At 71.8% G+C, this 113243-nt stretch carries 106 protein-coding genes (1 of these 106 running past the window's edge); 73 read left to right on the top strand and 33 right to left on the bottom strand.

Annotated elements, in window-relative coordinates; translation table 11 throughout:
- The first annotated feature begins 251 nt into the window (after positions 1-251).
- The gene (locus AB0D74_RS12950; protein WP_362584268.1) at positions 252-833 is read left to right on the top strand and encodes a hypothetical protein; all 582 of its coding nucleotides are present in this window, start codon (positions 252-254) and stop codon (positions 831-833) included.
- 73 nt (positions 834-906) lie between these two features.
- Here AB0D74_RS12950 and AB0D74_RS12955 read toward each other — a convergent pair whose 3' ends face one another.
- The gene (locus AB0D74_RS12955) at positions 907-1212 is read right to left on the bottom strand and encodes a ferredoxin (RefSeq protein WP_362584271.1); all 306 of its coding nucleotides are present in this window, start codon (positions 1210-1212) and stop codon (positions 907-909) included.
- Between the two features lie 537 nt (positions 1213-1749).
- Between AB0D74_RS12955 and arc the strand changes: the two genes are divergently transcribed.
- The 6 genes from arc to prcA all read left to right on the top strand — a co-directional run bounded on the left by arc (position 1750) and on the right by prcA (position 7916).
- On the top strand, positions 1750-3516 hold the full coding sequence (gene arc, locus AB0D74_RS12960) for a proteasome ATPase (protein ID WP_362584274.1): 1767 nt from the start codon (positions 1750-1752) through the stop codon (positions 3514-3516).
- Between the two features lie 244 nt (positions 3517-3760).
- Positions 3761-5272 carry a depupylase/deamidase Dop gene (gene dop / locus AB0D74_RS12965; RefSeq protein WP_362584277.1) on the top strand — a complete coding sequence of 504 codons (1512 nt, stop codon included), beginning with the start codon at positions 3761-3763 and terminating at the stop codon, positions 5270-5272.
- Positions 5273-5461: 189 nt separating this feature from the next.
- Entirely contained in the window at positions 5462-5680 is a 219-nt protein-coding gene (locus tag AB0D74_RS12970) for a ubiquitin-like protein Pup (protein ID WP_234531430.1), read from the top strand.
- A 32-nt stretch (positions 5681-5712) separates the two neighbouring features.
- Positions 5713-6282 carry an endonuclease VII domain-containing protein gene (locus tag AB0D74_RS12975; protein ID WP_362584281.1) on the top strand — a complete coding sequence of 190 codons (570 nt, stop codon included), beginning with the start codon at positions 5713-5715 and terminating at the stop codon, positions 6280-6282.
- Complete coding sequence (gene prcB, locus AB0D74_RS12980; protein WP_362584284.1) at positions 6234-7079, top strand: proteasome subunit beta; 846 nt, start codon at positions 6234-6236, stop codon at positions 7077-7079. Before AB0D74_RS12975 ends, prcB begins: the two co-directional genes overlap by 49 nt.
- 69 nt (positions 7080-7148) lie before the next feature.
- Entirely contained in the window at positions 7149-7916 is a 768-nt protein-coding gene (prcA, locus tag AB0D74_RS12985; protein WP_362584287.1) for a proteasome subunit alpha, read from the top strand.
- A gap of 101 nt (positions 7917-8017) precedes the next feature.
- Here prcA and AB0D74_RS12990 read toward each other — a convergent pair whose 3' ends face one another.
- Positions 8018-9073 carry a LacI family DNA-binding transcriptional regulator gene (locus AB0D74_RS12990; RefSeq protein ID WP_362584290.1) on the bottom strand — a complete coding sequence of 352 codons (1056 nt, stop codon included), beginning with the start codon at positions 9071-9073 and terminating at the stop codon, positions 8018-8020.
- Between the two features lie 46 nt (positions 9074-9119).
- On the opposite strand from AB0D74_RS12990, the gene AB0D74_RS12995 reads away from it, so the two are divergent.
- From AB0D74_RS12995 to AB0D74_RS13045, 11 genes are all read left to right on the top strand, one after another.
- Entirely contained in the window at positions 9120-10379 is a 1260-nt protein-coding gene (locus tag AB0D74_RS12995) for an MFS transporter (protein WP_362584293.1), read from the top strand.
- 9 nt (positions 10380-10388) lie between these two features.
- Entirely contained in the window at positions 10389-11750 is a 1362-nt protein-coding gene (pafA, locus tag AB0D74_RS13000; protein WP_028801611.1) for a Pup--protein ligase, read from the top strand.
- A 114-nt stretch (positions 11751-11864) separates the two neighbouring features.
- Positions 11865-12863, top strand: coding sequence for an FKBP-type peptidyl-prolyl cis-trans isomerase (locus AB0D74_RS13005; protein WP_362584297.1), 999 nt, complete (start codon positions 11865-11867; stop codon positions 12861-12863).
- 74 nt (positions 12864-12937) lie between these two features.
- A complete protein-coding gene (locus tag AB0D74_RS13010; RefSeq protein WP_217550321.1) occupies positions 12938-13309 on the top strand; it encodes an FKBP-type peptidyl-prolyl cis-trans isomerase in 372 nt (123 codons plus the stop codon).
- Between the two features lie 217 nt (positions 13310-13526).
- Positions 13527-14480: a WYL domain-containing protein gene (locus AB0D74_RS13015; RefSeq protein WP_362584301.1), complete on the top strand. Its 954-nt coding sequence runs from the start codon at positions 13527-13529 to the stop codon at positions 14478-14480.
- Between the two features lie 19 nt (positions 14481-14499).
- Positions 14500-15513 carry a WYL domain-containing protein gene (locus tag AB0D74_RS13020; RefSeq protein WP_362584304.1) on the top strand — a complete coding sequence of 338 codons (1014 nt, stop codon included), beginning with the start codon at positions 14500-14502 and terminating at the stop codon, positions 15511-15513.
- Between the two features lie 59 nt (positions 15514-15572).
- On the top strand, positions 15573-15833 hold the full coding sequence (locus AB0D74_RS13025) for a hypothetical protein (RefSeq protein WP_362584307.1): 261 nt from the start codon (positions 15573-15575) through the stop codon (positions 15831-15833).
- A 9-nt stretch (positions 15834-15842) separates the two neighbouring features.
- On the top strand, positions 15843-16037 hold the full coding sequence (locus AB0D74_RS13030; RefSeq protein WP_362584310.1) for a hypothetical protein: 195 nt from the start codon (positions 15843-15845) through the stop codon (positions 16035-16037).
- 260 nt (positions 16038-16297) lie between these two features.
- Entirely contained in the window at positions 16298-16582 is a 285-nt protein-coding gene (tatA, locus tag AB0D74_RS13035; protein ID WP_362584313.1) for a Sec-independent protein translocase subunit TatA, read from the top strand.
- A 47-nt stretch (positions 16583-16629) separates the two neighbouring features.
- On the top strand, positions 16630-17571 hold the full coding sequence (gene tatC / locus AB0D74_RS13040) for a twin-arginine translocase subunit TatC (RefSeq protein ID WP_362584316.1): 942 nt from the start codon (positions 16630-16632) through the stop codon (positions 17569-17571).
- 83 nt (positions 17572-17654) lie between these two features.
- Positions 17655-20507, top strand: coding sequence for a DEAD/DEAH box helicase (locus AB0D74_RS13045; RefSeq protein ID WP_362584319.1), 2853 nt, complete (start codon positions 17655-17657; stop codon positions 20505-20507).
- Positions 20508-20605: 98 nt separating this feature from the next.
- On the opposite strand, the gene atzF is transcribed toward AB0D74_RS13045, so the two are convergent.
- Genes atzF through AB0D74_RS13065 form a run of 4 tightly spaced genes read right to left on the bottom strand, consistent with a single transcriptional unit; the run spans position 20606 to position 27235 of the window.
- On the bottom strand, positions 20606-22261 hold the full coding sequence (gene atzF, locus AB0D74_RS13050; RefSeq protein WP_362584322.1) for an allophanate hydrolase: 1656 nt from the start codon (positions 22259-22261) through the stop codon (positions 20606-20608).
- A gap of 17 nt (positions 22262-22278) precedes the next feature.
- A complete protein-coding gene (locus tag AB0D74_RS13055; RefSeq protein ID WP_362584325.1) occupies positions 22279-25791 on the bottom strand; it encodes a 5-oxoprolinase/urea amidolyase family protein in 3513 nt (1170 codons plus the stop codon).
- Positions 25788-26414: an urea amidolyase associated protein UAAP2 gene (locus AB0D74_RS13060; RefSeq protein ID WP_362584328.1), complete on the bottom strand. Its 627-nt coding sequence runs from the start codon at positions 26412-26414 to the stop codon at positions 25788-25790. The genes AB0D74_RS13055 and AB0D74_RS13060 overlap by 4 nt, the downstream gene beginning before the upstream one ends.
- The gene (locus AB0D74_RS13065) at positions 26411-27235 is read right to left on the bottom strand and encodes an urea amidolyase associated protein UAAP1 (RefSeq protein ID WP_362584331.1); all 825 of its coding nucleotides are present in this window, start codon (positions 27233-27235) and stop codon (positions 26411-26413) included. Before AB0D74_RS13065 ends, AB0D74_RS13060 begins: the two co-directional genes overlap by 4 nt.
- A gap of 186 nt (positions 27236-27421) precedes the next feature.
- Between AB0D74_RS13065 and AB0D74_RS13070 the strand changes: the two genes are divergently transcribed.
- The 6 genes from AB0D74_RS13070 to AB0D74_RS13095 all read left to right on the top strand — a co-directional run bounded on the left by AB0D74_RS13070 (position 27422) and on the right by AB0D74_RS13095 (position 32954).
- Complete coding sequence (locus tag AB0D74_RS13070) at positions 27422-28048, top strand: helix-turn-helix domain-containing protein (RefSeq protein ID WP_362584334.1); 627 nt, start codon at positions 27422-27424, stop codon at positions 28046-28048.
- A 335-nt stretch (positions 28049-28383) separates the two neighbouring features.
- Positions 28384-30003: an ATP-binding protein gene (locus tag AB0D74_RS13075; RefSeq protein WP_362584337.1), complete on the top strand. Its 1620-nt coding sequence runs from the start codon at positions 28384-28386 to the stop codon at positions 30001-30003.
- Complete coding sequence (locus tag AB0D74_RS13080) at positions 30000-30407, top strand: roadblock/LC7 domain-containing protein (protein WP_089103096.1); 408 nt, start codon at positions 30000-30002, stop codon at positions 30405-30407. The genes AB0D74_RS13075 and AB0D74_RS13080 overlap by 4 nt, the downstream gene beginning before the upstream one ends.
- Positions 30404-30832 (top strand): DUF742 domain-containing protein, encoded by a 429-nt coding sequence (locus tag AB0D74_RS13085; RefSeq protein WP_362584340.1) that lies wholly within the window; start codon positions 30404-30406, stop codon positions 30830-30832. Before AB0D74_RS13080 ends, AB0D74_RS13085 begins: the two co-directional genes overlap by 4 nt.
- Positions 30813-31433 (top strand): ATP/GTP-binding protein, encoded by a 621-nt coding sequence (locus tag AB0D74_RS13090; protein ID WP_362584343.1) that lies wholly within the window; start codon positions 30813-30815, stop codon positions 31431-31433. The genes AB0D74_RS13085 and AB0D74_RS13090 overlap by 20 nt, the downstream gene beginning before the upstream one ends.
- Positions 31434-31475: 42 nt before the next feature.
- Positions 31476-32954 carry a cytochrome P450 gene (locus AB0D74_RS13095; RefSeq protein WP_362584346.1) on the top strand — a complete coding sequence of 493 codons (1479 nt, stop codon included), beginning with the start codon at positions 31476-31478 and terminating at the stop codon, positions 32952-32954.
- Here AB0D74_RS13095 and AB0D74_RS13100 read toward each other — a convergent pair.
- Complete coding sequence (locus tag AB0D74_RS13100; protein WP_362584349.1) at positions 32951-33907, bottom strand: RluA family pseudouridine synthase; 957 nt, start codon at positions 33905-33907, stop codon at positions 32951-32953. The two genes, AB0D74_RS13095 and AB0D74_RS13100, sit on opposite strands and share 4 nt — an antisense overlap.
- Before the next feature lie 85 nt (positions 33908-33992).
- The gene (locus tag AB0D74_RS13105; protein ID WP_362584352.1) at positions 33993-35519 is read right to left on the bottom strand and encodes an amino acid permease; all 1527 of its coding nucleotides are present in this window, start codon (positions 35517-35519) and stop codon (positions 33993-33995) included.
- Positions 35520-35757: 238 nt separating this feature from the next.
- Here AB0D74_RS13105 and AB0D74_RS13110 point away from each other — a divergent pair, with 238 nt between their 5' ends.
- The 3 genes from AB0D74_RS13110 to AB0D74_RS13120 all read left to right on the top strand — a co-directional run bounded on the left by AB0D74_RS13110 (position 35758) and on the right by AB0D74_RS13120 (position 38377).
- On the top strand, positions 35758-36393 hold the full coding sequence (locus AB0D74_RS13110) for a PadR family transcriptional regulator (RefSeq protein ID WP_362584355.1): 636 nt from the start codon (positions 35758-35760) through the stop codon (positions 36391-36393).
- A 197-nt stretch (positions 36394-36590) separates the two neighbouring features.
- Positions 36591-37604, top strand: coding sequence for an ATP-binding cassette domain-containing protein (locus tag AB0D74_RS13115; protein ID WP_362584359.1), 1014 nt, complete (start codon positions 36591-36593; stop codon positions 37602-37604).
- Entirely contained in the window at positions 37601-38377 is a 777-nt protein-coding gene (locus tag AB0D74_RS13120) for an ABC transporter permease (protein WP_362584362.1), read from the top strand. Before AB0D74_RS13115 ends, AB0D74_RS13120 begins: the two co-directional genes overlap by 4 nt.
- Before the next feature lie 110 nt (positions 38378-38487).
- Here the strand turns inward: AB0D74_RS13120 and AB0D74_RS13125 are convergent, their stop codons facing one another.
- Complete coding sequence (locus AB0D74_RS13125) at positions 38488-39333, bottom strand: siderophore-interacting protein (protein ID WP_362584364.1); 846 nt, start codon at positions 39331-39333, stop codon at positions 38488-38490.
- Positions 39334-39449: 116 nt separating this feature from the next.
- Positions 39450-40379, bottom strand: a complete 930-nt coding sequence (locus AB0D74_RS13130) for a 5'-3' exonuclease (RefSeq protein WP_362585107.1) — start codon at positions 40377-40379, stop codon at positions 39450-39452.
- Positions 40380-40555: 176 nt separating this feature from the next.
- Here AB0D74_RS13130 and AB0D74_RS13135 point away from each other — a divergent pair, with 176 nt between their 5' ends.
- The 3 genes from AB0D74_RS13135 (at position 40556) to AB0D74_RS13145 (ending at position 42561) form a co-directional block, all read left to right on the top strand.
- On the top strand, positions 40556-41056 hold the full coding sequence (locus AB0D74_RS13135; protein WP_362584366.1) for a hypothetical protein: 501 nt from the start codon (positions 40556-40558) through the stop codon (positions 41054-41056).
- Positions 41057-41207: 151 nt separating this feature from the next.
- Positions 41208-41780: an XRE family transcriptional regulator gene (locus AB0D74_RS13140; RefSeq protein WP_362584369.1), complete on the top strand. Its 573-nt coding sequence runs from the start codon at positions 41208-41210 to the stop codon at positions 41778-41780.
- A gap of 67 nt (positions 41781-41847) precedes the next feature.
- Complete coding sequence (locus AB0D74_RS13145; RefSeq protein WP_362584372.1) at positions 41848-42561, top strand: helical backbone metal receptor; 714 nt, start codon at positions 41848-41850, stop codon at positions 42559-42561.
- Here the strand turns inward: AB0D74_RS13145 and AB0D74_RS13150 are convergent.
- A complete protein-coding gene (locus AB0D74_RS13150) occupies positions 42473-43591 on the bottom strand; it encodes a TDT family transporter (RefSeq protein WP_362584375.1) in 1119 nt (372 codons plus the stop codon). The two genes, AB0D74_RS13145 and AB0D74_RS13150, sit on opposite strands and share 89 nt — an antisense overlap.
- 70 nt (positions 43592-43661) lie before the next feature.
- Between AB0D74_RS13150 and AB0D74_RS13155 the strand changes: the two genes are divergently transcribed.
- On the top strand, positions 43662-44582 hold the full coding sequence (locus AB0D74_RS13155; RefSeq protein WP_362584378.1) for a LysR family transcriptional regulator: 921 nt from the start codon (positions 43662-43664) through the stop codon (positions 44580-44582).
- Positions 44583-44857: 275 nt separating this feature from the next.
- Here AB0D74_RS13155 and AB0D74_RS13160 read toward each other — a convergent pair whose 3' ends face one another.
- Positions 44858-45553 carry a gamma-glutamyl-gamma-aminobutyrate hydrolase family protein gene (locus tag AB0D74_RS13160; protein ID WP_362584381.1) on the bottom strand — a complete coding sequence of 232 codons (696 nt, stop codon included), beginning with the start codon at positions 45551-45553 and terminating at the stop codon, positions 44858-44860.
- 59 nt (positions 45554-45612) lie between these two features.
- A complete protein-coding gene (locus AB0D74_RS13165) occupies positions 45613-46347 on the bottom strand; it encodes an FCD domain-containing protein (RefSeq protein WP_181807830.1) in 735 nt (244 codons plus the stop codon).
- A 105-nt stretch (positions 46348-46452) separates the two neighbouring features.
- Between AB0D74_RS13165 and AB0D74_RS13170 the strand changes: the two genes are divergently transcribed.
- The 4 genes from AB0D74_RS13170 to AB0D74_RS13185 are packed head-to-tail and all read left to right on the top strand — an operon-like array spanning position 46453 to position 50848.
- Complete coding sequence (locus tag AB0D74_RS13170; protein WP_362584385.1) at positions 46453-47817, top strand: glutamine synthetase family protein; 1365 nt, start codon at positions 46453-46455, stop codon at positions 47815-47817.
- Between the two features lie 8 nt (positions 47818-47825).
- A complete protein-coding gene (locus AB0D74_RS13175) occupies positions 47826-49205 on the top strand; it encodes an aldehyde dehydrogenase family protein (RefSeq protein ID WP_362584388.1) in 1380 nt (459 codons plus the stop codon).
- Positions 49202-49993: a 3-oxoacyl-ACP reductase gene (locus AB0D74_RS13180; RefSeq protein WP_362584391.1), complete on the top strand. Its 792-nt coding sequence runs from the start codon at positions 49202-49204 to the stop codon at positions 49991-49993. Before AB0D74_RS13175 ends, AB0D74_RS13180 begins: the two co-directional genes overlap by 4 nt.
- 48 nt (positions 49994-50041) lie before the next feature.
- The gene (locus AB0D74_RS13185) at positions 50042-50848 is read left to right on the top strand and encodes a DUF2510 domain-containing protein (RefSeq protein WP_362585110.1); all 807 of its coding nucleotides are present in this window, start codon (positions 50042-50044) and stop codon (positions 50846-50848) included.
- Between the two features lie 14 nt (positions 50849-50862).
- Here the strand turns inward: AB0D74_RS13185 and AB0D74_RS13190 are convergent, their stop codons facing one another.
- Positions 50863-52065, bottom strand: coding sequence for an amino acid deaminase/aldolase (locus AB0D74_RS13190; RefSeq protein WP_362584394.1), 1203 nt, complete (start codon positions 52063-52065; stop codon positions 50863-50865).
- A 2014-nt stretch (positions 52066-54079) separates the two neighbouring features.
- Between AB0D74_RS13190 and AB0D74_RS13195 the strand changes: the two genes are divergently transcribed.
- Together AB0D74_RS13195 and mycP are read left to right on the top strand one after the other, a co-directional pair.
- Positions 54080-54895 (top strand): hypothetical protein, encoded by an 816-nt coding sequence (locus tag AB0D74_RS13195; RefSeq protein ID WP_362584397.1) that lies wholly within the window; start codon positions 54080-54082, stop codon positions 54893-54895.
- Positions 54892-56055, top strand: a complete 1164-nt coding sequence (mycP, locus tag AB0D74_RS13200) for a type VII secretion-associated serine protease mycosin (RefSeq protein WP_362584399.1) — start codon at positions 54892-54894, stop codon at positions 56053-56055. Before AB0D74_RS13195 ends, mycP begins: the two co-directional genes overlap by 4 nt.
- A gap of 124 nt (positions 56056-56179) precedes the next feature.
- Here mycP and AB0D74_RS13205 read toward each other — a convergent pair whose 3' ends face one another.
- A complete protein-coding gene (locus tag AB0D74_RS13205) occupies positions 56180-57184 on the bottom strand; it encodes a serine hydrolase (RefSeq protein WP_362584402.1) in 1005 nt (334 codons plus the stop codon).
- A 150-nt stretch (positions 57185-57334) separates the two neighbouring features.
- Here AB0D74_RS13205 and AB0D74_RS13210 point away from each other — a divergent pair, with 150 nt between their 5' ends.
- Positions 57335-58069: an SseB family protein gene (locus tag AB0D74_RS13210; RefSeq protein WP_362584405.1), complete on the top strand. Its 735-nt coding sequence runs from the start codon at positions 57335-57337 to the stop codon at positions 58067-58069.
- A 7-nt stretch (positions 58070-58076) separates the two neighbouring features.
- On the opposite strand, the gene AB0D74_RS13215 is transcribed toward AB0D74_RS13210, so the two are convergent.
- Positions 58077-58451 carry a DUF1844 domain-containing protein gene (locus tag AB0D74_RS13215; RefSeq protein WP_362584408.1) on the bottom strand — a complete coding sequence of 125 codons (375 nt, stop codon included), beginning with the start codon at positions 58449-58451 and terminating at the stop codon, positions 58077-58079.
- 376 nt (positions 58452-58827) lie between these two features.
- Between AB0D74_RS13215 and infC the strand changes: the two genes are divergently transcribed.
- The 10 genes from infC to AB0D74_RS13265 all read left to right on the top strand — a co-directional run bounded on the left by infC (position 58828) and on the right by AB0D74_RS13265 (position 69942).
- Positions 58828-59511, top strand: coding sequence for a translation initiation factor IF-3 (infC, locus tag AB0D74_RS13220; RefSeq protein ID WP_362584411.1), 684 nt, complete (start codon positions 58828-58830; stop codon positions 59509-59511).
- 133 nt (positions 59512-59644) lie between these two features.
- Positions 59645-59839, top strand: coding sequence for a 50S ribosomal protein L35 (rpmI, locus tag AB0D74_RS13225; protein ID WP_016576627.1), 195 nt, complete (start codon positions 59645-59647; stop codon positions 59837-59839).
- Between the two features lie 98 nt (positions 59840-59937).
- Complete coding sequence (gene rplT / locus AB0D74_RS13230; protein WP_020938960.1) at positions 59938-60321, top strand: 50S ribosomal protein L20; 384 nt, start codon at positions 59938-59940, stop codon at positions 60319-60321.
- Between the two features lie 276 nt (positions 60322-60597).
- Entirely contained in the window at positions 60598-61452 is an 855-nt protein-coding gene (locus AB0D74_RS13235) for an RNA methyltransferase (RefSeq protein ID WP_362584415.1), read from the top strand.
- Between the two features lie 55 nt (positions 61453-61507).
- The gene (locus AB0D74_RS13240; RefSeq protein WP_362584418.1) at positions 61508-62644 is read left to right on the top strand and encodes an ATP-binding protein; all 1137 of its coding nucleotides are present in this window, start codon (positions 61508-61510) and stop codon (positions 62642-62644) included.
- A 125-nt stretch (positions 62645-62769) separates the two neighbouring features.
- Complete coding sequence (gene pheS, locus AB0D74_RS13245) at positions 62770-63891, top strand: phenylalanine--tRNA ligase subunit alpha (RefSeq protein WP_362584421.1); 1122 nt, start codon at positions 62770-62772, stop codon at positions 63889-63891.
- Entirely contained in the window at positions 63891-66413 is a 2523-nt protein-coding gene (gene pheT / locus AB0D74_RS13250; protein WP_362584424.1) for a phenylalanine--tRNA ligase subunit beta, read from the top strand. The genes pheS and pheT overlap by 1 nt, the downstream gene beginning before the upstream one ends.
- Before the next feature lie 266 nt (positions 66414-66679).
- Complete coding sequence (locus AB0D74_RS13255; protein ID WP_362584427.1) at positions 66680-67789, top strand: PP2C family protein-serine/threonine phosphatase; 1110 nt, start codon at positions 66680-66682, stop codon at positions 67787-67789.
- A 210-nt stretch (positions 67790-67999) separates the two neighbouring features.
- Entirely contained in the window at positions 68000-69340 is a 1341-nt protein-coding gene (locus AB0D74_RS13260) for a transcriptional regulator (RefSeq protein ID WP_362584430.1), read from the top strand.
- Positions 69341-69405: 65 nt separating this feature from the next.
- Positions 69406-69942 (top strand): NUDIX hydrolase, encoded by a 537-nt coding sequence (locus tag AB0D74_RS13265; RefSeq protein ID WP_355710957.1) that lies wholly within the window; start codon positions 69406-69408, stop codon positions 69940-69942.
- Here the strand turns inward: AB0D74_RS13265 and AB0D74_RS13270 are convergent.
- Together AB0D74_RS13270 and AB0D74_RS13275 are read right to left on the bottom strand one after the other, a co-directional pair.
- A complete protein-coding gene (locus tag AB0D74_RS13270; protein ID WP_355710958.1) occupies positions 69939-70196 on the bottom strand; it encodes a hypothetical protein in 258 nt (85 codons plus the stop codon). The genes AB0D74_RS13265 and AB0D74_RS13270 overlap by 4 nt on opposite strands.
- Before the next feature lie 207 nt (positions 70197-70403).
- Entirely contained in the window at positions 70404-71264 is an 861-nt protein-coding gene (locus AB0D74_RS13275; protein ID WP_362584435.1) for a 3-hydroxybutyryl-CoA dehydrogenase, read from the bottom strand.
- 171 nt (positions 71265-71435) lie between these two features.
- Between AB0D74_RS13275 and AB0D74_RS13280 the strand changes: the two genes are divergently transcribed.
- A complete protein-coding gene (locus AB0D74_RS13280; RefSeq protein ID WP_362584438.1) occupies positions 71436-72668 on the top strand; it encodes a family 10 glycosylhydrolase in 1233 nt (410 codons plus the stop codon).
- A gap of 96 nt (positions 72669-72764) precedes the next feature.
- Here the strand turns inward: AB0D74_RS13280 and AB0D74_RS13285 are convergent, their stop codons facing one another.
- Positions 72765-72965 carry a DUF1918 domain-containing protein gene (locus tag AB0D74_RS13285; protein ID WP_362584441.1) on the bottom strand — a complete coding sequence of 67 codons (201 nt, stop codon included), beginning with the start codon at positions 72963-72965 and terminating at the stop codon, positions 72765-72767.
- A 13-nt stretch (positions 72966-72978) separates the two neighbouring features.
- Positions 72979-73977 (bottom strand): DMT family transporter, encoded by a 999-nt coding sequence (locus AB0D74_RS13290; protein WP_362584444.1) that lies wholly within the window; start codon positions 73975-73977, stop codon positions 72979-72981.
- On the opposite strand from AB0D74_RS13290, the gene AB0D74_RS13295 reads away from it, so the two are divergent.
- From AB0D74_RS13295 to AB0D74_RS13305, 3 genes are all read left to right on the top strand, one after another.
- Entirely contained in the window at positions 73976-75421 is a 1446-nt protein-coding gene (locus tag AB0D74_RS13295) for a PLP-dependent aminotransferase family protein (protein WP_362584447.1), read from the top strand. The two genes, AB0D74_RS13290 and AB0D74_RS13295, sit on opposite strands and share 2 nt — an antisense overlap.
- Before the next feature lie 43 nt (positions 75422-75464).
- Positions 75465-75911, top strand: coding sequence for a GNAT family N-acetyltransferase (locus AB0D74_RS13300; protein WP_362584450.1), 447 nt, complete (start codon positions 75465-75467; stop codon positions 75909-75911).
- Positions 75912-76027: 116 nt separating this feature from the next.
- Positions 76028-76627: a histidine phosphatase family protein gene (locus AB0D74_RS13305; RefSeq protein ID WP_362584453.1), complete on the top strand. Its 600-nt coding sequence runs from the start codon at positions 76028-76030 to the stop codon at positions 76625-76627.
- A gap of 156 nt (positions 76628-76783) precedes the next feature.
- Here the strand turns inward: AB0D74_RS13305 and AB0D74_RS13310 are convergent, their stop codons facing one another.
- Positions 76784-77227, bottom strand: coding sequence for a DUF6314 family protein (locus tag AB0D74_RS13310; protein WP_362585112.1), 444 nt, complete (start codon positions 77225-77227; stop codon positions 76784-76786).
- Between the two features lie 184 nt (positions 77228-77411).
- Between AB0D74_RS13310 and AB0D74_RS13315 the strand changes: the two genes are divergently transcribed.
- Positions 77412-79898: an alpha-L-arabinofuranosidase C-terminal domain-containing protein gene (locus AB0D74_RS13315; RefSeq protein ID WP_362584456.1), complete on the top strand. Its 2487-nt coding sequence runs from the start codon at positions 77412-77414 to the stop codon at positions 79896-79898.
- Here the strand turns inward: AB0D74_RS13315 and AB0D74_RS13320 are convergent.
- Together AB0D74_RS13320 and AB0D74_RS13325 are read right to left on the bottom strand one after the other, a co-directional pair.
- Complete coding sequence (locus AB0D74_RS13320; RefSeq protein WP_362584458.1) at positions 79885-80319, bottom strand: carboxymuconolactone decarboxylase family protein; 435 nt, start codon at positions 80317-80319, stop codon at positions 79885-79887. The two genes, AB0D74_RS13315 and AB0D74_RS13320, sit on opposite strands and share 14 nt — an antisense overlap.
- A 67-nt stretch (positions 80320-80386) precedes the next feature.
- The gene (locus tag AB0D74_RS13325) at positions 80387-81340 is read right to left on the bottom strand and encodes a LysR family transcriptional regulator (RefSeq protein WP_362584460.1); all 954 of its coding nucleotides are present in this window, start codon (positions 81338-81340) and stop codon (positions 80387-80389) included.
- Positions 81341-81421: 81 nt separating this feature from the next.
- On the opposite strand from AB0D74_RS13325, the gene AB0D74_RS13330 reads away from it, so the two are divergent.
- From AB0D74_RS13330 to AB0D74_RS13345, 4 genes are all read left to right on the top strand, one after another.
- Entirely contained in the window at positions 81422-82345 is a 924-nt protein-coding gene (locus tag AB0D74_RS13330; protein ID WP_362584463.1) for a DMT family transporter, read from the top strand.
- 337 nt (positions 82346-82682) lie between these two features.
- Positions 82683-85169: a YfhO family protein gene (locus AB0D74_RS13335; protein WP_362585115.1), complete on the top strand. Its 2487-nt coding sequence runs from the start codon at positions 82683-82685 to the stop codon at positions 85167-85169.
- 24 nt (positions 85170-85193) lie between these two features.
- Positions 85194-86168 carry a glycosyltransferase family 2 protein gene (locus AB0D74_RS13340; protein WP_362584466.1) on the top strand — a complete coding sequence of 325 codons (975 nt, stop codon included), beginning with the start codon at positions 85194-85196 and terminating at the stop codon, positions 86166-86168.
- The gene (locus AB0D74_RS13345; RefSeq protein ID WP_362584469.1) at positions 86168-86599 is read left to right on the top strand and encodes a GtrA family protein; all 432 of its coding nucleotides are present in this window, start codon (positions 86168-86170) and stop codon (positions 86597-86599) included. The genes AB0D74_RS13340 and AB0D74_RS13345 overlap by 1 nt, the downstream gene beginning before the upstream one ends.
- Positions 86600-86613: 14 nt before the next feature.
- Here AB0D74_RS13345 and AB0D74_RS13350 read toward each other — a convergent pair whose 3' ends face one another.
- The gene (locus AB0D74_RS13350) at positions 86614-87420 is read right to left on the bottom strand and encodes an IclR family transcriptional regulator C-terminal domain-containing protein (RefSeq protein WP_362584472.1); all 807 of its coding nucleotides are present in this window, start codon (positions 87418-87420) and stop codon (positions 86614-86616) included.
- Between the two features lie 164 nt (positions 87421-87584).
- Between AB0D74_RS13350 and AB0D74_RS13355 the strand changes: the two genes are divergently transcribed.
- From AB0D74_RS13355 to AB0D74_RS13405, 11 genes are all read left to right on the top strand, one after another.
- A complete protein-coding gene (locus AB0D74_RS13355) occupies positions 87585-88469 on the top strand; it encodes a dioxygenase (protein WP_362584474.1) in 885 nt (294 codons plus the stop codon).
- A gap of 148 nt (positions 88470-88617) precedes the next feature.
- Complete coding sequence (locus tag AB0D74_RS13360; RefSeq protein ID WP_362584477.1) at positions 88618-90120, top strand: amidohydrolase family protein; 1503 nt, start codon at positions 88618-88620, stop codon at positions 90118-90120.
- A 3-nt stretch (positions 90121-90123) separates the two neighbouring features.
- Positions 90124-91392 carry a CoA transferase gene (locus tag AB0D74_RS13365; RefSeq protein ID WP_362584480.1) on the top strand — a complete coding sequence of 423 codons (1269 nt, stop codon included), beginning with the start codon at positions 90124-90126 and terminating at the stop codon, positions 91390-91392.
- The gene (locus tag AB0D74_RS13370; protein ID WP_362584483.1) at positions 91385-92188 is read left to right on the top strand and encodes a citryl-CoA lyase; all 804 of its coding nucleotides are present in this window, start codon (positions 91385-91387) and stop codon (positions 92186-92188) included. Before AB0D74_RS13365 ends, AB0D74_RS13370 begins: the two co-directional genes overlap by 8 nt.
- Before the next feature lie 68 nt (positions 92189-92256).
- Positions 92257-93285: an N-acetyl-gamma-glutamyl-phosphate reductase gene (gene argC, locus AB0D74_RS13375; protein WP_362584485.1), complete on the top strand. Its 1029-nt coding sequence runs from the start codon at positions 92257-92259 to the stop codon at positions 93283-93285.
- The gene (argJ, locus tag AB0D74_RS13380) at positions 93282-94433 is read left to right on the top strand and encodes a bifunctional glutamate N-acetyltransferase/amino-acid acetyltransferase ArgJ (protein WP_362584488.1); all 1152 of its coding nucleotides are present in this window, start codon (positions 93282-93284) and stop codon (positions 94431-94433) included. Before argC ends, argJ begins: the two co-directional genes overlap by 4 nt.
- A complete protein-coding gene (argB, locus tag AB0D74_RS13385) occupies positions 94430-95332 on the top strand; it encodes an acetylglutamate kinase (RefSeq protein WP_362584491.1) in 903 nt (300 codons plus the stop codon). Before argJ ends, argB begins: the two co-directional genes overlap by 4 nt.
- On the top strand, positions 95329-96525 hold the full coding sequence (locus AB0D74_RS13390) for an acetylornithine transaminase (RefSeq protein WP_362584494.1): 1197 nt from the start codon (positions 95329-95331) through the stop codon (positions 96523-96525). Before argB ends, AB0D74_RS13390 begins: the two co-directional genes overlap by 4 nt.
- A 19-nt stretch (positions 96526-96544) precedes the next feature.
- Positions 96545-97090: an arginine repressor gene (locus AB0D74_RS13395; RefSeq protein ID WP_351501901.1), complete on the top strand. Its 546-nt coding sequence runs from the start codon at positions 96545-96547 to the stop codon at positions 97088-97090.
- A gap of 195 nt (positions 97091-97285) precedes the next feature.
- Entirely contained in the window at positions 97286-97873 is a 588-nt protein-coding gene (locus AB0D74_RS13400; RefSeq protein ID WP_362584498.1) for a sigma-70 family RNA polymerase sigma factor, read from the top strand.
- Positions 97863-98618 carry a hypothetical protein gene (locus AB0D74_RS13405; RefSeq protein WP_362584501.1) on the top strand — a complete coding sequence of 252 codons (756 nt, stop codon included), beginning with the start codon at positions 97863-97865 and terminating at the stop codon, positions 98616-98618. The genes AB0D74_RS13400 and AB0D74_RS13405 overlap by 11 nt, the downstream gene beginning before the upstream one ends.
- Here AB0D74_RS13405 and AB0D74_RS13410 read toward each other — a convergent pair.
- From AB0D74_RS13410 to AB0D74_RS13440, 7 genes are all read right to left on the bottom strand, one after another.
- Entirely contained in the window at positions 98613-100427 is a 1815-nt protein-coding gene (locus AB0D74_RS13410) for an ABC transporter ATP-binding protein (RefSeq protein ID WP_362584503.1), read from the bottom strand. The two genes, AB0D74_RS13405 and AB0D74_RS13410, sit on opposite strands and share 6 nt — an antisense overlap.
- A 75-nt stretch (positions 100428-100502) precedes the next feature.
- Positions 100503-100661, bottom strand: coding sequence for a hypothetical protein (locus tag AB0D74_RS13415; protein ID WP_362584505.1), 159 nt, complete (start codon positions 100659-100661; stop codon positions 100503-100505).
- A gap of 326 nt (positions 100662-100987) precedes the next feature.
- Positions 100988-101791 carry an FAD:protein FMN transferase gene (locus AB0D74_RS13420; RefSeq protein WP_362584508.1) on the bottom strand — a complete coding sequence of 268 codons (804 nt, stop codon included), beginning with the start codon at positions 101789-101791 and terminating at the stop codon, positions 100988-100990.
- The gene (locus AB0D74_RS13425) at positions 101784-102563 is read right to left on the bottom strand and encodes an FMN-binding protein (RefSeq protein WP_362584511.1); all 780 of its coding nucleotides are present in this window, start codon (positions 102561-102563) and stop codon (positions 101784-101786) included. Before AB0D74_RS13425 ends, AB0D74_RS13420 begins: the two co-directional genes overlap by 8 nt.
- 46 nt (positions 102564-102609) lie before the next feature.
- Complete coding sequence (locus tag AB0D74_RS13430; RefSeq protein WP_362584513.1) at positions 102610-103992, bottom strand: ferredoxin reductase family protein; 1383 nt, start codon at positions 103990-103992, stop codon at positions 102610-102612.
- A gap of 59 nt (positions 103993-104051) precedes the next feature.
- Positions 104052-104567, bottom strand: a complete 516-nt coding sequence (locus AB0D74_RS13435; protein WP_362584516.1) for an FMN-binding protein — start codon at positions 104565-104567, stop codon at positions 104052-104054.
- 10 nt (positions 104568-104577) lie between these two features.
- A complete protein-coding gene (locus AB0D74_RS13440) occupies positions 104578-105936 on the bottom strand; it encodes a ferric reductase-like transmembrane domain-containing protein (RefSeq protein WP_362584519.1) in 1359 nt (452 codons plus the stop codon).
- Positions 105937-106086: 150 nt separating this feature from the next.
- On the opposite strand from AB0D74_RS13440, the gene AB0D74_RS13445 reads away from it, so the two are divergent.
- Positions 106087-106827: a response regulator transcription factor gene (locus AB0D74_RS13445; protein WP_362584522.1), complete on the top strand. Its 741-nt coding sequence runs from the start codon at positions 106087-106089 to the stop codon at positions 106825-106827.
- Positions 106824-108332 carry a HAMP domain-containing sensor histidine kinase gene (locus AB0D74_RS13450; RefSeq protein WP_362584527.1) on the top strand — a complete coding sequence of 503 codons (1509 nt, stop codon included), beginning with the start codon at positions 106824-106826 and terminating at the stop codon, positions 108330-108332. The genes AB0D74_RS13445 and AB0D74_RS13450 overlap by 4 nt, the downstream gene beginning before the upstream one ends.
- 79 nt (positions 108333-108411) lie before the next feature.
- Here AB0D74_RS13450 and AB0D74_RS13455 read toward each other — a convergent pair whose 3' ends face one another.
- On the bottom strand, positions 108412-109116 hold the full coding sequence (locus AB0D74_RS13455) for a L,D-transpeptidase family protein (RefSeq protein ID WP_362584530.1): 705 nt from the start codon (positions 109114-109116) through the stop codon (positions 108412-108414).
- Positions 109117-109246: 130 nt separating this feature from the next.
- Entirely contained in the window at positions 109247-110110 is an 864-nt protein-coding gene (locus tag AB0D74_RS13460; RefSeq protein WP_362584533.1) for a hypothetical protein, read from the bottom strand.
- Between the two features lie 189 nt (positions 110111-110299).
- Between AB0D74_RS13460 and AB0D74_RS13465 the strand changes: the two genes are divergently transcribed.
- From AB0D74_RS13465 to AB0D74_RS13475, 3 genes are all read left to right on the top strand, one after another.
- Positions 110300-111496 (top strand): argininosuccinate synthase, encoded by a 1197-nt coding sequence (locus AB0D74_RS13465; protein WP_362584536.1) that lies wholly within the window; start codon positions 110300-110302, stop codon positions 111494-111496.
- A 99-nt stretch (positions 111497-111595) separates the two neighbouring features.
- Complete coding sequence (gene argH, locus AB0D74_RS13470; RefSeq protein WP_362584540.1) at positions 111596-113029, top strand: argininosuccinate lyase; 1434 nt, start codon at positions 111596-111598, stop codon at positions 113027-113029.
- Between the two features lie 184 nt (positions 113030-113213).
- A protein-coding gene (locus AB0D74_RS13475; protein WP_362584543.1) for an aldo/keto reductase crosses the window boundary here: on the top strand, positions 113214-113243 show its 5' portion. 942 nt of this gene lie beyond the right edge of the window; the window shows 30 of its 972 coding nt (coding positions 1-30); the start codon lies at positions 113214-113216; the stop codon falls past the right edge of the window.

Raw genomic sequence — 113243 nt, forward strand, 5'->3', positions numbered from 1 at the left:
TCCGCCGCCCCCCCCGCCCCCGCCGGCGGCGGCCGTCGCGCCCGGCCCCCGAGCCCACCCACCGTCGGTGTGCCCCCCCCTGGAACCCCGACCCACGGGAACTCGGCGGCGGCACTCGTACGTTGACGGCCCCCGCACAGCCCGGCACCCCACCGGCCGCGAAAGCCCACCCCGCCGTTCCCTCCCCACTGTGACGTGTGGCACGATGCAGGCCACCCCCACCGGCACAGGCCTCACAGGAGACACTCCTAGTGCAGCAATCCGTGGTCCCGGAGCTCGCGCACACCGACACCCGCCCCATGCACTGGCTGGCCACCGCCGCCGCGGTGGCCGGTGTCGTCGCTCTGTCGTCCCTCGTCCAGCCGGGCTCGGCCAAAGCCGCCCAGCCCACCGCGGGATCCGGGACGAAACCCGCCCCCGTGGCCGCCGCGCCGCCCAGCACCACCGGCGTGGACTTCCCCCTCGACTGCGGCCCCGTGAAGGAACTGGTCGTCAAGAAGGCCAGCGGCGACCTCGACGGCGACGGCAGACCGGAAACCGTGGCCGTCGTCCACTGCGACTCGGCCATGGGCACCCCGCCCGACGCCGTCTACGTCCTCACCCAGGCCGCAGGCGCCACCAGCCCCCGCGTCGTCGCCACCCTGGTCGACCCCAAGGACCGCTACACCGTGACCGACTTCGCCGTCACCGGAGGCGCCGTCACCGCCACCCTGCTCGGCTATTCCTCGGACAATGTGCCCAGTTGCTGCCCGGACCTGAAGTCGGCCGCCAAGTGGCAGTGGAACGGCCACGCGTTCGTCCGCTCCACCCCCGCCGCCACCCACAGCGTCTGACGGGCGCCCCGGCCACCCGGACCGCGCAGGCCCGGCGGACCCGCCGCCCACGCCACGCGGAGTGGCCGGAAAGTCACTCCGCGTCCGGGCCGTACACCTCGACGCGGTCCGCGACCCGGCGCACGTGGATGCACTCGCCCGGACACTCCCGCGCCGAGTCCACCACGTCCGTGAGCAGTGGCAACGGCACCGGCACCGACGCCCCCGGCGCCTGCAGCAGCTCGTCGTCCGCGCCCTTCACATAGGCCAGGCCGTCGATGTCCAGCTCGAACACCTCCGGGGCGTACTGGGCGCAGATCCCGTCCCCCGTACACAGATCCTGGTCGATCCAGACCTCCAGCGCCTCACCGCCGGCCAGGGCCTCCTGCTGCACGGTCATCTCTCCTGACGTCGAAAGCGCCGGGCAGCCGGACCCGGGGTTCACCCGGTCCCGCCCCGGCGGGTGTTGAACGACTTCGACCCTACCTCCGGCCCACAGCCGCCCGCGCACCCTCCTCGCACCCCTCCCGCCCGCTCTCCGGGCACCCCCTCCGCCCGCGCGCACGGCGCGTCCCACCGCGCGGACGGCGGCGCCCGGCCACCGGAGCGATCGACTTGAGCCAACCCGCGGCCCGGCCCCGCGAACACGCCCCACATCCGACCGGTCGCTCTGTGTAAGAAATGCGCCACCGGGGCACAACCCCTGAACCGGCATTGGAGCGGACAACTCCGGTCAGTAACGGAGGGTTTTGACCACTCCAGGCCTGGAACACGCCGCTTCTGAATCGCGTTGAGTGGGTATCCACCCGGCACGAGGGAGAACGCAATGGGTGACCGACGACACACCTTGACAGTCTTTGTGATCTAGGGGTTTCAATCGACACCCACCCAGGTAGGGTCTGGAAGCGTCCAGCTCCCCTTGGAGGAGGTGAGGACCGTGGCAGCCCACGACGACGACATGAACCGCGGCATCCGCCCGGGACGAGGGTCCGACGACCCGTCCGAGCAGATCGCCTATCTTGAGCAGGAGATCGCCGTCCTGCGACGCAAGCTCGCCGACTCTCCGCGACACACGAGGATTCTCGAAGAGCGGATCGTCGAGCTGCAGACGAACCTGGCCGGCGTGTCCGCCCAGAACGAACGACTCGCGAACACCCTCCGCGAGGCCCGCGACCAGATCGTGGCCCTCAAGGAAGAGGTCGACCGACTCGCACAGCCGCCCGCCGGCTTCGGTGTCTTCCTCACAGCGAACGAGGACGGCACCGCCGACATCTTCACCGGCGGCCGCAAACTGCGGGTGAACGTCAGCCCAAGCGTTGACCTGGACGACCTCAGGCGCGGCCAGGAAGTCATGCTCAACGAAGCGCTCAACGTGGTCGAGGCCATGGAATACGAGCGCGTCGGCGACATCGTCACCCTCAAGGAGATCCTCGAGGACGGCGAGCGCGCCCTCGTCCTGGGGCACACCGACGAGGAACGGGTCGTACGACTCGCCGAGCCACTGCTCGACGTGAACATCCGCCCCGGCGACGCACTCCTCCTCGAACCCCGCTCCGGGTACGTCTACGAGATCGTCCCCAAGAGCGAGGTCGAGGAACTCGTCCTCGAAGAGGTCCCCGACATCGGCTACGAGCAGATCGGCGGACTCGGCGGCCAGATCGAGGCCATCCGCGACGCGGTCGAGCTGCCGTACCTCTACCCGGACCTGTTCAAGGAGCACGAACTGCGCCCGCCCAAGGGCGTCCTGCTCTACGGACCCCCCGGATGCGGCAAGACGCTCATCGCCAAGGCCGTCGCCAACTCGCTGGCCAAAAAGGTCGCCGAGGTCACCGGCCAGGCCGCAGGCAAGAGCTTCTTCCTCAACATCAAGGGCCCCGAACTCCTGAACAAGTACGTCGGCGAGACCGAGCGGCAGATCCGCCTCGTCTTCCAGCGTGCACGGGAGAAGGCCAGCGAGGGCACCCCCGTCATCGTCTTCTTCGACGAGATGGAATCCCTCTTCCGGACCCGTGGCTCCGGTGTCAGCTCGGACGTCGAGAACACCATCGTCCCGCAGCTGCTCGCCGAGATCGACGGTGTCGAAGGCCTGCAGAACGTGGTCGTCATCGGCGCCTCCAACCGCGAGGACATGATCGACCCCGCCATCCTGCGGCCCGGCCGCCTCGACGTGAAGATCAAGATCGAGCGTCCCGACGCCGAAGCCGCCAAGGACATCTTCGGCAAGTACCTCACCGAGCGCCTCCCGCTACACTCCGACGACGTCGGAGAGCACGGCGGCAGCAAGGCCACCACCGTCGAAAGCATGATCCAGACGGCAGTGGAACACATGTACGCCGAATCCGAGGAAAACCGCTTCCTGGAAGTCACCTACGCCAACGGCGACAAGGAAGTCCTCTACTTCAAGGACTTCAACTCCGGCGCCATGATCGAAAACATCGTCGGACGCGCCAAGAAGATGGCGATCAAGGACTTCCTCGAACACAAGCAGAAGGGTCTGCGCGTCTCCCACCTCCTCCAGGCCTGCGTGGACGAGTTCAAGGAGAACGAGGACCTGCCCAACACCACCAACCCCGACGACTGGGCCCGAATCTCCGGAAAGAAGGGCGAACGGATCGTGTACATCCGTACCCTCATCACCGGAAAGCAGGGCGCGGACACCGGACGCTCCATCGACACGGTGGCCAACACCGGACAGTACCTGTAAAACACAGGGCGGCTGCGGGTGCCCTCACCGGGTACCCGCAGCCGACTGTTTTTCCGGCCAAAACCGGAACCGAGGCGAGCAAGGCAATGACGCAAATGATCTCCCCACCAGCGCAAAGGCGTTCTAGGCTCTTTCCTACCGCCGAGTCGCGCAGTGCGGGGACGGGCACCGCACACGCACCGGAGCGCCAGCGGTACGCGAGCGCAGCCCACGACCGAGGGCTCCGCCGGGCAAGGAGGGCCGCATGACCGTACGGCGAGTAATGGGCATCGAGACGGAGTACGGAATCTCCGTCCCCGGCCACCCCAACGCCAATGCCATGCTCACCTCGTCCCAGATCGTCAACGCCTACGCGGCGGCGATGCACCGGGCCCGACGGGCCCGCTGGGACTTCGAGGAGGAGAACCCGCTACGGGACGCCCGAGGCTTCGACCTCGCACGCGAGGCCGCCGACGCCAGCCAGCTCACCGACGAGGACATCGGCCTCGCCAACGTGATCCTCACCAACGGCGCACGCCTCTACGTCGACCACGCACACCCCGAATACAGCGCCCCCGAGGTCACCAACCCCCGCGACGCCGTCCTCTGGGACAAGGCCGGCGAACGCATCATGGCCGAAGCCGCCGAACGGGCCGCCCAGCTCCCCGGCGCCCAGCCCATCCACCTCTACAAGAACAACACCGACAACAAGGGCGCCTCCTACGGCACGCACGAGAACTACCTGATGAAGCGGGAAACCCCCTTCTCGGACATCGTGCGCCACCTCACCCCCTTCTTCGTCTCCCGCCAGGTCGTCACCGGCGCCGGCCGCGTCGGCATCGGCCAGGACGGCCACGAACACGGCTTCCAGCTCAGCCAGCGCGCCGACTACTTCGAAGTCGAGGTCGGCCTGGAGACCACCCTCAAACGGCCCATCATCAACACCCGCGACGAACCCCACGCCGACGCGGAGAAATACCGCCGCCTCCACGTGATCATCGGCGACGCGAACCTGTCCGAGATCTCCACCTACCTCAAGCTCGGCACCACGGCCCTGGTCCTCTCCATGATCGAAGACGGCTTCATCGCCGTCGACCTCGCCGTCGACCAGCCCGTACGCACCCTCCACCAGGTCTCCCACGACCCCACCCTCAAGCGCCTCGTCACCCTCCGCAGCGGACGCACACTCACCGCCGTCCAGCTCCAGATGGAGTACTACGAGCTGTCGCGCAAATACGTGGAGGAGCGCTACGGCGCCGACGCCGACGACCAGACCAAGGACGTCCTCGCCCGCTGGGAAGACACCCTCAACCGCCTCGAACACGAACCCATGAGCCTCTCCGGAGAACTCGACTGGGTCGCCAAGCTGGAACTCATGGAGGGCTACCGCCGCCGCGACGGCCTCGACTGGGACGCCGCCAAGCTGCACCTCCTCGACCTCCAGTACGCCGACGTGCGGGCCGAGAAGGGCCTCTACAACCGCCTCGCGGCCCGCGGACGCATGAAGCGGCTCCTGGACGAGGCCGACGTCGAGCGCGCCCGCACCAGCCCGCCCGAGGACACCCGGGCCTACTTCCGCGGCCGGTGCCTGGAGCAGTACGCCGACGACGTCGCCGCGGCCAGCTGGGACTCGGTCATCTTCGACCTCCCGGGCCGCGACAGCCTCCAGCGCGTCCCAACCCTGGAACCGCTACGCGGAACGCGAAATCACGTCAAGGAGCTCCTGGACCGCTGCCGCACCGCAGAAGACCTGGTCAGGGTCCTCTCCGGCGGCTGAACGGACCCCCGGACCACACCGGGCGGCCGGGGTCAAAACCCCGGCGCCCGGGAATCATCGAGGTGGCCCCCGTACGTTGGAGAAACTGCGGGGCCGATGTCGGACCCGGCTTGTAGGGTCTGATCATCACCGATCGGCAGGAATGCCGACCTGTCGACCATGTCGGGCGAACTGAGCGGGGTGAGTGTCATGGCAACCAAGGACACCGGCGGCGGACAGCAGAAGGCGACGCACTCCACCGAGGAGGTCGAGGAGCAGGCGGCAGAGTCGCAGGGCTCCGAAGACCTCAAGGAACGACACGAGAAGCTGAGCGACGACGTCGACTCGGTTCTGGACGAGATTGACGATGTCCTCGAGGAGAATGCGGAGGACTTCGTTCGGTCATTCGTTCAGAAAGGCGGCGAGTAGCCTTCGAATCGAAGGTGGTGGGGGCGTTGCGGATGGCAAGCGAAGAAGGTGTGAAGCGCTGCGTGCGGTGTGGGGAGCGCAAGCCGCACGCAGCGTTCGACCGTAAGCGGTCGAATCTGGATGGGTTGCAGCGCCATTGTCGGGGCTGCAGGGTTACCTACCACTGCCGAGCCCCGGAACCGCCTGGCCTCGCACGGGTCCCTGAGGGGCACAAGCGTTGCCGCGGATGCGGTGAAGTGAAGCCGCACGGTGAGTGGCACCGAAAGGGCGATGGCCTGGCCAGCCGCTGTAAGGCTTGCAGAGCGGCGGTACGGCCTGCGGAGCACCTTCGACGCAAGTACGGGTTCACCGAAGCCGAACGCGACGAGTTGATCGCCTCCCAAGGCGGAGTCTGCTGTATCTGTCTATCTGCCCCCGCCGTGCATGTGGATCACTGCCACAAGACGGGTAGGGTCCGAGGCGTACTGTGCTTCAACTGCAATTCGGCCATCGGCAAATTGAGGGACAAGCCCGACGCCGCTCGCCGAGCCGCTGCTTATCTGGAAGGAAACTTGTGGAAGCCAACACTCGTAGCACCGGGCGTCTACCAGCTGCCTTCCTGACGCCTGGGTCCTCTTCGTTCATGGACTTTCTCGGTGAGCACCAGCCGGAGTTGCTGCCCGGCAGGCGGCAGTTGCCGCCGACGCAGGGGGTGATCGAGGCGCCGCACGGGACGACGATCGTGGCGGTGACCTTCCCCGGGGGCGTGGTGCTCGCCGGTGACCGTCGGGCCACGATGGGCAATGTGATCGCGCAGCGGGACATCGAGAAGGTGTTCCCGGCGGACGAGTACTCGGCCGTCGGTATCGCCGGCACCGCCGGTCTCGCCGTGGAGATGGTGAAGCTCTTCCAGCTGGAGCTGGAGCACTTCGAGAAGGTCGAGGGCGCCCAGCTGTCCCTGGAGGGCAAGGCGAACCGGCTGTCGACGATGATCCGGTCCAACCTGGGGATGGCCATGCAGGGCCTGGCGGTCGTGCCGCTGTTCGCCGGGTTCGACGTGGACCGGAACAGGGGGCGGATCTTCTCGTACGACGTGACGGGTGGCCGTTCCGAGGAGCACAACTTCGCGGCGACGGGTTCCGGCTCGGTCTTCGCGCGGGGTGCGATGAAGAAGCTGTTCCGTGACGACCTGTCCGAGGAGCAGGCGACCACGCTGGTGGTGCAGGCTCTGTACGACGCGGCCGACGACGACTCCGCGACCGGTGGTCCGGATGTCGCGCGCCGGATCTACCCGATCATCACCGTGATCACCGACGACGGTTTCCGCCGGCTCACCGAGGACGAGGCGTCCGAGCTGTCGCGTGCGGTGCTGGCGCGCCGTCTGGAGGAGCCGGACGGCCCGCGCGCGGCGCTGCTGTAGGGCTTCGGCGTTCTTATCAAGGTGATCCCAGTGACTTCGACGGAACCCTAAGGAAGGGGACGGATACCGGTGTCGACGCCGTTCTATGTCTCACCTCAGCAGGCGATGGCGGACCGTGCCGAGTACGCCCGCAAGGGCATCGCGCGTGGCCGCAGTCTGGTTGTGCTCCAGTACGCCGACGGCATCGTGTTCGTCGGTGAGAACCCGTCCCGTGCGCTGCACAAGTTCAGCGAGATCTATGACCGGATCGGTTTCGCTGCCGCCGGTAAGTACAACGAGTACGAGAATCTGCGGATCGGTGGGGTGCGCTACGCCGACCTGCGTGGTTACACCTATGACCGTGACGATGTGACGGCGCGTGGTCTGGCGAACGTGTACGCGCAGACTTTGGGCACGATCTTCTCGTCGGCGGCGGAGAAGCCGTACGAGGTGGAGCTGGTCGTCGCGGAGGTGGGGGAGACTCCGGAGGGTGACCAGATCTATCGGTTGCCGCACGACGGTTCGATCGTGGACGAGCACGGTTCGGTGGCGGTCGGTGGCAGTGCGGAGCAGATCAGTACGTATCTGGACCGTGAGCACCGGGAGGGTATGACCCTTGCGGAGGCTCTGAAGCTGGCTGTGACGGCGTTGTCGCGGGAGTCGAACGGTACGCAGCGGGAGATTCCGGCGGAGCGTCTTGAGGTCGCGGTGCTGGACCGGACGCGTCCGCAGCAGCGGAAGTTCAAGCGGATCGTGGGTCCGCAGTTGTCGCGGCTGCTGGAGGCGGGCGGCGCGGCGACGGCTGCCGAGGCCGAAGGAGCCGAAGGGGCGGAGGAGTCCGGCGGGGACGTCGAGTAGCCCTTGGTGTGAGCCCCGTTCTGCGCGCCCCGTCCGGTGGTTACCGGACGGGGCGCGGGCGTGTGGGCACGCGTTCGCCTGTTCGGGGGCTATTTCGGGGGCTATGAGGGGCGTGGGGGTGCTGTGGAGCCTCGTACGACCAGTTCGACGGGGATGTCTCCGTGTTCCGGTTCGCGGCCGTCGAGGACGGCGAGGAGGGCTTGCATGCCGCGTTCGCCGAAGAGTTCGGCGTCGAGGCGGACGGTGGTGAGTTCGGGGTCGATGGCGGTGGCGAGGGCGAGGTCGTCGAGGCCGGTGACGGAGATGTCGTCGGGGATGCGGAGGCCTTGGCGGCGGAGGGCTTTGTAGGCGCCGGCGGCGAGTTTGTCGTCGTCGCAGACGAGGGCGGTGGGGCGGGGGCCGGGGGTGGTGAGGGCGGCTTCTGTGGCGGTGAGGGCGCCTTCGATGGAGATGGGGGCGTGGATGGTTCGTACGGTGGTGCCGGGGACGTCCGCGGTGCGGGTGGCGAGTGCGCGGGCGCGTACTTCGAAGGTCCAGGAGGCGATGTCGGCGGCCAGGTGGAGGAAGTGGCGGTGGCCGAGGTCGAGGAGGTGGTCGGTGACCTGGTGGACGCCGTCGGCGATGTCGAGGTTGACGGTGGCGGCGCCGAGGCTGCCGTGGGGGTCGCTGTCGAGCATGACGAGGGGGAGTTGGTCGCCGCGGATGGCGGTGAGGGCGTCGGCGGCCATGGAGGAGGCGATGACGCCGTCGAGGGCGGCCTGGGCGGAGGCGAAGGGGTTGCGGGCGGGGCCGATGCCTTCGGGGGAGGGGTAGAGGACGACGCCGAAGCCGTGGGTGGCGGCGATGCGGGCGGCGCCGGTGTAGACGCCGGCGAAGAATTCGGTGGTGAGGGCGGGGACGACGAGGAGGACGGTGCGGGTGCGGCCGAGGCGGAGGTTGCGGGCGGCGAGGTTGGGGCGGTAGCCGAGGTCGCGGGCGGCTTCGCGGACACGTTGGGCGGTGGCTTCGGAGACTCGGCCGCGCCATTTGTCGCCGAGCACGAGCGACACGGCTGCCTGGGAGACGCCGGCTGCCTGGGCGACGTCGCGGCTCGTGGGGCGCGTGCTGGGTGGCACCGGGGGTGGGCTCCTTCGTCTGGACGTGTGAACAGCGCACATGGTACGTATGGGAGTCGGGGTTATACGTAAAACGTGGAGGTGGGACATGGCCGCGGGGTACCTGGAGATCCTCAGGGCGAGGCACGCGGCGCGGCTGCTGACGGGGACGCTGGTGGGCCGGTTGCCGAACGCGACCGCGGCTCTCGCGATCGTGCTGTTCGTGCGGGCGGAGGGGGGTACGTACAGCCTGGCGGGGGTGCTCGCGGCGGTGTACGGGGTGGCCAACGCGGTGGGGCAGCCGGTGCTGGGGCGGCTGGTGGACCTGTGCGGGCAGCCGCGGGTGCAGTTGCCCGCGGCGCTGGCGTCGGCCGTGGCGATGGCGGTGTTCGCCTTCGCGGGTACGGGGTCGCTGTCGGTGGCGTGTGCGGCCGTGGCGGCGGCGGGGCTGTGCACGCCGCCGTTGGAGGGCGGTCTGCGTGCGCTGTGGCCGAGTGTCCTCGGGGAGGGGGAGCGGGTGCACACGGCGTATGCGATGGACGCGGTGGCGCAGGAAGTGATGTTCACCGTGGGGCCGTTGCTGGTGACGTTGTGCGTGTCGCTGTGGTCGGCGCAGGCGGCGTTGCTGGTGGTGAACGTGGTGGGGGTGCTCGGGGCGTTGTCGGTGGTGGTCTCGGCGCCGTCGCGGGCGTGGCGTTCGGCGCCGCGGGAGGCGCACTGGCTGGGGGCGCTGCGGTCGCCGGGGCTGTTGGCGTTGCTGGCGGCGTTCCTGTTCGTGGGGGTGGCGATGGGGTCGATCACGGTGGCGTCGGTGCCGTACGCGGACGGGCATGGTGGTGACGCGGTGTACGGCTGGATGATGGCGGGGCTGGGGCTGGGTGCGCTGCTGGGGGGCAGTGTCTACGGTGCGCGGCGGTGGGCGGGGGAGCCGGCGCGGCGACTGCGGGTGTTGGTGGGCCTTCTGGCGGTGTGTTATCTGCCGTTGATGCTGATGCCCGATGCGTTGGCCATGGTGTTGCTCACAGTGCTGGCCGGGGTGTTCCTGGCGCCGTCGATCGCGTGTGCGTTCGTGCTGGTGGACCGGCATGCGCCGAGCGGGACGGTCACCGAGGCGTTCTCCTGGCTTGTGACGACGTTCACGGTGGGGGCGTCGGTGGGAACGGGCCTGGCGGGCCCGGTGGTGGAGGCGGGCGGAGCCGTGTGGGGGTTCGCCGTGCCGGGTGCGGCGGGGGGTGTGTCGTTGCTGGTCCTGGCGGTCACGGGGCGGGTCCTCGCAGCTCCCGGTGGGGGTGCGGTGGTTGCGGCCGGTTCGGAAAATGATCCAAATCGTGCTGTCGAACCCCGTTTCAGCTCAGGGGATCGGGCGTAATGTTCAGTCATGGACCGCCGCATTTTCGGGCTGGAGAACGAGTACGGCGTCACGTGCACGTTCAGGGGACAGCGCCGCCTGTCGCCTGACGAGGTGGCGCGGTACCTCTTCCGCCGTGTCGTGTCATGGGGCCGTAGCAGCAATGTCTTTCTGCGGAACGGCGCCCGGCTCTATCTCGACGTGGGCTCACATCCGGAATACGCGACACCCGAGTGTGACAATGTGACCGAACTGGTCACCCACGACAAGGCCGGCGAGCGCATTCTCGAAGGGCTGTTGGTGGACGCCGAACGACGCCTGCATGAGGAAGGAATCGCGGGCGACGTCTACCTTTTCAAGAACAACACGGACTCGGCGGGCAACTCCTATGGTTGCCACGAGAACTATCTGGTGGCGCGGCACGGGGAGTTCTCCCGGCTCGCGGACATCCTCATTCCGTTCCTGGTGACCCGGCAGCTGCTGTGCGGCGCCGGGAAGGTGCTGCAGACGCCGCGCGGTGCGGTGTACTGCGTCAGCCAGCGGGCGGAGCACATCTGGGAGGGCGTCTCCTCGGCGACGACGCGTTCCCGGCCGATCATCAACACGCGCGACGAGCCGCACGCGGACGCGGAGCGCTACCGCCGGCTGCACGTCATCGTCGGCGACTCGAACATGTCCGAGACGACGATGCTGCTGAAGGTCGGCGCCACCGACCTGGTGCTGCGCATGATCGAGGCGGGCACGGTGATGCGGGACCTGACCCTGGAGAACCCGATCCGGGCGATCCGCGAGGTCAGCCACGACATCACGGGCCGGCGCAAGGTGCGCCTGGCCAGCGGCCGGGAGGCCTCCGCGCTCGAGGTGCAGCGGGAGTACTACGAGAAGGCCGTCGACTTCTGTGAGCGTCGCGGTATCCGGACCGGCACGGTCGAGCAGGTGCTTGAGCTGTGGGGCCGGACCCTGGACGCGATCGAGGCCGAGGACCTGGACCGGATCGGCACCGAGATCGACTGGGTGATGAAGTACAAGCTCATCGAGCGGTACCGGGCCAAGCACAACATGACCATGTCCCATCCGCGAGTGGCGCAGATAGACCTCGCTTATCACGACATTCACCGTCGTCGGGGTCTGTATTACCTGCTGGAGAAGAAGGGGCAAGCCGCGCGGATCTGCAATGACTTGAAGATCTTCGAGGGCAAGTCGGTGCCGCCGCAGACGACTCGGGCGCGCCTGCGCGGCGACTTCATCCGGCGGGCGCAGGAGCAGCGCCGGGACTTCACGGTCGACTGGGTGCATCTGAAGCTCAACGACCAGGCGCAGCGCACGGTGTTGTGCAAGGACCCGTTCCGTTCGGTCGACGACCGGGTGGAGAAGCTCATCGCCGGTATGTGAGAGATCGGCACAGAACGCCACACGGGCGCCGTACGTTTTCCGTACGGCGCCCTTCTCACGTCGTAGAGTTGCGCGCACGCCATCCGCAAGATCGACCGATTACGAGGCTCTTCCGTGCGCCGACGCTCTCTTCTCCTTGCCGCTGTTCCCGCGGGGCTGGTCACGCTCGCCGGGTGTGGTGACAACTCGTCCGCCTCCAGCAAGGCCAGCGCGTCGCCGTCGGCCTCCGCCTCGGTGCCGCCGCCGAAGATCGTGGACGGGCCGTTGCCGGCGATCACGGCGGGCGCGAAGTTCGACGAGAAGCCGACGGTGGCCAAGGGCAGCGGGGACCCGTCGAAGAACCTGGCGGTCAAGACGGTGATCGCGGGCAGCGGCAGGTCGGTCGCGGAGAACGACTTCATCCAGGCCAACTACCTGGGGCAGATCTGGTCCACGGCGAAGGTCTTCGACCAGTCGTACGACCGTACGCCGCTGCTGATGCAGCTGGCCGCGGGCAGCATCATCGACGGCTGGCGGTACGGGCTGGCCGGGAGGAAGGTCGGCAGCCGGGTGCTGATGGCCGTGCCGCCGACCTGGGGGTACGGCACTGCGGGCAACTCGCAGGCGGGGATCAAGGGCACGGACACGCTGGTGTTCGTGGTGGACATCCTGAACTCGTTCAACTCGAAGAGCTCCAGCACGGGCAAGGTGGTCGCGCAGAGCGACGCCGCGCTGCCGAAGATCGGTACGAACACGGACGGCAAGGCGCCGTCGGTCGAGATTCCCAAGGTGGACCCGCCGAAGAAGCTGGTGGCGAACTACGTGCTGGAGGGCGACGGCGCGGAGGTGCAGGCGGCGCAGACCGTCCTGTGCCAGTTCAAGGGCGAGGTCTGGGACAGCGGCAAGGTCTTCGAGCAGACGTACGAGAGCGGGCGGCTGGCCCAGTTCTCGCTGGAGCAGATGCAGCAGGTCCTCAAGGGGCTGGCGCAGGGGATCACCGGCAAGAAGGTGGGCAGCCGGATCCTGGTCGTCACGCCGCCGGACCTGGCCTACGGGAACAACCCGCCGAGCGGCGGTGTGGTGGAGAAGGGTTCGACGCTCGTGTTCACGGTGGACATTCTTGCGGCGATGTAGTCGCGCGGGCACGACCCGGGCGGGGATGAAAGACTGTCCCGGTTCAGTGTCGTACACAAGCAGGAGCCCAAGACGTGAGCATCGACAAGCCCGAGATCGACTTCCCCGAGGGCGAGGCCCCGGCCGACCTGGAGATCAAGGACATCTGGGAGGGTGACGGCGAGGTGGCCCAGGCGGGTCAGACCGTCACCGTCCACTACGTGGGCGTCGCGTTCAGCACCGGCGAGGAGTTCGACGCCAGCTGGAACCGCGGCGCGCCGTTCCGCTTCCCGCTGGGCGGCGGCCGGGTCATCAAGGGCTGGGACCAGGGTGTGCAGGGCATGAAGGTCGGCGGGCGTCGCCGGCTGACCATCCCGGCCCACCTCGCCTACGGGAACCAGAGCCCGACTCCGGCGATCAAGCCCGGCGAGACGCTGATCTTCGTCGTGGACCTGATCGCGGTCTGATTCCCCGGCTCGGGCCGCCCCGGCCCGGTGCCGCCAGGCGCTGACCGGTCCCGGTCGGAAACCGGCTGGCCGAGGGCCCGTGCCGTGTGCGCGGGCCCTCGGCCTTTGTCGAGTCGTGTCCGTTTCGGTGCTCGTTGTCTGTACTGGCTTTTGCCGTGACACTCCGGAGCGGTACGGTCATCGGTCAGAAGCACCATGAGGAAGGCGAAGGGCGTCGATGGCCATTGCCAAGGCCGAGCGGCTGATGAACCTGGCGCTGTGCCTGCTGGGGACGCGCAGGCCGCTCAGCAAGCGTGAGCTGCGGGAATCCATTGAGGCCTACCTGGAAGCGGGCAGTGACGACTCCTTCAGCCGGATGTTCGAGCGGGACAAGGACGATCTCCGCGAACTCGGACTGGTGATCGAGACCGTCGAGAACCTGGACGGCGAGATCGGCTATCTCGCGCGCCGGGACAGCAACCGCCTGCCGCCCATCACCCTGGACGCCGAGGAGGCCGCCGCTCTCGGACTCGCCGCCAAGGTCTGGCAGCAGGCCCGGCTCGCCGGCGCCGCCAGCGGTGCCCTGCAGAAGCTGCGCGCGGCAGGCCTCCCCGAGGACGTCGACCCGTACGAGTCCCATGGCGCCCTGGAGCCGCGGATCCCGGTGCACGAGGCCGCGTTCGAACCGCTGATGCTGGCCTGCCGGGACCGCCGCCCGGTCGTCTTCGACTACCGCAAGGCCACCGCCGCCCACCCGGAGACCCGGAACGTGGAGCCCTGGGCCCTGGAGTGCTGGCGCGGCCACTGGTACCTGGCGGGCTGGGACCGCGACCGGGGCGCGGAGCGGGTGTTCCGGCTGTCCCGGATCACCGGGAAGGTCCGCTCCCGGGGCACCGCCTTCACCGCACCGGTCCCGGACGTCGTCACCGTCCGTGAGACGGTGGCGAGCTGGGCCGGCGAGATCGCCGACCGCTCCGCGCTGATCCGGCTGCGCTCCGGCGCCGGCTACCCCCTTCGGGCGAAGGCCACCGCGGTGCGGGAACTCGGCGAGGGGTGGGACGAGTTGGAGATTCCGTACGGGCACGGGCTGGATGCCTGGCTGGTGGAGTTCGGGCCGGACGTGATGGTCCTGGAGCCGGCCGAACTGCGGGCGGACGTGGTGGACCGGCTGCGTGCCGTGGCCAAGGGCTGAGGGGGAGCGGAGCAAGGCAGTGGCAGGCAAACCGGTCAGGCCCGTGAACGCCATCGACCAGACCCGGCGGATGCTCTCCCTGGTGACCTATCTGCGCGAGCGCCCCGGCGCCCGGATCGCGGACGTGGCCCGCGCCTTCGGCGTCACCGAGGACGAGCTGGTCTCCGACCTCGACGTGCTGCCCATGTGCGGCACCAGCTTCCGGGGCGGCGATCTGCTGGACATCGACACCGACGGCGAGCGCATCTGGTGGCACAACGCGGCTGCGCTCGGCGAGGAGGCCGCCGAACCGCTCAGGCTCGCCGCCGACGAGGCGACCGCGCTCCTGGTCGCCGCCCGCGCGGTGGCCACCCTGCCCGGGCTGCGCGAGGGCGACCGGCAGGCGCTGCTGCGGGCCACCGCCAAGGTGGAGACCGCGGCCGGCGAGGCGGGCGACGCCAGCGCCCGGCTCTCGGTGACCTTCGAGTCCGAGGGCGGGGTCTTCGCCGACGTCGACCGGGCCATCGCCGAGCGCCGCCGGCTGTGGATCCGCTACTACTCACCCGCCCGCGACGAGCTGACCGAGCGCGAGATCGACCCCATCCGCCTGGTCAGCGTCGGCCACACCTACGTCGAGGCCTGGTGCCGCCGCTCCGAGGCCCGGCGCACCTTCCGGCTCGACCGGGTCGCCGAGATCAGGATCCTCGACGAGCCGTCCGCACCCCCCGAGATCGAGCTGCGCGACCTGTCCGAGGCCCTGGTGCAGCCCGCCGCCGAGGACCCCGAGGTGGTCGTGGAGGTCGGCCCGGCCGGCCGCTGGGTCGCCGAGTACTACCCGCACGACAGCGCGGATGAGCTTCCCGACGGCGGGCTGCGTATTACCCTGCGCACCCCCGATCCGGCCTCCCTGCGCCGGCTGGCCCTCAGGCTCGGCGGCGACGGCCGGATCGTGTCACCGCCCGAGCTGGCCGACAGCGCCCGCCGGGCGGCACGTGACGCACTGGCGGCGTACGACCAGGTTGGGCACGGCGACGAGGAAGGGCAGGGGCTTTGAACGAGTCTTCGGGCGTTCTGAGCGAGTCTTCGGGTTCCGGTGGCGCGAGCGCGCGGGAGATGACGGTCGCCGCCGCCTTCGCCGGGATGAGAAGAGTGGTCCCCGTGGTGTTCCGGGCCGGCTGCCCGGACTGCCGGGGCAGCTTCGAGCTCACCGCGAGCGCCCTGCGGCTGGCCATCGGAGCCACCAGCAAGACGACGTTCTACTCGTTCACCTGCCCCGACTGCGGGACCGCCGTCCGCAAGCCCGCCGGGGAGCGGATCGTGGAACTCCTCACCGGCGGCGGGGTCAGGACACTGCGGCTGCACCCCACCGTCTAGGCTCGCCCCATGTTCTGGGCGATGGTCGCGGTAGCTGTGGGTTTCGTGGGTCTCGCCGTGCTCGGCGTGCTCGCCGTCCGGGTCTTCCTGGAGGCGCGGCGGCTGGGCGCGCAGGTCACGGACTCGGCACGGCGCATCAGCCGGGCCGCGGAGGACCTGGAGCGGGCCGCCGAGAGCGCCGCCCGTACTGTCGACGCACTGTGACGCCCGCTGTGGAAGCGGTGTGAGTACTGGGCCATAAGCGGTTTGCGTCACTTCGCCCTGTCACGGTGCCCGCAGGGAAAGGTACGCTGCTGAACGCGGCACGGAGAACGAGGCCCGGGCCGCGGACCGGGAGTACGCACGGGGATTGCCTCACGTTCACCCCTGAGCGTTACGATCGCTGAGAGCACGATCACTCGGACGCATGTCCGACGGATCGGACAGCACCCCACCCAGCCGCCTCGGTGAGAAGGTAAAGACTTATGTTCGGAAGGCTCGGAGCCCCCGAGATCATTCTCATCCTTGTCGTCGTCATCCTGCTGTTCGGCGCGAAGAAGCTTCCGGACATGGCCCGCTCGCTCGGCAAGTCCGCGCGCATCCTCAAGAGCGAGGCCAAGGCGATGAAGGAAGACGGCAACAGCACCACCTCCGCCCAGGCGCCCGCCTCCGGCGAGCAGTCCGCGGCCCAGCGCACCATCCAGGCGGCCCCCGGCGACGTGACCAGCTCCCGCCCGGTCAACGAGCCGTCGGACACCACCCAGCGCTGACGCAAGGCCGGTAGCCCCCGGCCTGCCGCACGAGATGAGGACGTGGGTTGCCAAAGTCTGCCCGCAAAGAGGAGAAGGATCCCGAGGGGCGGATGCCTCTCGCGGATCACCTTCGTGAGCTCCGCAACCGGCTCGCGAAGGCCATGCTGGCCATCATCGTCATCACGGTGGTCGCCGCCTTCTTCTACAACAACATCATCGACTTCCTCACCAAGCCGATCCTCGAATCCGTCGGTTGCGCGCACACCTTCTCGGAGATGAACAAGACCACGGGCGACGAGCAGTGCGCCCAGATCACCATCAACGGTCTGCTCGCTCCCTTCACCCTCGCCCTCCAGGTCTCCCTGATGGCGGGCGTGGTCTTCGCCTCCCCGGTCTGGCTGTACCAGCTGTGGGCCTTCGTCGCCCCCGGTCTGCACCGGCACGAGAAGAAGTACGCCTACGCGTTCGTCGGCACCGGCGTCCCGCTCTTCTTCGCCGGCGCGTTCTTCGCGTACAAGGTCCTGCCGACCACCGCGAAGGTGCTCATCGGCTTCACCCCGCACGGGGTCAGCAACCTGCTTCCGCTCGACGACCTGCTGCAGCTGGTCACCCGCATGGTGATCGTCTTCGGTCTCTCCTTCGAGCTGCCGCTGCTCCTGGTGATGCTCAATCTCACCGGCATCATCACCGGCAAGCGCATGCTCGGCTGGTGGCGGGCGATGATCCTCGGCATCACGGTCTTCGCGGCCGTCGCCACCCCGAGCACCGACCCGCTCTCCATGCTGGCGCTCGCCGGACCGATCTGGGTGCTGTACTTCGGCGCGGTCGCGTTCTCCCTTCTCAACGACCGGCGCAGGCGCCGCCGCGACGACGACGGCCTCGACGACGACGAGGCCTCCGACCTCGACCTCACCCCCGAGGACGTCGGCGAGATCGAGACCGTCTCCGCCAGCCGCGCGCTGCCCGAGGGCCCGGACCGGGTCAACGGATACGACGACGTGACCTGACAGGTCGACCCCCGTCACCCGGAGGTGCCCGCGTCACCTGACGCGGGCACCTCTTTGTCGTCCGTTGTCCCATGTTCCGGATAATGATCGTCCTGTTGTCAGTGGGGACCGGTACGCTCGAAAGCACGATGACAGAGGACCTCTCACCGGCCGAGCGGTATGCGGCGGCCCGCAAGCGGGCCACCGAGCAGGCCACCGCGCTCGCCTCCTTCCGCGAGATGTACGAATTCGGCCTCGACCCCTTCCAGATCGAGGCCTGCCAGGCACTCGAAGCCGGAAAGGGCGTACTGGTGGCCGCCCCCACCGGCTCCGGCAAGACGATCGTGGGCGAGTTCGCCGTCCACCTCGCCCTGATGCAGGGCAAGAAGTGCTTCTACACGACACCCATCAAGGCGCTGTCGAACCAGAAGTACGCCGACCTCTGCCGCCGCTACGGCGACGGCATGGTCGGGCTCCTCACCGGTGACAACAGCATCAACCCGGACGCCGCCGTGGTCGTCATGACCACCGAGGTCCTGCGGAACATGCTGTACGCGGGCTCCCAGACCCTCATCGGCCTCGGCTACGTGGTCATGGACGAGGTCCACTACCTCTCCGACCGGTTCCGCGGCGCCGTCTGGGAAGAGGTGATCATCCACCTCCCGGAGTCCGTGACCCTGGTGTCCCTGTCGGCGACGGTCTCCAACGCCGAGGAGTTCGGCGACTGGCTCGACACCGTCCGCGGCGACACCGAGGTCATCGTCTCGGAGCACCGGCCCGTCCCGCTCTTCCAGCACGTGCTCGCCGGACGCCGGATGTACGACCTGTTCGAGGAGGGCGAGGGTCACAAGAAGGCCGTCAACCCCGACCTCGCCCGGCTGGCCCGCATGGAGGCACAGCGTCCGTCGTACCAGGACCGCAGACGCGGCCGGGCCATGCGCGAGGCCGACCGGGAGCGGGAGCGCAGACAGCGGTCCCGGGTATGGACACCGGGCCGCCCCGAGGTCATCGAACGCCTCGACAACGAGGGCCTGCTGCCCGCCATCACCTTCATCTTCAGCCGCGCCGCCTGCGAGGCCGCCGTCCAGCAGTGCCTGTACGCGGGCCTCCGGCTCAACGACGACGAGGCGCGGGACAAGGTGCGCGCCCTGGTGGAGGAGCGCACCTCCTCGATCCCGCCGGAGGACCTGCACGTCCTCGGCTACTACGAGTGGCTCGAAGGCCTGGAGCGCGGCATCGCCGCCCACCACGCCGGCATGCTCCCGACCTTCAAGGAGGTCGTCGAGGAACTCTTCGTACGCGGCCTGGTGAAGGCCGTGTTCGCCACCGAGACCCTCGCGCTCGGCATCAACATGCCCGCCCGCTCGGTCGTGCTGGAGAAGCTCGTCAAGTGGAACGGCGAACAGCACGCCGACATCACGCCCGGCGAGTACACGCAGTTGACCGGCCGGGCCGGCCGGCGGGGCATCGACGTCGAGGGCCACGCCGTGGTGCTGTGGCAGCGCGGGATGAGCCCCGAGCACCTCGCCGGCCTTGCGGGCACCCGTACGTATCCGCTGCGCTCCAGCTTCAAGCCGTCGTACAACATGGCGGTCAACCTGGTCGAGCAGTTCGGGCGGCACCGCTCCAGGGAACTCCTCGAGACGTCGTTCGCCCAGTTCCAGGCCGACAAGTCGGTCGTCGGGATCTCCCGTCAGGTCCAGCGCAACGAGGAAGGACTCGCCGGCTACAAGGAGTCCATGACCTGCCACCTCGGCGACTTCGAGGAGTACGCCCGGCTGCGGCGGGAGTTGAAGGACCGCGAGACGGAACTGGCCCGGCAGGGCGTCTCCCAGCGGCGTGCCGAGGCGGCCGTCGCCCTGGAGAAGCTCAAGCCGGGAGATGTCATCCACGTCCCGACGGGCAAGTACGCGGGACTGGCGCTCGTGCTGGATCCCGGGCTGCCCGCCGGGCGGTCCAACGGCCACCGCGGCTTCGAACAGCACGACGGGCCCCGGCCGTTGGTGCTCACGGCCGAACGGCAGGTCAAGCGGCTCGCCTCCATCGACTTCCCGGTGCCGGTCGAGGCGCTGGAGCGGATGCGGATCCCCAAGTCCTTCAACCCCCGCTCCCCGCAGTCCCGTCGCGACCTCGCCTCCGCGCTGCGCACCAAGGCCGGGCACATCCCCCCGGAGCGGGCCCGCAAGAAGCGGTCGCAGGCGGCGGACGACCGGGAGATCGCACGGCTGCGCACGGCGATCCGGGCCCATCCCTGCCACGGCTGCAACGACCGCGAGGACCATGCCCGCTGGGCCGAGCGCTACCACCGGCTGATCCGGGACACCTCCCAGCTGGAGCGGCGCATCGAGGGCCGCACCAACACCATCGCCCGGACCTTCGACCGGATCGTGGCGCTGCTGACCGAGCTGGACTACCTGCGCGGCGACGAGGTCACCGAAAACGGCAAGCGGCTGGCACGCCTCTACGGCGAACTCGACCTGCTCGCCAGCGAATGCCTGCGGGCCGGCGTCTGGGAGGGCCTCAGCCCCGCCGAACTCGCCGCCTGCGTCTCGGCGCTGGTGTACGAGGCCCGGGTCGGCGACGACGCGATGGCGCCCAAGCTGCCCTCCGGGAAGGCCAAGGCCGCGCTCGGCGAGATGGTGCGGATCTGGGGGCGGCTCGACGCCCTCGAGGAGGACTTCCGGATCAACCAGACCGAGGGCGTCGGACAGCGCGAACCGGACCTCGGCTTCGCCTGGGCCGCCTACATGTGGGCCACGGGACTGGGCCTGGACGAGGTGCTGCGGGAAGCGGAGATGCCGGCCGGCGACTTCGTGCGGTGGTGCAAGCAGGTCATCGACGTGCTGGGGCAGATCGCGGCGGCTTCTCCTGTGGAGGGCTCGACCGTGGGGAAGTCTGCGCGTAAGGCGGTTGATCTGGTGCTGCGGGGGGTTGTGGCCTACTCGTCGGTGGGGTGACCTGTCGGAGCGCGGGTGCGGGTGTGTGGGGGCTGGTCGCGCAGTTCCTCCCCCAGCCTTCGGCCGGGGGGACCCCCAGCGCCCCTGGGTAGGGAGGGTCACCCTCGGCCGAGAAAGTTCCGCCAGCCTCCGTGCCGTGTGATGTCCTCGGCGTCTGTCAGGGCGCTCGGTTCGCAGAGGAAGCCGGGGACGGTGGTGCCGTCCGAGAGGTCGATGCTGCCGAGTGTCATGGGGTGGGGGAGCGTCGCGAGGAGGTGGCCCAGGCCCTCGGGGGGAAGGGACCAGACCTCCGTCTCGATCGCGGCGCCGCCCTCGCCGACGTGGACCAGGCCCGGCTTCGGCGGGGTCGTCCGCAGGGCGTAGAAGCGGTAGGCGGGTGCCGTGGTCGTCGTGCGGTCGAGTACCGCGCCCAGTGCCAGGAGCTGGGGGTTGAGGGGCTGGCCCGTCAGGTGGGCGCCGGCCACCGCCAGGCGCACTCTCGGTTCCAGGGTGCGGGCGATCGTGGTGAGGCGGGCGTCCGTGAACGCCGGGCCGATCAGCATCACGCCGAACGGCAGGCCGTTCACCTCGCCGGCCGGGACGGCCACGGCCGCCAGGTCGAAGAGGTTCGTGGAGTTGGTGAAGCGGCCCAGGCGGGCGTTGGCGCCCAGCGGGTCGGCCGCGACCTCCGCGAGGGTGGGGTGGCCCGGAGCGGTGGGGAGGAGCAGGGCGTCCGCGTCGGCGAGTTCGGCCAGGGCGCGGGCGCGCAGGTCCGCCAGGCGGTCCTGGTCGGTGAAGAGCCGGTGGGCCGGGATGTCCCGGGCCCGGGTGATGATGCCGGCGACGGTGGGGTCGAGGCCCTCGCCGCCGGACGAGATCAACTTGTCGATGAAGGGACCCACGGCCGTGTAGCGCTCGGCCACGAAGGCGCCCTCGTAGAGCATCGCCGCCGCCTCGGTGAACGGGGTGAGGTCGAGCGGGCGGATCGAGGCACCGGCGGCGGTCAGGCGGTCCACCGTCTCCTCGTAGGCCTTTGCCCAGCCCTCGTCCAGTTCGCCGAGCTGGGCGAGCGGCGGGACCGCGATCCGCCAGGGACCCGGGGCCCGCTGGGGGAGCGGCGGCAGGGGGCGGTCCGGCGGTGCCGCCATGTACGACAGTGCCTGCTCCGCCTCCGGGAGGGTGCGGGCGAACACCGTCACGCAGTCGACGGACGCGCAGGCCGGGACGACACCGGCCGTCGGGACCAGGCCGCGGGTCGGTTTCAGGCCGACGATGCCGTTGAAGGCGGCCGGGACCCGGCCCGAGCCCGCGGTGTCCGTGCCGAGGGCGAGGTCGACGATGCCGAGGGCGACGGCGACGGCCGAGCCGGAGCTGGAGCCGCCGCTGATCCTTTCGGGGTCGATCGCGTTGCGGACCGCGCCGTGCGGGGAGCGGGTGCCGACCAGGCCGGTCGCGAACTGGTCGAGGTTGGTGGTGCCGAGGGCCAGTGCGCCGGCCGCGCGCAGCCGGGCCACCACGGGGGCGTCGGCCCGGGGTTCGTAGGCGTACGCCGGGCAGCCCGCCGTCGTGGGCAGCCCGTGCACGTCGATGTTGCCCTTGGCGGCGAACAGGCGGCCGGCGAGGGGAAGGTGTTCCCCCGCGGCCACCCGCTCGTCGATCGCGCGGGCCTCCGCCTCGGCCTCCGCCCGCGGGCGCAGGTCGATCCAGATCTCGGGCCGGTCGACCGCTTCGATGCGCGCGTAGGCGGCACGGACACGGGAGACGGTGCTGGACATGCTCTTGCTCCTGTCGCTCAGTTCGCGGCCGGTGCCAGGACGAGCAGGGCCGTCCCCGCCTCCACCTGGTCGCCGGGCCGGGCCAGGATCTCCGTCACCACACCGGGCATCGGCGCGTGCACCCTGGACTCCATCTTCATCGCCTCCAGGGCGAGGAGCGGCTGGCCCGCCGTCACCTCGTCACCAGGGCGCACGTTCAACTGCCATACGGAGGCCGCGAACTCGGCCTCTATCAGCCGGCCGCCCGGCGGCACGGACACCTCGGCCGGGGCGGCGGCCGGGGCGGCCGAGGCCTCCGCCCTCGCGAACTCGCCCGCCGCTTCCCACGCGTCGCGCTCCGCCCCGAAAGCCGCCTGCTGCCGTGCCCTGAACTCCTCGATGGACGCGGCCTGTTCGGTGAGGAACGCCTGGTAGGCGGAGAGGGAGAAGGTGCCCTCCTCGATGCGCGGCACGAACCGGCCGGAGGTGATGTCGGCGCGCAGGTCGAGGAGTTCGTCCGCGGACACCGGGTACCACCTGATCCGGTCGAAGAACCGCAGCAGCCAGGGCCGGCCCGGCTCGAACGCGCCGCGCTGCTGCCAGCCCGACCACACCTGGGTGGTACGGCCCACGAACTGGTAGCCGCCCGGGCCCTCCATGCCGTAGACGCACAGGTAGGCGCCGCCGATGCCGACGGAGTTCTCGGCGGTCCAGGTGCGGGCCGGGTTGTACTTCGTGGTGACCAGGCGGTGGCGGGGGTCGAGCGGGGTGGCGACCGGGGCGCCCAGGTAGACGTCGCCGAGGCCGAGGACCAGGTACTCCGCGTCGAAGACCGTGCGGTGGACGTCGTCGACCGAGTCCAGGCCGTTGATCCGGCGGATGAACTCGATGTTCCACGGGCACCACGGGGCGTCGTCGCGGACGCCCGCCATGTAGCGGGCGATCGCCTCGCGGGTCGCCGGATCGTCCCAGGAGAGGGGGAGATGGACCGTGCGGGAGGGGACCACGAGTGCGTCGGTGGGCGGGAGCGAGGTGACGATCTCCCGTACCGCGGCAAGGAGTTCGGACTGGGGGAGAGCGGCAGGGTCCGTCTGCACCTGGAGCGAGCGGATACCGGGGGTGAGGTCCCTGACCCCGGGAAGGTCCGCCGCCGTCACCGCCTCCATCAGGGCGTGCACGCGCATCCGCAGGGCGAGGTCCAGCTGCATCGGGCCGAACTCGACCAGCAGGTTGTCGTCGCCGCTGCGCCGGTACGTCACGTCCCCGTCCCGGGCCAGGACACCGCCGTCGACGATCTCGGGGCGGGGCGCGCCCGTCACGTCGACCGGGGTGAAGCGGACCGTGTCGCCGGGGCGGAGCTGGCCGAGCTTCCAGCGTTCGCCGCTCAGGACCGTGGCCGGGCAGACGAAGCCGCCGAGGGAGGGGCCGTCGGGGCCGAGCAGGACCGGCATGTCGCCGGTGTAGTCGACGGCGCCGACCGAGTACGGGGTGTCGTGGATGTTGGAGGGGTGCAGGCCCGCCTCGCCGCCGTCGGTGCGGGCCCAGCGCGGCTTGGGGCCGACCAGCCGGACTCCGGTGCGCGCCGAGTTGAAGTGCACCTTCCACTCGGCTGCGTAGAAGTCGCGGATGTCGTCCTCGGTGAAGAACTCCGGTGCCGCGTGCGGGCCTTCGACGGCCGCGAGCTGCCAGTGGGCGGTGAAGCGCGGGCGTTCGGCGACCGGCTGCCCGTCCGTGACGGTCCCGCCGTGCAGGACGTCACCGGTGCGCAGGGCCCGGCCGCCGTGGCCGCCGAACCGGCCCAGGGTGAAGGTGCTCGCACTGCCGAGGAAGGCCGGGACGTCCAGGCCGCCGCCGGCGAACAGGACGTAGGTGCGCAGGCCGTGCCCGGCGGGGGCGCCGATCTCCAGCAGGCCGCCCGCCGGGACGGTCACCGGCTCCCACTGGGCGGCCGGGACGCCGTCGACCGTCACCGGGGCCGGGGCACCGGTCACGCAGACCGTGGTGGGGTGGGTGAAGCGCAGGGACGGGCCCTGGAGGGTGCATTCGAGGCCGGGCGCACCGTCCGGGTTGCCGAGGGCGCGGTTGCCGAGGCGGAAGGAGCGGTCGTCCATCGGGCCGCTCGGGGGGACGCCGACCTGCCAGTAGCCGGTGCGGCCCGGCCAGTCCTGGACCGTGGTGAGCGTGCCGGCGGCGACGGCCTCGATCCGGGGGGTGGGGTCGGTGACCCGGGCGAGGGTGGCCGTGGAGTGGGCGGCGGAGCGGAAGTCCCGGTCGGCGAGCGCCGCGCGGACCAGGCCGAGGTTGGTCTCGATGCCGTCGACGCGGGTGCCGGCCAGCGCCTCGTCCAGCCGCCGCAGCGCCTCGGCGCGGTCGGGGCCGTACGCGACGACCTTGGCGAGCATCGGGTCGTACGACGTCGTCACCTCGGTGCCGGTCTCCACCCAGCCGTCGACGCGTACGCCCGCCGGGAACTCCACCCGGGTCAGCAGGCCCGCGCTGGGCCGGTGTTCGCGGGACGGGTCCTCGGCGTAGACGCGGGCCTCGACGGCGTGGCCGCGCGGTGCGCCCGGGTCGCGGACGACGCCGGTCTCGCCCTGGGCGAGGCGCAGCATCCAGGCGACCAGGTCGACGCCGTAGATCTCCTCGGTGACCGGATGCTCCACCTGGAGGCGGGTGTTGACCTCCAGGAAGTAGGCCTCCTCGCGGGCCGCGTCGTACACGAACTCGACCGTGCCGGCCGAGCGGTAGCCGACCGAGGCGCACAGGTCGCGGGCGGAGGAGGCGAGTTGAGCGCGGACGTGGTCGGGCAGGCCGGGGGCGGGGGCCTCCTCGACCACCTTCTGGTTGCGGCGCTGGAGCGAGCAGTCGCGGTCGCCGAAGGTGACGACCCGGCCTTCGCCGTCGCCGAAGACCTGGACCTCGACATGGCGGGCGTGCTCGACCAGGCGCTCCAGGAAGACCCCGGCGGAGGAGAAGGAGGCGGCGGCGACGCGCTGGACGCGGTCCCATGCATCGGTCAGTTCATCGGCCGATCGACATGCCGACATGCCGATACCGCCGCCACCGCCGGTGGCCTTGAGCATGACGGGGTAGCCGATGGCGGACGCCGCGCGGCGGGCCTCGGCCACGTCCGTCAGCAGTCCGGTGCCCGGTGCCAGGGAAACCCCCGCGGCCTGTGCGGCGGCCCGTGCGGTGTGCTTCGCGCCGAACAGCTCCAGTTGTTCGGGGGTCGGGCCGACGAAGACGATCCCGGCCTCCTCGCAGCGCCGGGCGAAGGCGGCGTCCTCGGACAGGAAGCCGTAGCCGGGGTGGATCGCGCCCGCGCCGGTGTCCTTGGCGGCCTTGAGGATCAGGTCGGCGTCGAGGTACGACTCCTTCGCCGGGGCCGGGCCGAGCCGGACCGCCTCGTCGGCGAGGCGGACGTGCGGGGCCGAGCGGTCGGGGTCGGAGTGGACGGCGACCGTGCGCAGGCCCAGTTCGCGGGCGGTGCGGATGACGCGGACGGCGATCTCGCCACGGTTGGCGACCAGGAGCGTGTCGAAGGAGGTCATCCGGCGGCTCCGGTGATCGTCGTCTCGACGGCCGTGGGGTCGAAGCCGTTGCAGGGGTTGTTGATCTGGGGGCAGTTGGAGACCAGGACGAGGACGTCGCGTTCGGCGCGCAGGGTCAGCTTGCGGCCGGGGGCCGAGAGGCCGTCGACGATGCCGAGGGTGCCGTCCTTCTCGACGGGGACGTTCATGTACCAGTTGATGTTGGAGACCAGGTCGCGTTTGCCGAGGCCGTGCCGTGCGCCCTCCGCGAGGAAGTTGTCGACGCAGGCGTGCTGGGACCAGGTGTGGTGGCCGTAGCGCAGGGTGTTGGACTCCTTGGAGCAGGCGCCGCCGACCGTGTCGTGCCGGCCGACCTCGTCGGCGGTCACCGTCATCAGCGGGGTGTGCTCGTTGGAGAGCAGCACGCTGCCGGTGGTGAGGAAGATGCTGCCCTGGGCGTGGACAGTGTCGGGCGCGCTGTAGCGGACGGCCGTGTCGTGGGCGTCGTAGACGAGGAAGTCGACGGCCTGGTTGCCGTGCAGGTCGGTGAGGGTGAGGGTCTCGCCCTCGCGGATCACGGCGGACCAGGCGGCGCGGGCCGGGACGACGGCGGTCCGCCTACTCGTACTCGTGCTCGTGCTCATGCGAGCCCCCTCGCGGCGAGGAATTCACGGGTGTCGAGGAAGGCGCGGCGGCCCTCGGGGGTGGCGTCCCAGAGCGGGGCGCCGGGCGCGGTCGGGGCGGCGCGCCAGGCCAGGACCTCCAGGGGGGTGCTGACGTAGTCGGGGCGCGGGTCGGCCGGGTGCGGGACGTTCGCGATCAGTACGGTCACGTCCTGCTCGGCGCGGAGCGTGACGCTGCCGCCGGGGCCGGCCGAGCCGGTGAAGTCCAGCGTGCCGTCCTCGCGTACCTCCACGCCCTGGAAGAACGACAGGGACGGCGGCAGGTCGCGCGGCTCCAGGCCGTTCTTGGCCGCCGCCAGCTTGAACAGCTCGCGTCCGGCGGGGGAGGGGGACTGCGGGGTGCCGTCGCCGTACCGGTGGGTGTTGCGGACCAGGGTGGAGGTGCCGCACAGGGCGTCATGGCGGCCGGAGGTGTCGGCGACGACGGAGGCGAGGACCCGGCCCTGGTCGGAGAGGAGCAGTACGCCCTCGCCGAGGTAGGCGTTCCACTGCACCTTGACCGTGTCGGCGACGTTCAGCCGCTCCCAGGGGCGGCCGTCGGCGTACAGCAGGAGGTGGGCGCAGGCGTCGCCGGTCAGGTCGGTCAGGCGCAGTTCGGTGCCGCGGGCCAGGACGCGGTGCGTGTAGTTGCCGCCCGCCACCGTCTCGGCCCACACCAGGTGCCCGGCCTCGCAGGGCGGGTCCGGCCAGTCGGCGGCCGGTACGACGGGCATGGCCTCGGCGCGGGTGCCCTCCTGGGCACGGGCGTGCGCACGGGCTCCGTACGTGGTCGCTGTCGCCATCGCTGACCTCCGGCTCCTTCGGCTGCAGGGTTGTTTCTGTCGCCCGACAGAAATTAGGGGCGGGCCGGGTCGGCGGCGTTGCCGTCGCGTTCCGGCCCGGTTACCGAGGGCTCACCGGGGGCGGCGGCCCGGTGGCTGCGGCGTCGGCGTGATCGTCGTACGGCGTCGTGTGCGAGGATCGAACGCATGGGGACGAGCAGTGGCCGCCGGGTCGGCCGGCCGCGGGCCGCGCAGCGGCCGGACAGCGGCCTTGAGCCGCGGGCCGAACTGCTCACGGCAGCCGCCGAGTTGTTCACCACCCGCGGCTACGCGGCCACCACCACCCGGGCCGTCGCCGAGCGGGCCGGCATGCGGCAGGCGTCGATGTACCACTACGTCTCCGGCAAGGAGGAGCTCCTCGCCGAGCTGCTCGAGTCCACCGTCACGCCCTCCCTGGCCTGCGCGCGCGAGCTGCTCGCCGACGACGCGACCCCGGCCGAGGAACGGCTGCGGATCCTGTGCCGGGCCGACGTGGAGCTGCTCTGCGCCGGGCCGCACAATCTCGGCGCGCTCTACCTGCTCCCCGAGGTGCGCGCCGAGCGGTTCGCCGGCTTCCATGCCGTTCGCGCCGAACTCAAGGACGCCTACCGGCAGTTGATCGCCGGTACGGCGGCCGGCGGGACGCTGGCCAAGGGGGAGCTGGAGCTGCGGACCGACCTCGTCTTCGGGCTGATCGAGGGCGTCATCCTCGTCCACCGCTCCGAACCGGAGCGCCCCGCCCACGAGTTCGCCCGCGCCACGGCCGAGGCCGCCCTGCGGATCGTGGGGGTCTGAAGGGACCCTCGGGGCCGGTGGGGGTTTCGCTCCGGAGGGCCCTTTCACCCGTCACGGTGAGTGGCCCCCGTACGCCCGTGCGTCGTGACGCGCCGTGTTCGAGTGAATGCCCTCCGTGCAAAACGACCGAGGGTACTCCAGTACTTCGGGCGTTTTCAGGTGCTTGCCGAATATGACATGGCGTTGATCCGGTCGGACTAAGCTCGCCCGCGGCGCACCGAGTTGAGGTGAATTCGTGCGTCTGTTCCCAAACATACGGAAGATCCAGACTGCTCCATGAACCTTCCCCCCACGAGCTCCCCCGACACCCAGCCGATTCGTCTCAGAAGGCATACATGGTGAGTGTGCAATCGCCTCCCGATGGCCGTGAACTTTCCCTGGCGCGCGTGCTGTTGCTGCCCGCCATACTGATGGCCGCGGCGACCGCCGCCGCCGTCGTCCTGGTGGCGGGGTCCGCCCGGATCGCCGTCGGCGTGTGCGGTGCCGTCGGCATGCTGCTGGTGCTCGCGACGGCGGCGGAAGCGGTGCGCCGCGGCCGTGGGCTCCGGGACGCCCGGGCCGAGCACGACCGTCACAGCGCGTATCTGGAACGGCGCCTCGCCGCGAGCGAGGAGGAGGTCGAGCACCTCGGCCGCGAGGTCTTCCCGACCGCGCTCTACCGGCTGAAGGCCGGCGAGTCACCCAAAGAGGTGGTCCGCCAGCTCTTCGACGTCGACCCGCGGATGCGCCACGCCCCCGAGTCGCAGCGCCGGCTGATCCGCATCATGCTCGACATCGTCGACGAGGAGGACCTCCAGCGCGACTCCCTGGAGCGCTCCTTCGTCAGCGTCGCCCGGCGCGTCCAGGCCATCGTCCACCAGCAGGCCCACGAACTGCGGGAGATGGAGGAGGACCACGGCCGCAACCCCGAGGTCTTCGACGACCTGCTGCGCATCGACCACGGCACCGCGCTGATCGGACGCCTCGCCGACTCGGTCTCCGTGCTCGGCGGCGGCCGGCCGGGCCGCCAGTGGCCCAACCCCGTCGCCCTCTACAGCGTGCTGCGCGGTGCCATGTCCCGGATCCTGGAGTACCGGCGCATCGAGCTGCACTCCATCTGTCAGGTCAACATCAAGGGCACCTCCGTCGAGCCGGTCATCCACGCCGCCGCGGAACTCCTCGACAACGCCACCCGCTACTCGCCGCCCTCCACCAAGGTGCACGTCACCGCCGTCGAGGTGCAGTCCGGCGTGTGCATCGAGATCGAGGACGCCGGCGTCACCCTCAACGAGGAGGCCCGCGACCGCCTGGAGGGCCTGCTGGAGAAGGCCAAGCAGGGCAAGGACATCCAGGTCCTCGGCGAGAACCCGCGCCTCGGCCTCTCGGTCGTGGGCCGCCTGTGCAAGACGTACAACATGGACGTCTCGCTGCGCGCCTCCGCGTACGGCGGTGTCCGGGCCGTCCTCATCGTGCCCAGCGACATGATGACCACCGACCCCGCCCCCGGCATCGCCCACGGCATCGGCGCCACCGGCATCCCCAAGCCCGAGCTGGGCGCCCTCGAAGGCCCCAAGCGCCCGCCCAAGCGGCGCCGGCCCACCAGCCCCCGCATCCCCGCCGGGATCTCCATGGAGGACGACGTCCCCGAGGTCACCGAATGGACCGCGGGCGGGCTGCCGCAGCGGCGCAGCCGGATGAAGACGCCGCTCAGCCAGCGGATCGCCGAGCAGGCCGCCATCGAGCGCGCCGAACGCGAGGGCAACCCGACCATCTGGTCGCAGCACAAGGAGCCCGAACCCGAGCCGGAGCCGGAGCGCCGCGAGCCCGGCCTCTGGGTCGAGGCGTTCTGGGAGGGGCTCAAGAAGAACAACCCGGGTGTCCACCCCACCGACTTCACCCGGAACCCCACCAAGTACCTGCATCTGATCAACGATCCGGCCGGCACCGAGGCCGACGACGAGGGGGACCTCAAGTGATCCAGCAGCGAGGCAACTTCGACTGGATGCTCAAGCAACTCGCCGACGGCGTACCGGGCGTCGAGATGATCGTCGTGCTCTCCGCCGACGGCCTGCGCATCGCCCGGCACGGCGGCGACCCCGACGCCGCCGACCGGCTCGCCGCGGCCTGCGCGGGCGTGCAGAGCCTGGCCAGTGCCGTCGCCCAGGAACTCCCCATCAGCAACGGCGACATGAACCTCGTCCTGATCGAGATCGACAGAGGTTACTTCTACCTCATGTCCGCGGGTGCCAACGCCTACCTCGCCGTGCTCGCCGACGTCACCTGCGAACCGGGCCGGATGAGCGAGATGATGCGCGACCTCGTCGTCCGCATCGGCGCCCACCTCACCAGTCCGCCCCGGCGGAACGGGCAGACCGTATGACTCCTCCGCAACGCAAACGGCGCCGGCCCAGGCCGGAACTCGCTCCGCCCCCGGTCCCGTCCGCGCCGCCGGTCCCCGAGAGCGGCGGCGAGGACGAGGACAACAAGAACCCCGAACGGCTCTACGTCATCAGCGGCGCCGACGGCGCCCGGGCCGAACTCGACCTGGTCACCTTAATCGTGGCGCGCGCCGCCGCACCGCCCTCCGTCACCCCGGAGCAGGCGGCGCTGCTCCGGCTCTGTCTCGCCCCGCTGTCCGTGGCCGAGCTCTCGGCCTATCTCAACCTGCCGTTCAGCGCGATGACGGCACTGATCACCGAGCTGATCACGGCCGAACTGGTGCAGGCGCGCGCCCCCATCGTCCGCCAGGCGCTCCCCGACCGTTCACTCCTCGAAGCGGTGATGCATGGACTTCAAAAGCTCTGACACGATCCCCGGCCCCCGCACCGCGGACCATCTCCCGCACACCGCCCAGGCCGCGGTGAAGATCGTGATCGTGGGCGGCTTCGGGGTCGGCAAGACCACCATGGTCGGTTCCGTCAGCGAGATCAGGCCGCTGACCACCGAGGAGACCATGACCCAGGCCGGCATCGGGGTCGACGACAACTACGGCTCCGACTCGAAGACCGCCACCACCGTGGCCATGGACTTCGGCCGCATCAGCATCACCGACCAACTGGTCCTCTACCTCTTCGGCACCCCCGGCCAGGAACGCTTCTGGTTCCTGTGGAACGGCCTGTTCGAAGGCGCCCTCGGCGCGGTCGTCCTCATCGACACCCGTCGCCTGGAGGTCAGCTTCGACGTGATGGGGCGCCTGGAGGAGCGCGGGGTGCCGTTCGTCGTCGCCGTCAACTCCTTCCCGGACGCGCCCCGTTACCCCGTCGAGGAACTGCGCACCGCGCTGGACCTGCCGCCCGACGTCCCCATCATCGAGTGCGACGCCCGCCGCCGGGCCTCCAGCCGAGACGTCCTGATGACCCTGATGCGCTTCCTGCACTCGCTCGCCATGTCCGGCGCGCTCACCTGACCCCTCTCTCGAACTCTTTCGGATCTCTTCGGAGCGATCACTGTGACGCCTGAATCCCCCCTCCCGGCCGGCGCCAGCACGGGCCCGGTCCCGCCGCCCGGCTGTCCGGCGCACGACCGCGGCCCCGGCGGACTCCAGCGGCTCTACGGCGCCGACGCGGACCACCTCGGCGAGCTGTACGAGCAGCTGCGCGAGGAACACGGCTCCGTGGCCCCCGTCCTGCTCCACGACGACGTACCGGTCTGGGTGGTCCTCGGACTCACCGAGAACCTCCAGATGGTCCGCACCCCCGCCGTCTTCACCCGGGACAGCCGCGTCTGGACCCCGCTGCGCGAGGGCATGGTCAAGCCCGACCACCCCCTCATGCCGCACATCGCCTGGCAGCCGATCTGCTCGCACGCCGAGGGCGAGGAGCACCTGCGGCTGCGCACGGCGGTCCAGGGCGCCATGACCACCATCGACCACCGCAGCATCCGCCGCCTCATCGGCCGCTACACCCAGCTGCTGGTCAACGAGTTCTGCGAGAAGGGCCGCGCCGACCTGGTCTCCCAGTACTCCGAGCACCTGCCGATGGCCGTCATGTGCGAACTGCTCGGCATGCCCGAGGAGTACAACGAGCGGATCGTGGAGGCCACCCGGGACGCCCTCAAGGGCACCGAGACCGCGATCGCCAGCAACGAGTACGTCATGGGCTGCCTGACCCGGCTCACCGCCCGCCGCCGGGCCCGCCCCGAGGACGACTTCGCCAGCCACCTCGTCAACCACCCGGCCGGACTCAACGACGACGAGGTCGCCCAGCACCTGCGGGTCGTCCTCTACGCCGCCTACGAGACCACCGCCAACCTCCTCGCCAACGCCCTGCGCATGGTCCTCACCGAGCCCGGCTTCCGCGCCCAGCTCAACGGCGGCCAGATGACCGTGCCCGAGGCGATCGAGCAGTCCCTGTGGGACGAGCCGCCGTTCAGCACCGTCTTCGCCTACTTCGCCAAGCAGGACACGGAACTCGGCGGCCAGCGCATCCGCAAGGGCGACGGCCTGCTCTACGCGCCCGCACCGGGCAACGTCGACCCGCGCGTCCGCCCCGACCTGAACGCCAACATGCAGGGCAACCGGTCCCACCTCGCCTTCGGCGGCGGCCCGCACGAATGCCCCGGGCAGGACATCGGCCGTGCCATCGCCGACGTGGGTGTCGACCAGCTGCTGACCCGGCTCTCCGACATCCAGCTCGACTGCGACGAGGAGGAGCTGCGCTGGCGCGCCTCCATCGCCTCCCGGCACCTGGTGGAACTGCCGGTGCGCTTCGACCCCAAGCCGAAGCAGGACGTCACCCTCATGCCGAGCCCGGCCCTCGTCCCGCCGCAGCGCACCGACTGGCAGGTCGGCGGCCCCCGCCCGGCAGCCCCGGAACCGGTCCCGGTCCCCGAGCCCAGGCCCGCGCCGCCGGTGGCCGTGTCCGCCTCCGAACCGGCCGTGCCGCGCGGCATCTGGCCCAGGCTGCGCCGCTGGTGGCTGGGCCGCTAGGGGACCTGGTCACCGGCCCACGCCGGGTACGACTCCCAGGCCCGCAGCGTCCGCCCGCTGCACAGCCGGTGCTCCACCCCCGTGACCGGATCGGTGAACTCCAGCCGCCGCGCCAGCAGTTGCAACGGCCGCCGGAAGTCACCGTCCGGCACGGGTCCCGCCACCTCGGGATACAGCGGATCCCCGAGGATCGGCACGCCCAACGCGTTCATGTGGACCCGCAGTTGATGGGTCTGCCCGGTGTGCGGGGTGAGCCGGTACCGGCCCAGGTCACCTCTGCGCTCGACCAGCTCGACGACCGTCTCCGCGTTGGGCTCCCCCTCGATCTCCCGGGCCGCCATGACGCCGCGTTCCTTGAGGATCCGGCTGCGCACGGTCCGGGAAACGGTGAGCGAAGGGTCGTACGGCGCGATCGCCTGGTACTCCTTGCGCACCCGCCGCTCGCTGAACAGCCTCTGGTACGCGCCGCGCTCCGCGGGCCGCACGGTGAACAGCACGAGCCCGGCCGTGAGCCGGTCCAGCCGGTGCGCGGCCCCCAGCGCCGGAATCCCCAGCTCCCGCCGCAACCGGGCGAGCACGGTCTCGGTGACGTGACTGCCCCGGGGCGTGGTGGCGAGGAAGTGCGGCTTGTCGGCGACGACGAGGTGGTCGTCGCGGTACACGACCTCGAGAGGGAAGGGGACGGGGACCTCGGGCGGCAGGTCGCGGTGGAACCAGAGGTAGCGGCCGGGGGAGTAGGGCGCGTGGGCGTCGACGGGCTGACCGTCGGCGCCCACGACGAGCCCCGCGTGCAGCATCTCCTCGACAACGCCGGGTCCGGCTCCGGAGAGCCGCGCGATCAGGTACGCGCCGACGGTGTCCCACTCCTCGGAGAAGGGCAACCGCACCCGAACGGGGTCCACTCCTTGGTGCTGAGGGAGGGGAGAGGGCGGGGCCGCGGTCTTACGTCTCATTTGGAGTCAAGGGTAAGCGCCACGCGCCTTGCTTGGGGGCGCGGGGAACTGCGCGACCAGCCCCCACACACCCGCACCCGACCCGCTACGCCACAGCCTCCGGCACAGCAACAGCACTTCGAGACTCCGCCCGGGCAAACCTCCAAACCCCGCCCACCACCACCGTCCCGACCAGGAACAACACGGTGAACCACCGGAAGTACCAGTGGCCCCCACTGGGGTCGTACACCGCCCCCCGAGGCCACGCCAGATTCACCGTCATCACCAGCCCGTACAGCAGCGCACCCGCGTTCACCGGCACCCCCCACCGCCCCAGCGAGAACAACGGCGCCCCGGTCTCGTCCGCCCCCTCGGCCCGGAACTCCCCGCGCAGCCGCCGCACCAGCAGCGGCCCGGTCACCATCGCGTACGCGAGGTACAGCATCACGATGCACGTGGTCCCGATCGCCAGGAACGCGTCCGGCGACGCGAAGTTGAGCAGCAGCAGTACGGCGGCCAGCACCCCCACCACCACGGCCGGCGCCCCCGGCATCCCGGTCCGCGGATTCACCCGCGCCAGCCGATCGGCGAACGGCAGCTGCCCGTCCCGCGCCATGGAGAACAGCATCCGCGAGGCCGCGGTCTGGATCGCCAGCGTTGCCACCGCGATGGCCACGACCACGTCGGCCAGCAGCACCCGGCCCACGCCGTCCCCGAGGCTGCTGGTGAGGACGTAGCTCAGCCCGTCGACCCCGAGGCGCCCGTCGGTGAGGCTGGGCGCGGCCAGCAGTCCGCCGAGGATGACCAGACCGCCGAGCAGGCCCGCGGTGGACAGCGCCGTGAGGATCGTGCGCGGCGCCGTACGCCGCGGGTGGTGGGTCTCCTCGCTCATCTCGCCCGCGCTGTCGAAGCCGATCATCACGTACGCGGCCGTGAACGAGCCGACCAGGAGCGCGCCCAGCAGACCGCCCTCGGCGGCCGTACCGGTGTGGAACGTGATGCCGGGGGAGCGCTTGGAGTGGGTGAGGAGCAGGACGACGATCAGTACCGCGCCGATGATCTCGGCGGTCACCCCGACCCGGTTGATCACGGACATCACCCGGTTGTCCATGACGTTCACGAGGGTGGTCAGCACCAGCAGGACGACGCCGAGGACGGCCGCGTTCGCGGTCCCGTCGGCCGAGGTCACCGCGGTGTCCGTGCCGATCAGCTGGAAGCCGGACCACAGCGCGGGCAGCACCATCTGGAGGGCGAGCGCCGCCGCCGCGACCACCACGATCTGCCCGATCACCATGATCCAGCCGGCGAACCAGCCGAAGGAAGGGTTGGACAGGCGTGAGGACCACTGGTAGATGGCGCCGGAGATCGGGTAGCGGCCGGCCAGTTCGGCGAAGCACGCGGCCACCAGCAACTGGCCGATCAGGACGGCCGGCCAGGCCCAGAAGAAGACCGGGCCGCCGAACGCGTACCCGAAGGCGAAGAACTGGAAGACGGTCGTCAGTACGGAGATGAAGGAGAACCCGGCGGCGAACGAGGCGTACCGGCCGAGGCTGCGGTGCAGCTCCTGGCGGTAGCCGAACTCCTCCAGGGAGCGGTCGTCGGGTTCCACTGAGCGGTCGTCGAGTGTCGTCACGGCGGCACCTGCCTGTCAGGGCGGACGTCCTGTCGAGGACGGAGAGCGCGGATTTCCTGTCGGGCGACAGAAATTAGGGATGCGCTGTTTCGGACGCGTCACGCGGGCGTGTCCGGGGCGGGCCCAAGTCCTCACGCTCTTGCGGAGCCCGTTCAGACGCGATACATCGTGTGTATTGACGAGTCCGCTCGACTCGCGATATGTTCTGCCACGGATATTCGGAGACGAGGTGGTCGGTGTGGCGGTGAAGCGGCGCAAGCTCAGCAATCCCCTGGCGCTCGTCGTGCTGACCACCCTCTGGCAGAAGCCGATGCATCCGTACGAGATCGCCCAGACCATGCGCCGTCAGGGCAAGGACACCAGCACCCGGATCAACTACGGCTCGCTCTACACGGTCATGCAGAACCTGGAGAAGCACGGCTTCGTCGAGGTGGCCGACGTGGAGCGGCAGGGCAACCGCCCCGAGCGCACGGTGTACGGCATCACCGACGCCGGGCGCGAGGAGATGGTCCACTGGCTGTCCGACCTGATGGCCGTCCCGGTGAAGGAGTACCCGATCTTCGAGACGGCGCTCTCGCTGATGGGCGCCCTGCCGCCCGACGAGGTCGTGCGCCTGCTGGAGGGGCGGCTGAGCTCCCTGGAGGTGGAGGTCGCCGGCGGCAGGGCCGTGCTGGAGAAGCTGCACGAGACGCTGCCCCGGCTCTTCGTCGTGGAGGTCGAGTACCACCTGCACATGCTGGAGGCGCAGACCGACTGGGTCCGCGGCTTCGTGCGGGAGATACGGGACGGTTCGCTGCCGGGCGTCGAGGGCTGGCGCCGGTTCCACGAGACCGGCGAGTTCCCGCCGGAGTTCACGGAGGTGGAGCAGCAGTAGAGGAAGCTGCGAGAGAAACAGACCCCGGCAGAGCTGTTGCAGCAGCTCCGCCAGGGTCTCGAACCCCGAGCTGAATCCGCCGTGGGGCAGATCCGGGCGATCGAGGTGCGGCACATCCAGGATAGCCCGGCGCTCCTCAGGTGGATCAGCTGTCATCCGCTGTCATCTGTCATCCGCTCACACAGGAGAGCCCTGTCATGAACACCCGTGCGCCCGCAGTGCAGGCGCGCCAGCTGATCAAGACCTATCCCGGCGACGTCACCGCGCTGAACGGCATGGACGTCACCGTCGAACCCGGCACCGTCTTCGGGCTCCTCGGGCCCAACGGCGCTGGCAAGTCCACCACCGTCAAGATCCTCACCACCCTGGCCCGCCCCGACTCGGGCACCGCCACCGTGGCCGGCCACGACGTGCTGCGCCACCCCGACCGGGTGCGCCGCGCGATCGGCGTGGTCGCCCAGAACTCCGGGGCCGACCCGGTCGCCACCGGCCGGGAGAACCTCCAGCTCCAGGGCAGGCTCTACGGCCTGCGCGGGGCCGGGCTGAACCGCCGGGTCGACGAGCTGCTGGACCGCTTCACCCTCACGGAGGCCGCCGGACGCCAGGTCAAGGGCTACTCCGGGGGCATGCGGCGCCGGCTCGACGTGGCCCTCGGCCTGGTCCACCGCCCCGAGGTGCTCTTCCTCGACGAGCCCACCACCGGTCTCGACCCCGAGGCCCGCACCGCGATGTGGGACGAGATCGGCCGGCTGGCCGGTCAGGAGGGCCTGACCATCCTGCTCACCACGCACTACCTTGAGGAGGCCGACCGGCTCGCCGAGCGCATCGCGATCGTCGACCGCGGCCGGGTCGTGGTCGAGGGCACCCCGGACTCCCTCAAGGGCGAACTGCGCGGCGACGCCGTCCACGTGGAGCTGCGCGAGGCCCCCGGGGAAGCCGGCCGCACCCTGCTCACCGGCGCGCTGACCGGGCTGCCGGGCGTGCACGAGACGCTGTTCGACGGGCGCCGGATCAGCGCCCGCGCCGACGACGGGGCCGCCGCGATGCCGGCGCTGCTGGCCGCCCTGGAGCGGGCCGGGGTGACCGTGGTCGCCGCGACCGTCGCCCGGCCCTCCCTCGACGACGTCTACCTCCGCTACGCCGGCCGCCGTTACGCCGAGGCCGACGCCACCGACTCCGGCTCCCTCGCCCTGGCCGGAGGTGCGCGATGAGCAACGCCCTGTCCCAGACCTGGTACATGACCCAGCGTCAGCTGGTGGTGTTCGCCCGGCAGCCCGCGTTCGCCGTCATCACCCTCATCCAGCCGGTGATCTGGCTGTTCCTGTTCGGCAACCTCTTCAGGAAGGTCGTCGAGCTGGGCGGCTTCGGCACCACCTCCTACCTCGACTACCTGGTGCCGGGCGTGGTCGTGATGAGCGCCCTCAGCTCCAACATGTGGGCGGGCATGGGCACCCTGGAGGAGATCCAGCGCGGCACCCTCAACCGCTTCCTGACCACACCGGTCAGCAGGGCCGCGCTGATGAACGGCAACGTCGTGAACAACGGCCTGGTCACCGCCGGCCAGTCGCTGATCATCGTGCTGCTCGGCCTGCTGGGCGGCGCCGACTACCCGGGCGGGGTCGGCGGTGTGGCCGTCCTGCTGGTCTCCTCCGTGCTGCTCGGCACGGTCTTCGGCGCGCTGTCCAACGCGCTCGGCATGCTGGTGCGCGAGCGGGAGTCGATCATCGGGATCAACACCTTCCTGCTGCTCCCGCTGACCTTCCTGTCCAGTGCCTTCATGGCACCGTCCCAGATGCCCGGCTGGATGCGGCACATCGCCGACTTCAACCCGCTCAACTGGGCGATGGTGGCGAGCCGTTCGGCCCTGTCGGCGGACCCCGACTGGGGTGCGGTGCTCGGCCGGGGCGGGGCGCTGCTGGCCCTGGCGGTGGTGGCCGTGTGGCTGTCGATCAGGACCTTCAGGTCGTACCAGCGGTCGGTGTGACGGCAGAGAACGGCGGCACCTCCTCGCGAGGTGCCGCCGTTCTGCGGTGCTGCCGGTCTGTGGCGTGACCGTCCCGCGGTGGGGCCGGTCCGTGGTGGGGGCCGGTCGGCTCAGGCCGCGGCGGCGTCGCTCTCCTGCTCCGCCTCGATGCGGGCGTTCCACTCGCGCTTGGAGGCCTGCCAGCCGTCCTCGTTGTGGCCGAGACGCCAGTAGCCGGAGATGGAGAGATCCTCGCGCGGGATCTGGCGCTCGACGCGCAGCAGCGCCCGCAGCTCCTTCACGAAGCTCGCCTCGCCGTGCACGAAGGCGTGCACCCGGCCGTCCGGGAACTCCAGCGACCGTACGGCGGTGACCAGGGCCTCGCCGACCGGCCGTTCGCCCCGGTGCAGCCAGACGACCTCCACGTCGGAGTCGATCTTCTGCTCCTCCTCGGGGCCGGAGACTTCAAGGAAGGCGAAGGCCTTCGCGCCGGTCGGCAGGGACTCCAGGGCGCGGGCGATCGCGGGCAGCGCACTCTCGTCACCGGCGAGCAGATGCCAGTCGGCGCCCGTGTCGGGGGCGTAGGCGCCGCCCGGGCCCATGAAACGCACGGTCTCGCCGGGCTGGACACGGCAGGCCCACGGCCCGGCCAGACCCTCGTCGCCGTGCACCACGAAGTCCAGGGTCAGCTCCCGGTGTTCGGGATTCCAGGAGCGCACGGTGTAGGTCCGGGTCACCGGCCAGTGCTCGCGGGGGAACCCGGCCCGGATCTGTTCCAGGTCGAAAGGCTCCGGATAGGTGACGCCCGCCGGCCCGAAGAGGAGTTTCACGTAATGATCGGTGCAGGTGTCCGCGGCGAAACCGGCCAGCCCGTCACCGCCGAGCACCACGCGCTGCATGTGCGGGCTCAGCCGTTCGGTGCGCACCACCTGAGCGGAATGGGGCTTACGCGGCTTACGTCCCGGGCGCTCTGCCATGACCGGCCTCCCTGCTCAAATGGTTAGGTTTACCTAAGTTAGCATCTCCTTCCCGGTTGACGCCCCTTCCATGAACACTTGGCGAGTGGGTTTTGCCGGAAGAATGCCTTCCGGTGTCAGGCTTCCAGTGTCGCCAGCAGGCGGTTCATCGAGCCACCCAGGCCCCAGCGGGCGGCCAGGGTGTTCAACTGCGCCGCGTCGCGGGGGGCCTTCGGCAGCGCCGTGTCGACGTCCGGCAGCGGGACGTCACCGGCGACCCGGACCACCTTCGGCGCCACCGCGACATACGGCCGGGCCTCGTCCAGGCGCTTGCGCTGCGACGGCGTGAGCTTCGCCTTCGGGTCGTCGACCGCGGCCATGATCCCGGCCAGGTCGCCGAACTCGGCGAGGAGCTTCGCGGCCGTCTTCTCGCCGATGCCCGGCACCCCCGGCAGCCCGTCGCTCGGGTCCCCGCGCAGCAGCGCCAGATCCGCGTACCCGCCTCCGTCCACGCCGTACTTCTCGCGCAGCCACGCCTCGTCCGTCATCTGGAGCGTGCCGACGCCCTTCAGCGGGTACAGCACCCGCACCCCGCGCGCGTCGTCCACCAGCTGGTAGAGGTCACGGTCGCCGGTGACGATGTCCACCGGGCCCGCGGCGCGCGCGGTGAAGGTGCCGATCACGTCGTCGGCCTCGTACCCGGCGACGCCGACCCGGGCGATGCCGAGCGCGTCCAGCACCTCCTCGATGACCGGCACCTGCGGGGAGAGGGTGTCCGGCACCTCCTCCTGGTCCGGTCCCGTCGCGCGCTCCTCGGCGACCCGGTGCGCCTTGTAGGAGGGGATGAGGTCGACCCGCCACTGCGGTCGCCAGTCGGCGTCCATGCAGGCCACCAGCAGGTCCGGACGGTGGTCCTTGACCAGCCGGTCGATGAAGTCCAGCAGCCCGCGCACGGCGTTCACCGGCGTGCCGTCCGGGGCCTTCACGGAGTCGGGGACGCCGAAGTAGGCGCGGAAGTACAGCGAGGCGGTGTCGAGAAGCATCAGTCGTGCGGTCACGCCAGGCATCATGCCGTACGGCACCGACAGCGCCCGGCTCCCGGCACCGGCCGGTCCTCCGCGCGGCCCGGCGGCACCGGCGGACGGGTCCCGCCTACGAAAAGGATCCGGCCAACCACGTAGCGCTACGGCACTGCCCAAGCCTTTCCGCCCTGCCGACCGAGCCGGCCGACCGTGCGTTCGACGTGCCTCGCGCCCTGTCCCGCTGCGCCGAGGGCACGCCCGACGGCACCGCGGTCCGCGGCGGCACGGTGGAACCGACCGGCCGCCACCGCGCCGGCCGTGCCACCGGCCGCCAACTCCCTGTTACCCCGCGGGACTTCACCGTCGGGCGGGTCCGCCCGGACGACCGTCCCGACCAGGCACTCCGCGTCCGGGGCACCGCAGGGAACGACGGCGACCGCTCGCACGGCGAACTTCCGGGGCGCCCCCTCGTCCTGATCGGGGGCCGGCGTCTGCGGAACCACTTGCGGAGCCGGTCCGTTCATGCCTACGACGCCTCAGCCGGCCGGGCCGGCCGGCTGAGCCCGCCCGCACCCGGCGGCAGCCGTGCCCCCGCCGGTCCGCCGGCCGCACTGCCGACCGACCCCGACGGCCGTGCGGCCGTCCTGGTCAGCGTGTTCATCCCGAAGGAGGAGTCCGCGCCCGGCGCGTCCGGCGCGCTCGTGCACTGGCGCGAACTGTGAGGGTCGCGCTCACCGGACGTGACGGGGATGTGACGGCCGCCTGAAACGGTTTGCCGAACATGCGTAGGGTGCAGAGAACCCATCAGGAGGGGCCCGGCCGGAGCCTGGCACCCGAAGGACAGTACGACGAGCGAAGGAGGGAGCCGGAGCGATGGGCGACCACAAAGACCAGCAGCCCGTGCGGGTGGGCGCGGCAGTCCGGCGGCGCCGCCGTGCGCTGGAGCTCACCCTCGCCGTCGTGGCCGAGCGCAGTGGCCTCTCGGTGCCCTTCCTGAGCCAGGTCGAGAACGACAGGGCCCGCCCCAGCCGCACCTCCCTGGAGAAGCTCGCCGACGCGCTGCGCACCACGGCCGTCGAACTCCTCGCCGCCGCCGACCCGGCGTGCAGCGTCGACGTCGTACGGGCCGACGACGCCACTGAGCCGGACTTCGCGCCCCAGGTGCGTTCCCTGGTCCGCGGTCACCACCAGCTGCACGCCTCGGAGTTCACCGGCGACCACGACGCCGGCCGCGAATTCCAGCACCGCAACGACGAGTTGATGTACGTCGCCGACGGCGCCGTGGAGGTCGAGGCCGAGGGCCGCGCCTACCGCCTCGGCCGCGGCGACACCCTCTATCTCACCGGCGGAGTCCGCCACCGCTGGCGGGCGACGGTCCCGGACACCCGGGTCGTCGTGGTCGCGGTGGCGGAACACATCGAGGCGGTCCAGGATCGCCCCCGCTGAAGCGCCACGCGAGGAGCGCGGGGAACCGCGCGCGCAACCACGACGGACCGGCGGAGCACCACGGCGCGTGGTCTCCTTGGTGCCCTCCCTCACCGAGGCCGTGGCGCAGACGCTCCCCGGAGTCCTCGTCGGCGCCACCGACTGGTGCACCCACCCGGCCGACCTCGACCTCACCCGCATCGGCGGCACCAAGAACCCCGCCCTCGACCGCATCCTCGCCCTCGCCCCCGACCTGGTGATCGCCAACGAGGAGGAGAACCGCGCCCCCGACCTGGACGCCCTGCGCGCCGCCGGCGTGCCGGTCCTGGTCACCGAGGTGCGCAGCGTGCCGCAGGCCTTCCGCGAACTGGAGCGGGTCCTGACCGCGTGCGGGGCGCATGGCCGCCCCCGCTGGCTGGACGAGGCGGAGCAGGCGTGGTCGGCACCGACGCCCGCAGGCCCCGGTACGACCGCGGTCGTACCGATCTGGCGGCGGCCGTGGATGGTCCTGGGCAGGGACACGTTCGCCGGGGACGTGCTGGCCCGGCTGGGGATCCGCAACCTCTTCGAGGACCACCCCGAGCGCTACCCCCGGGTCCCGCTCGACGAACTCCTCGACGCGGCCCCCGACCTGGTCGTCCTCCCGGACGAGCCCTACCGCTTCACCGCCGCCGACGGCCCGGAGGCGTTCCCCGGTCTGCCGTGCGCCCTGCTCAGCGGACGGCACCTGACGTGGTACGGACCGTCACTGGCCGGGGCGCCGCGGGTGCTGGGCGAGGCGCTGCGAGCAGCTCGCCGCTGAGCAGCCCGCGTACGGTGCCGGAGGCCGCCGCGAGCCAGCCGGCGGCGAGCAGCCCGTACAGCCCCACCGCCAGCCAGTCGTACACCGCGAGCCCGGTGTGCCGGCCGAGCGCGGCGGCGCCCGTGACACACGTGCCCACGGGGAAGGTGAAGGCCCACCACGTCATGGCGAACCGCATGCCGTGCCGCCGGGCCCGCACCACGTGCGCGGTCGCCAGCGCCAGCCACAGCAGGGCGAACCCCATGACCGGAACGCCGTACAGCACGGCGAGGAGGCCGAAACCGGCCGCGTACGGTGCCGGTACGACCCCGGGGGCGAGGTCCGCGAAGGCGCCCGTGGCCGTCGTGGACTGCCCGAGCGGGCCCAGCACCAGGAAGATCGTCGGCGTCAGCGCGAGCGGCAGCGGGCCGCGGGTGACCAGCCGGGCGAAGACGAGGGTCAGCATCAGCAGCGTGGTCAGCAGGCTCAGCCCGAAGAGCGCGAAGCAGCCGTAGAGCAGCGTCTCGCGGAGCTGCCCGGGCGGCAGGTGCGGGACCAGCTGCGGACCCACCGCGGCCGACACCATGGGCGCGACCAGCGGCAGCAGCCAGGCCGGAGCGGCCTGACCGGGCTCGACCCGGTGCCGTACGGCCAGCAGGTACGGCACGGCGACGGCGGCCACGAGCCCCACGGCGGTACCGGCGACGAACAGCACGGAGTCCAGCGCGACGGCGGCCGGCCCGCCGATCCAGTCCCGTCCGAGGGTGAGGGCACCGGCGCCGACGGCGAGCAGGGCCATGGCGAGGCAGCCGTAGAAGGGGGCGACCGCGGGGTCGCGGAGGTGGGCGAGGGCCTGGTCGCGGTGGCAGGCCCAGTGCAGGGCACGGGCGGCCAGCAGGACCAGGAGTTGCAGCAGGGACAGTGCCCAGATGCCGACGAAGAGCTCGCGCGGGCCGTCGGCGCCGAGTGCGGCGCCGCCGAGGGCGAGGGCCGCGGTGCCCATGACGGACGCGTACCAGTTGGGGCCGAGATGCCGGACTGCGGTGACCATGAGTCCACCGTCGCGCCGCTTCCCGCGCGCAACCAGGGAGTCTGTCTCTATGGGGGCATAAGCTGGTCTTATGAGCGAGGCGGCGGAACGGGCGGGCGGCGGCACGCTGGCGCACCGGGTACCGGATCTCGGGGCGCTGGAACTGCTGCTGGCCGTGGCCCGGCTCGGCAGCCTCGGGGCGGCGGCCCGTGAGGTCGGCATCACCCAGCCCGCGGCCAGCAGCCGGATCCGCTCGATGGAACGGCAGCTGGGCGTGGCTCTCGTCGACCGCTCACCGCGCGGCTCCCGGCTCACCGACGCGGGGGCGCTGGTGACGGACTGGGCGCGGCGGGTGGTGGAGGCGGCGGAGGCCTTCGACGCGGGGACCCAGGCGCTCCGGGACCGGCGGGACTCGCGGCTGCGGGTCGCGGCGAGCATGACCATCGCCGAGTACCTGCTGCCCGGCTGGCTGCTTGCGCTGCGCGCCCAGCGGCCCGACACGGCGGTGTCCCTGCTGGCCGGCAACTCGGCGGCGGTCGCGGAACGGCTGCTCGCGGACGAGGCGGATCTGGGGTTCGTGGAGGGCCTTTCGGTCCCGCACGGGCTGGACTCGGCGGTGATAGCCCACGACCGCCTGGTCGTCGTGGTCGCCCCCGCCCACCCCTGGGCCCGCCGCCGTCGGCCGCTCGCCGCGGCGGAGTTGGCGGCCACCCCTCTCATCCTCCGCGAACGCGGGTCCGGCACCCGCCAGGTCCTCGACGCGGCGCTGGGCGGCCTGGCCCGTCCGCTGATCGAACTGTCCTCGACCACGGCCGTGAAGGCGTCGGCGGTCGGCGGGGCGGGCCCGGCGGTCCTCAGCGAACTCGCGGTGGGGGAGGAGCTGTCGATGCGGCGGCTGGTCAGCATCCCCCTGGACGGCATCGCCCTCCGCCGCGACCTGCGAGCCGTCTGGCCCACCGGCCACCGCCCAACAGGCCCAGCCCGCGACCTACTCTCCCTCACCCGCACCTGACGCCCAGGGGGCTCCGCCCCCTACACCCCCAAAACCCTTCGCCCACCCACCACCCGACTCGGTCACTTGAAGAGGAATGGTCGAACACACAGCCCGTCCGGGGACCCGAGGGCGAAGGCCGGTTCGCACCCGCTCCAGCCCGTCCGGCGTTTGAGGACGAGGCCGTTCAGGCTGAAGCGGGGGTGCGGGGGCGGTAGCCCCCCCGGGGTGGGGGGTGGAGGGGGGCGTCCCCTGGAGGATGGGACGGGTAGGGGCGGCGGGGGCGAGAACCTGGTTCAGGAGGTGGATGCGGCGTTGACCAGTGCGCGCATCACCCGCAGGTCTTCCCCCATCTCGGGGTGCCACTGCACCCCGAGGACCCAGCCGCGATCGGCGGGGAGTTCGACCGCCTCGATCGTGCCGTCGGCCGCGTGGGCCGACGGCAGCAGTCCTGCCCCGAGGCGGTCCACCGCCTGGTGGTGGAAGGTGGGCACGGAGGCCTCCTCCGGGACCGTCTCCGCGTACCGCGTGCCGGGGACCGGCTTGACCGGGTGGTGGCCGAAGACACCCGGCACCTCCGCGTGGCCGTCGATGTGCTGGACGAGGGTGCCGCCGAGCGCGACGTTCAGGAGCTGCATGCCGCGGCAGATGCCGAGCAGCGGTACGCCCGCGGCCAGCGCCGCGTCGACGAGGGCCAGTTCCCAGGCGTCCCGGGCGCGCGCGGGACGCCCGGTGCGGGGGTCGGGCTCGGCGCCGTACCGGACCGGCTCCACGTCCGGGCCGCCCGCGATCACCAGACCGTCCAGGCGGGCCACCGTCGCCGCCGCATGCTCCGGCGCGTCCGGCGGCAGCATCGCCGCCAGGCCCCCGGCCCGCTGGACGAGCCGCGGGTAGCCGGCCGGCAGCAGGGCCGCCTCCAGCTCCCAGACGCCCCAGCGCGCCCCGGCCTCCAGGTATGTGCTCACGCCGATCAGCGGCCGTCCTCGGGTCATGGTCCCCTCCCGTGTCACAAAGGTGCGCGTGCCTACCTTTATGACATGCGCATGGGCCGTTACGCCAGAAAGCCCCGCAACAGCGCCGCCGTCCCCGCGCAGTGCTCCCGCATCATCTCCCGCGCGCCGTCCGCGTCCCCGTCCAGCACCGCCTCCACCAGCGCGATGTGCTGGCGCTGCGAGTGCTCCAGGTTGCGCACCAGGAGCGGGATGCAGTCCAGGAGGTCGTTGACCGTGGCCCGTACGGCCGCGTACTGGGCGGTGAGGGAGGGCGAGCCGCACAGTTCGGCGATCGTCAGGTGGAGCAGCGTGTCCAGGCGGCGGTAGTCCGCCAGCGGCGCCTCGTGGGTGCGGGCCAGCGCCTCACGGAGGCGGAGCGCCTGCTCGCCGGTGAGACCGTGCGCCGCGCACAGGCCCGCCGCGCCCACCTCCAGGACCTCCCGGAAGCGCAGCACGTCCTCGATGTCGACCTCGGTGATCCGGCGCCGCAGCTCGTCCTCGCCGCCCGCGTCCGTGCGCGGCAGCACGAATGTCCCGCCGTAGCGCCCGCGCCGGGACTCCACAAGGCCCTGGTCCTGGAGCACCTTCAGGACCTCGCGCAGCGTCACCCGGCTGATCCCGAGCCGCTCCGCCAGCACCCGCTCGGCGGGCAGCCGCTCGCCGCCCGGAACCAGGCCCAGCCGGACCACCTGCAGGATCTGCTCCAGCGCCTCCTCGAAACCGTTGCCCGCGCGCACCGGTCGCAGCACCGGAGTCAACGGGTCGTCGAGGGCGCCGTCCGCGTCCAGTGACATATGGCCGTACCCCCTTCCCAAGCAATGGTTCTGTTCAATACCTTAGAGCTCCCCGCCCGGCCGCAGTAGCGCAGCACCATCGCGAAAGAAGCCGAAGGAGCTCCCGTGGCAGACCGCACACCCCCGCTGAGCGTCGAGGAGTTGCACACCCTCGTCGCGAGCGGTGAGATCGACACTGTCGTCCTGGCCTTCCCCGACATGCAAGGGCGGCTGCAGGGCAAGCGGTTCGCCGCCCGCTTCTTCCTCGACGAGGTCCTGCGCCACGGCACCGAGGGCTGCAACTACCTGCTGGCCGTCGACACCGAGATGAACACCGTCGACGGCTACGCCATGTCCTCCTGGGACCGCGGCTACGGCGACTTCGCCATGCACCCCGACCTCTCCACCCTCCGCCGCGTGCCCTGGAACGCGGGCACGGCGATGCTCATCGCCGACCTCGCCTGGAACGACGGCTCCCCGGTCGTCGCCGCGCCCCGCCAGATCCTCCGCCGCCAGCTGGAGCGCCTCGCCGAACTCGGCTACACCGCACAGGTCGGTACGGAGCTGGAGTTCATCGTGTTCAAGGACACCTACGAGGCGGCCTGGGACGCGAACTACCGGGGGCTGACCCCGGTCAACCAGTACAACATCGACTATTCGGTGCTGGGGACCGGAAGGATCGAGCCCCTGCTGCGCCGGATCCGCAACGAGATGGCGGGCGCCGGGCTGACCGTCGAGTCCGCCAAGGGCGAGTGCAACCCCGGGCAGCACGAGATCGCCTTCCGCTACGACGAGGCCCTGACCACCTGCGACCAGCACGCCATCTACAAGACCGGCGCAAAGGAGATCGCCGCCCAGGAGGGCGTCTCCCTCACCTTCATGGCCAAGTACAACGAGCGGGAGGGCAACTCCTGCCACATCCACCTGTCGTTGACCGACGCGGACGGGCGCAACGTCTTCGCCGACCCCGACGGGCCCGGCATGTCCGACGTGATGCGGCACTTCCTCGCCGGACAGCTCGCCGCCCTCCGCGACTTCTCGCTCCTCTACGCCCCCAACATCAACAGCTACAAGCGGTTCCAGCCGGGCTCCTTCGCCCCCACCGCCGTCGCCTGGGGCCCGGACAACCGCACCTGTGCGCTGCGCGTCGTCGGCCACGGCCGCTCCCTGCGCTTCGAGAACCGGCTGCCCGGCGGCGACGTCAACCCGCACCTCGCCGTCGCCGGCCTGGTCGCCGCCGGGCTCTACGGCATCGAGCAGAAGCTGGAACTCCCCAAGGCCTGCCCCGGCAACGCCTACACCGCCGACTTCGCCCACGTCCCGACCACCCTCCGCGAGGCCGCCGAGCTCTGGGAGAACAGCCCCGTCGCCCGAGCCGCCTTCGGCGACGAGGTCGTCGCGCACTACCGCAACATGGCCCGCGTCGAACTGGAGGCCTTCGACGCCGCGGTGACCGACTGGGAGCTGCGCCGCTCCTTCGAACGCATGTGAGGCACCCCTTGTCGCAACAGTACGAACTCGACGTCCTCGACCCGGCCACGGAGGAGGTGATCGCTACCGTCCCGGGGGCCCTGGAGACGGACGTCGACACCGCCGTACGCCGGGCCGCCCGCGCCCAGGAGCGGTGGGCCGCCCTCGCACCCGGCGAACGGGCCCGGCTGCTGCGCCGGTTCGCCGTCGCCGTCGACGAACACCGCGAGGAACTCGCCCAGTCGGAGGTCCGGGAGGCCGGGCACACCGTCGGCAACGCCCGCTGTGAGGCCGGCAACGTCCGCGACCTGCTCGACTACGCCGCCGGGGGAGTGGAACGGCTCACCGGCCGGCAGATCCCGGTCCCCGGCGGCCTCGACGTCACCCTCCTCGAACCCCTCGGGGTCGTCGGCGTCATCGCCCCCTGGAACTTCCCCATGCCCATCGCGGCCTGGGGCACCGCCCCCGCCCTCGCCGCCGGCAACGCGGTCATCCTCAAGCCCGCCGAGACGACCCCGCTCACCGCCCTCCGCCTCGCCGAACTCGCCCTGACGGCAGGCCTGCCCGAGCACCTCTTCCAGGTACTCCCCGGCCGCGGCGACATCGCAGGCGAGGCGCTGGTCCGCCACCCCGGCGTCGCCAAGATCGTGTTCACCGGCTCCACCCGCGTCGGCAGGCGCATCATGGCGCTCTGCGCCGACCAGGTGAAGCGCGTCACCCTCGAACTCGGCGGCAAGAGCCCCAACCTCGTCTTCGCCGACGCCGACCTGGAGGCCGCCGCGGCAGCCGCACCCATGTCCTTCCTGGACAACTCCGGCCAGGACTGCTGCGCCCGCACCCGCATCCTCGTCCAACGGTCGGTCCACGACCGCTTCCTGGAACTCCTGGCCCCCGCGATCGAGTCCGTGACCGTCGGCGACCCGGCCGACGAGCGGACGGACATGGGCCCGCTGATCTCCAGGGCCCAGCTGGAACGCGTCCGTTCGTACGTCGACGCCGACGCGCCCGGCATCCGCGGCAAGGCCCCCGAAGGCCCCGGTTTCTGGTTCCCGCCGACCGTCCTCACCGGCGTCGACCCACGCGCACGGGTGGCCGCCGAGGAGGTCTTCGGACCCGTCGCCGTGGTCCTCCCCTTCGACGACGAAGCCGACGCCGTCCGCCTCGCGAACGACACCGAGTACGGCCTCTCCGGCTCGATCTGGACCCGGGACGTCGGCCGCGCCCTGCGCGTCTCCCAGGCCGTCAAGGCCGGCAACCTGTCCGTCAACTCCCACTCCAGCGTCCGCTACTGGACCCCCTTCGGCGGCTTCAAGCAGTCGGGGATCGGCCGCGAACTCGGCCCGGACGCGCTCACCGCCTTCACCGAAACCAAGAACGTCTTCATCAGCACGGAAGGCCCCGCACAGTGACCGCTGAGACCCCTGAGATCGTCTGCCGCCGCCTCGTCGGCCGCACCGCCGTCATCACCGGAGCCGGCAGCGGCATCGGCCTCGCCACCGCACGGCGGCTCGCCTCCGAGGGCGCCCACGTCGTCTGCGGCGACGTCGACGAGACCCGCGGCAAGGCCGCCGCCGAGGAGGTCGGCGGGCTCTTCGTGAAGGTCGACGTCACCGACGCCGAACAGGTCGAGGCCCTGTTCAAGACCGCCTTCGACACCTACGGCAGCGTCGACATCGCCTTCAACAACGCCGGTATCTCGCCGCCCGACGACGACTCCATCCTGGAGACCGGCCTCGAGGCCTGGAAGCGCGTCCAGGAGGTCAACCTCACCTCCGTCTACCTGTGCTGCAAGGCCGCCATCCCCTACATGCGGCAGCAGGGCAGGGGCTCCATCATCAACACCGCGTCCTTCGTGGCGAGGATGGGCGCGGCGACCTCGCAGATCTCCTACACCGCCTCCAAGGGCGGCGTCCTCGCCATGTCCCGTGAACTGGGCGTGCAGTTCGCCCGGGAGGGCATCCGCGTCAACGCGCTCTGCCCCGGACCGGTCAACACCCCGCTGCTCCAGGAGCTGTTCGCCAAGGACCCCGAGCGCGCCGCCCGCCGCCTGGTGCACATCCCGCTCGGCCGGTTCGCCGAGGCCGAGGAGATCGCCGCCGCCGTCGCCTTCCTGGCCAGCGACGACTCCTCCTTCGTCAACGCCAGCGACTTCCTGGTGGACGGCGGGATCTCTGGGGCGTACGTCACGCCCCTCTAGGACTCCGTGTACGGAGCCCTGCCCCCGCCCTACAGTGCGGGAGTGAGCATGACGCCGCCCGGCTGGTACGCCGACCCCGAGGCCCCGCACCTGGAGTGCTGGTGGGACGGACGGGCCTGGACCGAGCACCGGCGCACCCCGACCGGTCTCCCCGCGCCGCCGAACCCGGCGGCGCGGGCGTCCGGGCGGGCCAAGGCGGTCGCGCTGACGTCCGCCGCGGCCGTGCTGGCGACGGCGATAGTCACCGGCGCGACCGTGCTCCGCACCGACGAGGCGGCCGGCCGAGCCGACACCGCGGTCGGCGCCGCCCCCAGCGCGGCGGCGCCCCGGTCCCTCGTCGTCGACCAGCTCAACGGCATCACCCTGCCGGTACCGGCCGGCTGGACCGGCTCCTCGTACCTCGCCCAGGACGACGTCGTGATGACCACCGACGGCACCTACGCCTGCCCGGCCGACACCGGCCGGTGCCGCCACGGCCAGGTCATCAGCCGGACGGCCGGCAGCGCCGACGGCACCTCCCCGCGCACCGTCGCCGAACGGGACGTCCCCGCCGCGGCCGAGGAGGCCTACGGCCAGGACCCCGGCGGCCGGCGCCCGTACGGCGGCATCCGGTCCCATCGGGTCGTCAAGGCCGGACAGGTCGCCGTGGCGGGCCGCGACGGCTACCTGGTGCGCTGGAGGGTGCGGACCGCCGACGGACCGGGCGGCTACGTCCAGTCCCTGGCCTTCCCGTCCGACACCGGCGTACCGGCCCCCGTCGTCGTCCGGTTCGTCTTCGACGCGGGCCCGGACGGACCGCCGCTGTCCGACATGGACGCCATCACGAAGGGCATCCGCCCGGCGGACCACCCCTAGGCCCCCGCAGGCACCTAGAGGAACGTGTGGCCCTCGCCCCGGTACGTCGGCACGGTCGCCGTCACGCGGTCGCCCTCGACCAGCTGCAACTCGGCGAACCGCTCGCACAGTTCACCCGCCTTGGCGTGCCGGAACCACACCTTGTCGCCGATCAGCAGGTCGTCCGCCGCCGAGCCGAGCAGCGGGGTCTGCACCTCGCCGGGGCCCTCCTGAGGGTCGTACGACAGCCCCTCCGGGAGGTACGGCACCGGCAGCCGGTCGGGTCCCGGGGCACCCGAGGCCGGGTAGCCGCCGCCGAGGACGGTCACGACCCCGACACCGGGCCGCCGGACCACCGGCATGGCGAACAGGGCGGCCGGACGGCCGGTGAACGACGTGTAGTTGTCGAAGAGACGCGGCACGTACAGACCCGACCCGGCCGCTATCTCGGTGACCGCGTCCTCCGCCGCCGTGGTCTGCACGCTGCCCGTGCCGCCGCCGTTGACGAACTCCAGGTCCGGCGCCACCGCCCGGACCGCCCGCACCACCGCGGCCCGCCGCTCGGCCAGCTCCCGGCGGGCGGTGGCCTGCATCAGCCGCACCGCGCGGGAGCGCAGCGGCCGGCCGGCGACGTCGTCCCCGACCCCGGCGATGTGCCCCTCGTACCCCATGATCCCGACCAGCTTGAAGCCGGGCCGCCGGGCCACGGTCCGGGCGAGGTCGGCGAGCTGGGCGGGGGAGTACAGCGGCGAACGCCGGGCCCCGACCCGCACCCGGCCCCCGAGCAGCTTCAGCGAGGTGTCCAACTCCAGGCAGACCCGGACCACTTCGCTCCCGCCGTCCCGGGCGGCGTCGATCAGGTCGAGGTGTGCCGGGTCGTCGATCATCACGGTCACGGCGGCGGCCAGCTTCGGATCGGCGGCCAGCTCGGCGAACGCGTTCCGGTCGGCGGACGGATACGCCAGCAGGATGTCGTCGAACCCCGACCGCGCGAGCCACAGCGACTCCGCGAGCGTGAACGACATGATCCCCGCGAAGCCCTCCTTCGCGAGCACCCGCTCCAGCAGGTGGCGGCAGCGCACGGACTTGCTCGCGACCCGGATCGGCTTGCCGCCGGCCCGCCGCACGAGATCGTCCGCGTTGGCGTCGAAGGCCTCCAGATCCACGATCGCGAGGGGAGCCTCTAGAGGGGCGGTGGCCCGGTCGTAACGGGCCCGGTCGGCGGCGCGCGCAGTCATGAACGAAGCCTGCCAGACAGGATTACCGCAGGGTAGGGGGACGATCCGGGCAGATGCCGCGGGCCCGTGGACTGGTTGCCGTTCGCGCTCGCACAACCCGTAGAGTGACGCGCACGTACGGCGGAACGACCGGGCGCCTGACCCGCGCCGGGATGCGGGTCCGCGCGTGCGGGTATGCGTGCCCGGGGGCGGACGCCTTCGCACCGGGGAGCACGACGGCCCGTACGAGGAGTTGGCCCGGGCACGAGGAAACGGGGGGCGCATGAGCAGCGAAGCGCGGCACGCCCCGATCCCACGGCGCCCCTCGTCCGACCACGCCCCGACGGAGCCCACCGGGGAGCCTGCGCCAACGGCCGACGGGACCCGGCCGGGCGGCGGCGGGAGCGGCCGGGGCGATGCCCCGGGTGCGGCCGACGCGCCCCGCCGGGCGGACCGGCCCGGGTTCTTCGACCGGCCGGCCCGGATGAACCGGTCGCAGCGGCCGGACGTATCCACTGGTGGGGCCGGGACCACCGGGCAGGACCAGCTGCCTGGACGGCCCGGTGGGCAGCAGAGTCGTGAAGACCGGACGAGTCGGGGCGGTGCGGTGGGGCAGGTCGAACAGGGTACGGGGGACCGGGCTGTCGGCCGCTCGACGTCCGCCGAACACATCGTTCGGCCCCGCCGGCCCGGCCTCCGGCCGCCGCAGGACCAGCCGCCTCGGGACACCTCCCCCACACCCCTGCCGCCGCCACCGGCCTCGGCCCGCTTCCCGGACAGACCCCCGGCGCCTTCCGGCCGGGAGCCCGGTCGGTCGGTGCCGCCGACGCCGTCCGGGTTCTTCGGCGGGGATATCGGCAGGGAGACCGTCGGGGAGGCCGGCCGACGGGGGCCGTCGACGCCCTCGGACCGGGAGCCCGGCCGTGCCGCACCGCCCGCGCCCCCCGGCCGGGAGCCCGGGCGGACCGCGCCGTTCCGGCTGTCGTACGGTCCGGGCCCGTCGCCGCGGCGCGCGGATTCCGGGTCGCAACCCCCCGTCCCGCCGCGCCCCCTCCGCGCGGCGGCGGAACCGGAGCCGACGTCGGAGCCGGACGAGCGGCGTGGTGCCACCGGGCCCGCGCCCGCGCGCCCGGGCACACCGTCCGCGCCGTCGGGCGACAGGACCGGCGGCCCGTCCGGCACGGCCGGGCCCGGACGGCTCGAACCGCAGCGCGGCGAGTACCCGACCAGCTCCCTCGGCGCGCAGGACTCGGGCAGCGCGTGGAGCCCGCACATGCGGACGTTCCCCGTCCCGACCGCCCCGCCCCGCCCCACGTCACCCCCGAAGGCCACCCCACCGCCACCCCGGCCGGCCCGTCCGCCGTCCACCGGCACCCCACCGCGCCCGACGGCCGCCCCGACGGCCGGCACTCCCGCGCGCCCGGCCGGCCCTCCGCCCGCCGGCACTCCCGCGCGTCCCGCGGACCCTCCGGCGGCGGGCGCCGCACCGCCCGCGACCGGGCGCGCGTCGACCGGTGTTCCCCCGCGTCCCGCGGGATCCCCCGCGCCCGGCAGTTCCTCGCGTCCGGCGCGTGTTCCGGGAGCCGGTGCACCTCCGCGTCCGGCCGGACCCGCGGGGCCAGGCGTCCCCGCGCGCCCGACGAGCGTCCCGGCGTCCGGTGCCCCGCCGCGTCCGACAGTGCCTCCGGCAGCCGGAGGCCCGGGGGGCGAGGCGCCGTCTAGGCCGGGTGGCCCGGCGGGGCTCCCGGACAGTGGCACCCAGCCGCGTCCCGCCGCTTCGTCGGCGACCGGTACGGCGTTCCCGGGCGTCGACGGTCCCGCACGCCCGGCGGCGGGGGCGCCGCCACGGCCCTCGGCCGCTCCGACCACGGCCCGCCCGGACTCCGCCACCGTGCCGCCTCCCGCGCCCGCTCCCACCCCCGTGCCGCCTTCCTACCGCGACACCGCCCCGCCGATACATCCCTTCCGCCCCGCCCCGGACCCGTCGATGTCCTGGAGCGCCTCCGCGGGAACTCCCGGCCGGGAGCGGCCCGTTGTGACCTTCGGTGAGCCCGAGGGGTACGACGAGCGGGGGCGGGGGCTGTCGTTGGCCGGTCGCGTGGCGCCTCGCACGGTCGCTGCCGCCGCCTGCATGGTCCTCGGCCTCGGCCTCATCGGCGGCGCGGTGACCGGCGGCTGGATCGTCGACGACGGCGGTGACGCGGGCGCGGCGACCAGCTTCAGCTCAACCGCCGGCCTCTGGCACAACGTGCCCGTCGACGAGCTGTTCCCGCGCACCGTACAGGGCACCGGCGCCGGCCCCGGCGGAGCCGACCGCACCTGGACCCGGATCGCCGTCGCCCCCGCCACCGGCTGCACCGGCGCCTTCGACCCGCTGCTGCGCAAGGCCCTCGCGCCCGTCGGCTGCCAGCGCCTGATCCGCGCCACCTACACCGACGCCACCCAGAGCTACGTGACGACCGTGGGCCTGCTCTTCACCAAGGCCGACGCGGCCGGCATGACCGCCCTCGCCAAGCGGTTCACGGACGAACGCCTGGACCGCCGAACCGACCTGCTGCCCCTCCCGTACGCCGCGAAGGACACCGCCGCCGAGCGGTTCGGCCCGCACCAGCGTGCCTCCTGGACGATCTCCGTGCTCACCGACGCCCCGGTCGTCGCCTACGCCGTCTCCGGCTGGGCCGACGGCCGTACCGTCGACACCCCGCAGCCCGCCGCCGACGCCGAGGCGTCCGGCGCCACCACGGCCGCGGCCCAGGCGGGCCTCGGCAACGAGGCGGAGGGCCTGGCCGACCGCGTCGAACGGCGGCTGCGCCAGAACATCGTCGGTCCGGCCACGGAGAAGCCCTCATGAAACGCCGCGCCACCGGTGCCGCGGTGAGCCTGCTGCTGGCCGGCTCGCTCGCCCTGCTGCCGTCCACCACCGCGTACGCGGACAGCATCCGCGCCCAGCAGTGGGGCCTGTCCGCCCTGCACCTGGACGAGGCCTGGCAGACCACCAAGGGCAGGGGCATCACCGTCGCCGTGCTGGACACCGGCGTCGAGGCCGACCACCCGGACCTCGCGGGCAACGTCCTGGCCGCCAAGGACATGATCGGTTTCGGCGCCGGGCCCGGCGACCGGGACTGGGCCCGGCACGGCACCGCCATGGCCGGCATCATCGCCGGTCACGGCCACGGGGTCGGCAACGGCGACGGCGTGATGGGGGTCGCCCCCGAGGCCAGGATCCTGCCCGTCCGGGTCATCCTCGAAGACGGCGACAGCGCCCGCGCCAAGGCCCGCTCCACCCGGGGCAACGCCCTCGCCGAGGGCATCCGCTGGGCCGCCGACCACGGCGCCGACGTCATCAACCTCTCCCTCGGCGACGACTCCGACTCGGCGCACCCCGAGCCCAGCGAGGACGAGGCCATCCAGTACGCCCTGAAGAAGGACGTCGTGGTCGTCGCCTCGGCCGGCAACGGCGGCGACAAGGGCGACCACATCTCCTACCCGGCGGCCTACCCGGGCGTCATCGCCGCCACCGCCGTGGACAAGTTCGGCACCCGCGCCGACTTCTCCACCCGCCGCTGGTACGCCACGGTCAGCGCGCCCGGCGTCGACATCGTCATCGCCGACCCGGACCACAAGTACTACGAGGGCTGGGGGACGAGCGCCGCCTCCGCCTTCGTCTCCGGTGCCGTGGCCCTGATCAAGGCCGCCCACCCCGGGCTGACCCCGGCCCAGATCAAGAAACTCCTGGAGGACACCGCCCGCGACGCCCCGGCCGGCGGCCGAGACGACTCCCGGGGCTTCGGCATGATCGACCCGGCCGCCGCCATCAAGTCCGCGGCCAGGCTCAAGACGCAGAACCTGACCTCCGCGTCCTACAGCAAGAAGTACTTCGGCTCGGGCCCCGACCCGGAGGAGAAGTCGTCGACCGCAACCGACTGGGCAGCACCCCTGGCCGGCGGCTCGGGCGGCGTACTGCTCGTCGCGTCGGTGGTCCTGTGGCGGAGCCGCAGAAGAACAACTTGACGCGCAGTTCCCACCGGGCCCCGTGAGGGGCGCTGGGGGTCCCCCCGGCCGAAGGCTGGGGGAGGAACTGCGCGACCAGCCCCCACCGGGCCCGCACCCGCGCGCGACCCCCGGAACCCTCCCCCTACTGCGAAGCCGAAGCCGAAGCAGACGCCGAGTCAGAGGCCTCCGTGAAGGACCCCACCGCCGCCTTCGCCGCCGCCTCCACCAGCGACATCCCCTTCGCCTGGCTCACGGTCCCCTTCGACAGCACGGCCACCAGATAGTCCGTCCCGCCCACCGTCACCCGCCCGATGCTGTTCACGTCCCACAACCCGGTCGTGCTCCGCGCCAGCCACCCGTTCTTCAGCGCGAACTCCGAACCGTCGGCCACGGCCGAGACCCCCCACCGCTGGTCCGACTCGACCGTCTTCATCAGCCCCTGGATGTACGCCCGCGAGGCCTCGCTCAGCTTGGACTCGTCCCCGAACACCTGCTGGAGCAGCGTGAGCTGGTCGGCGGCCGTGGTCTGCGTCAGCCCCCACAGCGCCCCGTCGCCGCCCTCGGTCGACGTCAGCCCGAACCGCTTGTTCGCCGCGTCGAGGCCCGCCGCCTTGCCGATGACGTCCCACAGCTGGGACGCCGACGTGTTGTCGCTGTTCTCGATCATCTTCGTGGCGTACGCCTTCTCCGTCGCCGTCAGATGCCGGTCGGCGTCCTGCGCCTGGAGCAGCAGCGTCGCCAGGATGTCGACCTTGACGATGCTCGCGGTGTCGAAGGCCGAGTCGCCGTAGGCCGCGCTGTCGCCGGAGTCCAGGTCGAGGACGGCGGCCGAGACCTTCGCCCCGGACGGCACGGTGACCTTCGCCAGCGCCGAAGCCAGCAGCGCGTCCCGGTCCACGGCCGGTTCCGTCACGGGCTCCACCGATGCCTCCCCACTCGCCGAGGCCGAGGCCGAGGAGGACGGCGCCGGCGACGTCGCCGAGGATACGGAGTTTTCGCGCGCGTGCGCCTTCACGTACACCGTCCCCGCCGCGGTGACCCCGACGACGGCGACCGAGGCGAGCGAGACGTAGAGAAGGGCCCGGCGCCGGGGCCGGGCGCGGCGGCGGGCCCGGCGGGATCCTGGGGTGGCTCTGGGGGACTCCATGCCCGCGATGCTCGGGGCGGCGACTGTGCGAGCCGTTTGCCGGACGTTAGAAGTAGGTCAGGGAAATCTGAGATTCCCGTGAAAGCCGTGTCGAGCCGGTTTCGGGGGCCGCACAACCGCAGCAGCATCCCACCGATAGGGTCGGGGACCGTGGCGAACAAGAACATTCCCGACTCCGGCTTCTCCGACGACGACGGCTCCGCCGACCCCCGGCTGGCCGCCGCGCTGGCCGCCTGGGCCGCCGACCGAGGCGCCGTCGCGCCGGTCCTGGAGGCGCTGAAGGGCGCCCGGCTCCTGGTTCCGGTGGTCGCCGTGCTCGGCGAGGTCGAGGAGGACGAGAACGGGCTGCGCCGCGAGAAGACCAGTGACATGGCCGTCCCCACCCTGAAGGCGGGCGGCCGGACCGCCCTGCCGGCCTTCACCTCCACCGAGTCGCTGGCCCGCTGGGACCCGGCGGCCCGGCCGGTCGCCGTACCCCTGCACCAGGCGCTGCAGGCCGCCGCGCACGAGAAGGCCGACACGGTGGTGCTCGACCTGTCGGGACCGGTGCCGTTCGAGCTGACCGGTGCCGCGCTGCTCGCCCTCGCCGAGGGGCGTACCACCGCCGACCCGCTTGCCGACCCGGCCGTGGTCGGGGCCGTCCGGGCCGCGGTGGCCGCCGAGCCGGCCGTGCTCCGCGCCCACCTCGGGCCGGGGGCCGCCGACGGGACGCTGGCGCTGGTCCTGGACCCGGCCGCCGCACCGCCCGCCGAGGCCGCCCGGGCCGTCGCCGAGCGGCTGGCCGCGGACGAGACACTGCGGGCCCGCCTGGTGCGTGGCCTCGACCTGGCACTGCTGCCGGCCGGGACCACGCCTCCGGGCGAGCCCCTGTACGTGAGGAACTGAGCGGCGGCTAGCCGTAGACCGGGCCGGTGTACTTCTCGCCGGGGCCCTTGCCGGGCTCGTCGGGGACGATCGAGGCCTCGCGGAAGGCCAGCTGGAGCGACTTCAGGCCGTCCCGCAGCGGCGCCGCGTGGAACGAGCTGATCTCGGTCGCCGAGGCGTCGAGCAGCCCGGCGAGGGCGGTGACCAGCTTGCGGGCCTCGTCCAGGTCCTTGTACTTGTCGCCCTCCTCGGTGAGACCGAGCTTCACGGCCGCGGCGCTCATCAGGTTGACGGCGACCGTCACGATCACCTCGACCGCGGGGACCTCGGCGATGTCGCGGGTCATCTCGTCGAAGTCGGGCTGCCCGGCGTCACCGGGGCCGGGAAGGGGTGTCTCACTCATGCCCCACACGATAGGCGCAAGGGCGCGGAGGCTCTTACTTAGCCCCAGGCCGTCTCAATTAGCCCTGTCTCGGCTTTGCTGCTAGCCTGATGTGACGACCGGCCGGACGGTTATGCCTTGCAGCTAGCCGAACCGGCCCACAAGTGGAGGCTTCGAACTCCCACCCGACTGCCCTACGGGCGGCGGGTCACCGGTCAGACGGTCGCTTCGCCGTTCACGGCGACGGCGTTCCGTCCGATTCTGCGCCCCGCGATCCTCGCGGCGGTGTTCCGGTAGTTCGAGGAGCCCCGCCTGTGATCGTCCGGGGCATTTTTTCTGCTTCGGTGCGGTTAGGTCTTACGGAAACAGACGTTACGCGACTGCCCGCCAGGCTGCCGTGTGGTGCTACCGAGGAGGATCCATCAGCACCGAGCCCCGCATCAACGACCGGATTCGCGTTCCCGAGGTGCGACTTGTCGGTCCCAGCGGCGAGCAGGTCGGGATTGTCCCGCTTGCCAAGGCGCTGGAGCTTGCGCAGGAGTACGACCTGGACCTGGTCGAGGTCGCGGCGAACGCCCGTCCGCCCGTGTGCAAGCTCATGGACTACGGGAAGTTCAAGTACGAGTCGGCCATGAAGGCCCGTGAGGCGCGCAAGAACCAGGCGCACACGGTCATCAAGGAAATGAAGCTCCGGCCGAAGATCGACCCGCACGACTATGACACCAAGAAGGGTCACGTCGTCCGGTTCCTCAAGCAGGGCGACAAGGTCAAGATCACGATCATGTTCCGTGGTCGCGAGCAGTCCCGGCCCGAGCTGGGCTACCGACTGCTGCAGCGGCTCGCGGAGGACGTCCAGGACCTCGGTTTCGTCGAGTCGAACCCGAAGCAGGACGGCCGGAACATGATCATGGTTCTCGGTCCGCACAAGAAGAAGACCGAGGCGATGGCCGAGGCCCGTCAGGCGCAGGAGGCCCGCAAGGCGGATGCGAAGGCCAACCCCGGCCGCTCGCAGAACGCTGCCGAGCTCGAAGCGGCCGATGTGCCTGTCGAGGAGCCCGCCGAGGAGCACGCCGAGGCGTGATCCCGGGGTCAACGCCCCAGGTCGACGCCAGGGGCGCGAGTCCCAGGATGTAACCGATACAAGAGCGACGTTCCACCGTGCCCGGTTTCGCGACCGGGCACCGGAGCGCCACCGACGAGGAGATAACGGCGCTATGCCGAAGAACAAGACGCACAGCGGTGCCAGCAAGCGCTTCAAGGTCACCGGCTCCGGCAAGGTCCTGCGTGAGCGCGCCGGCAAGCGCCACCTGCTCGAGCACAAGTCGTCCCGTGTGACGCGTCGCCTCACCGGCAACGCCGAGATGGCCCCGGGTGACGCCGCGAAGATCAAGAAGCTTCTCGGCAAGTGACACGAGGCGCCACCCGGCGCCCTGAGTCAGCAGTACCGGGACCCAGTCGTTTCCGGGCCGCGTGAGTCCAACCGCGGCCCCGCTACAAGGAGTAAAAAGTGGCACGCGTCAAGCGGGCAGTCAACGCCCACAAGAAGCGCCGGGCGATCCTCGAGGCGGCCTCCGGCTACCGCGGTCAGCGTTCGCGCCTGTACCGCAAGGCCAAGGAGCAGGTCACCCACTCGCTGGTCTACAACTACAACGACCGCAAGAAGCGCAAGGGCGACTTCCGTCAGCTGTGGATCCAGCGCATCAACGCCGCTGCCCGCGCCAACGGCATCACCTACAACCGCTTCATCCAGGGTCTGAAGGCCGCGAACGTCGAGGTCGACCGCAAGATCCTGGCCGAGCTGGCCGTCAACGACGCCAACGCTTTCGCCGCGCTCGTCGAGGTGGCCCAGAAGGCGCTGCCGTCGGATGTCAACGCCCCCAAGGCGGCGTGACGCTGCGCTGGCTTCGGCCGACGTGACGTGAGGACCCGCAGGCTTCAGAGCTTGCGGGTCCTGTTGTTGCCGCAGCGTCCTGCTGTCTTTCGGCTGCAGGCGGGTGGGGGTTGATCGCGCAGTTCCCCGCGCCCCTCAAAGACAAAGACCCGGCACCGCGCCAACGCGGGCGAGTGAAACCGTTGCCCCGGCCCAGGGCTCGGCACCGCCGAAAACGTACGTCGTGGTTGCTCGCCGTTGCGGCGGGAAATCTTTCGCTGAAGGTGAAGAACGAACATGCCCACCCCCGAGCTGATCTCCCCCCGTTCCGCCCGTGTGGCCGCTGCTCGGCGGCTGGAGCGGCGGAACTTCCGGGGGAAGGAGCGGCTGTTTCTTGCCGAGGGGCCGCAGGCCGTGCGGGAGGCGGCCGGGCATCGGGTCGGTGACACGGCGACGCTCGTCGAGGTGTTCGCGACCGTCGAGGCCGCGGAGCGGTACGCCGACATCATCGGAGAGGCCAGGGCGGCCGACGCCCGGATCCACCTCGCCTCCGAGGACGTCATCGCCGACATCTCCACCACCGTGACGCCCCAGGGACTCGTCGGGGTGTGCCGGTTCCTGGACACGCCGTTCGAGGAGATCCTCGCCGCCCGGCCCAGGCTCGTCGCCGTGCTCGCCAACGTGCGCGACCCCGGCAACGCCGGCACCGTGCTGCGGTGCGCCGACGCCGCCGGTGCCGAGGCCGTCGTACTCACCGACGCCTCCGTCGACCTGTACAACCCCAAGGCCGTGCGCGCCTCCGTCGGCTCCCACTTCCACCTGCCCGTCGCCGTCGGCGTCCCCGTCGAGCAGGCCGTGGCCGGGCTGAAGGGCGTCGGTGTGCGGATCCTCGCCGCCGACGGGGCCGGAACCGACGACCTCGACGACGAGCTCGACAAGGGGACCATGGGCGGGCCCACGGCCTGGGTGTTCGGGAACGAGGCCTGGGGGCTCCCGGAGGAGACCCGCGCGCTGGCGGACGCGGTCGTGCGCGTTCCGATCCACGGGAAGGCCGAGAGCCTGAACCTCGCCACCGCCGCCGCCGTATGTCTCTATGCATCGGCCCGTGCACAGCGCGCCTCTGGAGGGTGCCGTTCCGTCACGCAGAGCTAGTAGGGTGACCAGCTCGGGGGCCTGCTGCGCCGTCTGAGAGGTGGAGTACGGGGTTATGAGTGTCGGCACCAGCAACCCGCCGGGCGGTCGCGGCACCGGCCGCGTACCCGCACCCCGGCACGGCGACCTCACCGGGCTCGGCATCGATCCCGACGAGCTGCCCGACGGCCTGGTGGTCGCCGACGAACACGGTCTCGTCGTCTGCTTCAACGCCGCCGCCGCCCGCATCACCGCCACCGCGCCCGCCGACGCCCTCGGGCAGCGTCTGGAGAAGGCCCTGCCGTTAGAGGACCTGGAGGGCCGGCGCTGGTGGCAGCTCACCGATCCGTACGGCGGACTCGCCATCCGGGTCGGCCAGCCGGAGCGCAACCTGCTGCTGCCCGGCGGCCGGGAGGTGCTGGTGTCGGCGCGGTACGTGCGCGCCGAGCCGACCGGCCCGGTGCGCCGGGTCGTCGTGTCGCTGCGGGACACCGAGGCCCGGCGCCGTACCGAACGCAGCCACGCCGAGCTGATCGCCACCGTCGCCCACGAGCTGCGCTCGCCGCTGACCTCCGTCAAGGGGTTCACCGCCACCCTGCTCGCCAAGTGGGAACGGTTCACCGACGACCAGAAACGGCTGATGCTGGAGACGGTCGACGCGGACGCCGACCGGGTCACCCGGCTCATCGCCGAGCTGCTGGACATCTCGCGGATCGACAGCGGGCGCCTCGAAGTGCGCCGGCAGCCCGTGGACATAGGTGCGGCCGTCGGACGGCACATCCAGGCGTACGTCGCCGCCGGGCAGCCCGCCGACCGCTTCCTGCTCCGTATCGAGCAGCCGCTGCCCGCGCTCTGGGCCGACCCCGACAAGGTCGACCAGGTCCTCAGCAACCTCATCGAAAATGCCGTGCGGCACGGCGAGGGAACCGTCACCATTGACATCACGGCCGCGGCGTCTCCACGCGAAGGCGAGGAAGCCGGCACGTCGGTCACGGTGAGCGACGAGGGGCCCGGCATCCCGGAGGAGTCCATGAACCGCGTCTTCACCCGCTTCTGGCGGGGCAGCAAGCGCGGCGGCACCGGCCTCGGGCTGTACATCGTCAAGGGCATCGTCGAAGCCCACGGCGGCACCATCACCGTCGGACGCGCCTCCGGTGGCGGCGCCGAGTTCCGATTTACGTTGCCCGTGAGCACTCCGGCGTATCTCGCCTGACGGCCCACGGGCTCTTCGTATACCTCCACCCCGTTAGACTCGGCCTTTGGCACCTTTGTGTCCTTCTCACGGCCCATCAACGGTCTCGGGGACCATCCGCCAGCGAATCGGAAGCACGGGAAGAGATGTCGGCACCCAATAAGTCGTACGACCCAGTCGAGGTCGAGGCCTTGAAACCGGAAGAGATCGAGCGCATGCGGGACGAGGCGCTCGCCGCCTTCGCCGCCGCGGACTCCCTCGACGCGCTCCAGGAGGCCAAGGTCGCCCACACCGGCGGCACCTCCCCGCTGTCGCTCGCCAACCGCGAGATCGGCGCGCTGCCCCCGCATGCCAAGGCCGCCGCCGGCAAGCTGGTCGGCCAGGCCCGCGGCGCCGTGAACAAGGCGCTCGCCGGTCGCCAGGAGGAGCTGGAGGCCGAGCGTGACGCCCGGGTGCTGGTCGAGGAGGCGGTGGACGTCACGCTGCCCTACGACCGCGTCCCGGCCGGCGCCCGTCACCCGCTGACCACCCTGTCCGACCGCATCGAGGACATCTTCGTGGCCATGGGCTACGAGGTGGCCGAGGGCCCGCAGGTCGAGGCCGAGTGGTTCAACTTCGACGCCCTCAACATCGGCCCGGACCACCCGGCCCGCGGTGAGCAGGACACCTTCTTCGTGGCGGGCCCGGACGGCGGCACCGAGTCCGGTGTCGTGCTGCGCACCCACACCTCCCCGGTCCAGATCCGCTCCCTGCTCGACCGCGAGCTGCCGGTGTACGTGATCTGCCCCGGCCGGGTGTACCGCACCGACGAGCTGGACGCCACGCACACCCCGGTCTTCCACCAGGTCGAGCTGCTCGCCGTGGACGAGGGCCTGACCATGTCGGACCTCAAGGGCACCCTGGACCACATGGTCCAGTCGCTGTTCGGCGAGGGCATGAAGACCCGGCTGCGGCCCAACTTCTTCCCCTTCACCGAGCCGTCCGCCGAGATGGACATGCTCTGCTACGTCTGCAAGGGCGAGTCCGTCGGCAACCCGGACCGGCCCTGCCGTACCTGCTCCTCCGAGGGCTGGATCGAGCTGGGCGGCTGCGGCATGGTCAACCCGCGGGTGCTCACCGCCTGCGGCGTCGACCCGGAGAAGTACAGCGGCTTCGCCTTCGGGTTCGGCATCGAGCGGATGCTGATGTTCCGCCACAACGTCGAGGACATGCGAGACATGGTCGAGGGTGACGTCCGGTTCACCCGGCCGTTCGGGATGGAGATCTGATGCGGGTCCCGCTTTCCTGGCTGCGGGAGTACGTCGACCTGCCGGCCACCGAGACCGGCCGCGACGTGCAGGCCAAGCTGATTTCGGCCGGTCTGGAGGTCGAGACCGTCGAGCAGCTCGGTGACGGCCTCAAGGGCCCCCTGGTCGTCGGCCAGGTCCTCACCATCGAGGAGCTGGAGGGCTTCAAGAAGCCGATCCGCTTCTGCACGGTCGACGTCGGCACCGCCAACGGCACCGGTGAGCCCCAGGAGATCGTCTGCGGCGCCCGCAACTTCGCCGTCGGCGACAAGGTCGTGGTCGTGCTTCCGGGCGCGGTGCTCCCCGGCGACTTCGCCATCGCCGCGCGCAAGACGTACGGCAGGACCTCGCACGGCATGATCTGCTCCAGCGGCGAGCTGGGCATGGGCGACGACGGCACCCACGGCATCATCGTGCTGCCGCCGGAGACCGAGGTCGGCAAGGACGCCGTCGAGCTCCTGGAACTGGTCGACGAGGTCCTGGACATCGCCGTCACCGCCAACCGCGGCGACTGCCTGTCCATCCGCGGCGTGGCCCGCGAGGCCGCCATCGCCTACCGACTGCCGCTGCGCGACCCGGCCCTGCTCGACGTGCCCGGCCCGAACGCCTTCGGCTACCCGGTCCAGGTCTCCGACCCGCTCGGCTGCGACCGCTTCACCGCGCGCACCGTCACCAATCTGAGCCCCGAGGCCCGCTCCCCGATCTGGCTCCAGCGCCGCCTGCAGAAGGTCGGCATGCGCCCGATCTCCCTCGCCGTCGACGTCACCAACTACGTGATGATGGAGCTCGGCCAGCCGCTGCACGCCTACGACCGCACCCTGGTCCAGGGCACCATCGGCGTCCGCCGCGCGGCCGAGGGCGAGAAGATCGTCACCCTCGACGGCACCGAGCGGAAGCTGCACGCCGAGGACCTGGTCATCACCGACGACCGCGGCCCGATCGGCCTCGCGGGCGTCATGGGCGGCGCCAACACCGAGATCGCGGATCATGATGCCGCCGAGAACGGGGAGAACGCCACGACCGACGTGGTCATCGAGGCGGCCCACTTCGACGCCGTCGCCATCGCGCGCACGGCCCGTCGGCACAAGCTGTCCTCCGAGGCCTCCCGCCGCTTCGAGCGCGGGGTCGACCCGCAGGCCGCGGCAGCCGCCGCGCAGCGCACCGTCGACCTGCTGGTGCTGCTCGCCGGCGGCACCGCCGAGGCCGGCGTCACCGAGGTCATCGCGCCGTCCGCACCGCACACCATCACGGTCGCGGCGAACCACCCCGACAAGGTCGCGGGCGTGGAGTACGGCCGGGAGATCGTCGTCCGCCGCCTCCAGGAGGTCGGCTGCGACGTCTACGGGCAGGACGAGCTGCTCGTCACCGTCCCGTCCTGGCGGCCCGACCTGCTCGAACAGAACGACCTGGCCGAAGAGGTCATCCGCCTGGAGGGCTACGAGAACCTGCCCTCCACGCTGCCCAAGCCGCCGGCCGGCCGTGGCCTGACCCACCGGCAGCGCCTGCACCGCCGGGTGGGCCGCGCGCTCGCCGGGGCCGGTTACGTCGAGGCGCCGAACTACCCGTTCGTCAGCGAGCAGGTCTTCGACCAGCTGGGCCTGGCCGCCGACGACCCGGCCCGCCGCGTCGTCCGGCTGACCAACCCGCTCAACGACGAGGAGCCCGCGCTCCGCACCTCGCTGCTCCCGGGCCTGCTCGGCGCGCTGCGGCGCAACGACGGACGCGGCGCGCACGACCTGGCCCTGTTCGAGACGGGCCTGGTCTTCCTGCCGCGCGCGGAACAGGGCATCGCCGGCCACCTGCCGGTCGACCGCCGTCCGACCGACGCGGAACTCGCCGCGCTCGACGCCGTGCTGCCCGAGCAGCCGCGCCACGTCGCCGTCGTCCTCACGGGCGCCCGCGAGCAGGCCGGCTGGTGGGGCAAGGGCCGTCCGGCCGACTGGGCCGACGCGGTCGAGGCGGGGCGCGCGGTCGCGCGTGAGGCCGGGGCCGAGCTGATCGTGCGGTCCGGGCAGTACGGGCCGTGGCACCCCGGCCGCTGCGCCGAGCTGGTCGTCGTCGCCGACGGCACGGAGCGGGTCGTGGGCCACGCCGGTGAGCTGCACCCGCGCGTGGTCAAGGCCCTCGGCCTGCCGGCCCGCACCTGCGCGATGGAGCTCAACCTGGACGCGCTGGAGCAGGTCGGCGACGGCACCCCGCAGGCGCCGGGCATCTCCACGTTCCCGGTGGCCACGCAGGATGTCGCCCTCGTGGTGGACAAGCCGGTGCCGGCCGCCGATGTCGAGGCGGCGCTGCGCGAGGGGGCGGGTGAACTGCTGGAAGCCATCCGGCTGTTCGACGTCTACGAGAACGCTGCGCAGCTCGGCGAGGAGAAGAAGTCGCTGGCGTATGCGTTGCGGTTCCGGGCGGCCGACCGGACGTTGACCGTCGAAGAGGCGTCGGCTGCGCGGGACGCTGCGGTCGCCCTTGCCGGGGAGCGTACGGGAGCGGTGCTGCGGGGCTAGGCGCCGTGGGGGCTGCGCGACTCGGTCGGGTGCGGGTTTCGTCCTGGCTGGTCGCGCAGTTCCCCGCGCCCCTGGCGGGGCGCTTCCGCGAGGGCGCTCACCAGTGCTGCTACCTGCATAAATGCGGGTGTCTTGTTGGTGGTCACTCATTTGGGTGAGATCCATCCGGGACATGGCCCTTTCGGGGCATCCCGTCGACAGAATCGGACCGGCCTCTCGGGGTCGGTCCGTCTGTATCTGTCAGGGCCTACATGGGGGCCATCGGCATGATCCGCATCAAGGCTGGGGTTCCCCGCAGCAGGCGGCCCCGGACGTCCTCACGGCCCAGGCGCCGTGCCCTCGCACTGGGATTGCCCACGCTCTGGGGCGTCGTCGCGGTCGGCTACAAGTTCGGCTGCCCGCTGGGCGAGCAGACCGGGCTCGGCGCACGGATCGTCACCAGCGCCGTGTTCTTCGCGGTCGGCACCGGGCTGATACTCCATGTCCGCAGGGCCCTGCTCAGGGAGTTGCGGCAGGCCCGCATGGTCGCCGGCGCGGCGCAGAGCGTGCTGCTGAGGCCGCTGCCGCCCCGGCTCGCCGGGCTGAACGTCGCCGCCGCCCAGCTCTCCGCCGACCGGGGTGCGAGCATCGGCGGCGACCTCTACGAGGCCGTCGCCACCGAACACGGCGTACGGGTCGTCATGGGCGACGTACGCGGGCACGGACTGTCGGCGATCGGTACGGTCGCCGCCGTCCTCGGCAGCTTCCGCGAGGCCGCCCACGACGAACCCGAACTGGGCCGCGTCCTCGGCCGCCTGGACCGCGCCCTCGCCCGGCACCTACGAGAACGAGCCAGAGCGGAACACCCGGCCGGCGGCGCCCCGGACCCGGACAGCCCGGTCGCCGAGGAGTTCGTCACCCTGCTGCTCCTGGAGATCGCGACGGACGGTGTGCTCAGCGCCTTCAACTGCGGCCATCCATGGCCGTATCTGATCAGTGGGTCAAGGGTCGAACTGCTGTCCCGGGCAGACCCGCTGCCGCCCCTCGGACCGTTCCCGCTGCCGTCGGACCTGGCTGCCACGCCATGTGGCCAGCTGCTCGCCGACGAGTCCCTGGTCCTGTACACGGACGGTGCCGAAGACGCCCGAGACGCCCGAGGCCGCTTCTTCTCCCTGCCGGAAGCTCTGGCGGCAGCAGTGCAGAGCCGTCCGGTCTCTCCTCAGAGCATCCTCCGTACGGTCTTCACAGCCCTGCTCCACCACACGGCGGGCCACCCCACCGACGACATCGCCCTCCTGGTGCTACGCAACGAACGCACGCACCAACGCGCCTGCTCGGGGGCGCGGGGAACTGCGCGACCAGCCACGACGCACCCGCAGCCGACAACGCACGGCTAGCCCCGAACGTCGGCCAAGCCGCCAGCCAGGCCACCGCACTGTACGAGGGGGAGCCGGCGGCCCGGCCGGCCTCTTGCGAGGCAGTTCAGTCAACCGGCCCGACACGCTCCGCGACAGTGCGCGCACGCTACGGATTCGCGCACTTCGTTCACACCCCGTGTGAACGCACCCGCACTACGCTGACGGCACCAGGCCACTCGGGGGGCATCCATGCAGCCCAACTCTCTGCTCGACGCGATCCTGGACGAGGCGGGGATCTCGCACGCCGGGCTCGCCGCCCACGTCAACCAGGCGGGCCGGGCCCGTGGGCTCACGCTCCGCTACGAACACACCGCCGTCGCCCGGTGGTTGAAGGGCCAGCGGCCACGCGGCCAGGTGCCCGACCTGATCTGCGAGGTGCTCGCGGCCCGGCTGCACCGGCCGGTCACCCTGGACGACATCGGCCTCGGCGTACCCGGCGAGCCCAGCGTCCCGCACGCCACCTCGCTCTCCGGCTTCGTCGAGCGGGCCACCGCCCTGTGGCGCTCCGACGAACAGCAGCGCCCGCACATACTCGGCGCCCCCGCCGTCACCGGCACGCCCGCCGTGATGCCGGTGTGGGAGTGGGAGAACCCACCGGAGGACGTCGACGTCTCACGGGGCGGGCGGCACCGGGTCACCCCGGCCGACCTGGAGATGCTGCGCGCCGCCCGGGCGCACTACGAGCAGATGTACCGCAAGGCCGGCGGCATGGCCACCCGGACCCGGATCGTCGGCTTCCTCAACGCCGAGGCGGCGCCGTTGCTGCGCGGCAGCTACACGGACGCGACGGGCCGTCAACTGCACCGCGCCACCGGGGGACTGGTGGCGATCGCCGGGATCTGCGCCTACGACTCCGACGCCCACGGCCTCGCCCAGCGCTACTTCCACCAGGCACTGCGCCTGTCGAAGGCCAGCGGCGACCGGGGACTCGGCGCGTACGTCATCGCGCTCCTCGTCAACCAGGCGCTGTTCATGCGGGAGTTCCGGCAGGCCGTCGCCTTCGCCGAGGCCGCGCTGCGCGCCGCAGGCAAGCACATCACCCCGGCCCTCGCCTCCGACCTCTACGCGATGCAGGCGAAGGCGTACGCCCACCTCGGCGACGGCACGAGCGCGCTGTCCTGCATCCGGCGGGCCGAGTCGGCCGCCGAACGCATCCGGCGGGGCCACGAGCCCGACGAGACCGGCTATGTCCAACCCGGCCTGGTCAACGTGCAGGTGGCCGAGGCGCTGCTCAGCCTCGGTGAGCTCGCCGCCGCCCGGGAGCATGCCGCCGCCGCTGTCGACAACCCCGCCCACGACCGGGGGCGGGTGCACCGGCTGGCCATGCTGAGCACCATCGAACTGCGCCAGGGGAACGCCGAGAACGCGGTGGCCACGGCCGTGCAGATGGCCGAACAGGCCCGCGGAATGGAGTCGCAGCGTCTGCGGGACAGACTCCGCGCGGTACGCGAGCACCTGGTGCGCAGCGGCGGTGCCGGAACCGCCGAGGCCGCCGAGCTGATCGACGGCGCACTGCGCGTACCGCTCTAGGCGCGGTAGGCCTACGAAGCCGCTGCTGCGATATTGCCACTTACTCGGCGGAAGGTGGCAGAACCGTGCAGTGGACGAAACAGAACGAACAAACTGTGTATGAAAACCGCTGGTTCAGCGTGAATCTCGCTGATGTCGAGCTGCCGGACGGCCGGCACCTCGACCACTTCCTGATACGGCTGCGGCCCGTGGCCGTGGCGACGGTGGTCAACGAGGCGGGCGAGGTCCTCCTCCTGTGGCGCCACCGTTTCATCACCGACAGCTGGGGCTGGGAACTCGCGGCGGGAGTCGTCGAGGACGGCGAGGACATCGCCGTCGCGGCTGCCAGGGAACTGGAGGAGGAGACCGGCTGGCGGCCGGGAACCCTGCACCATCTGATGACCGTGGAGCCGTCCAACGGCCTCACCGACGCCCGGCACCACATCTACTGGTCCGACGAGGGCGAGTACGTCGGGCACCCCGTGGACGACTTCGAGTCGGACCGCCGGGAGTGGGTCCCCCTCAAGCTCGTCCCGGACATGATCGCCCGCGGGGAGGTCCCGGCCGCCAACATGGCGGCCGCGTTACTCCTGCTGCACCACATGAGGCTCAGCGAAGACTAGTGGGCCAGCGTCTGCCAGACGGTGACGACGAGGGCGCCCAGTGCGGTGAGCGCGGCGATCGAGGGCAGGGGCCAGCGGGCGTGTTCCAGCGAGGCGAGGCGGGTGTTCAGGTCGTCCAGCTCCTTGGCCGTCTCCTTGGTGCGGTGGCTCAGGAGGTTCAGCCCTCCCTCGACCTGTGCGTAGGCCACATCGAGGCGGCGACGTAACTCTGCGAGTTCTCCTTGGACCACGGGATGCTCTGGTTCGGTGGCCACGGGTCCGCTCCTTTGCGTAGTCGAATGGGTCGTTCCGCATCCCTTGCATGCGCATGAAGAGTGAACTCGCCTGGTGAGCGCGTGGGGAGAGTGTGCGAAGGGCATATGCGTGCCCGAGGCGCACACGGAGTGTGAAACGCGCGGGCCCGGCACCGAAGCAGGTGCCGGGCCCGTGGAGCATCGCTCCCTGTGACCAACCGGGGGTTGTCAGCCGTACGTGTAGAAGCCCGAGCCGGTCTTCCGGCCCAGCCGGCCCGCCTCGACCATGCGCTGGAGCAGCGGGGGAGCGGCGTACAGCGGCTCCTTGTACTCGGCGTACATGCTGTTCGCGATGGAGACGATGGTGTCCAGGCCGATGAGGTCGGACAGCTTCAGCGGGCCCATCGGGTGGGCGCAGCCCATCTCCATGCCGTTGTCGATGTCCTCGCGGCTCGCGATGCCGGACTCGAACATCCGGATGGACGAGAGCAGGTACGGCACCAGCAGCGCGTTGACCACGAACCCGGAGCGGTCCTGGGCGCGGATCGCGTGCTTGCCGAGCACCTTCTCGGCGAACATCTGGGCGCGGCTGATGGTGCCCTCGGACGTGGTGAGCGCCGGGATCAGCTCGATCAGCTTCTGCACCGGGGCCGGGTTGAAGAAGTGGATGCCGACGACGTGGTCGGGCCGCGAGGTCGCGACCGCCAGCTTCACCAGCGGGATCGAGGAGGTGTTGGAGGCCAGGATCGCGTCCGGGCGGGTCACCACCTGGTCGAGCACCTGGAAGATCTCCGTCTTCACCTGCTCGTTCTCGACGACGGCCTCGATCACCAGGTCGCGGTCGGCGAACTCGCCGAGGTCCGTGGTGAAGCTCAGCCGGGCGAGCGTGGCGTCCCGCTCCTCCGCGCTGATCTTCCCGCGTTCGGCGGCCTTGGCCAGGGAGTTGTGCAGCCGGGTGCGGCCGATCTCCAGGGCCTCGCCGGTGGTCTCGGCGACCCGCACGTCCAGACCGGCGCGGGCGGCGACCTCGGCGATGCCCGCTCCCATCTGGCCGCAGCCCACGACTCCGACCTTCTCGATGTCGGTCACATCGTCCCCTTCGCTGATCTACGAGCGGCCGGCAGGACCTCCGGATCCGGCGCCTGCTCCGTTCGAGCACGTTACCCGTAAGTATCGATGATCGATCGTCCGGGTGCGGGCATCCTGTGCCGCGGAGGCGATCCGTGACCGGGCGGATCCGGAGAGTGAGAGGGTCTTACGATGGCACGAGTGTCTCGCAGGGCGTTCGCGTTGGCGGCCCTGTCCGTGCTGGCGTCGGCGGCACCCGGCACGGCTGCCCCGTCGGCACGGCCACCCCGCCGGGCGGTCACCGAGATGCGCGGCATGTGGCTGGCGACCGTCTCCAACCGCGACTGGCCCTCCCGCACCGGACTGTCGGCGTCCGCCCAGTACAAGGAGCTGACCGCCCTACTCGACAAGGCGGTCGACCACCGGCTCAACGCCGTGATGTTCCAGGTACGGCCCACCGCCGACGCGTTCTGGCCCTCGCCGTACGAGCCCTGGTCGCAGTACCTCACCGGCACCCAGGGCAAGGACCCCGGCTGGGACCCGCTGGGCACCGCCGTCAAGGAGGCCCACGCCCGCGGCCTGCAACTGCACGCCTGGTTCAACCCGTACCGGATCGCCAACCACACCGACCCGGGCAAGCTGGTCGCCTCGCACCCGGCCCGCAAACACCCGGACTGGGTGGTGCGCTACGGCGGCAAGCTCTACTACAACCCGGGCATCCCGGCCGTCCGTGCCTTCGTGGAGCAGGCGATCCTCGACGCGGTCGCCAAGTACCCGGTGGACGCGGTCCACTTCGACGACTACTTCTACCCGTACCCGGTGGCCGGCCAGACCTTCGACGACGACGACGCGTACGACACCCACGGCGGCGACTTCTCCTCCCGGGCCGCCTGGCGGCGGGACAACATCGACAAGCTGGTCACCGAGACCGCTGCCGGGGTGAAGAAGCTGCGGCCCGGCACCCGGTTCGGCATCAGTCCGTTCGCGGTGTGGCGCAACGCCGCCACCGACTCCCGGGGTTCGGACACCAAGGCGGGCGTCGAGACGTACGACGACCTGTACGCGGACACCCGGAAATGGGTGCAGAAGAACTGGATCGACTACATCGTCCCGCAGGTGTACTGGCAGATCGGCAACTCCGCGGCCGACTACGCCAAGGTGGTCGACTGGTGGGCCGGCGTGGCCAAGGGGTCCGGGACCCGGCTCTACATCGGCGAGGCGCTCTACCAGGCGGGGGCCGCCGGTGCCGCCGCGGCCTGGCAGGACCCGGCGGAGCTGTCCCGGCACCTCACCCTGGCCGCCCGGTACGCGCAGGTCGGCGGCCACGTCTACTTCGCCGCGAAGGACGTCTCCGCCGACCGCATCGGAGCACTCGCCCGCGTGGTCGCCGACCACTACAAGCAGCCGGCGACCCCACCGCGCTGACTCGCGGCTGAGCAGCGCGCCCCAAAGGGGCGCGGGGAACTGTGCGACCAGCCCCCACCTGCGCGCGCCGGACGAACGGCCCGACCGGCGGAGCGCCTAGCGCTGTTCGTGGACCTCCCGGTGCCTGACCTGGCAGTCCGGACCGGGGGACATGATGGCCTCGTGGCCGTCCTCGAAGCGGACCCGGTAGGGCGGGTTGCCCTCGGGGCCGAGTACCTGGACGATTTCCGAGACCTGGTCGTGCTGTCCGACCACCCTGCCGTGCTGGACAAGCTGGTCGCCCTTGGAAGCACGCATCTCCAGGGCCTCCTCACGATCGCGATCGTTGGGTGACGGCGATGCACACGAGCACGGCGGCGGCCGTGAGTGGAGCGGCCACGGTGAGGTGCTCGTCCAGCAGCAGCACCGACCACACCAGTGTGAGCAGGGGCTGGGCCAACTGCAACTGGCTGGCCTTCGGAATGCCGACGGCCGCCATCCCCCGGTACCAGACCACCAGGCCGAGGAACTGCGAGCCCGCCGCCACCCACAGCACACCGGCCACCCCGTGCCAGTTCCAGACGACCGGCTCGTACGACAGCGCGACCACGGCGGCCGGCACGGTCAGCGGCAGGCAGCCCACCAGCGCCCAGCCGATGACCTGCCAGCCCGGCATGATCCGGGCCAGCCTGCCGCCCTCGGTGTAGCCGGCCGCGCACACCACGAGGGCCGCGAACAGGTACCCGTCGGCGGTGGTGAACGCCCCGCCGCTCTGGGCGACCGTGAACGCCAGTACGGCCACCGCGCCCGCCAGGGCCGCCGCCCAGAAGGTGCGGGACGGGCGGATGCCCATGCGCAGGGCCGAGAACAGGGCGGTGGTCAGCGGGAGCAGGCCCACCACGACTGCCGCGTGCGAGGTGGTGGAGGTCTCCAGGGCGAGCGTGGTCAGCAGCGGGAAGCCGACCACGACCCCGGCCGCGACGACCGCCAGCCCCGCCCAGTGCCGGCGCTCGGGCAGCCGTACCCGCAGGAACAGCAGGCAGCCGCCCGCCATGGTCGCCGCGAGCACGCTCCGCACCGCCACCAGCGCCCACGGCCCGAAGCCCTCAAGGCCCCAGGCCGTGGCCGGGAAGGTGAGGGAGAAGGTGACGACACCGAGCGCGGCCTGCAGGGTGCCGAGCCGCTGGGAGGAGCGGGCGGTCGGACGGGCGCCCGGCGCAGTGGCCGAGGCGTGAGTGGGGGCGTGGGTCGGGGCGTCGGCCGTGCCGTCGGCCGGGGGAGTGCCGACCGCTATCGAAGTCGGACTGATAGCGCTACTCTTTGCTCTCATGCAAGAGCGTAGCAGCGTGGCAGAACTGGCGGAACAGCTACGACGGGACCTCGACCGCTACTCATCGGGTGGAAAGCTCCCGTCGAGCCGGACCCTCGTCGAGCGGTTCCGGGTGAGCCCGGTGACCGTCTCCCGGGCGCTGGCCCAGCTGGTCGCGGAGGGCCTGGTCGTCACCCGGCCCGGCGCCGGCGCCTTCAAGGCCGCGCCGCGCACCGCGCCCGAGCCGGCCGGGGACACCTCCTGGCAGGAGGTGGCACTCAGCGCCGACGGAGCCCTCGACGTGGTCCCGCGCACCGTCGACGTCTCCGGGGTCACCGTGTGCCTGGCCGCGCCGCCGCCCGGCGTGCTGGAACTCAGCGGTGGCTACCTGCATGCCTCCCTGGAGCCCGAGCGCGCGATGGCGGCGGCCCTGGCGCGGGCCGGCCGCCGCCCCGGCGCCTGGGGCCGGCCGCCGCTCGAAGGCCTTCTCGAACTGCGCGAGTGGTTCGCCCGGGACATCGGCGGCGCGGTCACCGCGGCCGAGGTGCTGATCGCGTCCGGCGGCCAGTCCGCCCTGGCCACCGCCCTGCGCGCACTCGCCCCGCCCGGCGCCCCGGTCCTGGTCGAGTCGCCCACCTACCCCGGCATGCTCGCCATCGCCCGCGCCGCAGGACTGCGCCCGGTCCCGGTCCCGGTCGACCCCGACGGTGTGAGGCCCGCCCTCCTCGCCGACGCCTTCAGGGCCACCGGCGCCCGGGTCTTCGTCTGCCAGCCCCTCTTCCAGAACCCGACCGGCGCCGTCCTCGCCCCCGACCGCCGCGCCGAGGTGCTGCGCATCGCCCGCGCGGCCGGCGCGTTCGTCGTCGAGGACGACTTCGTACGACGGCTGGTACATGCCGACGCGGGCCCGCTGCCCCGCCCGCTCGCCGCCGACGACCCCGACGGAGTCGTCGTCCACGTCGGCTCGCTCACCAAGGCCACTTCGCCGAGCTTCCGGGTGGCCGCCCTCGCCGCCCGCGGCCCGGTCCTGGAACGGCTGCGCGCCATCCAGATCGTCGACACCTTCTTCGTCCCCCGCCCGCTCCAGGAGGCCGCCCTCGAACTCGTCGGCTCCCCGGCCTGGCCCCGCCACCTGCGCAACCTCGCCGCCGAGCTGAAGTCCCGCCGCGACGCCCTCACCGGCGCCCTCGCCCACCACATCCCCGAACTCGCCCTCCCGCACATCCCGTCCGGCGGCTACCACCTCTGGCCGCGCCTGCCCGACGGCACCGACGACGCCACCCTCACCGCCGCCGCCCTGCGCGCCGGCGTCGCCATCACCCCCGGCCGCCCCTACTTCAGCGCCGAGGCCCCGGCGGCCCACGTCCGCCTGAGCTTCGCCGCGGTCGCGGGGACGGGGGAGATCCTGGAGGGGGTACGACGGCTGCGGGCCGCCTGCGACGAGCTGCTGCGTCCCGGACCCTGAAATCCGATCGACGCCGGCCCGGCCCACCGGCGAGGATCCCCGCATGAGCGACACACCCGGCCTCCCCGAGGGCTACGAGTTCTCCGCCGACACCGACCGCGTGGACGTCGAGCGCGTCCACCGCTGGCTGTCGACCGACGCCTACTGGGCGACCGGCCGCCCGCGGGAGCAGCACGAGCGCGCGATGGCCGGCTCGCTCAACTTCGGGGTCTACGACACCGTCACCGGGGAGCAGGTGGCGTACGCGCGCGTGGTGTCCGACCAGGCGCTGTTCGCCTGGCTCTGCGACGTCTACGTCGACCCGTCGGTGCGCGGCAAGGGCGTCGGCACGGCGATGGTCGGCGCGGTCCGCGAGCACCTGCGGCCGTCCGGCGTGCGGCGCGTGCTGCTGGCCACCCACGACGCCCACGGGGTCTACGAGAAGCTCGGATTTGCCCCGCTCGAACACCCGGACCAGTGGATGGCGCTCTACTACCCGGTGCCCGAGTGACATTCCGGCCGACTTGTCGGACACCTCCTGACCTTTGAGTAACATTTCCTCCACGTCCGCCAACTCTCCGCCCGATCGCCCTTGACCTGCGCACATGCGCGTCACACCATCGCCGCATGCCACTTCGGGTCACCTTCGTCGCCTCCGCACGCAGCTCGCCGCTGCTCGCGGAGCGCTTCCAGGACGACCGCCCGCTGGACCAGGCGGGCTGGGACGAGGTGCAGCGCGTCGCCGCCGAGCTACTGCCGCTCGCGGTGGCCGAGCTGCGCTACTGCTCGCCGACTCCGCGCAGCCGTGCGACCGGAGAGGCCCTCGGCTACGCCCCGCTGGTCCAGCTCGCGCTGCGCGACTGCGACATGGGCCGCTGGCGCGGGCTGACGCTGGGCGAGGCGATGGCCAGGGAGCCGGACCAGGTGGACGCCTGGCTCTCGGACCCGCTCGGCACCGCGCACGGCGGCGAGTCGCTGATGGCGTTCATCACCCGGGTCGGCGGCTGGCTCGACACCCGCCCCGTGAACGACGGCGACCGTATCGTCGCCGTCGCCGAGCCCTCGGTGATCCGGGCCGCCCTCGTCTACGCGCTCAAGGCTCCGCCGGCGACCTACTGGAACATCGACGTCCGCCCGCTGTCCACCACCACGGTGACGGGCCGCGGCGGCCGGTGGAACCTACGGTTCGACCCGGCGTCGGCGCCGACGCCACTGGGAGGACCGTAACGCCGCCGGCCGCGACGCCGTCGTGGTCGCTCGCGCAGTTCCCCGCGCCCCTGGCGGGGCGCTCTGCGCCGGCGTGCCTGGTCGGTCGGGTGCGGCGCCGTCGTGGCTGGTTGCGCAGTTCCCCGCGCCCCTGGCGGGGGCGCCCAGGAGGGGTGATCAGTGCTCGCGGGCGTAGTCGGTTGTCAGCAGGAGGTCCTTTGCCGGGCCGCCCACTCGCCACACGGTGCGCCAGTGGTCGGTGTCGTGGACGGTGAACTCGCCTCGGTAGAGGTCGGCCGAGCAGGGGTGGTCGGCGACGTGGTGGCCTGACGTCAGGTCCAGGTCGTGGAAGGGGCGCCCGTCGGAGAAGCGCACGTCGGCGGTGCCCGGCCGGAGGCCCGGCAGGAAGCGCAGGGTGCGTTCGGCGGGGCGGGGCACGCCCTGCCAGGTGAACGTCCCCGACTCCTCGTGCAGCAGGCCGCCGCCGTCCAGGGGCCGGAACAGCGTCGTCCCCTCGAAGCGGCCCTCGGCCCCGCTCGTCAGGTCCCGCACGGTCCGGTCCACCCGCCACCGCCCGGCCAGATGGGCCAGCACGTCTGCCACCGGCCAGAACTCGCCCACGGTCATCCCTTCGTCGGCCCACAACCCTACGCCGCCCGAGCCCGTGGCCCAGGGCGCGGGCACTCCCCGCCCCATTGACGCGCTCATGACCCTCTCCTTATCTTGCCGTTCGAAGTGCTGATCGTTGTCCGGTATCCCGAACGACGTGAATGACGTAATCCTCCTCACGAGCCGCGGAGAATCCATGTCACGCACCACGCGCACCCGGCTGAGACTCGGCCTGGGAGCAAGCGCTTTCCTGCTCGCTGCCGGTCTGCTCCCGTCCCCCGCCCACGCCGAGGACACCACCGACTACGCCATCACGGTCGACCCGGCCGCCCGGGGCGCCGGCATCGACAAGACGATGTACGGCGTCTTCTTCGAGGACATCAACCGCGCCGCCGACGGCGGGCTGTACGCGGAGCTGATCCAGAACCGGTCCTTCGAGTACACGGCCGACGACAACAAGTCGTACACCCCGCTCACCGCGTGGACGGTCACCGGCACCGCCCAGGTCGTGGACGACGACGGCCGGCTGAACGACCGCAACCGGAACTACCTGTCCCTGTCCGCCGGTTCGGCCGTGACCAACTCCGGCTACAACACCGGCATCCACGTGGAGGACGGCAAGAAGTACGACTTCTCGGTCTGGGCCCGCGCCGACAGCGGTTCGACCCTCACCGTCGGCCTGTCGGACTCCGGCGGCACCCTCGCCACCGCCCGGCAGGTGGCGGTGAGGAAGCACGGCTGGGCCCAGTACAAGGCGACCTTCACCGCCACCCGCACCAGCTCCACCGGGCGTCTCACCGTGGCCGGTTCGGACGCCGCCGCCCTCGACATGATCTCCCTCTTCCCGCGCGACACCTACAAGCACGAGCCCAACGGCCTGCGCAAGGACCTCGCCGAGAAGATCGCCGCCCTGCACCCGGGCTTCGTCCGCTTCCCCGGCGGCTGCCTGGTCAACACCGGCTCGATGCAGGACTACAGCGAGGCCTCCGGCTACCAGCGCAAGCGGTCGTACCAGTGGAAGGACACCGTCGGCCCGGTCGAGACCCGCGCCACCAACGCCAACTTCTGGGGCTACAACCAGAGTTACGGACTCGGCTACTACGAGTACTTCCGCTTCGCGGAGGACGTCGGCGCCATGCCGCTGCCCGTCGTCCCGGCGCTCGTCACCGGCTGCGGGCAGAACAAGGCCGTCGACGACGACGCGCTGCTCAAGCGGCACATCCAGGACACCCTCGACCTCGTCGAGTTCGCCAACGGCCCGGTGACCTCGAAGTGGGGCGGGCTGCGCGCCCGGATGGGCCACCCCAAGCCCTTCCATCTCACCCACATCGAGGTCGGCAACGAGGAGAACCTGCCCACCGAGTTCTTCGCCCGCTTCACGCAGTTCCGGGCCGCGATCCAGGCGACGTACCCGTACATGCAGGTCATCTCCAACGCGGGCCCGGACGACTCCGGCACGACCTTCGACACGGCCTGGCAGCTCAACAAGGACGCCAAGGTCGACATGGTCGACGAGCACTACTACAACAGCCCGCAGTGGTTCCTCCAGAACAACGACCGCTACGACTCCTACGACCGCAGCGGCCCGAAGGTCTTCCTCGGCGAGTACGCCTCGGGCGGCAACACCTTCAAGAACGGCCTCGCCGAGGCGGCCTACATGACCGGCCTGGAACGCAACGCCGATGTCGTCAAACTCGCCTCCTACGCCCCGCTGTTCGCCAACGAGGACTACGTCCAGTGGCGCCCGGACCTGGTGTGGTTCAACAACCACGCCTCCTGGGACTCGGCCAACTACGAGGTCCAGAAGCTGTTCATGAACAACGTCGGCGACCGGGTGGTGCCCTCCACGGCCACCGGCACCCCGTCCCTGCTCGCCCCGATCTCCGGCGCCGTCGGCCTGTCCACCTGGAACACCAGCGCCGCCTACGACGACGTGAAGGTCACCGACGCCGACGGGAACACGCTGCTCAGCGACGACTTCTCCGGTGACGCCGCGCAGTGGACGCACACCGGCGGGGGCAGCTGGGAGGTCCAGGACGGGCAGTACGTCGAGACCTCCGACACCGCAGAGAACACCATGGTCCAGGCCGGTGACACCAACTGGCACGACTACGACCTGCACGTGAAGGCCACCAAGAAGTCCGGCAAGGAGGGCTTCCTCGTCGCCTTCGGCGTCAAGGGAACCGGCGACTACTACTGGTGGAACATCGGCGGCTGGAACAACACCCAGACCGCGGTCGAGCAGGCCGTGGCCGGCGGCAAGTCCACGCTGATCGCCAAGGCCGGGTCGGTGGAGACCGGCCGCGCCTACGACGTCGACATCAAGGTGCGGGGCCGCCAGGTCACCCTCTACCTCGACGGACAGGAGTGGGGCAGCTTCACCGACGACAAGCCCGCCGAGCCGTTCCGGCAGGTCGTCACCGAGGACGGGAAGACCGGTGACCTGATCGTCAAGGTCGTCAACGCCCAGTCCTCGGCGGCCCGTACGGCCATCGACCTCGGTGGCGCCGAGGTCGCCAGGAGGGCGAAGGTGACCACGCTCGCGGCGGCGCCCGACGCGGTGAACACCGAGACGTCCACCGCGGTCGCCCCGGTCACGTCCACCGTCACAGGGGTCGCCGACAGGTTCACGTACACCTTCCCGGCGAACTCGATCACCTTCCTGCGGATCAGGCAGAAGTAGCGTCCGGCGCGGGCTGCTGGGCCACCGGCAGCAGCCCGCGCTCGGCGAACACCTTCTTCGCGACGAAGGTGGCGTTCAGGGCCTTCGGGAAGCCGCAGTACCCGGCGGAGTGCAGCAGCGCCTCGACGATCTGCCCGGGCGTGAGGCCCACGTTGAGGGCCGCGTTGATGTGCACCTCCAGTTGGGGCTCGCAGCCGCCCAGCGCGGTCAGCATGCCCAGCGTCACCAACTGCCGGTCCCGGGGCGCCAGTTCGGGGCGGGCATAGATCTCGCCGAAGCCCCAGGCGACGATCTGGTGGCCCATCTCGGGACTGACGTCGGTCAGCGAGTCGATGACCCGCTGCCCGGCCTCGCCGTCGACCTGCCTGAGGACCTCCAGCCCGCGCGCGAAACGCTCGTCCCGGGTGGTGCTCTCGCTCATATCGGCTCTTCCGTTCGGCTCGGAAACGGGCACGACGAGAACGCTAGGAGTTGGAGCACGCTCCAGGTCAAGCCGGTTCCGTCGTCGGACCGGACCCGGCGGGGGGCTCCGCGCGGCCGGCGCCCTGGCTCCGGATGGTCCGCGCCGCCTCGACGAGTTCGCCGAGGACGGTTCGTACCGCTCTGCGGGCCGTGCGTTCGGGGCGGTGGAGTGCGTCGATGTGGCGGTGGGCCTCGATGCCGTCGAGGGGTCTGAGGACGACGCCCGGGTGCGGGCGGGACGTCCAGCGGGGCATCAGGGCGACGCCGCCGCCCGCGGCGACCACCTCGGCGACCACGGCGATCTCGTTGACGCGGTGCACGATGTCGACCCGGCGACCGGCCGCCGCGGCGACGGCCTCGACCGTGGCCAGCAGCGGGAAGCCGTCGTGCACGGTGATCCAGGGCCGGCCGGCGACGTCGTGCGCGGTCAGGGCGGGGCGCGCCGCCAGCGGGTCGCCGACGGGCAGGGCGATGTCGAGCGGTTCGCGCAGCAGCGGGGTGGCCGTGGCGGTCCGCGGCCAGGGCGGGGCATGGTCCAGGCGGTGGGCGATGACCAGGTCGTAGCTGCGGGTCAGCGGCGGGAAGTCGGCCTGGGCCACGTCCTCGTCGTGGAGGGTGAGGCGAGGGGACCCCGGGCCGCCCAGCCGTCGTAGCAGCAGGGGGAAGAAGGCGGCGGCCCCGCTGTGGAAGGCCGCGAGCGACACCGTGCCGTCGGGTTCGTCGACGTACGCGTCGATGGTGTGGCGGGCTCTGGCCAGCGCGGTCTCCACACCGATCGCCGCGTCCGCCAGGGCCTGCCCGGCCGGCGTGAGGACCAGCCGGCGGCCGGCCCGCTCGGTGAGCGGGACCGGGATCGCGCGCTGGAGCAGCCGCAGTTGCTGGGAGATGGCCGAGGGCGTCACCCGCAGCGCCTCGGCGACCGCCGTGACACTGCCGAGTTCGCCCAGTTCCCGCAGGACCCGCAGCTGCCGTTCGTCCACGCGATGAGTGTAGCTCTGCTAAAGGGTTGGTTGAGAAGGTCGTCGTTTACTTCAATATGCAGGTCGTGGATCGTGAACGGCATGCCGAAAACCCGCCGTATCGACGTGGTGCTCCTGGCCGTCGCCGTCGTCTGGGGCTCCAGCTACCTGACGGCGAAGTCCGCCACCGACGCGCTGCCCGTCCCGACCGTCCTCTTCGTGCGCTACGCCGTCGCCGCGCTCGCGTGCGCGGTCGTGCTGCCCCGGTTCGGCGGCCTCACCCGGGACGAGCGGATCCACGGCGGCCTGCTCGGCCTCACCCAGGCCGCCGTCCTCGTCCTGGAGACGTACGGCGTCGCCCGCACCAGCGCCGGGAACGCAGGCCTGATCATCAGCCTCACCCTCGTCCTCACCCCGGTCCTGGACCGGGTCGGTCTGCCCGGAAGGTTCTTCCTCGCCGCCGGGGTGTGCCTGGCCGGTGTCGGGCTGCTCGTCTCCGGCCACGGGCTGCGCGCCCCCGGAGCCGGTGACCTGCTGATGCTCGCGGCGGCCGTGGTCCGCGCCGGGCATGTGGTGCTGGTCGGCCGGGTGACCGCGGGCCGGGCCCTGCGCCCGCTCCAGCTGACCGCCGTACAGTGCGCCGTGGGCGCCGCCCTGTTCCTGCCGTTCGCGGCCCCCGGGCTGTCCGCGCCCGCCCGGACCGGCGCCGTCACCTGGGCACAGCTCCTCTACCTGGCTCTCTTCTGCGGCCTGTTCGCCTTCCTCGCCCAGACCTGGGCCGTCCAGCGCACCTCCGCGACCCGGGCCGGGCTCCTGCTGGGCACCGAACCGGTATGGGCCCTGCTGGTCGGCACCGCCCTCGGCGGTGAGCGGCTCACCGGGATCTCCGTCCTCGGAGCCGTACTCGTCGTCGCGGGGACGTACTGGGGCCAAGCCATCGAACGCGCACATCGCGGACTCCCGGCCGCGGCGGTTCGCGACGCGGTCCCGCACGGTGCCGGTACAGGCGCCACACAGGCAAGTTAACCTGCGAAACACTTTCCGGAAATCTGCTGTTTCCTTTGAGGTCGTGAATTCTTTCCCGTGCCGTACACGGATTCGGAATTCGGCCTATTACTTCACAGGCGTGGCACAACCATCAGGAACATCTACCCGTCTAAGTCGGCGAAACACCGACCTGCGGGGAGCGACGACCCCGTTTTTTATCTGGGGGCCGCACACAATGAATCGCACCGTCCTGGCCGGGCGTGAACAGGGGGCGAAACCGGCGAGAGACCGAGCGGAACGGGAAACCGGCACCGTGAAATGGCGGCGCGCCGATCCGAGAGCAACCGCGGCGCTGCTCGCGGCACTTCTCACCACCATGGCGTTCTGCGCCGCCGACGTGATCGCCCGCAGCTACCCGTTCGGTCCCCGCACCCGCAGCGTCAACGACCTCGGCAACCAGTACGTGCCCTTCCACGCCCACCTCTGGGACCTGCTGCACGGCAGGGCCGACGGCGGCCTCCTCGTCAACTGGCAGTCCGGCTACGGCTCCAGCTTCCTGCCGGACCTCGGCACCTATGTGAGCAGTCCGTTCGCGCTCCTCGTCGCCCTCTTCCCGCGCGACGAGATCGACCTCGCGGTGTACGCGGTCACCGTGCTGAAGACGGCGGTCGCCGGCGCCGCCATGGCCTGGCTGCTGATGAGCCTGCGCCGGGGCCGCTGGTGGGCGGTCGGCCTCCTGGGCGCCTCCTACGCCCTGTGCGGCTGGAGCATCGCCCTCGCCTCGTACAACCCGATGTGGCTCGACGGCCTGATCGCGCTGCCGCTGTTCTGCCTGGTCGGTGAGTGGGCCATGGCCGGCCGCCGCCCGCTGCTCGGGGTGCTGATCGTGGCCCTCGCCTGGATCGCCAACTTCTACACCGCCTACATGGCCACCCTCGGCGCCGCCCTGGTGCTGCTGCTCCGGCTGGTGCTCGCCGAACTGCCGTGGCGGCGCGCCCTCGCGGTGGTGGGCCGGGCCGGGGTGACCGTCGGGCTGGGCATCGGCCTGGCCGCGCCGCTGGTGATCGTCGTGTACTCCGGCACCAAGCACGCCTACCCCGGCCGCGAGGGCCACTTCGCCCCGGTCGGCACCGAGGACCTGCTCGCCCGGCTGCTGCCGACGACCTACAGCTACAGCTCCCCGGCCCTCTACGTCGGCATCACCGCGCTGCTCCTCGCCCTCGCCCTGCCCTTCCACCGGAAGGTCCCGGTCCGGGTGCGGGCCGGCTGGACGGTCCTGACGCTCGCCGTCGCCCTCTCCCTCCAGTGGGCGCCGACCAGCCTGGCCTGGCACGCCTTCGCCGCCCCGAACGGCAGCTCCTACCGGCAGGCCTTCGTGCTCTGCGCCCTGCTGGTCGTCGCCGCCTGGCACGCCCTGGCCTACGGGCTGCCGGACCTGCGGGCGCTCGGCGCGGCCACCGTGCTGCTGGTCCTGATCGCCGCCGCCGCGAGCCGCAGCACCCTCACCCAGCAGCACAGCCACCACACCTGGCCGGTGGTGCTGCTCGCGGTCGCGGGCGCGCTGGGCGGGCTCGCGCTGCTCGGCTTCAGGAACGGCAGGCCGGTGCTGGCCGGGCTGGCCGTGGCGCTGCTGATCGGCGCGCAGTTCGGCGAGGCCGCGGCCACCTCGGCCGTGGCCACCCGGAGCCGGCTCGGCCAGATGGACGACTACGCGCCCTGGGGCGACCGCCAGCAGCAGGAGGCGGACGCGGTCGCGAGCGCCGACGCCTGGCCCGCGTACCGCACCGAACCCGGCCGCGACCAGACCGTCGCCAACGACCCCATGATGGTCGGCGGCCAAGGCTCCCAGTACTACAGCAGCCTCACCGCCGACGTCCTCAGCCGTACCCTCACCGCGCTCGGCGACGGCTGGACCTCGCGCGGCCGGAGCCTGCAGAGCCTCGACAACCCGGTCACCGACGCGGTCTTCTCGGTGGGCGCCCGGGTGCACAACCCGCCGGACCCGCACCAGAAGTGGCTGCCCCAGGGCGGTGGCCCGTCCACCGTCACACGCGAGGACGTCCCGCCGCTGGTCACGGTACGGCCCACCGCCGCGCACTCCACCCCGGCCTCCTTCGGCCCCTCCCCGTACCGCAACCAGGAACTCCTGCTCGGCGCCCGCGTCTACACCCTGCCCCGCACCACCCTCAGCGGTGCGGGCAAGGGCGACGCGGCGCGGGGCCTGCTGGTCGACGGGGCGCAGACCATCACCGCGCAGTGCCGGCCCGGGAGTTCGGTCTTCCTGTGGGCACCGCACTACTCGGGTACGGCCCAACTCGCGAGCGGCGGCGAGCAGAAGCTGTTCCGGTCGGACGCCGAGAACACGAAGATCGCCGCGATGCAGCCGCTCGGCACGGTGCGTGCCGCGGGGCAGATCCGGATCGACCTCAAGCCCAACCGGCTCAGCCGGGTCCCGGCCCAGGGCTCGGTCGGCTGCCTCGACACCGCGCGGCTGCGCACCGCCGTACAGCGTCTGAAGTCCACCGGCGCGACCGAGGTGACCGTCTCCGACGGCACCCTGCACGCCCGACTGCCCGCCGGCAGCAGGGGAACCGCCGTGGTGGCCGCCCCGCGGATCGCCGGCTGGCGCTGCTCCGCGGGGGGCGGCGACGAGGTCCCGGCGAGCGAGTTCCACGGCCTGATCGCCGTCCCGCTCGGCGCCTCCGCCACCAGCCTGACCTGCACCTTCCATCCACCCGGCCTGCGCCTGGGCACCGCCGTCGGGGGCGCCTCGCTGCTGACCCTGATCCTCATCGGCACCGTCTCCGTAGTACGCCGCAGAACCGCCACCCGCTCCGGCGAGCGCACGACCACCGCTCACTGACCCGTCCCCAGGGGGAAGAAACCCATGCTGATATCGATCGTGGCGCCCTGCTACAACGAGGAAGACGTCATAGAGCGCTTCCACGAGCAGGTCCAGAAGATCGCCAACGAACTCCTGCCGCTCGGCCACGACATGGAGTTCGTGTACGTCGACGACGGCAGCCGTGACCGCACCCTGCCCCTCCTCAGCAAGATCGCGGACGGCGACTCGCGCGTCCGGTACGTCTCCTTCAGCCGCAACTTCGGCAAGGAGGCGGCCCTGCTGGCCGGCCTGAAGCACGCGACCGGCGACGCCGTGATCGTGATGGACGCCGACCTCCAGCACCCGCCGGAGCTCATCAAGCGCATGGTCGAACTGCGCGGCGAGGGCTACGACCAGGTCATCGCCAAGCGCACCCGGCAGGGCGACCGCGTCACCCGCACCCTCACCGCCCGCCTCTACTACCGGCTCATCAACCGGATGGTCGACGTCGAACTCGTCGACGGCGTAGGCGACTTCAGACTGATGTCGCGCCGGGTGGTGGACGCTGTCGTGAGCCTCACCGAGTACAACCGGTTCTCCAAGGGCCTGTTCGCCTGGGTCGGCTTCCCCAGCACCACCTTCGAGTACGAGAACGCGGTGCGCGAACACGGCTCCAGCTCCTGGTCGTTCCGCAGCCTGCTCAACTACGGTCTGGACGGCCTGCTCTCCTTCAACAACCGCCCGCTGCGCGCCGCCCTCTACCTCGGCATGACCCTGCTGGCCCTGGCCGGGGCGTACACGGCGTGGATCGTGGGCGGCGCGATGATCAACGGCGTCCAGACGCCCGGCTATGTCACCATCATCACAGCCGTCACCGCCCTGGCCGGCGTGCAGATGATCATGCTCGGGGTCATCGGCGAGTACACCGGCCGGATCTACTACGAGGTCAAGGGGCGCCCGCACTTCCTGGTGAAGGCGACGAACGTGGACCGAACGGAAGACCGCACCCGCGGCACGACGAAGGACCTCATCCCCTGATGCCGAACGCCCTGTCGACCGCTCCGTCGACCACCAAGCCCCCTCGCCCGATATCAGGGCAGATCATCACCTTCGCGGCAGTGGGCGTCGTCAACACCGCGACGTACTACGGGCTTTACTTGTTTTTTCTCATGTATTTGCCATATCTCGCGGCGCACATTATCTCCTTCGTATTGAGCATGATCGGCTCGTTTTTTCTCAATGCGAAGTTCACTTACCGCATACGTCCCACCTGGCGGAAATTCCTGCTGTTCCCGCTGACCAACGCGACGAATTTCGTGATCACCACGGTGGGGGTGTACGTGATCGTCGACGTGCTGCACATGGGGAGCAAGTTCGCTCCGCTGATCGCCTCGGCGGCGGCGATTCCGGTGACGTTCGTGGTGTCGCGCTGGGTGATGCTGCCGAAGGTGGAAACACTCGGGGGCTGACGGCCCCGTACGGCTCACCGGGTGCCGTCGTGGATCTCCAGCGGGCGTGCCTGCCAGGCCGCCCGGTCGGCGCTGATGGCGCTCGCCGCCCGCAGCAGCAGCGGCAGATGGTGCTCGACGAGGGTGTCCACGGACGTCTCGGCCGCGTGGGCGTTGACGTTGACGGCGGCGACCACCCTCCCGTCCCCGTCCCGCAGCGGGGCGGCGACCGAGCGGATGCCCAGTGCCAGGTCCTGGTCGGTGACCGCCCAGCCCTTGGCCCGGACGTCGCGCAGTGCGGCGTCGATCTCCTCCCGCCCGGGTGTCCAGCGCGGCGTGATGCCCGAACGGCTGGGCTCGGCCAGGGCCTTGTCCAGGTCGTCCGGGGAGAGCGCGGCCAGCAGGACCTTGCCGAGCGAGGTCCCCAGGGCCGGGAACCGGGTGCCGATCGTGACGGCCAGCGTCACCAGTTTCGGCACCGCGACGCGGGCCACGTAGACGACGTCCGAGCCGTCGAGCTGGGCGATCGAGCAGGACTCGGCGGTCTCCGCCACCAGGTCCCGCAGGTGCGGCCGGGCCAGCTCCCACAGGTTCGTCGAGCCGATGTAGGCCATCCCGAGATCCAGTACCCGGGGCGTGAGCGAGAAGCCGCGCTCCTCGGAGCGGACGTAGCCCAGCTCCGTGAGCGTGATGAGGATTCGCCGGGCGGTGGGCCGGGCCAGGCCGGTGGCGGTCGCGATCTCGCTGAGCGACATCGAGGAGGTGCCGGGCGCGAAGCAGCGCAGCACGTCCAGCCCGCGGGCCAGGGCCTCGATGAACTCCGGGTTTCCGTCTCGACGCATGTCCCCAGGCTAGCGGAACGGACATCGGTCCGACCCGCCTGATCTCCTCTCATCAGGGACATCGGCGCACGGGTCTTGCCTCATGGTCGAGTGCCACTGCATGCTGACCGCTGTACGGACAAGTGTCCGCACAGCGTCGGACGGGCCGGATCAAGGAGGATTCCATGGCCTTCGTGACGGAGGAGAACCTCACCGACCTCGCGGAGAAACGCTGGGCCACCGCCCGCTCGCCCCGGCTCGCCGAGCTGATGACCGGGCTGGTGAGGCATCTGCACGCGTACGCCCGCGAGGTGGGGCTCACCGAGGAGGAGTGGGCCGCCGCCGTGGAATGGCTGGCCGCGACCGGCCGGATCAGCGACGACAAGCGCCAGGAGTTCATCCTCGCCTCCGACGTGCTCGGCCTGAGCACCCTCGTCGTCCAGCTCAACAACCGGTTCACGCCCGCGGCCACGCCGGCCACCGTCCTCGGCCCGTTCCACATCGACGGCTCCCCGGCCGCCCCCTACGGCACGGACATGTCCGACGGCATCCCGGGCGTCCCGCTGTTCGTCACCGGCAGGGTCCTCGACCCGTCCGGCACCGCCCTGCCGGACGTCGTCCTCGACGTGTGGCAGGCGGACGCCGACGGCACCTACGAGGCCCAGCTCCCGGACGTCGACGAGGCCCGGCTCCGGGCGAAGTACCGCACCCGCGCCGACGGCACCTACTGCGTGCGCACCATCGCCCCGCGCGGCTACGCCATCCCGATGGACGGCCCGGTGGGCGCCCTCGTCGGCAGGACCCGGATCAGCCACTTCCGCCCCGCGCACATCCACTTCCTGATCGCCCACCCCGGCTACGACCGGCTCGTCACCCACCTGTTCCAGCAGGGCTCCGAATACCTCGACAGCGACGTCGTGTTCGGCACCAAGGACCGGCTGGTCGTGGACTTCGCCGAGCGGCCGGCCGGCCCCGCCCCCGACGGCGGCACGCTCACCGTGCCCCACCTGCACGCCGAGTACGACTTCGTGCTCAACCCGGCCGCCGCCCCCGACCGGGCCCGGCCGTGAGTCCTCGTCCCTGCGCGGCCACCGCCCCCCGACCGCCACGGACGGGGGCCGGGGCGGTCGGCGCCCGGGCCCGCCACGGCCGTCGTACCCCTGACATCCCGCTCCCGGGCGCCGCGCGCCCGCCCGCGGCCCACACCGAGGTGACCCCATGACCGACGCCGCCCCGAACCCCGGCGAGTCCACCGCCGCGCGTCCCGCCGACTTCGCGCCCGGCCGTCCGATCCTCTTCCGCGGCGCGACCGTGCTCACCATGGACCCCGCGCTGGGTCTGCTCGAACGCGGTGACGTCCTGGTCCGGGGCGAGCGGATCGACAGCGTCGGCCACGACCTGCCGGCTCCGCAGGACGCCGTCGTGATCGACGCCGCCGGCGGCATCCTCATGCCCGGCATGGTCGACACCCACCGGCACATGTGGCAGACCGCGCTGCGCGGTTTCGGCGCCGACTGGACGCTGTCCCAGTACTTCGTCTTCTACTACCTCGACTGGGGCACCGTCTTCCGGCCCGAGGACATCCACGCGGGCAACCTGCTCGCCGCCGTGGAGGCCCTGGACGCCGGGGTGACGACGACCGTCGACTGGTCGCACGGCCTGCGGACACCGGAGCACGGCGACGCGGCCGTGGCGGCCCTGCGCGCCGTCCCCGGCCGCTTCGTCCTCGCCTACGGCAACCTGCTCGGCGCCCCCTGGGAGTGGGCCAACGCCCCGGAGTTCCGGGCCTTCGTGGACCGGCACTTCGCCGCCCCCGACGACATGCTGGGCCTCCAGCTCGCCTTCGACGTCACCGGCGACCAGGCCTTCCCCGAGAAGGCCGCGTTCGAGGCGGCCCGCGAGCTCGGCCTGCCGGTCACCACGCACGCCGGGGTCTGGGGCGCCACGAACGACGACGGCATCCGCCTGATGTGGGACCACGGGTTCATGACCCCCGACGTCACCTACGTGCACTCCGCCACCCTCGGCGAGGACTCCTACCAGCGGATCGCCGCCTCCGGGGGCCGGGTGTCGGTGTCGGCGGAGAGCGAGCAGAACGCCGGCCAGGGCTACCCGCCCACCTGGCGGCTGCGCCGGCACGGCATCCCCGTGTCGCTGTCCATGGACACCAGCGTCTGGTTCAGCGCCGACCTCTTCTCGGCCATGCGCGCCACCCTCTCCGCCGACCGCGCCCGCGAGCACCTGGAGGCCCACGCGGCCGGCGAGACCGTGGTGCACCACCGGCTGCGCGCCCGGGACGTCGTCGAGTGGGCCACCATCGGCGGCGCCCGGGTGCTGGGCCTCGACGACCGGATCGGCTCGGTCACCCCGGGCAAGCAGGCCGACCTGGTGCTGCTGCGGAACGACCGGAACCCGGCCATGTTCCCGCTGCTCCACCCCTACGGGCACGTGGTCTACCAGGCCGGGCGCGCCGACGTGGACACCGTCCTCGTCAACGGCAGGGTGGTCAAGCACCGGCACGAACTCCTCGGCACGGACCTGTCCCGGGCCCGCGAGGCCGTCGCCGCCACCGTCGAGCACACCCGCCGCACGCTCGGCGAGGAGGCCTGGCAGCGGGCCATGGCACCGGAGATCCCCGGGACCGAGCCGATCCCGAACCCCTACACCTACAGCGAGTACCGCGGCGAGGGCGTCGCCGTGCGGCGGACGGAGGACGCGTAGGCCATGGCCGACCCGAACAACGCCCACCGCGGTCCCGGTCCGCTCGACGGACTGCTGGTGGCGGACTTCTCCCGGATCCTCGCGGGCCCCTACGCGACCATGCTGCTGGCGGACCTCGGCGCCGACGTCGTGAAGGTCGAGTCGCCCGGCGGGGACGACACCCGCACCTGGAAACCCCCGGTGCGCGACGGGGTGTCCACCTACTACCTGGGGATCAACCGCGGCAAGCGGTCGATCGCGCTCGACCTGCGGGACCCCGGGGACGCGGCGCTCGCCCGGGAGCTGGCCCGCCGCGCGGACGTCCTCGTCGAGAACTTCAAACCGGGCGGACTGGCCAGGTACGGCCTGGACCACGCCACCACCAGCGCCGCCAACCCCGGCCTGGTGTACGCCTCCATCAGCGGGTTCGGCACCGGGCCCGGCCGCGAGGTGCCCGGCTACGACCTGATGGTGCAGGCGGTGTCCGGGCTGATGAGCCTCACCGGCGACCCGGACGGGCCCGCCTACCGGGCCGGCATCTCGGTGTTCGACGTGATGGCCGGCAACCACGCGGCCATCGGCATCCTCGCCGCCCTCCGCCACCGCGACCGCACCGGGCTCGGCCAGCTCGTCGAGGTGAACCTGCTCTCCTCGGCGCTGACCGGGCTGGTCAACCACAGCTCGGCGTACGTCGCCGGCGACACCGTGCCCTACCGCATGGGCAACGCCCACCCCAGTGTCTTCCCCTACGAGCCGCTGCCGACGGCCGACCGGGACCTGATCGTGACGGCCGCCAACGACGGCCAGTTCCGCAGGCTGTGCGAGGTGCTCGGCATCCCGGACACGGCCGCCGACCCGCGCTTCGCGCACAACGCCGACCGCACCGCGAACCGCGAGGAGCTCCGGCCCCTCCTGGTCGAACGGCTGCGCACCCGCCCCGCCCTGGAATGGTTCGACCTGCTGGTGGCCGCCGGGGTGCCGTGCGGGCCGATCAACACCATCGACGGCGGTTTCGCCATGGCCGAGCGCTTCGGCCTCGACCCCGTCGTCGAGGTCGGCGAGGGGGACCGTGCCGTGCCCACCACCCGCCACCCGATCCGCTTCTCCGAGACCCCCGCGGCCTACCGGCTGCCCCCGCCGGAACTCGACGAACACGGCACCGACCTGCGCGAATGGCTGGCGAACGGCACCCTGGACGGCACGCGGTACGCCTCGCGGACCGACTCGCAGCCTGCCTTGCAGGCCGACTCGCACGCCGCCTCGCGGACCGACTCGGAGGCCGGCCGTGCCTGAGTACCCCACCGCCCTGGGCGCCTCCTCCGTCGACCGGATCACGCTGCTCGGCCAGGACCTGGCCGCCGACGTGATGGGCGAGGTCGGCTTCGGCGAACTGGCCTTCTGGCTCGCCACCCAGCGCCGCCCCGCGCCGGGCGAGACCCGGGTCTTCGAGGCCGTCCTGGCCGCGCTCGCCGACCACGGCTTCACGCCGACCGCGATCACGGCCCGGCTGACGTACCTGTCCGCCCCCGACTCCGTCCAGGGCGCGCTCGCCGCCGGACTCCTCGGCGGCGGCTCGCGCTTCCTGGGCGTCACCGAGGACTGTGGCCGCTACCTGCACGACGTCCTGGCCACGGCGGCGGACGGCCACCCGGCCGACGACGCCGGCTGGGACGACCTCGCCCGCACGGCCGTGCGTGGGTCCCGGGAGGCCGGCCGGCTGATCCCCGGGCTCGGGCACCACGTCCACAAGCAGGGTGACCCGCGCACCCCGAGGCTGTTCGCCCTCGCCGCCGAGGAGGGGCTCGTCGGCCCGCACCTGTCCCTGTTCGCCGCGATCGGCCGGGTCCACCCCGAGATCCTCGGCCGGACCCTGCCGCTCAACGGCGCCGGGACCTGCGGCGCCGCACTGGCCGACCTCGGCCTCCCGCTGGAGCTGCTCCGCGCCTTCGCGCTGCTCGCCCGCACCGCCGGACTGATCGGCCAGCTCGCGGAAGAGCTGCGCGATCCGGTCGCGCGTGACATCTTCCTCTCGGTGGACCTCAACAACCGCGCCGTCCCGCCCCGGCCGTACGACCCGGCCACGGAGTGACGGCCGAAGGCGTCGTTGCATAAAAGTGCAGGGAACCGTATAGTCATGCCATCTGGAGGAGGATGGACATGGCGGTACGTGCGGCGGTGGCCGGAGCGAGCGGGTACGCGGGCGGAGAGGTCCTGCGGCTGCTCCTCGCGCACCCCGAGGTCGAGATCGGCACCCTGACCGGCAACTCCAACGCGGGCCAGCGCCTGGGCGCGCTCCAGCCGCACCTGCTCCCGCTCGCCGACCGCGTGCTGGCGGAGACGACCCCCGAGGCCCTCGCCGGGCACGACGTCGTCTTCCTCGCGCTGCCCCACGGCCAGTCCGCCGCCGTCGCCGAGCAGCTCGGCCCGGACGTCCTCGTCGTCGACATGGGCGCCGACTTCCGCCTGACGGACCCGGCCGACTGGGAGCGCTTCTACGGCTCCCTGCACGCCGGCACCTGGCCCTACGGCCTCCCCGAACTGCCGGGTGCCCGCGCCGCGCTGGAGGGGTCCAAGCGCATCGCGGTACCCGGTTGCTACCCCACCGCCGTCTCCCTCGCCCTGTACCCGGCCTACGCGGCCCGGATCGCCGAGCCCGAGGCGCTGATCGTCGCCGCCTCCGGCACCTCCGGCGCGGGCAAGGCGGCCAAGCCGCACCTGCTCGGCAGCGAGGTCATGGGCTCCATGACCCCGTACGGCGTCGGCGGCGGCCACCGGCACACCCCCGAGATGATCCAGAACCTCAGCGCGGTGGCGGGGGAGCGGGTCGCCGTCTCCTTCACGCCGACGCTCGCGCCGATGCCCCGGGGCATCCTCGCCACGTGCAGCGCCAAGGCCGCGCCGGGCGTCACCGCCGAGTCCCTGCGCGCCGCCTACGAGAAGGCCTACGCCGACGAGCCCTTCGTCCACCTGCTCCCCGAGGGCCGGTGGCCCGCCACGGCGTCCGTCTACGGTTCCAACGCCGTTCAGGTGCAGGTCGCATACGACGAGGCGGTGGGCCGCATCATCGCGATCAGTGCCATCGACAACCTGACCAAGGGCACCGCCGGCGGTGCCGTCCAGAGCATGAACCTCGCCCTGGGTCTCGCCGAGACCACCGGGCTGACCACGATCGGAGTTGCGCCGTGAGCGTGACGGCAGCGAAGGGATTCACGGCCGCGGGCATCGCCGCCGGGATCAAGGAGAACGGCAACCCGGACCTGGCCCTCGTGGTCAACACCGGGCCCCGCCGCGCCGCCGCGGGCGTCTTCACCTCCAACCGCGTGAAGGCCGCGCCGGTGCTGTGGTCCGAGCAGGTGCTCGCGAGCGGCCAGGTCTCGGCCGTCGTCCTCAACTCCGGCGGCGCCAACGCCTGTACGGGCCCCAAGGGGTTCCAGGACACCCACGCGACCGCCGAGAAGGTGGCCGAGGTGCTGGGGCGGGGCGCGATCGAGGTGGCCGTCTGTTCGACCGGCCTGATCGGCGTGCTGCTGCCCATGGACAAGCTGCTGCCCGGCGTGGAGACCGCCGCCGGCCAGCTCTCCGAGCACGGCGGCGAGAAGGCCGCCATCGCCATCAAGACCACCGACACCGTGCACAAGACGTCGGTCGTCACGAAGGACGGCTGGACGGTCGGCGGGATGGCGAAGGGCGCGGGCATGCTCGCCCCCGGCCTCGCCACCATGCTGGTCGTCCTCACCACGGACGCGGTCGTCGAGAGCGCGGACCTGGACAAGGCGCTGCGCGCCGCGACCCGCACCACCTTCGACCGCGTCGACTCCGACGGCTGCATGTCCACCAACGACACCGTGCTGCTGCTCGCCTCGGGTTCGGCCGACGTCACCCCGGAGTACGCGGAGTTCGCCGAGGCCGTCCGCGCCGTCTGCGACGACCTCGGGCAGCAGCTGATCCGGGACGCCGAGGGCGCCAGCAAGGACATCAAGGTCGAGGTCGTCAACGCGGCCAGCGAGGACGACGCCGTCGAGGTCGGCCGCTCCATCGCCCGCAACAACCTCCTCAAGTGCGCCATCCACGGCGAGGACCCCAACTGGGGCCGCGTGCTCTCCGCGATCGGCACCACCAAGGCCGCCTTCGAGCCCGACCGGCTCAACGTCGCCATCAACGGCGTCTGGGTCTGCAAGAACGGCGGGGTGGGCGAGGACCGCGAGAAGGTCGACATGCGCTACCGCGAGGTGCACATCGTCGCCGACCTGGCCGCCGGCGCCGAGACCGCCACCATCTGGACCAACGACCTGACCGCCGACTACGTCCACGAGAACAGCGCGTACTCGTCATGAGCACCACGCGCAAGCACACCGCGCTGCCCAAGGCGCAGATCCTCATCGAGGCGCTGCCCTGGCTGGTCCGTCACAACGGCAAGACCGTCGTGATCAAGTTCGGCGGCAACGCCATGATCGACGAGGACCTGAAGGCCGCCTTCGCCCAGGACGTCGTCTTCCTGCACCACGCGGGCCTCAGGCCGGTCGTCGTGCACGGCGGCGGCCCGCAGATCAGCGCCGCGCTGGACAAGCACGGCATCGTCAGCGAGTTCAAGGCCGGGCTCCGGGTCACCACCGAGGACGCCATGGACGTCGTACGGATGGTGCTCGCCGGGCAGGTCCAGCGCGAGCTGGTCAACCTGCTCAACCAGCACGGGCCGCTCGCCGTCGGACTGACCGGCGAGGACGCCCACACCATCACCGCGACCAAGCACACGCCCGAGATCGACGGCGAACTCGTCGACATCGGGCGGGTCGGCGAGATCACCGCGATCGACACGGGCGCGATCGAGGCCCTGCTCGCCGACGGCCGGATCCCGGTCGTCTCCTCCATCGCCCGCAGTCAGGACGACGGGCATGTCTACAACGTCAATGCTGATACGGCGGCTGCGGCACTCGCTGCTGCTCTGGGCGCCGAAACCCTCATGGTCCTCACCGACGTGGAGGGCCTCTACGAGGACTGGCCGAACTCCGACGAGGTGATCAGCCGCCTCACCGCTTCCCAACTGGAGAAGCTGCTGCCGGAACTCAGCTCCGGCATGGTGCCGAAGATGGAGGGCTGCCTGCACGCCGTACGCAACGGCGTCACCACCGCCCGCGTCATCGACGGCCGGGTCCAGCACTCGATCCTGCTGGAGATCTTCACGGACGAAGGCATCGGCACGATGGTCGTGCCGGACCAGGAGGGGGAGTCATGAGCAACCAGGAGCTGACCGCGCGGTGGCAGGGCGCGCTCATGAACAACTACGGCACCCCGCGCCTGCCCCTGGCCCGCGGCGAGGGCGCCAGGGTCTGGGACACCGAGGGCCACGAGTACCTCGACTTCGTCGGCGGCATCGCCACCAACGCGCTCGGCCACGCCCACCCCGCGATCGTCGAGGCCGTGAGCAAGCAGATCGCGTCCCTCGGCCACGTCTCCAACCTCTTCATGGCCGAGCCGACCGTCGCCCTGGCCGAGCGGCTGATCCAGCTCTTCGGCCGGGAGGGCCGGGTCTTCTTCTGCAACTCCGGCGCCGAGGCCAACGAAGCCGCCTTCAAGATCGGCCGGCTGACCGGGCGGACCCACATGGTCGCCACCGACGGCGGCTTCCACGGCCGCACGATGGGCGCCCTCGCGCTCACCGGCCAGCCCGCCAAGCAGGACCCGTTCCGCCCGCTGCCCGCCGACGTCACCCACGTCCCCTACGGCGACGCGCAGGCGCTGGCCGCCGCGGTCACCGAGGACACCGCCCTGGTGATCATCGAGCCCGTCCAGGGCGAGAACGGCGTCGTCGTACCCCCGCCCGGCTACCTCAAGGCGGCCCGCGCGATCACCGCGGCCACCGGCGCCCTGCTCGTCCTCGACGAGGTGCAGACCGGCACCGGCCGCACCGGCACCTGGTTCGCCTACCAGGCCCACGAGGGCGTGCTGCCCGACGTCGTCACCCTCGCCAAGCAGCTCGGCGGCGGGCTGCCGCTCGGCGCGACCGTGGCCTTCGGCCGCGCCGCCGAACTGCTCCAGCCCGGCCACCACGGCACCACCTTCGGCGGCAACCCGGTCGCCTGCGCCGCCGGCCTCGCCGTCCTCGACACCATCGGGAACGAGGGGTTGCTGGAGAACGTCAAGCGGCAGAGCGAGAGGTTGCGGGACGGAATCGAGGGTCTCGGCCACCGGTTGATCGATTATGTCCGGGGCGCGGGCCTCCTCCTGGGTATCGTGCTCACCGAGCCGCTGGCAGCGCAGGTCCAGCAGGCGGCTCAGGAGGCCGGGTTCCTGGTGAACGCGCCCGCTCCCGACGTCGTACGGCTGATGCCGCCGCTGAACCTCCGCGACGCCGAGGCGGACGCGCTGCTGCGCGCCCTGCCCGGCATCCTCGACGCAGCGAGCGGGGACGGACGATCCGGAGAATGATCCGGAGAATGAGACGACGATGAGCCAGGCGCAGGAGTTCGACCAGTCCGGCGGGACGGGGGCTGCCGTGCCGCAGACCCGGACCGCCCGGCACCGCCGGATCGTGGACATCCTCAACCGGCAGCCGGTGCGCTCGCAGAGCCAGCTCGCGAAACTGCTCGCCGACGACGGCCTCACGGTCACCCAGGCGACCCTCTCCCGGGACCTCGACGAGCTGAACGCGGTGAAGATCCGCAACACCGACGGCGAGCTGATCTACGCGGTCCCCAGCGAGGGCGGCTTCCGCACCCCGCGCGCCCCGCTGGGGGAGTCGGCGAAGGAGGAGCGGATGCGCCGCCTCTCCCAGGAACTCCTGATCTCGGCGGAGGCCTCGGCGAACCTGGTCGTCCTGCGCACGCCGCCCGGCGCGGCCCAGTTCCTCGCGTCCTCGATCGACCAGGCCGAGCTGCACGACATCCTCGGGACGATCGCCGGCGACGACACGGTGCTGCTCATCAGCAGGGAGCCGACCGGCGGCCAGGCCCTCGCGGACCACCTGCTGCGGCTGGCCCAGAACGGCCACTGACGGAGCCCAGCCCCGTAAGGGGCGCGAGGAACTGCGCGACCAGCCCCCACCGGGCCCGCAGCCGACGACCGGGCCGTGGCCGCCGACCCGCGTGCGGGGCCCGGCCGGCCGACGGACAATGACCGTGTGATCTTCCGCGGCGAGCGGTCAGGCGGGCGGGCAATCCCCTGGCGGCCGTCGAACGTACACAGGGGTGTGTCGGGATTCAGGTCCCCCGTCGGCCGCCTCCCGGACGAGGCTCTGCTGTCCGGGCTGGCCACCGGAGACCCGGAGCTCGCGGAGATCTTCGTACGGAGATTCCAGCACCGGGTCTTCGGGGTCGCGATGGCCGTCACCAGGGACCAGCAGCTCGCCGAGGACGTCGCCCAGCAGACGTTCGAGCGCGCGTGGCGCCATGCCCAGATCTACGACTCGCGCCGCGGCTCGGTCGGGACCTGGCTCACCACCATCGCCCACAACCTCGCCGTCGACGCCGTCCGGGCCCGGCGGACGGAACCGATGGCCCCCGAGGACCTCGACCCCCTCCTCGACGCCGTCACCGAGACCCCCGAGCGGTGGGCCCTGGCCGACGAGGCCTCCACCCAGCTGAGGGCCGCGCTGGCCCGGCTGCCGCGGGAGCAGGCCCGGGCGCTGATGATGGCCGGCATCTACGGCATGACGGCCCAGCAGATCGCCGACGCGGAGCGGATCCCGCTGGGCACGGCCAAGACGCGGATCAGAGCGGCGATGGCGAAACTCCGCACCGCGCTCGCGGCCCCGAAGGGAGGCGACCATGTCCGGTGACGCGCACTGCGAGAAGCTGCGCGAGCTCGGCGCCGAACTGGCGCTGGGCGTCCTGCCCGGCCGCGAACGGGCCGAGGCGGTCGCCCATCTGGACGGGTGCGCGGCCTGCCGGGAGTACGTACGCCAACTCACCGGGATCGGCGACCGGTTGATCGGCCTGCTGCCCGAGAGCGAACCGCCGCCCGGCTTCGAGGCCCGCGTGGCGCGCAGCCTCGCCGAGCAGGCGACGGGGGTGGAGGGGGCCCGGCCCGCCCGCGCCGCCCAGGGCCGGCGCGGCCGTGTCCGGCGCCTGCGGCTGCGGCTCGCCGCGGTCGCCGCCACCGCCGCGGTCGCGGTCGGCTTCGCCGGCTGGGCGATCGGCAGCGCCGTCGAGGGAGCCGTCACCGCCTCGGCGCCCGCGGTCGGGTCCGAGCCCATGCTGGTCGGGGACATGATCCCGCCCGGCGGCGGACGGCCCGTCGGCGAGATCTACGCCCACCCCGGCAGCCCCGCCTGGATGTTCGTCTCCGTCGCCCTCCCCGGCACCCCCTACGACGGCAGGGTCACCTGCCTCCTCGCCCGCGCCGACGGTACGACCACGCGGGTGGGCGACTTCCCCCTGCGCGACGGACGCGGCAACTGGGGCGCGGCGGTCACCGTGGACCTCACCAAGTACTCCGCGGCCCGCCTCGCCGCCGCCGACGGCTCCGTCCTCGCCACCGCACAGTTCCAGCAGGGCAAGGTGGTGGCCCCGGAGGGGTCATGACAGCACCGCACCCTCGCCGAGGCGGTGCAGCAGGGCGTACGGCCCCTGCCGTCCGAGGAGATCCGCGTGCGCGCCGTCCTCGACGACCCGGCCGTGGTCGAGGACCACGATCCGGGTGGCGTCGCGGACGGTCAGCAGCTGGTGCGAGATCACCACGGTGGTCCGCCCGGCCATGAGCCTGCGCAACGGCTCCATGATCCGCCGCGCCGAGCGGACGTCCAGCCCGGCGGTCGGCTCGTCCAGCAGGAGCACCGGCGCGTCCCGGATCATCGCCCGGGCGATCGCCAGCCGCCGGCACTGTCCGCCGGAGAGCGTCCGGCCGCGCTGCCCGACGAGGGTGTCGTAGCCGTCCGGGAGCCGCTCGACGAACTCGTGGGCGTCCGCGGCCCGCGCCGCCGCGACGATCTCCGCCTCCGTGGCCGACGGCCGGCCGTAGGCGATGTTCTCCCGCACGGTGCCGTGGAAGACGAGGGTCTCCTGCAACACCACCGCGATGCTCTCCCGGACGTCGGTCAGGGCGAGTTCGCGCAGATCGGTGCCGTCCAGGCGGACCGCGCCCCGGTCGGGGTCGTAGAACCGCAACTGCAGCTTCGCGAGCGTGGACTTGCCCGACCCGCTCGCCCCGACCAGCGCCAGTGTCTCCCCGGGAGCCGCCCGGAACGACACGTCGGACAGCGCCCAGGCCGCCGTACCGGGATAGCGGAACCACACCCCGTCGAACTCCACCGCGCCCCGGGCCCGGCGGAGCCGGCGCGCCCCGGCCGCCTCGGTCACCTGGGGCCGCTCGTCGAGCAGTTCGATGATGCGTTCCGCGGCGGCGGAGGCCGTGTAGAACGTGGTGCCGAGCCCGGACAGCCCGTGGACCGGGCCGTACAGCCTGCCGATCAGCGCGAGGAAGACCAGCAGCCCGCCGAGCGTGAGCTGTCCCTGGGCCAGCTTCCAGGTGCCGAGGGCCAGCACCGCGAGGCCGCCGGTCAGCTCCACGAGCTCGACGGCGGGTGCGTACACGGCACGGATCCGCGCCGAGGCCATCGCGGCCCGGAACCGGCCGGCGTTCTCCCGCTCGAACCGGCGTGCCTCCCACGCCTGCCGGTTGTACGCCTGCACGAGGACGACGTTGCCCAGCGACTCCTCGGCGATCGCGCCGAGCGCCCCGCCGCGCCGCCTGCGCTCCCTCGAGGCCTCCCGCACCAGCCGTGAGAAGTACCGGGCCGCGCCCCAGAACAGCGGGACGACGACGAGGGCGAGCAGGGTCAGGTCCCAGCGCAGGTAGCACAGCATGCCGAGGTAGACGCCCAGGCTGATCACGTAGTAGAGGGCGTCCGCGACACCCGAGAGCAGGAACGTCTCCACCGCGTCGACGTCACCTGTGACCCTGGACAGCACGTCCCCGAGCCGCCGGCGCTCGAAGAAGCCGAGCGACAGGCCCTGGACATGGCGGAAGACGTCGGTGCGCAGGGCGAGCAGGAAGCGTTCGCCGACCCAGGTGGAGGTCACGTCGTCGGCGAAGCCGAGCACGCCGGAGCAGAGGACGAGGCCCAGGTAGGCGGGCGCGATCCACAGGAAGGGCCGCAACTCCCGGGCGACGAGCACGTCGTCGACGACGAACTTGAAGAGCCAGAGCTCCGCGGCGTCGACGGCCGGGACGGTCAGGCTCAGCAGGACGAGCGGCAGGAGCCAGCGCCGGCCGCCTCGGGTGTACGGCCAGAACCGCCGGAAGACCTCGCGCGGGGAGAGCCGGGGGGCGGCTGCGACCACGGTGTCCGAGGGATCGCCGGCCGACAGCAGACGCCGCAGTACGTGCGCCATGAGAGGGGTTCCCGGACAACACCGGCGGAGCGGACCGGCTGACCCGTGACCGGTCCGCGCCGCCTTCAGGTGTGGTCAGTAGCGGTTGCCGTGGTCGTGCCGGTCGCCATGGTCGTGACCGTGCCGGTCGCCGTGGTCGCGGTCATGGTCGTGCCCGTGCCCGTGACGGTCGTCGTGGTCGTGGTCGTGGTCGCGCCGGTTCTTGAACGGCATGAGGTTGCTGAAGACAGCCATGGTGTTCCTCCTGGAACTTGCGTCACAGGGGGTACGGCCGAAAGGGGGATCGGGATGGCGTCCAGCGGCACAAATCCGAAAAATCTCGCGACGACACGCGAAAGTCCTCCGCCCGCGGGCCGACGGGGGCTTGTCGCGCAGTTCCCCGCGCCCCTGAAAGACAAAGACCCGGCCGCGGCAGTCGGTCCGCCGCGGGCCGGTGGGGGGTCGCTCGCGCAGTTCCCCGCGCTCCTGAAAACTTGACTGCGGGCAGTCGTGCCGCTGGGGCGGCACGGGTGGGCGCGGCGGCACCCGGCGAGCGCCGGTGAGCGTCCCCGCCCCTCACGTCAGCCCAGACGGGCGGCCAGCCCCCCGGTGCACCGCACCTCGTCCCCCGCCGTGATCAACAGCCCCTCCACACCCGGCAGCGACTCCAGCCAGGCCAACCCGGCCCGCGACCCCATCGCGAACGCCGCCGTCGCCCAGCAGTCCGCCCACGTCAGCCGCGGCCCCACCACCGTCACCGCGACCAGGTCCGTCACCGCCGACTTCCCGGTCCGCGGATCGACGATATGCGCGCCGCGCTCCGCCGTACCGGACGTCGCGACCGCCAGCTCCTCCACACCCGCCGCCGAGATCACCGCCGCCAGCCCGCCCGGCCGCAACGGATCGGCGATCCCCACCCGCCACGCCCGCGTCGGCTCGGGCGCCCCGAACATCTGGACGTCACCGCCGCCGTTGACGCTCACGCCGCTCACCCCGGCCACCCGCGCCAGCGTCCGCGCCGCCCGCTCGGCGGACCAGCCCTTCACGATCCCGGTGGGATCGAGCCGCCCCCGGTAGCGGGTGCTGAACCAGCCGTCGCTCACCCGCTCCGCCTCGGCCGCCAGTTCCAGCACCTCGGCGACCTCGGGATCGCAGTCGGCGACGCCGATCTCCTGCCGCGCCAGCCGGGACACCTGGCTGTCCTCGCGGTACGTGCTGAACACCTCGTCGACCCGGTGCAGCCCGGCGACCGCCTCGTCGAGGGCCGCCCGTACGGCGTCCGGGTCCCCGCCGCGGACGTCGAAGGAGAAGACGGTCCCCATGACCTCTTCCGCGTGACGCACCGCGGCGGGAGCTTCCGCGGACTCGGCCACCGCCTCAGCCACCGGCCTGGTCCAGCGCCGACTGCAGGGACTGCTTGTAGCCGGTGCTGGTGTAGGTGGCTCCGGAGACGGAGTCGATGTTCGCGCTCTGTGCCGCGACCGCCTCCTTGTTGAGCTGGGGCACGGACAGTGCGGTCTTCTGGTCGCTGGTGCCGCCCTTGGGCGCCTGCACCGCCTCCGCCTGGGTGATCTTCCCGCCGGAGACGGTGATCCGGACCTGGACCGGCCCGTACTGGGTCTGCGCGACCTGCCCGGTCACCGTCTTGGCCTGCGCCTGCGCGGACCCGGAGGAGGACGAGGACGAGCCGGACGACGCGCTCGCTTCCTTCACCTTGTCCAGCGCCGACTGGAGCGACTGCTTGTAGCCGGTGCTGGTGTAGGTGGCTCCGGAGACGGAGTCGATGTTCGCGCTCTGTGCCGCGACCGCCTCCTTGTTGAGCTGGGGCACGGACAGTGCGGTCTTCTGGTCGCTGGTGCCGCCCTTGGGCGCCTGGATCGCCTGGGCCTGGGTGATCTTGCCGTTGGCGACGGTCAGCCGGACCTGGACGACCCCGTACTGGGTCTGGGTCGCGTCCCCGTCCACCGTCGTGGTGCCGGCGGCCCCGGTGCCGCCCTGCGGCGACTCCTGCCCGGCCGCCGCGGCCGACGGGGCCGCGCCCGCCGCCGACGCGGACGTCGGGTCCGACGACGGCTTCAGCGACAGCAGCAGCACGACACCGGACACGGTCGCCGCGGTGGCCAGCACCACACGCCTGATGGGGTGACTCTTCCTCATCGTTCCCGAACTCCCGATTCCCTGGATTCCCGTGTGGTCCCGTCGCTCACATCTCGAACGACTCGTGATGGATGCGGCGGGCGGGAACCCCCGCGCCGCGCAGTGCTTCGTACACGCCCTGAGCGAACCCGGGCGGGCCGCACATGAAGACGTCGTGGTCGACGATGTCCGGGATCTTCCGCTGGAGGTTCTCCGCGGAGATGTCCGGCCGCTCGCCGTCCGGGCTGTTGACCGCGTACATCAGCCTGGCCCCGCGCTCGTTGGCGATCTTCGCGAGCTCGTCCCAGAGCGCCAGGTCCTGGGTGGTGTTGGCCCGGTAGAGCAGGGTCAGGTCGCCCGCGGCGCCGGGCAGCGTCTCGAACAGCGCCCGCATGGGCGTGATCCCGACGCCGCCCGCCACCAGCAGGACCTTGCCGCGGCTGCGCCGGGACGCGGTCATCGCCCCGTACGGCCCTTCGGCCCACACCTTGGTTCCGGGCCGTAGTTCGCGCAGCCGCGCGCTGTGGTCGCCGATCGCCTTGACGGTGATCCGCAACATGTCGGGGCGGGGTGCCGCCGACAGGGAGTACGGGTGCGAGCTGAACCGCATCCCGGGGGCCATGAACCGCCAGCGGAAGAACTGGCCGGCCTCGGCGCCCATCCGGTGCAGCTTGCGCCCGCCGATCAGCACCGACACGATGCCCGGCGTCTCCTCGATGACCGCCTCGACCCGCATCCGGTGCCGTAGGTTGAGCCTGATCGGGGTGAGGATCCGGTACCAGACCACCAGCGCGGTCACCGCGCCGTACAGCCCGTACCAGAAGGTCTTGGCGATCGGGGTGAGGGCGAAGTCGTTGCCGGTGGTGATCTGGTGCCAGAACGTCAGGAACACCGCCGCGTACGTCAGCAGGTGCACGTGGTACCAGGTGTCGTACGGCATCCGGCGCCGCACCGGGCCGATCGAGGTCAGGCCGATGACGACGAACAGGCCGGTGCCGATGGCCGCCTTGCCCATGTCGGGCAGTTGGTTCACGGAGTCGATGGTCTGCTGGACGATGTCGTTCAGCGTCTTGCCGGCCTGCAGCGCGTAGCCCCACATGATGAGGAAGACGTGCGCGAAGACCAGGCAGAGCGTGTAACGGCCGCTCATCGCGTGCCAGCGGGCGACGCGGTCGGAGCCGACGCGCCGCTCCAGCGCGGGCACCCGGGCCATCTGGAGCACCACGAGCGCCATCAGGTATCCGGCCAGCAGACCGGTGATCCGGCCCGCGTTGAGGATCTTGCCGTTCTGGTCGGCGATGGACGGGGTGTTGTGCCACCACAGCCAGAGCACGGCCGCCGCGCCCGCCCATACGGCGAGCAGCAGCGGTACGGCCGGGGAGCGGCGCGGGCGGATGCGGCGCATCGTCTGGCGGCGGGCGGCACGTCCGCCTGCGAGCGTGGTGGTCACGGTTCCTCCGTAGGGACTTGACCCTTGGCCCACAGATACGTGCCGTACTGCCCGAGTGTTCAGAGACCCGCGGAGTCCAGTGCCGACTGGAGCGACTGCTGGTAACCCTGACTGGTGTAGGTGGCCCCGGAAACGGTGTCGATGCTCGCGCTCTGTGCCGCCAGCGCCTCGCTGCGCAGCTGCGGGAGGGCGTACTGGTTGATCTCCTGGTCCCGGGGGTTGTCCGACGGGTACTGCACCGCCGTGACGTCTGTGATCCTGCCGCTCCTGATCGTCACCTTCACCTGGACCGGGCCCCAGCGGGTCTGGACCGTGTCCCCGGTGACGGTCCTGGTGCCGCTGCTGCTCCCGGAGCCGCCGGAGCCGGAGCCACCGGAGCCGGAGTCGCCGCTCGCGCCCGGCGAGGCGCTCGCCCCTGCCGACGGCGCGGCCGACGGTGCCGTGGCGGCCGAGCCGGTGATCACGGTCGGGGCGGTGTGCGGCTTCAGCGCCAGCAGCATCACCATCCCGGAGACGGTCGCGGCGCTCGCCAGTATCACGCGGCGCAGGGGACGGTTCTTGCTCAGCGGGTGCACGACAGGGGCCTCACAGCTCGAACGACTCGTGGTGGATGCGGCGGTCCGGCACCCCGGCGGCGCGCAGCGCCCCGTACAGCTCCTGGGCGAACCCGTGCGGACCGCAGAGGTAGACGTCGTAACCGGCGAGGCCGGGGAAGGCCGCCCGCAGCGACTCCGCCGTGAGGGCGGGGCGCTCGCCCCGCGGGCCGTTGAGGGCGTAGCGCACCTCGGCCCCGCGCCAGCGGGCTATCGCCTCCAGCTCGCCGCCCAGGGCCAGATCCTCGGCCGTACGCGCCCGGTAGAGCAGGGTGACGTCGCCGGGCAGGGTCTCGAAGAGCGCCCGCAACGGGGTGACGCCGACGCCGGCCGCGATCAGCAGGGTCCGGTGGCCGGTGCTCCGGTCCGCGGTGAGGGCGCCGTACGGGCCCTCCGCCCACACCCGGGTACCGGGGCGCAGCAGCGGCACGGCCGCACTGTGGTCGCCGAGCGCCTTGACCGTGATCCGCAGCAGGTCACCGCGCGGCGGCGCCGAGAGCGAGTACGGGGTCGACGTCCGGCCCATGCCGTCGCCGCCGAAGAACCGCCAGCGGAAGAACTGCCCGGCCCGCGCGCCCAGCTCCCCGATCCGCCGGCCCCGGACGACGACCGAGTACACGCCCGGCGCCTCCTGCTGCACGGAGTGCACCCGCAGCCGGTGCCGGAGGTTGAGCCGCACCGGCGCCAGGATCCGGAACCACACCACCAGGGCCGCGACCCCCAGGTACAGCGCGTACCAGAACGCGGTGGCGACCGGCTTGCCGTTGAACTCGTCGCCCAGCGTCAGCTGGTGGAAGAAGGCGAGGAAGACGGCCGCGTAGGTGAGCAGGTGGACGTAGTACCAGAACTCGTAGCTGGTCCGGCGGCGCGCCGCCCGCACCGAGGTGATGCCGACGGCGAAGAGGATCACCGTGCTGGCGGTCGCCTTGAGCATGTCGGGGTAGTCCAGGACGACGGTCAGCGTCTCGTGGACGAGGGAGGCGTGGTCCTGGGCCGCGTAGCCGGTGAGGATCAGCACGACGTGCGCGACCAGCAGGCAGACCGTGTACCGGCCCGCCATCGCGTGCCAGCGGGCGACCCGGTCGGAGCCGACCCGCACCTCCAGCAGCGGCACCCGGGCCATCAGGCCGACGAGCACCGCACAGGAGTACCCGCACAGCAGTCCGGCGATCCGCCCGGCCCCGGTCAGCCAGCCCGCCGCGCCCACGACGGAGCCGGTGTCCGACCACCACAGCAGGAGCACGGCCGCCGCTCCGGCCCACAGCACGGCGAGCACGGCACCCGTGGGGGAGCGGCGCGTGGGCACGGCGGGCACGGCCGGTGCCGTGCGCCGTTCGTCCACGGTCGTCATGAGTCGGGTCCTTTCTCCGGTCAGGACGCCACTGTGCAGGCCGAACCTCTGAGCACCTTCTGAACCGGCACCGGCAGAGTCGGCTCAGAGGAAACTCAGAGCTCTCGGGGCCGCGCCTCGCTCCCGGGAGGAGGGATGCTGGGAGACGCGATGAACACGACCCGCTCCGGCCGCCCCGCCCTCACCAGACCCGACGGCACCCAGCTCCGCGTCCTCGTCGTCGACGACGACCCCGACCTCGCGGAGGTCCTCACCGGTGCCCTGCGCTACGAGGGCTGGGAGGTCCGCGCGGCCGGCGACGGCGCGAGCGCGCTGGCCGTGGCCCGCGAGCTGCTGCCGGACGCGGTGGTCCTGGACGTGATGCTGCCCGACACGGACGGCTTCTCCGTCCTCCGCTCGCTCCACCAGGTCAAGCCGGACGTCTGCGTGCTCTTCCTCACCGCCCGGGACGCCGTCGAGGACCGGATCGCCGGCATCACCGCGGGCGGCGACGACTACGTCACCAAGCCCTTCAGCCTGGAGGAGGTCGTCGCCCGGCTGCGCGGCCTGCTGCGCCGCGCCGGCATGGCCCGCCAGCAGGAGGACGGCCCGCGCCTCGTCGTCGGCGACCTCACCATGGACGAGGAGGCCCGCGAGGTGACCCGGGCGGGCGAGCTGATCGAGCTGTCCCCGACCGAGTTCGAACTCCTCCGCTTCCTGATGCGCAATCCGCGCCGGGTCCTCAGCAAGGCACAGATCCTCGACCGCGTCTGGTCCTACGACTTCGGCGGCCGGGCCCACGTCGTCGAGCTGTACATCTCCTACCTGCGCAAGAAGGTGGACGCGGGCCGCGAACCCATGATCCACACGGTCCGCGGCGCCGGATACGTCATCAAGCCGGTGCCCAGGTGAGGCTCCTCCGGCGACTACCGCGACTACCGCGACTACGGCGGCTACGGCACCTGCCCCGCCCCCGCACCCTCCGCGCCCGCCTCACCGCGGGCCTGGTCGTGCTGCTCGCGGTGAGCTGCGCGGCTGTCGGCGTCGCGGCCGTGGTCGAACTGGACGGCTTCCTCACCGGCCGCCTCGACCAGCAGCTCCAGCAGACCGGCCCGAGCTTCCCGCAGTCCCTCGAACACGGGAAGTACAAGCCCAGCGACCGGGACGGCGACGAACACGGCGACACCCGCCGCCAGGCCGCCGGTACCTTCGGCGCCCGCCTGCTGCGGGGCAAGGTCACCAACGCGGCCCTGATCCCCTCCGGAGCCGACCCGGACCTGACCGTCGCCCTCACCGCCCGCGACCGTGAGGCCCTCGCCGCCCTGCCGGTGGACGGCCGCGGCCACACGGTCCACCTCGCCTCGATCGGCGCCTACCGGCTGCTGGCCTGGCCGGGCCGCGACGGCGACGTCCTGGTCACCGGCCTGCCCCTGGAACCGGTACGGGCCACCGTGCACCGCCTGGAGCTGGTCGCCGCCGCCGTCTTCGGCCTGGCCCTCGCCGCGGCCGGGGTGGCCGGCGCCCTCTGGGTCCGCTGGTCCCTGCGCCCCCTGAGCAGGGTCGCCGCGACCGCCGCCCGGGTCAGCGAACTCCCGCTCGCCAGCGGCGAGGTCGCCCTGCCGCCCCGCGCTCCCGAGTCCGACCCCCGCGGCGAGGTCGGCCGGATGGCCGCCGCCTTCAACCGCATGCTGGGCCACGTCGAGGACGCGCTCACCAAACGCCACGCCAGTGAGGAACGCCTGCGCACCTTCGCGGCGGACGCCAGCCACGAGCTGCGCACCCCGGTCGCCTCGGTCCGCGGCCACGCGGAACTGGCCCTGCTCCACCCCGGCCCGGTCCCCCCGGAGATCACCCGGGCCCTGCAACGCATCGCCGCCGAGTCCTCCCGCATGGGCGAGATGGTCGACGACCTCCTCCTCCTGGCCCGCCTGGACGCGGGCCGCCCGCTGGAGAGCCACCCGGTCGACCTCACCCACCTGGTCCTGGACGCCGTCACGGACGCCCGCGCCGCCGGCCCGGACCACCGCTGGACCCTCGACCTCCCCGAGGACCCGGTGACGGTGACCGGCGACACCCACCGCCTCCAGCAGGTCCTGGCCAACCTGCTGGCCAACGCACGCCTGCACACACCCGCCGGTACGAAGGTGACGGTGACCCTGGCGACGGACGGTGCGCGGACGGTCCTCCAGGTCCACGACGACGGCCCCGGCATCCCTCCCGACATCCAGCCCGGCGTCTTCGAACGCTTCACCCGAGCCGAACACCGCCGCCGCGCGGACGCCTCGGGCGGAGGCGCGGGCCTGGGCCTGTCGATCGTGGCGGCAGTGGTGGAGGCACACGGGGGCACGGTGACCGTGGAGAGCCGCCCAGGGGCGACATCGTTCACCGTGGAACTGGCGGCCACCGCCACCCCCTAGGGGCGCGGGGAACTGCGCGACCAGCCACACACCACGGGCACCCGTCAACGCACCCGCACCACAACGGCGCAGCGCAACCTCAATACCGGGTGAGAGCGGTGTCCCCGCTCACCGTCCCCATGGCGATATGCGGCCCCTTCGCAGGATCCGCCCACTGCAGAATCCGCCGCATCGCATCCTCCGGCACCGACACACACCCGGCCGTCGCCCCGGCCCCGTTGACGTGCAGGAAGATCCCGGCCCCCCGCCCCCGCACCGGCTGCGCGTAGTTGAACCCGATCACCAGCGCGTACCCGTACTGCGTCGTGTACGACGACAGCTTCTCCGACTCCGCGGCGCGGCAGTCGGACGGCAGGGGCTCCACCCAACGGTTGTAGGAGGTGGAGTCGTTGTCCTGGCACCACCATGAATTCGCCGTCACCGGCCGGTACTCGACGGCGGTCCCGGCCGGCGCCGCCTGGAGGCCGAACCCGAACGGAAGGTCGTACAGCCCCGTAGGGGTCGTGTTCGTGCCCTGCTGCCGCTTCGCCCCGTCGACCAGCCCCTTCGCGCCGAAGCGGGCCTCGGCCGTTCCCACCTGCACCCAGGCCCCGTCCCGGCGTTCCCACCAGGTGAGCGTCCCCGACGTCGAGCTCAGGGCGGACGCCTCCGCGGTGATCAGCTGGCTGCCGCCGCCCGTGTCGGCCATCTCGGCAGGCAGCGGTGCGGTGTCCGCGCTCCCCGGTGCCGCACCGAGCAGCAGCAGGGACGCGGACACGAGGGTGACGACGAGGCCTGGACGCATGGCTCAGACGCTAGACGGAGGCCGCGGCGACGGCAGCCCGGGTGGGCCGTCCAGGCTCTCTTTCCCGCGAGGCTCCACTGTGGCCGCCCCGGCCGGCGCTCTCACGGGGCGGCCACAGCTGCCTGTCACGTCACTTGGTGAGCGTGCAGGCGGCCAGGGAGTCGAGGCCGGTCGGCTTGGTCGACGTCCGGCCGATCGCGATGGCGATCCGGTCGATGGTCGACTTCCGCTTGTCCGCCAGCGGACCGAGGATCGCGTTCTGGACGAAGTTCGGGCCGCCCTGGCCGACCGTGCTCTGGAGCCGGTTGTTGGCCTCGGTGATCTGAGTCTGGAGCAGCGTGAGGTTGCGGGTGACCTCGGCCTGCGCGGAGGCGGGGATCGCCGGCAGCTGGGAGGCGACGTCCGGGCAGGTGATCGTGCCCACCGCGCTGCCGGCCGCGTTGCCGGTGCTGCCCGTCGACTGCTGCTGGGTGGCCGCCGTCGTCGGCGTGGCCGAGGCGGCGCCCGTCGCCGTACCGCTGCCGGTGTTCGTGCTCGTCCCGCTCGCGTTCAGGGCGCACGGGGCCAGCGAGTCCAGGCCGGTCGGCTTGGCGGCCGTCCGGCCGATCGCGGTCGCGATCCGGTTGATGGTCGCGACGCGCTTGTCCTTGAGGGGACCGAGGATCGCGTTGTTCACGAAGTTCGGCCCACCCTGGCCCACAGTGTCGACCAGCCGCTTGTTGGCCTCCTGGATCTGCGTCTGCAGGAGCGTGAGGTTTCTGTCGACCTCGGCCTTCGCGGTCGCGGGGATCGCCGGCAGCTGGGAGGCGACGTCCGGGCAGGTGATCGTCCCGGGCGAGGCGGCGAGGGTGCGGGCATTGCTGGTGTCGCTGCTCTTGTCCGGCGTCCCGGCGAGGGCCGAACCGGCGATGACCGCACCGGACAGCGCCACGGCGGCGGCGCCGCCGATGAACACGACACGACGCTTGTTGTACTTCGGAAGAGCCCTGGACATGCGGATGCCTCACTTGGGTCAGAGGTGGGTTTACAAACGCGGCGCCAGCGTTCAGGCATGGGTACGGGTAAGCGGTTTCGTTTGTTCAAACCTTTTTCACATCGGTCCGCCGAACCCGGCCGGATTGACGAATCATGCATTGCTCTGCATACTCATGCATAGCAAGCGGATGTACGGGAGGAGGGACCCATGACCGAGCGCGTCGTGCTCGCCTACTCGGGCGGCCTGGACACCTCCGTCGCCATCGGCTGGATCGCCGAGGAGACGGACGCCGAGGTCATCGCCGTCGCGGTGGACGTCGGCCAGGGCGGCGAGGACCTGGACGTCATCCGCAAGCGGGCCCTGGCCTGCGGTGCGGTCGAGGCCGAGGTCGCCGACGCCAGGGACGAGTTCGCCGACGAGTACTGCCTCCCCGCGATCAAGGCGAACGCCCTCTACATGGACCGCTACCCGCTGGTCTCCGCCCTCTCCCGGCCGGCCATCGTCAAGCACCTGGTCGCCGCCGCCCGCAAGCACGGCGCCGCCACGGTCGCCCACGGCTGCACCGGCAAGGGCAACGACCAGGTCCGCTTCGAGGCCGGCATCGTCGCCCTCGCCCCCGACCTGACCTGCATCGCCCCGGTCCGCGACTACGCGATGACCCGTGACAAGGCGATCGCCTTCTGCGCGGCGAAGAACCTCCCGATCGCGACCACCAAGAAGTCCCCGTACTCCATCGACCAGAACGTCTTCGGCCGCGCCGTCGAGACCGGCTTCCTCGAAGACATCTGGAACGGCCCGATCGAGGACATCTACGAGTACACCCAGAACCCGGCCACCCCGCGCGAGCCCGACGAGGTGGTCGTCACCTTCGAGGCGGGCGCCCCGGTCGCCCTCGACGGCAGACCGGTCACCGTCCTCCAGGCGATCCAGGAGCTCAACGAACGCGCCGGCGCCCAGGGCGTCGGCCGGATCGACATGGTCGAGGACCGCCTCGTCGGCATCAAGTCCCGCGAGGTGTACGAGGCCCCGGGCGCGATCGCACTCATCACGGCCCACCAGGAGCTGGAGAACGTCACCGTCGAGCGCGAACTCGCCCGTTACAAGCGGCAGGTGGAGCAGCGCTGGGGCGAACTCGTCTACGACGGGCAGTGGTTCTCCCCGCTCAAGCGCGCCCTGGACGGCTTCGTCGACGAGGCGAACCAGCACGTCACCGGAGACGTCCGGATGACGCTCCACGGCGGCCGGGCGGTCGTCACCGGCCGCCGTTCCGACGCCTCCCTCTACGACTTCAACCTCGCCACCTACGACACCGGCGACACCTTCGACCAGGCCGCGGCCAAGGGCTTCATCGACATCTACAGCCTGTCGTCGAAGATCGCCGCGCGGCGTGACCTGCGGGCGTAGCCCGACCTGACCTGTCCTGAGCAGTAACGTGACGACCGCCTCCCCGTTCATGGCCGGGGAGGCGGTGCCACATCCGTATCTCTTCTAGGAGCAACGCAAGTGAGCAGCAACAGCGGTGACGTTCGGCTCTGGGGCGGCCGTTTCGCCGACGGTCCCGCCGAGGCCCTGGCGAAGCTGTCCGCGTCCGTCCACTTCGACTGGCGGCTCGCGCCCTACGACATCGCCGGTTCGCGAGCCCACGCGCGCGTGCTGCACAACGCCGGGTTGCTCACCGAGGACGAACTGACCCGCATGATCGCCGGCCTCGACCGGCTCGAAGCCGACGTCGCCGACGGCTCCTTCGTGGGCACGATCGCCGACGAGGACGTGCACACCGCCCTGGAGCGCGGCCTCCTGGAGCGTCTCGGCCCCGACCTCGGCGGCAAGCTCCGCGCCGGCCGCTCCCGCAACGACCAGGTGGCCACCCTCTTCCGGATGTACCTCCGGGACCACGCCCGCGTGATCGGCGGTCTGATCGCCGACCTCCAGGACGCCCTGGTCGGCCTCGCCGAGGCCCACCCGGACGTGGCGATGCCCGGCCGCACCCACCTCCAGCACGCCCAGCCGGTCCTCTTCGCCCACCACGTCCTGGCCCACGTCCAGTCCCTGTCCCGGGACGCCGAGCGGCTGCGCCAGTGGGACGAGCGCACGGCCGTCTCCCCGTACGGCTCCGGTGCCCTCGCCGGCTCCTCCCTCGGCCTGGACCCGGAGGCGGTGGCGAAGGACCTCGGCTTCGAGCACGGCAGCTCCGCCAACTCCATCGACGGCACGGCCTCCCGCGACTTCGCCGCAGAGTTCGCCTTCATCACCGCGATGATCGGCGTGAACCTCTCCCGGATCGCGGAGGAGGTCATCATCTGGAACACGAAGGAGTTCTCCTTCGTGACGCTGCACGACGCGTTCTCCACGGGTTCGTCGATCATGCCGCAGAAGAAGAACCCCGACATCGCGGAGCTGGCCCGCGGCAAGTCCGGCCGCCTGATCGGCAACCTGACCGGTCTCATGGCCACCCTCAAGGCCCTCCCGCTCGCCTACAACCGCGACCTCCAGGAGGACAAGGAGCCGGTGTTCGACTCCTGCGACCAGCTGGAGGTCCTGCTCCCCGCCTTCACCGGCATGATGGCCACCCTCACCGTCCACCGCGAGCGCATGGAGGAACTGGCCCCGGCCGGCTTCTCCCTCGCCACCGACATCGCGGAGTGGCTGGTCAAGCAGGGCGTGCCGTTCCGCGTCGCGCACGAGGTGGCCGGGGAGTGCGTCAAGGCCGCGGAGGCCGAGGGCAAGGAACTCGACGAGCTGACCGACGACCAGTTCGCCAAGATCTCCGCCCACCTGACCCCCGAGGTCCGCTCCGTCCTCAACGTCCCCGGCGCCCTCGCCTCCCGCAACGGCAGGGGCGGTACGGCGCCGAGCGCGGTGGCGATCCAGCTGGCAGAGGTCAAGGCGAACCTGGCGCAGCAGCACGAGTGGGCCGAAGCCAAGAAGCAGGCGTAAGGGCAGCGCCCCGTCAGGGGCGCGGGGCGTAGTCGATATGCGGCTCCGCCGCGTGGGCGCGATCAACCACGACGCACCCGCACCCGCGAACGCGCCGAACCCCCCGAGCTGAACGGCGAACCAAAGGTCATCGCGGGTTACGTTGGTCAACAGACCGCCGCAGCCGACCGAAACGGAACCCGCGATGCCCTTCGCCCGACTGGCGACAGCCACC

This window comes from Streptomyces sp. NPDC048278 (genome assembly GCF_040652195.1).
Lineage (GTDB): Bacteria > Actinomycetota > Actinomycetes > Streptomycetales > Streptomycetaceae > Streptomyces.

Excerpts from the sequence above, each read along its gene's own strand:
- AB0D74_RS12955 (WP_362584271.1), bottom strand. The coding sequence starts at position 1,212 with ATGACCGTGCAGCAGGAGGCCCTGGCCGGCGGTGAGGCGCTGGAGGTC.
- dop (WP_362584277.1), top strand. The coding sequence starts at position 3,761 with ATGACCGTACGGCGAGTAATGGGCATCGAGACGGAGTACGGAATCTCC.
- AB0D74_RS12970 (WP_234531430.1), top strand. The coding sequence starts at position 5,462 with ATGGCAACCAAGGACACCGGCGGCGGACAGCAGAAGGCGACGCACTCC.
- AB0D74_RS12975 (WP_362584281.1), top strand. The coding sequence starts at position 5,713 with ATGGCAAGCGAAGAAGGTGTGAAGCGCTGCGTGCGGTGTGGGGAGCGC.
- AB0D74_RS12990 (WP_362584290.1), bottom strand. The coding sequence starts at position 9,073 with ATGTGCGCTGTTCACACGTCCAGACGAAGGAGCCCACCCCCGGTGCCA.
- AB0D74_RS12995 (WP_362584293.1), top strand. The coding sequence starts at position 9,120 with ATGGCCGCGGGGTACCTGGAGATCCTCAGGGCGAGGCACGCGGCGCGG.
- pafA (WP_028801611.1), top strand. The coding sequence starts at position 10,389 with ATGGACCGCCGCATTTTCGGGCTGGAGAACGAGTACGGCGTCACGTGC.
- AB0D74_RS13015 (WP_362584301.1), top strand. The coding sequence starts at position 13,527 with ATGGCCATTGCCAAGGCCGAGCGGCTGATGAACCTGGCGCTGTGCCTG.
- AB0D74_RS13025 (WP_362584307.1), top strand. The coding sequence starts at position 15,573 with ATGACGGTCGCCGCCGCCTTCGCCGGGATGAGAAGAGTGGTCCCCGTG.
- AB0D74_RS13030 (WP_362584310.1), top strand. The coding sequence starts at position 15,843 with ATGTTCTGGGCGATGGTCGCGGTAGCTGTGGGTTTCGTGGGTCTCGCC.
- tatA (WP_362584313.1), top strand. The coding sequence starts at position 16,298 with ATGTTCGGAAGGCTCGGAGCCCCCGAGATCATTCTCATCCTTGTCGTC.
- AB0D74_RS13045 (WP_362584319.1), top strand. The coding sequence starts at position 17,655 with ATGATCGTCCTGTTGTCAGTGGGGACCGGTACGCTCGAAAGCACGATG.
- atzF (WP_362584322.1), bottom strand. The coding sequence starts at position 22,261 with ATGTCCAGCACCGTCTCCCGTGTCCGTGCCGCCTACGCGCGCATCGAA.
- AB0D74_RS13055 (WP_362584325.1), bottom strand. The coding sequence starts at position 25,791 with ATGACCTCCTTCGACACGCTCCTGGTCGCCAACCGTGGCGAGATCGCC.
- AB0D74_RS13060 (WP_362584328.1), bottom strand. The coding sequence starts at position 26,414 with ATGAGCACGAGCACGAGTACGAGTAGGCGGACCGCCGTCGTCCCGGCC.
- AB0D74_RS13065 (WP_362584331.1), bottom strand. The coding sequence starts at position 27,235 with ATGGCGACAGCGACCACGTACGGAGCCCGTGCGCACGCCCGTGCCCAG.
- AB0D74_RS13070 (WP_362584334.1), top strand. The coding sequence starts at position 27,422 with ATGGGGACGAGCAGTGGCCGCCGGGTCGGCCGGCCGCGGGCCGCGCAG.
- AB0D74_RS13075 (WP_362584337.1), top strand. The coding sequence starts at position 28,384 with ATGGTGAGTGTGCAATCGCCTCCCGATGGCCGTGAACTTTCCCTGGCG.
- AB0D74_RS13085 (WP_362584340.1), top strand. The coding sequence starts at position 30,404 with ATGACTCCTCCGCAACGCAAACGGCGCCGGCCCAGGCCGGAACTCGCT.
- AB0D74_RS13090 (WP_362584343.1), top strand. The coding sequence starts at position 30,813 with ATGGACTTCAAAAGCTCTGACACGATCCCCGGCCCCCGCACCGCGGAC.
- AB0D74_RS13100 (WP_362584349.1), bottom strand. The coding sequence starts at position 33,907 with ATGAGACGTAAGACCGCGGCCCCGCCCTCTCCCCTCCCTCAGCACCAA.
- AB0D74_RS13115 (WP_362584359.1), top strand. The coding sequence starts at position 36,591 with ATGAACACCCGTGCGCCCGCAGTGCAGGCGCGCCAGCTGATCAAGACC.
- AB0D74_RS13120 (WP_362584362.1), top strand. The coding sequence starts at position 37,601 with ATGAGCAACGCCCTGTCCCAGACCTGGTACATGACCCAGCGTCAGCTG.
- AB0D74_RS13125 (WP_362584364.1), bottom strand. The coding sequence starts at position 39,333 with ATGGCAGAGCGCCCGGGACGTAAGCCGCGTAAGCCCCATTCCGCTCAG.
- AB0D74_RS13130 (WP_362585107.1), bottom strand. The coding sequence starts at position 40,379 with ATGCCTGGCGTGACCGCACGACTGATGCTTCTCGACACCGCCTCGCTG.
- AB0D74_RS13140 (WP_362584369.1), top strand. The coding sequence starts at position 41,208 with ATGGGCGACCACAAAGACCAGCAGCCCGTGCGGGTGGGCGCGGCAGTC.
- AB0D74_RS13150 (WP_362584375.1), bottom strand. The coding sequence starts at position 43,591 with ATGGTCACCGCAGTCCGGCATCTCGGCCCCAACTGGTACGCGTCCGTC.
- AB0D74_RS13155 (WP_362584378.1), top strand. The coding sequence starts at position 43,662 with ATGAGCGAGGCGGCGGAACGGGCGGGCGGCGGCACGCTGGCGCACCGG.
- AB0D74_RS13160 (WP_362584381.1), bottom strand. The coding sequence starts at position 45,553 with ATGACCCGAGGACGGCCGCTGATCGGCGTGAGCACATACCTGGAGGCC.
- AB0D74_RS13165 (WP_181807830.1), bottom strand. The coding sequence starts at position 46,347 with ATGTCACTGGACGCGGACGGCGCCCTCGACGACCCGTTGACTCCGGTG.
- AB0D74_RS13185 (WP_362585110.1), top strand. The coding sequence starts at position 50,042 with ATGACGCCGCCCGGCTGGTACGCCGACCCCGAGGCCCCGCACCTGGAG.
- AB0D74_RS13190 (WP_362584394.1), bottom strand. The coding sequence starts at position 52,065 with ATGACTGCGCGCGCCGCCGACCGGGCCCGTTACGACCGGGCCACCGCC.
- mycP (WP_362584399.1), top strand. The coding sequence starts at position 54,892 with ATGAAACGCCGCGCCACCGGTGCCGCGGTGAGCCTGCTGCTGGCCGGC.
- AB0D74_RS13205 (WP_362584402.1), bottom strand. The coding sequence starts at position 57,184 with ATGGAGTCCCCCAGAGCCACCCCAGGATCCCGCCGGGCCCGCCGCCGC.
- AB0D74_RS13215 (WP_362584408.1), bottom strand. The coding sequence starts at position 58,451 with ATGAGTGAGACACCCCTTCCCGGCCCCGGTGACGCCGGGCAGCCCGAC.
- rpmI (WP_016576627.1), top strand. The coding sequence starts at position 59,645 with ATGCCGAAGAACAAGACGCACAGCGGTGCCAGCAAGCGCTTCAAGGTC.
- AB0D74_RS13235 (WP_362584415.1), top strand. The coding sequence starts at position 60,598 with ATGCCCACCCCCGAGCTGATCTCCCCCCGTTCCGCCCGTGTGGCCGCT.
- AB0D74_RS13240 (WP_362584418.1), top strand. The coding sequence starts at position 61,508 with ATGAGTGTCGGCACCAGCAACCCGCCGGGCGGTCGCGGCACCGGCCGC.
- pheS (WP_362584421.1), top strand. The coding sequence starts at position 62,770 with ATGTCGGCACCCAATAAGTCGTACGACCCAGTCGAGGTCGAGGCCTTG.
- pheT (WP_362584424.1), top strand. The coding sequence starts at position 63,891 with ATGCGGGTCCCGCTTTCCTGGCTGCGGGAGTACGTCGACCTGCCGGCC.
- AB0D74_RS13255 (WP_362584427.1), top strand. The coding sequence starts at position 66,680 with ATGATCCGCATCAAGGCTGGGGTTCCCCGCAGCAGGCGGCCCCGGACG.
- AB0D74_RS13260 (WP_362584430.1), top strand. The coding sequence starts at position 68,000 with ATGCAGCCCAACTCTCTGCTCGACGCGATCCTGGACGAGGCGGGGATC.
- AB0D74_RS13280 (WP_362584438.1), top strand. The coding sequence starts at position 71,436 with ATGGCACGAGTGTCTCGCAGGGCGTTCGCGTTGGCGGCCCTGTCCGTG.
- AB0D74_RS13285 (WP_362584441.1), bottom strand. The coding sequence starts at position 72,965 with ATGCGTGCTTCCAAGGGCGACCAGCTTGTCCAGCACGGCAGGGTGGTC.
- AB0D74_RS13295 (WP_362584447.1), top strand. The coding sequence starts at position 73,976 with ATGCAAGAGCGTAGCAGCGTGGCAGAACTGGCGGAACAGCTACGACGG.
- AB0D74_RS13290 (WP_362584444.1), bottom strand. The coding sequence starts at position 73,977 with ATGAGAGCAAAGAGTAGCGCTATCAGTCCGACTTCGATAGCGGTCGGC.
- AB0D74_RS13300 (WP_362584450.1), top strand. The coding sequence starts at position 75,465 with ATGAGCGACACACCCGGCCTCCCCGAGGGCTACGAGTTCTCCGCCGAC.
- AB0D74_RS13305 (WP_362584453.1), top strand. The coding sequence starts at position 76,028 with ATGCCACTTCGGGTCACCTTCGTCGCCTCCGCACGCAGCTCGCCGCTG.
- AB0D74_RS13315 (WP_362584456.1), top strand. The coding sequence starts at position 77,412 with ATGTCACGCACCACGCGCACCCGGCTGAGACTCGGCCTGGGAGCAAGC.
- AB0D74_RS13320 (WP_362584458.1), bottom strand. The coding sequence starts at position 80,319 with ATGAGCGAGAGCACCACCCGGGACGAGCGTTTCGCGCGCGGGCTGGAG.
- AB0D74_RS13330 (WP_362584463.1), top strand. The coding sequence starts at position 81,422 with ATGCCGAAAACCCGCCGTATCGACGTGGTGCTCCTGGCCGTCGCCGTC.
- AB0D74_RS13335 (WP_362585115.1), top strand. The coding sequence starts at position 82,683 with ATGGCGTTCTGCGCCGCCGACGTGATCGCCCGCAGCTACCCGTTCGGT.
- AB0D74_RS13340 (WP_362584466.1), top strand. The coding sequence starts at position 85,194 with ATGCTGATATCGATCGTGGCGCCCTGCTACAACGAGGAAGACGTCATA.
- AB0D74_RS13345 (WP_362584469.1), top strand. The coding sequence starts at position 86,168 with ATGCCGAACGCCCTGTCGACCGCTCCGTCGACCACCAAGCCCCCTCGC.
- AB0D74_RS13350 (WP_362584472.1), bottom strand. The coding sequence starts at position 87,420 with ATGCGTCGAGACGGAAACCCGGAGTTCATCGAGGCCCTGGCCCGCGGG.
- AB0D74_RS13355 (WP_362584474.1), top strand. The coding sequence starts at position 87,585 with ATGGCCTTCGTGACGGAGGAGAACCTCACCGACCTCGCGGAGAAACGC.
- AB0D74_RS13360 (WP_362584477.1), top strand. The coding sequence starts at position 88,618 with ATGACCGACGCCGCCCCGAACCCCGGCGAGTCCACCGCCGCGCGTCCC.
- AB0D74_RS13365 (WP_362584480.1), top strand. The coding sequence starts at position 90,124 with ATGGCCGACCCGAACAACGCCCACCGCGGTCCCGGTCCGCTCGACGGA.
- argC (WP_362584485.1), top strand. The coding sequence starts at position 92,257 with ATGGCGGTACGTGCGGCGGTGGCCGGAGCGAGCGGGTACGCGGGCGGA.
- argB (WP_362584491.1), top strand. The coding sequence starts at position 94,430 with ATGAGCACCACGCGCAAGCACACCGCGCTGCCCAAGGCGCAGATCCTC.
- AB0D74_RS13390 (WP_362584494.1), top strand. The coding sequence starts at position 95,329 with ATGAGCAACCAGGAGCTGACCGCGCGGTGGCAGGGCGCGCTCATGAAC.
- AB0D74_RS13395 (WP_351501901.1), top strand. The coding sequence starts at position 96,545 with ATGAGCCAGGCGCAGGAGTTCGACCAGTCCGGCGGGACGGGGGCTGCC.
- AB0D74_RS13405 (WP_362584501.1), top strand. The coding sequence starts at position 97,863 with ATGTCCGGTGACGCGCACTGCGAGAAGCTGCGCGAGCTCGGCGCCGAA.
- AB0D74_RS13410 (WP_362584503.1), bottom strand. The coding sequence starts at position 100,427 with ATGGCGCACGTACTGCGGCGTCTGCTGTCGGCCGGCGATCCCTCGGAC.
- AB0D74_RS13415 (WP_362584505.1), bottom strand. The coding sequence starts at position 100,661 with ATGGCTGTCTTCAGCAACCTCATGCCGTTCAAGAACCGGCGCGACCAC.
- AB0D74_RS13425 (WP_362584511.1), bottom strand. The coding sequence starts at position 102,563 with ATGAGGAAGAGTCACCCCATCAGGCGTGTGGTGCTGGCCACCGCGGCG.
- AB0D74_RS13440 (WP_362584519.1), bottom strand. The coding sequence starts at position 105,936 with ATGACGACCGTGGACGAACGGCGCACGGCACCGGCCGTGCCCGCCGTG.
- AB0D74_RS13445 (WP_362584522.1), top strand. The coding sequence starts at position 106,087 with ATGAACACGACCCGCTCCGGCCGCCCCGCCCTCACCAGACCCGACGGC.
- AB0D74_RS13455 (WP_362584530.1), bottom strand. The coding sequence starts at position 109,116 with ATGCGTCCAGGCCTCGTCGTCACCCTCGTGTCCGCGTCCCTGCTGCTG.
- AB0D74_RS13460 (WP_362584533.1), bottom strand. The coding sequence starts at position 110,110 with ATGTCCAGGGCTCTTCCGAAGTACAACAAGCGTCGTGTCGTGTTCATC.
- AB0D74_RS13465 (WP_362584536.1), top strand. The coding sequence starts at position 110,300 with ATGACCGAGCGCGTCGTGCTCGCCTACTCGGGCGGCCTGGACACCTCC.